This is a genomic window from Chlorogloeopsis fritschii PCC 6912, assembly GCF_000317285.1.
In the GTDB taxonomy this organism is placed as follows: Bacteria; Cyanobacteriota; Cyanobacteriia; order Cyanobacteriales; family Nostocaceae; genus Chlorogloeopsis; species Chlorogloeopsis fritschii.
Map to the genome: position 1 here is coordinate 1 of NZ_AJLN01000037.1, position 115,343 is coordinate 115,343.

Below are 115,343 nucleotides of genomic sequence, written 5' to 3' on the forward strand. Positions count from 1 at the left end.
TCCGCGTCTACAGACTTCTCTCCGCAACGCGCTGGCTCCTTTATGCCGGGAAACCCGTCCACCGGACTGGCTCACCATTTTTCATAACCGTAAGGTGGGCACTGTCCACAAGGTAAAAATCAAGGTTTGAGGGAAGTTAAGTAGTGCCCACCCTACAAAAATTACTGTCCACAATGTAAAAATCAAGGTTTGAGGAAAGTTAAGTAGTGTCCACCCTACAAAAATTGCTAAAGTCAATCTACGAAGTAAGGTGGGCACTGTCCACAATGTAAAAATCAAGGTTTGAGGGAAGTTAAGTAGTGCCCACCCTACAAAAATTACTGTCCACAATGTAAAAATCAAGGTTTGAGGAAAGTTAAGTAGTGTCCACCCTACAAAAATTGCTAAAGCTTGTGGTTTCAGAATGAAGAAGTTTTGGCTGTTATTTTTGCATAAACTTGATTAGACAGCAGGTATGGATATAAATCAAATCATTCGGACAATAAACACACTAATTATTAAATTTAAAGCCAAGCTAATTGGGGCGATCGCTCTGTGGTTTTTATGTCGCTGGTGGATTGATTTAGTTGTAAGCTTAAAAGAGGCGGTTTCAAACTTCAAACCGCAGTTGTATGCTGTCTGATGCAGCTAAAAGGCTTTGGCATTCTGGAAAAGAAAAAGCGTGCCGAGCATATCAGGGCATACCTGACAATTCAGAGCTTGCCCGGAAAGGGAATACAAGTGATGGTGTCGGTAGAGCGAAGTTGACTTCGTCATGAATCAGTCAAACCTCATTCGCATCCTGATTGCTGACGATTATCCTGTTGTACGGCGGGGATTGGAGGCAATTATTGAGTTTGAGCAGGATATGAGTATTGTCGGTCAGGCTCGTAATGGACGTGAATTGCTAGAAGCTTTCCGCCAACTCCAGCCTGATGTCACACTCATGGATTTGCGGATGCCAGAAATTGGAGGGGTTGAAGCAATTTGTGCCATTAAAGCAGAGTTTGAAAATGCGCGGATAATTGTGCTTACGTCTTACGACGGTGATGAAGACATCTATCGTGGATTACAAGCAGGTGCAAAAGGCTATCTACTCAAGGGTGCCGAACCAGATGAACTTTTGGAAGCAATTCGAGTCGTTCACAACGGTCAAAAGTATATCCCACCCGTAGTGGGAGCAAAACTACTAGAGCGCATGGGTACACCTGAATTGAGTCAACGAGAGCTGCAAGTCCTCCAGTTAATAGCAAATGGTAAGAGCAACCAGGAAATTGCTACTGCTTTGTCCATTGCTGAAGGCACAGTTAAATTTCACGTCAATAATATTTTGGGCAAGCTCGGAGTTAGCGATCGCACACAAGCAGTAATCGTGGCGCTGAAGCGGGGAATAGTCATTCTGTAGGAGAAGGCTTCTTTCCCCCACACCCTGAAATTTTTATAAAAATCAGCTTTTTCTTAATCATTTCGTAACTTTGAATACAGAATTTTTGGATATCTTTGTACTTGGACTTTGAAAGTCAGATAACAAGTAATCTTAAACAATAGGAAGAATTTAGTATGTCTACTCAAGATAAGGCTCGTGCCTTGATGCAGCGTCATTATCAACAAGTCAAGCATCGTCAACAGTCAATGCTTGGACGTACAGGGCAAGAACTTGGTATGCCTGTTGAAATAGCTAACTACTGGAACCCTATTCAAGGAAAGCTAAACCCTATGGCTAGAGTGCTTTACGATCGCAATCATGTAACCTTTAGCTAGGATACTTGCTGGGTTTAGAGATTCAATACTTGAAAGTCCCACCTAGAGAATTTCTAGGTGGGTATTTTGATGGAATTCAAATGACTTAAACTATTGTTAACCTAATATTTAATTTTATTTAATTACAAAACAATCTTATTAGAGAGATAGTAAAAAGGAATCATTATTTTATTTAAAAGTGCGGTTTCTAATCTGCCTAACAGTATATTTGCTGGCAATTTGTAGAGAAATTAGTTTAGAAAATTGCCCTATAAAAAAAAGATAAATAAGAAAATTATAAGTTTTTTAAGTACTGGTTGTTGTATTGTTAGTATGCTCGTAAAGAATGTATTGAGAACCTGATATTGCTATTTGGTAATGGTTTGATTAAAAGTTGAATTTATTTTGGTGTGTTTAACTACTGCTTAAATTATTATTTAATAGTAATGAATTAACAGATGATTATGACTAAAACCAAAGATATTAACAAAGTAATAAATCTCAGCGATTCTCAGTATTACTTGAACAGAGAACTGAGTTGGTTAGAATTTAATCGACGAGTATTGCACGAAGCATTAGATCGGCGTACACCATTACTTGAAAAACTAAAATTTAGTGCTATATTTAGTTCCAACCTAGATGAATTTTTCATGGTTAGGGTAGCACTGCTCAAAGAACAAGTCAACGCACAACTGAGCCAGCGCAGCCCAGATGGACGCACACCACAACAACAACTAGAAGCGATCGCTCAACAATTGCGTCCAATGGTGCAAGAACAGCATCGTCACTTTCAGCAAGTGCTGTGCCCGGAGTTAGCATCACATGGCATCCACATCCTCAATTACACAGATATCACTCTCGAAGAACGCAATTACCTCAAACAACAGTTTCAACAGAAAATATTTCCAGTTTTGACTCCCCTAGCAGTAGATCCCAGCCATCCTTTTCCGCTGATGGCAAATCTCAGTCTGAATTTAGCAGTACTAGTTCAAGCTCCAAACAGCACAGAAGAAAAATTTGCCAGAGTCAAAGTACCAAATATCCTGCCCCGATTTATTTCCCTACCCCAAAAATCACCCACAGACAACAACAAACCAAATCACTGGCGTGGCGTACCAATAGAACAGGCGATCGCTCATAACTTAGAAGCCTTATTTCCAGGGATGATCATCAAGGAGTATCACCTGTTTCGACTCACCCGTGACGCAGATTTAGAATTCGCAGAACAAGAAGCCGATGACTTACTCTTAGCAATTCAGCAGGAGTTGCGCAAACGCCACTTTGGCGGTTCAGTGGTACGCTTAGAAATTCAACCATCAATGCCTTCTTCAGTGCGACAGATGCTAATGGCAGAAATGGAACTAAGTGATTTCGATGTATATGAAATTGAAGGACTTTTGAATTTAAAAGATTTAATGTCATTTATGGCACTGCCATTGCCTGAGTTGAAAGATCCACCCTTTTCAGCAGTAATTCCGCCCCGTCTGCGTCATTTCCATCAACCAAGCAAAATTGCCAACCCAGATGACGAAGAAAAAAGTATTTTCTCAGTCATTGAGCAAAAAGATTTGCTGGTGCATCATCCCTACGAATCCTTTAGCGCTTCTGTAGAAGAATTTATTGCCCAAGCAGCCCGCGATCCTGATGTACTGGCAATCAAAATGACGCTTTATCGTACCTCTGGAGATTCTGAAATTGTTCATTCTCTGATTGCCGCAGCCGAAAGCGGTAAACAAGTAGCTGTGCTTGTAGAGTTAAAAGCCCGTTTTGATGAAGAAAATAATATCACTTGGGCACAAAAGCTAGAAAAATCTGGTATTCATGTTGTTTATGGTTTAGTAGGACTGAAGACTCACACTAAAACTGCGCTGGTGGTGCGCAAGCAAGGAGAGAATATTCGTCGCTACGTCCACATTGGCACGGGAAACTACAATTCTAAAACCGCAAAGTTATACACCGACTTAGGGCTGTTGAGTTGTCGAGAAGAGCTAGGTGCAGATTTAACCGATTTATTCAATTATTTGACTGGCTATTCTTGTCAAAGTTCTTACCGCAAGCTGCTAGTTTCTCCTGTCAATATGCGCGATCGCATGATTGCTCTGATCAAAAGAGAAATCGAACATTGTAAAAACGGTAATAAGGCTCATATCATCGCCAAGATGAATTCTTTGGTTGATCCTCAAATTATTGCTACTCTTTATGAGGCATCCTCTGCCGGGGTAGAAATTGATTTGATTGTTCGAGGTATTTGCTGTTTGCGTCCTCAAGTTCCACAAGTTAGTGAGAATATTCGAGTCATTAGTATTGTTGGTCGTTTTTTAGAACACTCGCGTATCTTTCACTTCCACAATAATGGCAAAAATGAAGTGTTTATCGGTAGTGCTGATTGGATGCCCCGTAATCTTGATCGAAGAGTTGAAGCAGTTACTCCTGTTGAAGAGCCTGAGCTTGTCCAAAACTTACAAAATATATTGCAGATCTTGCTTCAAGACAACCGCCAGGCTTGGGAGCTTCAATCTGATGGTTCCTATATCCAACGCCATCCAGACAAGAATGAGACTGAACGCAGTGCCCAGGCTTTACTGATGCAAATGACACACCAATCATAAAGGGGAAAGGTGACAGGGGGCAGGAACACGGGGACAAGGAGTTGAGGAGGTGAGGAAGTAATAAAAGTAAATTCTTCCCCATCTTTCCTATCTCCCTCATCTCTTCCTCTTCCACTCTTCCTCTTCCACTCTTGCGCTTGTCCTCTTCCCTAGCCTCAGTGCCTCTACTTTCAATACAGACAAAAGAACTAAATGGAGCGGGAAAGATGCTCTTATATTTTTCTTATAAATATCTTATTTTTTAATTTTAAATTTACTGAAAAGCCAAACTTAGTATGCATCCGCCTAATGCCCATTTAGTAGAGTGGGCTTTTTCTTTCATAGTCACAAACTTTGGGTATCTTAATGTACGCTCATGAATTGACCAAAGATTTCGGTATAGATAACATTGGGCAAACTAGGTGTATTCTGATCATCGAAGATGAAGAAATTATCCAGGAAGTGCTAGCTGTAGCATTGCAAGAGCAAGGCTATAAAGTGATAACTATTGGTGATGGGCAGTCTGCTGTAGAATATCTAGAAAGTTTTGAACACAACCCAGAAGAATTTTGCTGTGACTTGATTATTCTCGATTTGATGCTGCCAGGTATTAATGGATTAGATATTTGTCGTTTACTACGTTATCGGGGAAATCTGGTACCAATTTTAATACTTAGTGCTAAGAGTAGCGAAGCCGATCGCATTTTAGGGTTAGACTTTGGAGCAGATGACTATCTGGGCAAACCCTTTAGTACACGTGAATTAGTGGCTCGTTGTCGAGCGTTACTTCGCCGCCAACGTTTAATTACTTCATCACAAACAAAAGTATTCAAATACAAAGATGTCATCTTGAATACTCAAGAGCGCTGTGTGCTAGTTCGCGATCAACAAGTAAATCTTTCCCCCAAAGAGTACCGTCTGCTAGAGTTATTCATGAGTTCTGCCCAGCGAGTATGGTCGCGCGAGCAATTACTAGATATGATTTGGGGGGCAGATTATGTTGGGGATAGTAAAACTGTAGATGTGCACATTCGTTGGTTACGTGAAAAATTGGAGCTTGATCCCAGTAATCCCGAATATCTTGTGACTGTACGAGGTTTTGGCTATCGGTTTGGATAAAGCCACCTGCTAAATTTGAGTTTGTTAAGAATGCGATCGCGTTTAAAAGTAAATATTATGGTGATCGCCAAGGTAAGATTATCGCATCATATTATACTAGAATTTTACGCAATTTCGCTACAAAGCATTATCTAAAACTAGTATAAAAAAGGTATTTTAACCCACCTCAGAAAAAATCACTGCATCTATGCAGGTTGTCATTATTGCAACGATTATTCAGTACTTGCCCAGGCGATCGCTTAAATTGCAATTTTAGCTAAAGATGGAAATTGCAGTAAGCTGAGGAGGAAAGGTGGTTACTATTGGTAGGTACTGTTGGATTCTTTGTTATCCTTGCAAGGTCATAATGTTTTCAAAGTGTCGCTGTTTGACCAAAAAAACCTTATTTTGGAGAAAACTTTATGAAAGAATTATCACCAGACAAATCATTCACACCGATATATCTACAGGTTGTTAGTAATACGCCTGGTCGAGTTAGGTTAAGATTCTACCAGCAAAATCAACAAGCAATTGGACAAATCGCTAAATCTATTGCAATCTTGTTTCCTCAAGTTGATAAAGTTAAAACCAATTCTCAAGCAGGTACTATCACAATCTACTACTCTGGTAAAGTTGTCAATTTTGAAGATGTCCAGAATAAATTGCAAGCTTTAGGCATAGTTCTCACTGACACCCTCATCGAAAAACCGCATTTATCAGCAAAATTAACTTCAGTTCTGTCTAGCCTCAGTGAGCAAGTAAAACAAACAACAAAAGATACAGTGGATTTGCGTGTATTCGTACTCTATGCTGCCGTAGCGATCGCTCTGCGGCGAGTACTTCCCCAAACAGCACGCTGGAAGGCAACAGCATTGTATCTGTTACTTTGGTATGCCTTGGAGAGTTTGGTTAAACTGAGCGATAAAAAGGAATCTTCACCAAAAAATCAATAATCACTAACGCAAAAACCCTCTAAAATCCTCTTGACTCCGTGCTCTCTGTGTACTCTGCGGTTTATTATTCCATCACTCGTGCGTCAGTCATAAACTAATTTAAATCTTCTATATAACAAGGCTTTTAACTTAAGTCTGCAGAAGTCCCCATTCTCAGCAACGCGGAATGGTGATGGATGGCAGGGATATTGCAAGGTGTATTCTTTATCGATGCCCGCGCAATATTCAAATTTATAGTCATGGGTAAAGTTTTTTGGTAAATTGCAGGAGCGTACCAAGGAGTATCTCCCAAATATCTGCGCGTAAACTGATGAATATCCGTGCTGACGTAGTAGGTAATCCAATTGCTAATCCCAGCACCTACCGATATTGCCTAGAAGCGATCGCTATGGGTAGCACAAAACGCTGAAATGTAATCTCCTTGGCTCCAACCCATAATTCCAACTCTAGCGCGATCAATTCCTCGTCAACCTGGTAACGAGAACTAGAGCCTCTAGCTCCTCAACAATTAAGGGATTCAGCCTGATGCAGGAATGCAGAGAATTGTTAACCTTGCAAAATGACTATGACAAAGTAGTAGTGGGTGCTTTGATTAGAATTTGGTTCATGATAAGTGTTTTAGGTAAAAAGTTATGGAGGTTCAATGCAGCACCTCAGCGAGTTATTAAATCTTGAGGACTCAAAATTAGCTTGGGTACTGCGCTTAGGTTTATGCGGGCTGCGATCGCAATTACAGGAAGCGCTTAAACAAACTACAATAGATCCAGGCAGCACTATTTGTCAGCAAGTGTTGCAAGAGTTGGATGAAATTTTGCAATCAAAAATAGGAGAAGTAGAGGAAGCGGGGGAAGAAGAGGACAAGGGGAATATTTTTGATAGATTCTCTGCATCTTCAGAGCCTCAAAAGCCTTCATGGGAGGATGTGTTTGAGCCAGTTTCACCTGAAGTGAGTGGCGAACTCAAGCTAAAAGACATAGGTGAAGCTTTGCTTGCCGATAAGGAATTGTCACCCTATATCGGTGAGTACCAATTTCACAGCAGCAATGATGCTGATTTGTGGAACGAAATGCAATGCTTGCTGCTACGAGTTCCGGAAAAGATTGCTCACTTCAGGCGAGAACGGATCTTAGCAGAAGCAACTCAATTAGGCGCTTGCGAAGATAAGATTTCTTTGCGACAGTTAGCTTTTTATCGTAATGAATATATCTACTGTGGTTTGAAAGGCAATATTAGAGCTAATGGATTGTGTTTATCAGATAAAATTAACTTCGATCCACGATTGCAGCTCCAAACACGAGGCACAGAGTTAGATATCCTAGCGGGAATTGTTACTATATGTCTCAAATTTATCGAGATGGATACGAGTTTACACCATGCTCTTAAAAGCGTGGATCGTTTTGGTGTGAGGTCTTTAAATTTAGAGTCAGAAAAGCTCAAGTATGCTTCAGCACTCATAGACCGATTCCACCGCGTCCTTAGTACTGTCAATGCCGATCCAATTACAGCCTTGCGTGCCAAGCTTGATTTAGACGAAGCTATTCACTCTTTAGTATATCTGCCAACGTGCGATCGCTTTTCTTGGTGGGGCAAACTGCAACAAGAGGCACGGCGCACTTTGGATGGAGCAGTAGAAAAAGCGCGTGAAAGTGGCTGCCAAGTGCAGATCCGCCCGTTGTGGGGAATTTATGCCGATGTTTATACTTTCTCAAAAGACGATTTACAACTAGATATTGGCGGCGTACCGGGAGAAGTATCTGCCTGTCTGCGAGTTTACGCCAAAATCAACGATGAGATATTGCCAGGGCGTGTGCTTTTCCGTTCTTCTTGAGAAAAAATCTGTAATTCTTTCAGATTGCTAAAGGTAAATCCTCCAAGCTGCTGCTGACTTTGTGCCCATCTTCACACAGTAGTCTCATCACCTTGTCTTTGTACTGTTGAAATACAGGATGACGTTTGATTTGAGGATGAGATTCGCTTGGCAATTGAATTTGTAATTCTTGCTTCACCGTACCTGGTCGTGAGCTTAACACATATATGCGTTGAGATAGAAAAATTGCTTCCTCAACATCGTGAGTAATCATAAAAACTGTGGTGTTAGTGCTGCGCCAAATTTCCAGCAAAAATTGCTGCATTGCTTCTTTCGTCTGCACATCCAATGCGCCAAAAGGTTCATCCATGAGTAAAATTTTGGGTTGTGATGCTAAAGCACGAGCGATCGCCACCCGTTGCTTCATTCCACCCGAAAGTTCCTTTGGTAGCGCTTTCGCAAACCCCGACAAACCCACCACTTCTAGATAGTAAGCCGTCTGTTGTCGCCGCCTTTGTTTGGGTACACCTTGCAGCTTTAAACCAAATTCGACGTTTTCTGCTACACTCATCCAAGGATAAAGAGTGTAGCTTTGAAATACCATACCGCGATCTGGCCCCGGCCCTGTCACCTGCATTCCATCAACTAAAATTTCTCCCGCTGTTGGAGTATCCAATCCGGCAATTAACCGCAGTAAAGTTGATTTACCAGAACCACTGGCTCCTACCGCACAGACAAACTCCCCCTCTTCTATATGTAAGTTGATATTTTTCAGCGCAGTCAAGGAACCGCGTCTAGTATTAAATTGCTTGTGGAGTTGATTAACTTCTAAATGCATATCAAGTTCCTAAACAAAATTAATTACAAATTTTCTATGTTCTTGTTCCCTGTTCCCTTGCCTAATCCTTAGCCCATTTACAAGCAACACGCAGTAACAATCGAAACAAAAGGTCAATTGTTAAGCCAATTAAACCAATCACAATCAAGCCCGCAAAAATTTCATCGGTTTTAAGATATCTTTGAGCGACGCTAATTCTCCGCCCTAAACCTTCTGTCGCCGCCACTAATTCTGAAACAATCACTAAGTTCCAAGATGCTGCCATATTGACACGGCAGGCATCAATAATATTGGGCAGAATAAATGGAAAAATTACTTGCAGTAAAACTTGTTTTCTTTCCCCACCCAAAGTATAAGTAGTTTCTAGTAACTCCTTGGGAACAAATTTGACTGCATCCATTACCATTAAGGTATTAAAAAATAGCGTGCCGATAAAAATCAGCATAATTTTGGGAGTTTCCCCCAGTCCAAAATATAAAATTAGTAGGGGAATAAAAGCTGGGGCTGGCATATACCGAACAATACCAATAATCGGCTCTAATAATGCTCGAATGCTGGCAAATGTTCCCATTAAAGTTCCTAAAGGAATGGAAATAATTGCTGCTAGTAAAAACCCAGCTACAACACGAAACAAACTAAAGAAAATATCTTTTTGTAAATCTCCAGTTCCCAAAAGCCTTTGGAATGCATCCCAAACTTGAGTTGGAGTTGGCAGAAACAAAGGTGGAATTAACCCAGTATTAGAAATAATCCACCACAGAAGGATAGGAACAGCTATGGACAAAAACATTAAAGTCCAAGCCAATTTTCTGGGAATATCCTCAGCAATGCGCCAAAAGACAGTTTGTGATAACATTTTCTGAGGTTGCCTAGAGTTCATGACTTGCAAATCTTCAGCGTATTGGTTCATGATTTCTGTTTTGCAGCATAGGCTTTGACAAAGCGATCGTCAAAGATTTGATTGAGATTAGGCGCTTGTTTAATCAAACCAGTTTCAACCAGAAATTTGCTAATTTCTCCGGCAGCATAACTTAAGGATTTCATATCTTTACCAGGGCTAAAAGCTTGCAAATTTTCCTGTAAAGAAAAGATTTTAGTGCCTGCATCGTAATCCTTATATTCTGCAACCGAAACCCCAGCCCTTTTCGCCATAATTTCGTAAGCTTTTTCTGGATTTGCTTTCATAAAATCTAAAGTGGCAAACCAAGTATTCACTAAAGATTGCACATCTTGCGGACGTTCATTAATTAGTTGGCGAGTGACAACTAAATGGTCAGGAATTGCACCGGGAAAGTCTTTAGAACTAAATAATTCTTTACTGCCAGGACGTGATAAAGCTCTTGTAGTAAAAGGTGCAAAAACTCCAACTGCATCAACCTGCCCGGCAACAAAAGCCGCTGCTGCTGCACCTGTTTCTAATGGTTGAAATTGAATATCAGCTTGAGTTAAACCAGCTTTTTTTAAGCCAAGTAATAACAGAAAATGGTCAACAGTTCCTTCTTCGGCAGCAACTTTTTTCCCTTTTAAGTCAGCAATACTATTAATACCTTCTCGGACAATAATTTTGTCATTTCCAGTTGAATTATCGTTGACTAAAACGATAACTTGATCTGAACCTGCTGCAACTGAGCTAATCGTATCATTCAAAGTTTGAGTGTTCGCATTTAGTTGCCCTGCTCTGAGAGCATTAATGGAATCTAAATAGCCATCAAACCACTTCAAATCTACATTAACTTTGTTTGCTGCAAATAACTTTTGTTCTTGAGCTACTTGCCAGGGAAACCAACCAGGCCAAGCACTAAAACCTAGTTGAATTGCTGTAGAGTTGTTGGATGTGGAGGTTTGCGGAGATGGCGTACAACTGACAGCAATTATAAAACTGAGTAAAAAGACTGTGAATAGAGATAGTAAATTGCGAATTCTCATTTTACCTCACTACTAAATTGTGCATTGATGGAGGTATTAATTATGTTGTTTCAATCAGGTTTATATAGCAATCCCAAATCATTTATGAAACTCTTTCTTCCTTTTTTCTTCGTGTACTTTGTGTGCTTCGTGGTTGGTTAAAAACTATAGTTTTCATAGCTTAGTAACGCATTAAACTTTTAGCAGAATAACGAACCACAAAGGACACAAAGAGCACAAAGAAAGGAAAGAAAAGATTTGAAATACGAATTAGAAATGATGGGTAGATTACGTAAGTTATACTAACTTTTAGCTAGCAGGTGTAAAGCACAATCTTGCTGTTGTTGTGAAGTTTGCGATCGCACCCAATCAAACCAAGCTTCCAATCCCTCACTAGTTTTCGCAGAAACAGGAATAATCGTCACATCAGGATTCATTTGCCGAACATTTGCTTCAATCTGGCTAATATCAACATCTAAATAAGGAGCCAAATCGATTTTAGTAATTAAAAGACAATCCGCTTCTTGAAACATAATCGGATACTTGAGCGGTTTATCTTCACCTTCAGTCACACTCAATAAAGCAACTTTGGCGTGTTCTCCAACTTCAAATTCGGCTGGACAAACTAAATTACCAACATTTTCTACCAGCACTAAATCGAACTCGCTAGGATTATACTCATGTTCCAATCTATGAATTCCACCCGCTACCATTTTGGAATCCAAATGACAAGAGCGCCCTGTATTAATTGCAATCACAGGGACACCATATTTCCGCAGGCGTTCTGCGTCTAAATCGGTTGTCATATCCCCTTCAATCACAGCAATTTTTAACTCATCACTCAAAGTTGCTAGGGTACGCTCTAATAGTGCGGTTTTGCCAGCACCGGGACTACTCATGATATTGAAACAAATAATTCCCCATTCATCAAAATGCGATCGGTTGTGATCGGCTCCTTGTTGATTGGCATGAAGCAAGTTAATTCCTAATGCCGCGTCAAATGTTTGATGCATAATCGTACTCAATTTTGTCAATTTTCAATTCTCTACCTGAGCGAATATCTTCCATAGGAGAATGACAATCAGGACAGGCATATTGCAATCCGATTTGAGGTGAATATTCTTTTTGGCAACGATGACAAAAGGCAATTAGTGGGGTTTCTTGAATTACTAGTTTTACTCCTTCTAAAAAGGTGTTGCGCGTTTGGACTTCAAAAGCAAATTGCAAACTAGCAGGTTCAACACAAGTAAACTTGCCAACAATTAAATGAATATGGGAAATGTGAGGCTGTTTTGGTTGAGATTCCCACCAATCTTTTACTGTTAAAATTAGCGCTTTTGTCATGTCTGTTTCGTGCACAATTCACCTCCATTCTTCAACTAATTGCGGTTGGGCTTCTGGGTGAATATATGCAGGTTTTTCTTGACGCGGTAACTGTCCGGATACAACTAAATGTGCCATAGTATCACAAATCACTCGCGTCGCCATTAATGATGTCATATCGCTAATATCGTAGGGCGGCGACACTTCTACAACTTCCAGTCCGCACACAGGCGCATTTTGGACAATTTTACCCAATAAATACAGCGCTTCACGCGGTAATAACCCACCAGGTTCCGGCCAACCCGTGCCAGGAACGAAGCCAGCATCAATGCAGTCAATATCGAAACTGATGTAAACACAGTCTGTACCGTCTAATGCTCTTTCTAAAGCAAAATTGACGGCTGCATCTAGCCCCATTTCTGTGATATCTGTGACTGTTAAGATATTTGTGGCTCTTTCTCGACAAACTTTGACGCCTTGTCGCGGTACTTGCCAGCCACCAATTCCTAATTGCACTAGGTTTTTCGCCGGAGCATTTTTGATATTTGTGGCATGGAACCAGGGACAAGTATGCATTCTTTCATCCAAGTCTGTTTCCTGGGTATCAACGTGGCGATCGAAGTGAATAATTCCTACTTTTTTATCGCCTAAATGACGACAAACTCCCCGAACTGTGGGAAAACCAATTGAGTGATCGCCTCCCAAAATGATGGGGAATGCACCGGAACTAAAAATGTGGGCAATGCCTTTGGAAATCTGATCGAAGGATTTTTCATTATTGGCGGGAATAGTGAAAATATCACCGACATCACACAGAGTAATCTGCTCGCGCAAATCCACGCCCAATTCAAAGTTATAAGGAGTATATAATGCCGAAATGCGGCGAATGCCTTGAGGGCCAAAACGAGTCCCTGGTCGATAAGTTGTGCCAGAATCGTGGGGTACGCCGACAATTGCAACGTCGTATTCACCAACTTTGCGCACATCTTCTAAATAAGGTGCTTTTAAAAAAGTATTAATCCCGGCAAAGTGGGGAAGTTCACCGCGAGAAAAAGTAGGAATCGAGCGATCGCGTATACTTTCTGCTGCTTCTAATCCAAATTCTAATCCTTTAGACACTTCCTGCTGCCAACCCGTGAGCGGCAAATTTGCTTCTTTTTCCAATGCCCGACTTGCTTGTGAAGGTGGGCGGAAATGAGAATTGGAGTTATTAGAAGATTGCTCAGTCATATTCGGGAAAAGAATTTTCAAAATTTGCAAGGCAAAAACTATAGCCCGGGCAAGTCATAACAGTCTGAGATTCTGCTATGTACCTCCCGGGCTTTTTTCCCGCCGTGTAGCCAGTTTTTATGAAACTGGGTGCCTCTCTTGGACCAGTCGTTTAACTTTGAGAGTGTTAAACCGGAACCCTAGAAGCTATTTGTATTTACCCGATAGCTAAATAGTTTTTGTGTGATTATTTTTATAATCAGTTTTTATTGATATCAAAAAGTCTTTCACGAAAAAGTATCAATACTTACAAAATTCCTGAAAATGCTTTGTAGAAAAGGATAACGTAGTTGTAATTTTAGATAACGATTTGTTAAGTTAAGGGGTGGTTAATTAATACAGCAATCCCAAATCATTCATAAAAAATTTCTGTTTCCTGTTCCCTGTCCCCCTAATTGTATGCCAGACCACTGTTCATCCTCTAAATCTATGCCAGCGTTATAGAGATGATCTAATCTCCGAAAGGAGAAAAATGTGGTCAAGGTCAAGGTTTTAGTCAAGACGACAGACGGAGTTGATGTCAAGGTCAAAGTTGTAATCAAAGATGTTGTTAGGGTTAAGGTTCGCGTTCTCGTCAACAAAGAAGTTGGTGTCAAGGTTAAAGTTCAAGTCCGCAATCTGCAAGAGTCCAATATCCTAACGAGTGAGGAGAAAATCGGCGATCGCCTAAGAAATAACTAAACCAGGGCAGCATTCCTACTACTCCTTTTCCACCCAAAGATTACCATTTAGCCCCCGCGGTGCGTTACGGCTAGTTCTTTTCTCTTAAACTCTCAAATCCTTCCATAGCCGTAACACAACGGCAATAAAACGAGAACTCAGAGCAGCGGCTACTTACCCTACCCTGCGGGAAGGGCTTTGCCCAACGGTGTACAGAAGCCACTACTCTACGAGAAGCCGCCCACTCTCCGAGAAGCCAGGCTACGCCTGTCTACCGGGCGTCTACGTGTCTACCGCCGTTCTGAAGTTTGGTGGGCGGAAAATCTGACCGTTTTTTACCTCCCCTACTTATACTTAACCCAAGATTCTTAAGATTACTTTTTTAAGAAAAAGCGTTAATTATAAATCTTTAAAAATAAACTAAATATAATTAATTTTCCTGGTTATTGAAACCAGGACTAAGAAAATATTGACTTCATGCTTCATTTTTACAGTCTTTGCAGAAGACTTAATCCATGAGTATCAGTTCCACAGGAATTGTAAAGACCGTGTTTAGCAGCTAGCTGTTGCACTTGTTGTGATTCTAAAGCACTCGGTCTCCAAGGGTTAGGGTTATTGTAGGCGTAAAAAGTTTCCACACCATTAATACCAATTTCGGCAGCAGCAGGAATCAAGTCCAAATGCGATCGCCTGTAACGTGCTGGGTGAGCAAGTACAGCCAATCCACCAGCTTTATGAATAGCAGCAACCACATTTGCTGCTTGATATTCTTCACCTGTCACAATTCTTCTTTGAATATATGGTTTCATGTTGGGGTGTTCGAGGTTGAAGGCATAACCTAAAATATGAACTTCCACACCCAAAAGATTGGCATTAATTTCTACACCAGTCCAAAGCTGAGGAACTGTAGCGTCTGGGTTGTGATGCTGCCAATCTTTCAGCCAATTTTGTGCTGCTTGGTATCCACCTACAGTGTGGTGATCGGTAATAGCAAGCCCTTTCAAACCGATAGCGATCGCTTGTTCCATCAACGTATGTGGCTGCAATTTTCCATCAGAGTAGATGGTGTGCATATGAAAGTTAAAATGCCTTGGACAACTTTGGGCATTGATGTTTTGAAATACCTCTGCCAAGGATTCTTTAGTCGCAGAATAAGTCGGAGCAAAATTGACAGCCATAACCCCCTCATTTTTAAATTTGGTGATAGTTAACACTCCAACACGACAAACACATAGCTTGGTCAGTTCCAGCACTTTAATGTAGTGTTAGCAAGCTTTTTTTAAGCTTAGTTAGCTAAAGTTTTCAATATGTTAAGACTACGTTAGCAAATTCAAACGCTCGTAGTCATGAGTATTTCCGATTAGCGATATCAATAAAAGTCAGAAGTATTGCCAATAAAGGCATTTATTCTTTAAAAAGAACCCAGAACAAAAAATGCAGAATGCAATTAGTGGGAGATTTAAGGCGTTGCGTTAGCTAGCAGTTTCCTGTAAGGGTGGCAGTGCGTCCTGGGGGAGAACCCCGTTGTAGCAACTGCCGTTTAGAATTCTAGTCTGCGGGACTTAAGTGACTAAATTCATTCATTGTTCTAGAAATAATCTCTAGTAGCTGTTGCTGAGATGAATGCACAAAGAAGTGATCGCCAGGAAGCATATGAACAGAGAAAGAATTGCACGTTTGCTCTTGCCATGCTAAAAGTTGATCGTAGCTAACTTCTTGGTCTTGTAAACCACCACAGACAGTAATAGGACAATTTAGCGGTGGTTGCTCTGCATAAACATAAGTTTCTAGAACTGCAAAATCTGCTCGCAGAATGGGTAAAAAAAGTTGCATCAGTTCGCTATTTTCTAGAACTGATGTGGGAGTACCGTTAAAACGACGTAGTTCTTCCAAAAACTCCTGTTCTGGTAAATTGTGAATAGGTGGCTCTGAATTGGGAACTTGAGGAGCGCAGCGACCAGAGATGAAGAGGTAATTTGGGCTAATACCGTATTGTTTGCGAAGTAGACGGGTAAGCTCAAAACTCACCAGTCCGCCCATACTGTGACCAAAAAAGGCGAATGGTTTGTCTAAATATGGTTGAATAGCAGATGCGATCGCTCTGACAAGAGGTTCTAGCCGGGTGAATGGAGGTGACTTCATTTGAGTTCCTCGCCCAGGAATTTCTACGGGGCAAAGCTCAATTGTCGCTGGTAAATAGTCTCGCCATTGGCGAAAAATTAGAGAACTGCCACCTGCATAGGGAAAACAGAATAGCCGTACTGATGCTTGAGGATTAGGTTTAGGGCAGGTAATCAAAGAGTTCAAAAATTGTGTATTTGTCATTAATTTCAAAGGCGACAAATAATTTTATCTGATCATAATAATAGCGCCAACCTTACTACAGGCAGGCGCTATTCTTTTAATTTAATTCAGGGATAAAAATAGTGAAAGTAATTCCCTGAAGTTTACTATAATAAATTAACCACAATTGGGCTTTTTATACAGTGCTGCGACGAGTTAAAGCGTTCCAGATGAAAATGGCGATAATCGCACCAAGAATTGCTAACAAAATACCGGGAATACTCAAAGTAGGAGCGGCCAAAGTTAAGGTTCCTGTACTGAAGAATACGCCTAAAGTACCGCCAATAAACGCACCAATGATACCTAATAAAATTGTTCCCAAAATACCGCCACCTTGATGACCGGGATAGATAGCTTTGGCAATAGCACCAGCGATTAGACCTAAAACAATCCAAGCAAGTATGTTCATTTCTCTTTATTTATTCAACGTTTTTTACTAACAGTTACAGATTAACAATTCAATCCTTGTCATCCAATCTGTCATTAGAACTAATTGTGGATAACCTCAAGGAAGACATGAAGGAAGATGTGAAGTAACAGCATTTCTTTTGACGTATATCCTAGTTTAGGTGGCTTTAAAATTAAGAAAAAGCTCCTAGTAGGTCTAAACTAGGAGCTAGATTATTGCTTGGTAAAAGCAGTATATGCATTTCTAATTACCTCTTTCTTCCACTTGGAGAATTAAGCTGTCAATCTTTGTAGAGCAAAGTCACATCAATGGCTGCAATATCGATAATATTAGCTGGCAGGACATTTCAGGTATAAGCTGATGCGAAAGCAAATATTTTCACTTCTAACATTGGTTGTACCAATTACGCTGACACTCATCGGTTGCAGTACCCCAACTACTGATGAGTATGAAGCCACAGCACTCACTAGTTATACTTGGCAAGTAAAATATGCCTACAACTTAACTAACGAAAAATCACCACGCGTTGAAACCTTCGCTACTACATCCTTGCTCAATCGCAATGGTTTAAAGCCTTCTGGTACAGCTATTGGCCCTGATGATAAAGGTTTATGGTGGCCTACTCTACCACCACGACCTTCTGTTGATGAAGTGGAGCAACGGCAAAAACCCCAAGAAGAGGCGAGCAAGCCCGAATTATTGAAAGCTGTGGAGTACAAAATAACTTATAGAGTTGGCGATCAAAAGAGGACACTACCCACTAACTACCAAGTCTATCGGCAAGTAGTGAAGGCGTATCCGTCACGCACCCCTTTGCAGCTGACTTTAGGAATAGGCGATAATTCTGTCGAGAAAGCTGAACCTGTTCGCAATTAAGTAAAGATAAGAGGTTACTCAGAGGCGATCGCTTTTAATAATACATTTGCACTAATACTGTAATACTATTTATACAATCTATCTAAAATTTGATACAGTTGTCAGATAATACATAGACGGTAGATTTTTAATTAATTTAACCACCATAAATTTTTACTAGATGTCAAGCTATGATTGCTCAACACTACGATTTAATTCACGTTGAAAACAACCTGCTTAGACAAATCAAAATTAAAGAAAATCAGTTAAAAATTGCCCAAGAATCTAATATGCCCTATGTCGCAGAAGCATTACAGAGGCAATTGCTAGAGTTACGGTGTCAATCCTCAGAGCCGCAAGACTTTGAATTTAAAGCATTGATGAGTTTGTTAGACGATTAAATTTGTTGTTGATTTCATAACATAATTAACCCAAATCGTACACCTACACTCACAGCCTGGGTGCGCGTTGAGACACCAAGCTTATGAAAAATGGAAGAGATGTGAAACTTCACAGTATGCTCTGAGATCTGCAATCGTTTGGCGATCGCTTTATTTGCCAATCCAGAAGCCAGCATTTCTAAAACTTCGATTTCCCGCGGTGTCAAAGCTTGGATGGAATTGCCTAAACTTGTGTCACGAATACTATCTTTTACAGACAATAAGGACTCAAGTACATCAGGGTGCAGAACTATCAAACCCAAAGCCACTGACTCCACAGCCGCAATAATCTCTGACTCGCTACTGGTTTGGGGCAATATACCTCGAACACCAAAACGCAGCGCCTCTGTCAAGTGAAGGCTGTCGAGTTCATCAGTAATTAGTAGCCAAGCACAAGAGTAAGTTTCCTCTTGGTTGGGAAGCAATTTTTCCCAATCCCATTTCTGTGCATAGCTACTCAAATCTAGCAGCACCACATCAGGTTGTAATTGTCTAATTTCTCTTGTTAGTACATTATTTAAGTCAGCTGTGCTGCCTACCACCATGATTTTGGAATCAGTTGTCAGCACTGCTGACAACCCTGCTCGCACCAAAGGTGATGCAGCAACTACCAGTACCCGAATCATCTTTGCTCCACAGGATTTTTAGTATCAGGCTGTGGACGACTTTCACCACGTAGAAAATGCTCGACAGTTGAACTGGGAATTGCCACACCCAAGCCATTCACAATCATGGTATTAATTCCCACCACATGACCGAGACAGTTGGCAAGAGGCCCACCAGAATTGCCAGGAAACAAGCTAATATCCGCCATCAGCAACCGTTCTTTGTTGGCACAGACAATCCCGGTAGTGACTGCACCTTTGTCAGCAAAGGGATTTCCCACGGCTACAACCAATTCCCCTACGCGCAATTTATCTGTATTCCCAATAGTTGCAGTGGGTAGATTGGTGGCAGCAATTGTGAGAGCAGCTAGATCTAACTCTGGGTCAATTTTGCTACGTACAGCCATAAATACTCGTCCATCTGCAAGTTCAACAGTTGCACGTCTACTAAAAGCAACATGGGCGTTTGTGATGATCAGGCTACCTGGAAAAAGCGGGGAAGACGGCCAAATCACACCGGAACCACCAGAAAAATAACTACTACGAACTTTCACAGTAATATCACGTAGTTTGTTTCCTAAATTTGCCAGTTCAACAGCAATGTTAGTCAATGTTGTGGTATTCATATGTGTCTTGAATGTTTAGTGGTCAATTGGCAATTAAGTAGCTCTTTTTGAAGTGCGTACACTAAAGGCAGGGAACAGGACTATTAAACTCATCTGTCTCCTATCCCCCTAGTCCCTAGCCCTAGCCCCTAGCCCTCTACTTACTCTGTTGCTCGTTCGCCCACAACGATCGCTAATTCTGTCAACACGCCCCCCCTGACAAGTTGCACCTTCACAGTTTTGCCAATGCGATCGCTATTATTTAGCAGTGCCAGTACATCAGCCGTATCGGTTACAGGATTACCATCAAACGCTACCAATACATCTCCGATTATGACACCAGCTTTGTCAGCAGGGCTATTTGGCTCTACATTAACCACAATTACCCCAGTTGCAGCAGGTAAATTGAGTCCAATTTGCAAATTTTTTGGTAATTGTACTGGCTGCATTCCTACACCCAAGTAACCCCGTGCAATTCTTCCAGCCGAAAGCAACTGTTGTAGTACCCGATTTACTGTAGCTGCGGGAATTGTTAAAGCCGTACCGCGTCGCCCCGCCGTGTTCATGCCCATTACAGAACCAGCTGCATCTACAAGTGGCCCGCCTGCAAAACCGGGGTAAAGGGTGATATCTGGGCGGATAAACTGGTCGATATTACCACCACTCATACTTCGCCAAGCACCGCTAACTGCACTGACACTACCCATGGCAGCCCTGATGTCTCCGTCGCTGTTTCTTGCCAACCCCAGTACTAGATGTCCAACTTTGAGGGTTTTAGCATCACCGATTTGTGCCACTGGGATATTTGCATTTTCTAGTTTAAATACGGCAATATCCGTACTGGGATCATGCCCCAGGAGTGTGACTGGCAGCTTGCGATCGCCTGCTAAGGTAACGGTGATTTCGTCATAGCGTTGCAGTGACTCGTCTGAGGTGACAATAATACCATTACGCCAGTGGATACCGCTAGAGGAAATTCGTGTACCAGTATTAATCGCTACTACCGTGTTTTCCACTTGCTCTACGATGGCAGCGATACTGTTAGATAAATCTAGTAATGAAGACATAAATTTTTCCACAATTTTTTCTAGCTGCTCAGATCTTGCCGTTTTATCTTTAAAAATGGCATCGGAAAATTGGGCAGAAGTTTACCTAGAAAAATGGGTAGGGATAAAATAGCATTTTATGCCAACGGTAGCGAAAATCGAAACGTACTTCCTTTATCTAGCTCACTTTCTACTTGAATCTCGCCTCCCTGCAACTCAACTAAACGATGGGAGATAGCTAGACCAATCCCAGTACCACCGGGACTGCGGGCACGCGATCGCTCTGATCGCCAAAATCGGTCAAAGACAAAGGGTAAATCCTTCGCTTTAATACCATGACCTGTATCAATAACTGCAATCCATAACTTGGCAGATTCACTCCAAACCTTTACTGTAATAGATCCTTTGACAGTGTAACGCAACGCATTGCCAAGTAGGTTGACCATAATCTGTTCAACTCGCTCAGGATCGGCAGATACTAAGGGCAGATTGGGCAGACACTCCAAACGCAATACAGGGCCATCTTCTAGTAATTGATCTGAGAATCGTTGTATCAAAGATTGTAGGAGTGGATATAGATCGAGAGGTTGAATATTGATGGGTAGATATCCTGCCTCTGCCTTAGATAGTTCTTGAACATCGTGAACCAAGCGACGTAATCGTGTTGTCTCTGCGGCTAATCTCTGAAAGATTTCTGGCGAAGATTCGATTGTACCATCTGCTAAACCCTCAAGATAACCCTCCAAAATAGTCAATGGTGTACGTAGTTCATGGGTTAAATCTCCCACAAGTTCTCGACGACGCTGTTCTACGTCTTCAAGGTTGGATGCCATACGGTTAAAGCTGATGGCAAGGCGGTTCAACTCTAAAATTTCACTCTCAGGCACACGCGCTTTTAAGTTCCCCTGAGCAAATTGCTGAGTAATTTTCTCCATCTGAATTAAGGGTTGTACGACGCGCCTGGCAACAACATAACTCAAACCACCTGACACCGTGACACCCATTAGTAGGGATAACCAAGCTCCCCGGCTCCAAGCTGACTCAAACTTCCAAATCAGATCGTGGCGAATTTCACTCAGGTCAAATCCTCGTCCTTCCAAACGCTTTAAGTGCAACTCAAACAGTTGAGGCGAGAATAATCTGCCCACAATGAGGAGAGTAATTAACCCAACTAGCATGACAATAATGTGGGAAAACAGTAATCGCGATCGCAGGCTGAGTTTACTCACAATTCGTCCTAAATAACTGGATCTTCAAACTTATAACCCACTCCAATTACAGTTTTAACAAAGGTTGGATTAGCTGAGTCTGGTTCTATTTTTTTTCTTAGGCGTGCAATGTGGGTATCAACAACCCGCTCATCGCCATAAAAGTTACTGCCCCAAAGCTTGTCAATTAGTTGAGTCCGGTTCCAAACCCGACCGGGGTAGCTCATAAATGTTGCTAGCAGTTCAAACTCCAAGGTTGTTAGATCCAAAGGAATAGATTGATTGTTACTCAGAATTCGCCTCGCAGAGCGTTGTTCGAGATTAATGACAAAGTGTTGAGTTTGATAAATCTGACTTTGCTTCCCATGACGTAGTGTCCGTCGTAGGAGCGCTCGCACACGAGCGACTAATTCTTTTGGGCTGAAGGGTTTGATCACGTAGTCATCTGCTCCAGTAGACAAACCGATGACGCGATCGATTTCCTCACCTTTTGCTGTCAACATTAGAATGTAAGGATCTTTAGAGCTTGGTTGCTGTCGAATGCGGGCACAAACTTCCAATCCGTCTAAACACGGAATCATTAGATCCAGAATAATCAAGTCAGGTGTTTGCTCTTGAAACATCTGAATAGCAGTTGTTCCATCTCGACAATGGCGACAAGAAAAGCCTTCTCTTTCCAAGTACAGTTGAATTAACTGAGCAATCTCCAGCTCATCCTCAACAATCAAAATCTCCATTAGCCTAATGAAAGTTTTTCTGTCGACGATCATACAGTAAAGCACAGATGCTTTGAAGATTTAGCAAAGAGCACAGGTAGATTTACAAAAAAATTACAACAGCTAAATTGCGGGACAACAAAAAATTATTTAATAGTCAGTACTATTATGGATTTTATGAGGCTATATCAACACTAACACAGTTTGTAATCAACACTAAAAATTTGTAAATTTGTCACATATTCGTCACAGTATTTTCACATTTTTGTAAAAACATAAGTGTAAATTCACAGATAATAAAATAACTGAAAATTCCTGCTGTTAGGCTGAGTTAACGTGAATTGTTTAGTCTTCATAAATCTTGGAAATTAAGACGGTACTTCATTACAAAATTATTTATTAAATATGGATAAATTAATCACAATTACTATCCCAACATATAACCGTGCTCATTTACTTGATAAACAACTGGCATGGTTAGCTAAAGCAATCAATGGTTTTGAGTCTGAATGTGAAATCATCATTTCTGATAACTGTTCAACAGATAATACACAAGAAATAATTCAAAAATGGCAGCCAGTTTTCAGTAATACTAAATTTAAAGCCCATAAAAATAGCGTCAATATAGGCTTAATGGGTAACATAGCTCTTTGTTTGCAATCTGCTACGAGTAAATATGTTTGGACAGTTGGCGATGACGATCCAATTCAAGAAACAACCCTAGCTTATGTGGTAACAAAATTGAAAGAAAATCCAAGCATAACATTAATGTTTTTGAACTGCTTGGGTCGCAATAAAAAAACAGATAAAATTGTGGTAAATCGTTGGTTTAATAGCGATAGCGATGAGCCGAAACCAAATGGGAAAGATGAATTTCAACGTCATCTAACAGAAAGCTTTGGTGGTGTTCTGTTTATGACAGCGACAATATATAAAACAGAACTAGTGCAATGTGCTTTAAAAAAGTGGCCAACTTCCTATACTAATTTTGTAGCTCAAGCATATTGGGCTGGATTTTGTGCTGCTCATGGCAGCATACTTGTAACTAGAGACACTTATTTAGAGTGTACTATGTATGCTAGTTCTTGGGAGGGCGATCCAAAAATAACAGTCATGATGCAATACATTTATATACCTGAACTTTATGATAAATTAATCGAAATTGGATATCCTCAAAGATTTTGCCGACAGATGATTGTGCAAAATCTGAGAAGAAAAAGTCATTGGAAAATATTATTAGGCGCTTTAATAAAATGGCCAGTTTTAGTAATTAATATAATTATTCCGTACCTCACTCTGGTCAGCATATCTATTTGGAAACTAATTTTCTTGCCCAAACAAAGCAAATCAAAATTTGAAAATTGAACACTTGTAAATGCTCGTATAGCTACCCATACGAGAAATTCTAAACCCAATAATTTTCCTCCTCTGTTTTTGTTACAAAAGCCACAAATTACTTTTGAACCTATGCATCCGTTTGCTAGGACTCAAGGCGATCGCATAAAAATCAAAAGTGAAATGGAAAAAGATAGCATCTTTAGTTTTTGATTAAAGAAGTTGACGTCATGTGGAATTAATAGCGTCAAAGGATGCTAATTTGTGATTTTTCTGGTATGGCTGGGAAATGAGGAAATGCATTAGCACGCTTGAAACAAAAATTTATCACTATGATTGGATTTATGTTTGCTTTTTTCCTCGCTGCGTTTTTGATCAGCTTACTAACTTTATCTGGTTGGGCTACAATCGCCTACTTATTTCCTACCAAGCATTCTCAAGATTAAATTAATTTTTACCTTGACTTACAAGCCTAAGTATACTACACAGTTTTTGTTTTCTCAGTATTTGTTTTTCTCACTCATCTAAAGTAGAAAAATCGTATTTGAGTAACATTTGTAACAAACATATATATTAATTTTATATTAATTGATTAATTTGATTTTTTAAATTTTATACTTAGACCATAACATGGGAGAATCTTGTTAAGATTCTTCCAGCATCATAATTGACATTCTGATTCCCATAAATCTTAATTAAGTGAAAGTACTGTTGTAGCGTCCTTACTAATCCTATTAGTATTTATCTCAAAGAGGTTCAGCTTTAGACAGAGAGTAACATATATGACGTTTATATGTACATTTTCAACCATAATTTGTGTTTGGGCTGGAACACAGAGAGCTTTGTACACTTGGGATAAAGAATGACTAAAATATGTTGTTGCTCGGCTGCCATGAAGCACACAACTATAGTACTAGCAACTATTGAAGCTTAAAATCAGGTAACATACATAAGTTCTTTTACTGAAGACCAAAAACTTGAGGAGTGCCTATGAACAAGATACAATTGGCTTTAGTTGTTAGTTATTTAGTCACAACTGGTTACTTTTTTCTCACTTACTTAAGATTTTCTCTGCGCCATCCCGCTTCTTGTCCAGCAGAAAATTTTCTATCTTTCGTGATGTTTGTAGTGACAACTACTTTATGGCCTTTACTGATTCCCATATCTTTAGTACAAACATTTAAACTTAAGGAATTTAAATTCAGTACAGTGGTTCCTGTGCTTGTTGCCATATCTGCGTTTAGTTTTGTATTTCACATGGCATAGCTGGATTTACTAGTAGTTCGATACACATACATTAATTTATTGTTGCCCAAGTTAATTAAAATAAGCTTTGCTTGGCATTCAAGCCTCTCTCAGCATTTTAGAATGCTAAATGATACCAATTACAAAAGAGGTAAGTAATGGGATCTGCTGACATACAGGGAGCATTATGGGGAGCAGCAGCTCAAGATTAGGCTAATTATCAAGAAGCTACCTCTATTCCACTTTGGCAAGATGTTTTGTATGCTATTCGTGCTGGAGAAGGCATAAAAATTCTCGATGCTGGATGCGGATCTGGTGGTGCGTGCATTGAAGCAGCCAAGCTTGGATGTGAGTTAACAGGTGTTGATGCTAGCGCATCGCTTTTGGCGATCGCGCGCCAAAGATTACCCCAGGCACGCTTTGAATAGGCGGATTTAGAGTCACTCCCCTTCGGTGACGAGGAATTTGACGGTGCGATCGCAGTCAACTCAGTTATGTATGCTAGCGATATGGAGCAAGCAATTAAAGAATTGGCAAGAGTAACTCGCTTGCATGGAAGAGTGGCGATCGCTTCTTGGGGTAAACCAGAAGACTGCGAAATGAGAGATGTCTTTAGTGCTGTAATCAGTATTTTACCTTCTAAACCGTCGGGTGGCGGCCCTTTTGCACTCTCTGCACCCAGAGTATTGGCAGCACTGATTGAAGGTTCAGGATTGCGTTTTGTAGAACAGGGTGAAACTCGTTGTGATTTTGGTTACCCTAACATAGATATATGCTGGCGTGCTTTGTCTTCGGCAGGTTCTTTGCAAGCAGCGATGAATGCGGTTGGAGAAACTGCCGTACGGGAGAAAGTCGAAGATACAGCAAAGAAATACCAGATGCTTCTGGCGCAATTACTTTTCGTAACACCTTTATTTGGGTAGTGGGGGAGCGTGTCTGATGGTTATTTTGGCTGAGGTGTAGCTGTAGCAATCATCATTCCCCATACAATGCCAAATCTGACTTTACTCGCACGACGAATTTCAAATCCTGCCGCCGCAAGCAAATTATGGAATTCAGCTTGAGAGTAGCACTGCTTGTAGGCAGGATCGAAAATTTTGAGTAATATATCGCAAACCTGACACAAAAAATAATCTCTGCACCAATCCAAGATTACCACGCAACCATCAGGTTTGAGAACTCGTTTCATTTCTGTCAGCGCTGCATCGGGGGCATCAAAGTAGTGAAAGGCACTGGCAGAGACAATTACATCAAAACTATCATCTGCAAAAGGCAGTTGTAAGACAGAAGCAGTTTGAAAAGAGACGTTAGTATACTCATGACACTTGTTTTGAGCTATTGCTAACATTTTCTGGGAAATATCCACCCCAACCATATGTTGAGTTGGATTTTCAGCTAGTACAATCTTTTCAAACTCCCCAGTTCCACAGCCAACATCTAACACAGTTGCTGATGGTGGTATCTGTGCCCAATTTTTGAGGAACAATAGCGTATTTAAAATATACCCACTCCAACGGCGATCGTAGACGCTCGCCATCTGGTTATATTGCTGGCTAACTTTAGTTTCCATCATGATCAGTTTTTCGCTTCATGTAACAACATCTGTGCAAACCGATGAGATGGATGATTAGCAGATAAACCACTGCGCCAAATGATAAACAGTTCTTTGCATAAAGGCTTGCCATCCACATGAATCGGAATTGCTTGTAGTATACCTGCTTGAACTTCTTGAGTAACTGATTTTGACAGCACTATTGAAACTCCCAAAGGATAATGATGATATGGTGGCACTATTAATACTAGTTCTTCACTTTGCCAAAGTTGAACTGTAAAGCCAGGGCGATGATTCCACCATTCCATCAGCGCTAAAGATACCTTTGATAAACCCCAGGCTAGCTCTTGCCCCTCAGGTAAAGCAACAGGATCGCAGTAGAGCAGTTGCATTTCAAATCCTGACAGGCTTTGGGCAAGTGCTTTTCCCAATACACCCATGCCCACAATTCCCTGTGTGCGATTTGCCAATCTCATACTGTATAACTGAGGTTGCCAACCAACAAAGCGATTTGTGCGAATCAGGCGATCGCCTTCTAGCATCCGACGTGCTAATCCAATTATTAACCCAACTGTGAGTTCAGCCGTAGGGGCAGTGAGCAGGGAAGGTACGATCGTTCTCAAAACTTTAAGTTTAATTAAAAGTATAAAAAAGTATATTTAAGCTCAGTATATTAGCGTAAAAAAAGAGCTTATACGCTTAATACATAGTGGAGTGGTTGATAGATGAATATATCTTTTGTTCTAGATGTTGCGATCGCCTTAATTTTCATCTATCTAATCTTGAGCTTATTAGCTTCTGAAATTCAAGAGTTGTTAGCTACTGTGTTACAATGGCGGGCGGCTCATCTGAAGAAGTCGATTGAAATTATGTTGACTGGTGGCGAAGGAACAAAAAACGCTCACCAAGTTAAGGAAATTGTTCAAGAGCTTTACGATAACCCTTTAATCAAAAATATCAGTCAAGAATCTAAAGAGGGTGTTGAGGCATGGTTGCGTCACTTAATTCGATCTATTGTCATCTTTGGTAGAAAAAGCCACCAAATTACTCTTAAGGGCAATGAGCCTTCGTATATGCCCTCCGAAACCTTTGCAACTACCTTGCTAGAGAGACTTAATCTTCCCCAATTAGCTCAGAATATGACAGCTCTCAACCTCCAGAAAATGATTAAAGAGGAAATCATTCTCAAAATAGAGAGCTATATCAATGATGGAAATCTGCAAATCACTGAGGAAACTCGCTACACCTTAAAAAACGAGGCTGAGAGTTTGAAGCAGAGAATTAATAACATTCGTGCGGATTTTTGTAGCTCAAAAGCAACTTTACTGACCAGTGTAAACCGAATCAGGGATGAACTCGATTCATTTATTGCCACATCTCAACTGCTGGCACCAAGCTCTGTTCAAAATTACGCCACTTATGAGCAAACAGGCGATCCTGAAGTTCCCATTTTTATTACCCAAATCAAATCCCTCAAAAATGCTATTTTCTATCAAGGTAATCCTAGTTACCACAACGATCATTACAACAATACGGATGAGTTGATCCGGCGGTTGCAGCCCAGTCTTGCCCAAATTCTAGAACTTTTGGTAGGTGAAGTTAAAGATAAAAAGAGCAAAGTGGATCGGATGAGCGAGGCTTACAAATCCTTCAAAGAGGAATTTTGCAACCTCGACAACAACGATGAAATTTATAAAGCATACCAGGCAATCGAACAAGAAATTATCAAAATTCGCGATCGCCTACCTGATTCTGTACGAGAGAGCTTTGCGGCTTTGGCAAGACGTGCTCAAGTTAATCTCAAACGTGCTCAAGCTCAGGAACAAGCCATAGCAGAAGAAATTCATCAATTCCAAACCGAAATTCAAGTTTGGTTTGATCGTTCGATGGAGCGAGCATCGGGTGTTTACAAACGCAATGCCAAAGGAGTTGCTTTTGCGATCGGCTTTTTGCTTGCCATTATTCTGAACGTAGACACCTTTCATATTGTGAATCGCCTGAGGACAGACTCTGCTCTGCGCGATATGCTGGTCAGAAACGGAGAATTAACTACTCAAGCCTGCCTTGGCTCATCAACTAATTCAGGTACACTAGAATGTTTCCGACAGGAAGTAAACCAGACAATCCCATTACCAATCGGGCGAGATGAAACTAACCTCAGGCAGCAAGCTCAAGAAAGCAAGAATTGGTTGTTCCCACCGATGAGAAGCTTTTTGGGTTGGGTTGTTAGTGGATTGGCGATCGCCATGGGTGCGCCTTTTTGGTTTGAACTACTCGGCAAGATCATCAATGTTCGCAACTCCGGAAAACCTCCTGCAAAAATCAGCGTTCATCAAAGCCCACAATTACCCACCCTCCGCTAGAAGCTATTGCTGCTCTTGAATGTGTTGATTTGGATTTTTTGCTATACTCCTATTACAGGATTTATTTTCGGTTGAGAAATTGGTTTTAACACTTAAAAGCGTCTCTCCGAATCTAACTCTACATTTTGCTGATTGCGGAGATGACTATGTCGATTTATATCGGTAACTTATCCTATGAGGTTACAGAAGAAGACCTTAGGGGGGTTTTTGGCGAGTACGGAAAAGTTAAGAGCGTTCAAGTACCAATGGATAGGGTAACTGGACGTCTACGTGGTTTCGCTTTTGTAGAAATGGATACAGAGTCACAAGAAACAGCGGCGATTGAAGCACTGGATGGCGCGGAATGGATGGGACGCAATATGAAGGTTAATAAAGCCAGACCACGCCAGGATAGAAATCAAAGAAGTTATTCAGATGGTAACTTTGGTAATAATAACCGCAATAATCGTCGCTATTAAAATTTTTGATAAAAAAATTCACATCTAGAGTCTCCAGCAGCTCACAATAAATCACTTGAGTCTGCTGGAATTTTTTATATACATCAACTTTTCAGTATTCACCCACATCAGGAGTAATAAGTGATGACGCAAGTAGTGTTGGGAGAAAACGAAGGAATTGAGTCAGCGTTGCGAAGATTTAAGCGCCAAGTTTCTCAAGCAGGTATCTTCCAAGATTTGAGAAAAAATCGTCATTTTGAAACTCCATTGCAAAAAGAAAAACGTAAAGCTGTTGCTAGACGCAAGCAACGTTCGAGAAACGGTTCTCGCTACAGATAAACATACATAAAGCTCATCTACTGTTTGTCTTGGCTTCAATCGGTGCTTTACTACTCATCGATTCGGTAGTAACAAGATTTTCTTTACGGAATCTCAGCAATACAGGATGTATGAAGGAGTGTGCTCGCAAACTTTTGCTGATACTGTTAATTACTAGGCTCTTGCTGTGCTATTGACGAGAAAATGCTACGACTTTATCATGTTTTACTCGGTGGTGCTTTACTATTGTTACTACCGTTGGGAATAAAGGTTGTTAGTCCGCGCCTATCTAAAACAAATGGTATGCCACAACAGCCTCAGACTTCTTCTCTCACACCAAAATCAAATCAGGGTAATATTTGGAAGAATATTTTGGATCAAACGACTTCTCCTACAGGTTGGCAGGTTGCTGCTTGTGATGGCAATGCACCTTTAATGTGTGTATCTGCCAACGGAAGGCGTTTGGGTACGGTGGAGATGAGAGTTTATCCGCTAGACAAACAACAGAATTTTCAAAATCAACTGCGTAAAGCTGGAATTGAACCTGATAAGAATGTGGATTATCAAAATCCTCAGTACCAAATTCAGGTATCAACAGCATTGAATGCTTGGGTTAATGACTATTACACATTTTTAGCAAAAGAACGTCAAGGTAGTTACGGTAATCGCATTGGTTTTTCAACCCATCCCCCGCAAAAAGTTCAGGTTGGTAAGCTTCAAGGATTGAGTTATGGTTTTACTGGATTGAAGGTACAAGGTGGAGTACAAGAACACCATCTCGGTTATGTTGCCTTTGATGGTAAGAATCTTTATGTGATTAAAACTGCTTTTAATCCAAGCTTAAAAACAGGCAAGTTCGATAAACTGGAAAATTTGGCGATTTTTGAACCTTATCTGCACGCGATCGCTGCAAATTTGCGATTGCCGTAGTCAGGTATGGTAACCTGACTTCTGAAATGCAATTGTCATAATTTCGTTTAGTTGCATTCGCGAATTATTCAGTTTTTCTCCTGCAATTGCTGGCAGTTATACTTGCTGCCAGCAACACTGGTGTTTATAGTAAAAGTTATCTATATTACAAAATATGTGATTTATCTCCTATCGAGACCGAGATATTTTATGGTCTTGATAGCGAGTAAATAGTACATTGAATTCTCAAGTCTTTTTTACGTTAAAATTGCACCCTTGAAAACCTGAGGGCTATAAGCATTTGCAGTAAGGTGTTTCATTCTGAAATATTTTTAAAGATTTATTCAAATTGAAGAACTGCTACTAATATTAAATTTTGGTATAAAAATGTTTTCTGATGTTACATATAAAAAGCCTAGTTTAGATCATCTGTTGTTTGCAGATGAAATTCCTGTCATTAAATCTATCTATGTAATTAGATTAAGACTAACTAGATTTGTAGGTGCAGATTTACCATCCCCAATTCTTCCTTGGGTGTTTGATAAACTAAATTTGGGAATGGGTAATGAAAATACAATAGCGAAAAATTTTATAGGAAAAATTCGTTATCAACTTCTTTTATTTGTTGCTAAAAAAACTTCTCATCTACCAGAAACAAAGTTAAAATCTCTAATTAGAAAGATTTGGCAACAGCTTAACTATTGTTTATGGCAACTAGAAGAATTTATAGATGGAAGTTGGCTATTTATCAAAAGACTAATTACAGGCATAATATTTATTGGTTTTTCTGAGGGTATTATATTATCAGAATTGGATGAAATTGGATTAAGAATTTTGAAAAGTCTTGACATGGAAGACTACGAGACAAGAATGAACAGTTTGTTCAATGGGATAAAAAATAAAAACTGTTTTTATGAATTGTTGTACATTTTAACTTTTATATATACCATATTGTGTTTATTAGTCTTCATAAACCAGTTAACTCCATATATTAATCAAATATATACTTTAGTAATTAGTATACTTTACAAGCTCATCCCTACATCCTATATTCCGAATATTTTGATATATTTTTTGTTTTTAATTTTATTTGTATTTCTATTGATATTTTTAATTAATGTCTTAACAGTGATTCCCATAAGAATTCTTTCGAGAATAAGAGACGTAGAATATTGTGAATCTACTGCCTTGGTAGAGATACTAAGAATTTTATTTGAATTAGCTAGAGATAATGCATTAACTGAACCGATTGCAAGGGAGTCAATGATTTATAGGACAGAGCGTTTAGCTTATTTGACAAGACTAATACCTTTTAAATACCCTTATAAAAACTATAGCATCTCGCAGCATTTTATCAATATTTCTGAATTGATTAGAGAAAAGGGAAAACTGTTATTTATTCCTACGGAAAGTACTTTGCCAAATTTGCGAAATGACTTTTACAAACTTGCTGGTATATTTATTACAGGATACTATGGAAATTTTAATATTTTGTTTCCTGAGTTTCAGATAGTTTCTGTAGAACCAACACCACTCAAGACAAAAAAAGGAGGGAAGTTAATATACCTAATACAAGGCATCGGTTTTATGATACCTCTAATAGTTTTAGTATGTCTTATGGTGTTACCAAATCTAGAAAATTTTCTACATATTAAACCTAATTATGAATTACTATTTTTACTTTCCATCTCTTGGTTACTTCTTGGAATTGATAGTTATCTAAAATTAGGTGTTACCAAAAGCTTTATAGATTTTGTCAAAGGCTTGAAAGAATTAGCTTAGAAACAACTCAAAACTAACTTCATTCGAGATTCATCCGCTTAGGAACTGGTTAAGCTAACTTCTGATTTTTAGCTGATTGTTCTCTCAATAAATACAGAGAACAGGAAAGGGGATATGAGGGAAGAAGGTATTTCTTTCATTTGTTACTAGTGGCACTCGCTGCTAGTTGGAGGCTCACATCAAAAAAGATAATTAGTAATATTTTCTACTACTAATTATCTATACTAATTTATCAGACTAAATTTCAGCTACAGCCCGTTCAATTAATCGACGTGCTAGAGTTTGCGTGCCTGTATGTTCATAATAATTTGTTGCCACATCTAAGAATGCAGCTAGGTAATCTAATTTGTCATCGCTAACTTCGACAAAGTTTTGCAAATGGTGAACTACCTTTTGAGGCGTTAAATCACGCGAAGCAACTAAACCGCTCATCCAACCTTTAACTGAGTCAAAGCTTTCGCCGATAAAATTCAATTTACCAGCAGGATTATTTCCTGGAATTGCATCTTGAATGCTCTTAAAAGTTGAGTTTTGCTCTAACTCTTGTGGGCTTGTCTGGCTGATCAAAGATAGACCTTTACTGATAAAGTCAGGGCCAAGGGGTATCAAACCATCGACACAAACCAGCGCTACCATGCGGATTAATGACTCGCCGCTATACTCACCCAAAGAAGCAACAAAGTCTCCGATGCTATCTCCGGGAATGCCGTTAATATGACAAAATGCTACTAACTCCGCTACTAATTTCAAGCATAAATCAATAGTTTGAGCTTTGTCTGGTTTGGGAGTAACAGCATTGAGAAAGCCTAACAAAGGAACTTTTTCTCCTACCTTGTTAGCTAAAGCCGCCGCACCAAGAGCTTTATCTGTACTATCAACAGTTTGATACAGCCACATTGCCCGTTGATATCCTTGAGAGTGATCGTTGTAGAGATATATTGCCCGCTCGCCGATCGCCTGAATTAGACTATCGTCGGTTTCGCCAGTCACGGTTTTAATAGTGTTGACAAAACCAACTACGTTTTGCCACTCGCCAGGAGCGACAAAATCTAGAGAGTTAAGCATTGAAACAGTTAAGCTACTGGTTGGCAACTCATCAACCAACTCAAATATTGGTTTACTCACAAAAATCTCCTTATTTATATTTAGTCATTTGTCATTGGTCATTGGTCATGTGTTCTTCGCTAATGACAAATAACAGATGACTGAGGACAATCTTTTATTTCAGTCGTGCTAGCCCGTTGAGATTAAATTTTTGGAGCCAAGCTTCGCGATCGCTGGCTGTAAATGATGGTGAGCGGGAAAGCACTTTTACTTGGTAGCGATTGTTTACCAGTACTGCTGTTTGTGTATTGCCAATTTCCCGCGCTGGATAACCTGCAATTTTTTTAGTGCTGTTTGCATAGCTAGCTGCTGTTGTTGGTGTGCTTGTGGTATCAGAAATAGCCAGCATAGCCATATCTTTGCCGTCTTTTTTCAACTTGGCTTCAGCAAAACCCTTTTTCTCTTGAGTGAATACACGTTCATAACCATTTCCCGCCGGTGGGAAAAATTTATTAAATTCGCCACCCTGAGTAGCATTTTTAGCAACGGCTTGACCTGCTTTTTGTCGGCTGCTTTCCTGCTGCACTTGATCAAAGCGTCCGGGTTCTTTGGGAGTGCAAGCTGTTGTCAGTAATAATAATGACAATAAAACAACTGCAAAAATCCTACGAACACGAAGAAAATTCATGCTTGGCTCCTGTTAATGCTGAACTGAGATAAAGAGTGAAGTCAGCTATACTGAAATTAATCAGTAAAAATTATTTCACACTTTTTTTTAATCCTTCAGATTCTCTTCAAGGCAATTATCAGCGTTTTGATCGGTCAATATCAGAAAATTCACTTTTTAATAACACTTCTAGAGTGTTGTAATGTTAAGCTGCTAAACCGTTATGTTTAGTGACTGCGATAAGCGATCGCCGCATAGAATGGATCTCCACCACCACCAAACCATTGAAAAAAATTAGCAAGCTGACTTGTACGAATAATCACTTCTGGGGTAGTAAATCCAGGATGTAACTGAAAATAGCTTTTGACTAATTCAACTCTAGTTGCTTCTGAACCATCGCGCCACGCTTGAATCGCCTTTTGAAAAAACATTCGGTTAGAGAAGCTAATTATTGCCACACCACCCGGTTTCAGAACGCGGTGGATCTCGGAAAAGACTGCCTCAGGATATTGTAAGTATTGCACAGAGACACAGTTGAGAACGGCATCAAAATCTTGATCTTGGAGTGGTAATTTAGGATTTGCGTTGAGGTCTTGTACGAAATAATGATTTAAGCGAGGATTGCGTGCTAGTTCTTCAGCATTGAGTCCGTGTCCTTCAACATGGGCAAACTCCATTTCTTCTGGCAAATGAGATACCCAACTACTCATGATATCAAGAATACGAGTGTTGGGTTGCAGACGCTGGCGATATAAATCCGTTAGCTGTTGAATAAACCCTTCATCCACATGAGTGACAAAGCGTGGAAAAGAATAAAACAGTTTGTCGTCGCTTGTGTCTAACTTATTACGTTGATCTGGTTTTAGCAGCATAAAAAATCGATTTCAAGAGAATTTTTGCCTATAATTTGTTGAATTAACAGGTATTGTGTCGTGAGAAAAATTTATAACTCACCATACATATATTAGAAAAAGTCTGAAAAAATAGGGACTGGGGACAAAGAAGAGGACAAGGGGAACAGTAAACAACTGTACAGATGCGATGTTCCTCACGTCTGTACCTAATAACCACTGTACGGGCGGGTTTAAAAGAGAAATTGTCGGTTTTCACCCATAGATCATCAATCAAACCCGCACGGCAGTCGCTACAACGGAGCGGAGCCTCCGCAACGCGCTGCCTCCCCTACCAACCACTAACCAATTCCCTTTTAGTGTATGTAATTAATAATGCCTATATTTAATTAAATGTTATTAAAATTACTTTCTCCTTCAATTTGGCAGCGCTTACTCGTCTGGGCGGGTTTCCCTTACATTAGTCTGCTAATTTGGCTACTGCCATTATTACTATTGAGTTCTGGACATAGTAGCTTGATGGCGCATGATGAAGGATTATATGCTTGGCGATCGCGCCGAATGTTTGAGTCTGGTGACTGGATCAATCCTTGGTCAGAACCCCATCATAAAACCCCTGGCCCCTATTGGTTAATAGCCACTTCTTACAATTTGTTTGGTATTAGTGAAACTAGCGTGCGCCTGCCAAGTATGGTTTTTGGTGTTCTGAGCGTGCTAATTCTATACGAAGTTGGGAAAATTCTACTTGGTAAAAAAGTTGGCTGGCTCGCTGCTGCAATTTTGAGCGTAGAATTTCTTTGGTTGCAATACTGTCGTTTAGGCACACCAGATGTGCCGATGATTTTTTTAGTCCTTTTAGCAATTTGGTCTTTACTAAAAGCGGAATTACATTCAAAATATGGCAATTTTTATCGCTTCATTGCGGGCGCTTGTTTTGGTTTGGGCTTTTTAGTTAGAAGCTTTATGGTTTTTTTGCCGGCGATCGCTTTATTCCCTTACCTAATTGGGGAATATCGTCATCACCGCCATCTGACAAACCCCATGTTGTATTTAGGGTTTATAGTTGGTTTAATTCCCACTTTTGTTTGGCTGTGGTTGAGTTTTTTACGCTTTGGCAATGATAGTGGTGCAGAATTACTCAACTTTGTATTTAGACTCGGTTCTAACGATCGCCGAGATCACGGAATTTTCTTCTATGTATGGAATGTTTCGATTAAAGCGTTTCCTTGGTTTTTTTTCAGTCTTTTAGGCTTATTTTTAGCTTATCGTCGTCCCCTACCCCGCTACAATTCCATACTAATTGGCTTTCCTCTAGTTTTATTTGTTGAACTTAGTCTTTTTTCTACTCGTCTATCTCATTACAGTCTTTTGCTTTATCCGTTCATTGCCTTGCTTGCAGCCGTAGGGTTAGATTGGCTGGGTTGGGTGTATGATACAAAATTCAAATCATTTGAAATGAAAGACGCGGAGAATTTATCAGCAACTTTCTCCGTGTCCTCCTATCCTCGTGTTCTCAGCTATATTTTTGGTGTATTAGCTGTTTTATTATTATTAGCGGGTGCGATCGCTTTGACTTTAGGTAGTGGCGAGATCCGCAAGTATGCAATCCTTGCTTTGGCTTTAGGTGGTGGTTGGTTGATTTTGCCTGTTGTGTGGATTTGTCGTTACCGCTTTGGCAAGCAGTCTTTCACTTCTAGTTATTGGCTTGCTGGTTGGTTGATTCCGGCATGGCTGACTTTGGCTGTGGCTGGTAGTTACGGCTTTTTGAGTGATTACAATCCCGATGTCAGAACTTTTTTGGCACAACCTGCGATCGCTCAAGTTTTACAACATTATCCCATCCACTTTGTTCAAGTTGGAGGCAAAACTGGAGTATTGCTCAATTTCTACACTCCCTACATCGGAAAACGAGTAGACAAAATTTCTGAGCTGCCAACTTCTAGCTATGCTTGGATCTCTGCCAAACAAGCGTCTGAGTCAACCACACCTCATCAGGTGCTTGGAAAGATACAACAATACCAATTGGTTCAAGTGCTGCCGTAGGACAGTAAATAGGATGAGGTTGAATTTGCTTAACTCTGTTCTATGTAACTTAATGTGACAATTTTATCACTTGTATCTACAAAATTGAACGTCAATTTTATTACTAAGCGTTAAAAAACATATTATTAGAGTTAAGGTATCATAAATAACAATGATAATTGTAGAGAAAAGCATGAAAGCAATGAAAATAAATTTTTGTAACTTGTTTTTAAACAAAAAGTTAAATATTTATACTGAATCTTGAGTATAAATAATAATCATTTTTATTTTTTTGCTTTCCCATAATCCTTTTTATCTTTTTTCTCATCTTGCAGATTGTTTTTATCATTTGGGCATTTTTTCAAGTAGCGATCGCCTGGTTTTGACTGACGCTAATAATACTTATGATTATAGTTATATAAATAGCTTGATTTTACATAAGTAATCATTATTTTTAGTGTATTATTTTTTCAGTTATATTCATTGATTTAATGATTTTTTCGGAGAAGCACAAGACATAATATAAGCTTGACTAACTGGATACAAACTTGATATATAGTTAATATCCAATTTAGTTGAACATGAGAGCTTTTGCCTTTGTTTAACGACGCCTAAATCTTGAATTTTTAGGTCAGTCAAATACTTGTATTGAATCTGTAGCCTTACTTTTGGAATAAGCCACAGAATAATAAAGATCTCGATAGATCTTTTTTAAAGAAAAATTCAGAAGTTCAGAATACAATCAAATGGGGATGCAGACCCCCACTTATACCATTTACCGTTCATCACGATACATAGAAATCATGTACGCGTGTCATGTCACGTCTGTACAAAAAGATATGTTTCACCTTTAGAGGAAATTGGTATTAATTGTAGACTCTTAAATCTTGTGATTTGAGAGAGAACTTAAACTTGCTTATTCATCATCTCTACAGATACTCTCTCCTGAAGCCCTACCCTTCGGATTTTTCCCGGTTGTGTCTAGAAATCCCCTTCTTCGCTCTTCGAGAGAGGGGATGAATGGACGGCTTACTGAAGAGTGGACAACTAGGGGTTGGGAAAAGGTTGTTACGCATAGGTGTGGGAGTACGATCCTCCTGCAATATTTACCGCTGTCAAGAAGTGTATCCACTACCCAGTCCCTTTGAATATGCAGCACTGGTTTTCAGACTTGTAGATGCTTAACTTGGAGCTAGTGGCACAGAATTTCCAAGCAGAATTCTGGCTTCTTATTCGTGAATTCTTTCTAATTCCAGATCAAGAAATCTTTATTAAAGACATATATGCAAATGGAAACGAACTTAACATCAACTGCTTCTGGGAGCGACACCACAATTATTGACTCTGCGTTAACGATGGCGCAGTTTGCAGGTTTCGCACTAGGGCCTGAAGGATTAATTGTCGCTGGTGGAGCAGCCATACTGCAAACGATTTTCCATAGTTTGCTCTCATCCGAACAAAAGACAATACCAATTGCCGAACAATTAGACAAGGTACTCACCAGTGAACTAACTGCAGAAAAGATTCGCGAATCTCTGGCTAGCTTCAAACAAACCTATGCCTGGTTCAGAGAATATTATGAAAATGCTTGGAATGAAGACTTGGATGATAGCGCCGAGCTTAAAGATTTTGAAGCGAATTTAAACCTAGCGTTGGGGCCAAACTCAAATTTTCTTTTCTTTATTACGCTTCTTGAAGACCCAGAGTATGATGTGGTTGGATTTACAGCATTTTTGCTTGGGGCTTCGTTACACATTGTTTTGTTGAAAGTTGACCTGATCATCAAGAGTAGTTCTCGTCAGGTAAAAAACACACCAGCTCTACAAGTTTTAATCGATACTTTGGGAGAATATGTTGACCAAGCAAACAACACTAATACCAAGATCCAGGGAGAAATCTCAAAACGAATCGGACAAGTTACTGACGTGCAACAAAATAACGGCAGTTATTCTTTTACAGACAAAGGCAAGGGCCCTAACGGAACTGTATACAACTATAACGACGAAGAGTCTGCCAAAATAGGTCGCGAGGCGGCTTTAGAGCTTTTGCAGGCTCAGTTGAATTTGAAATATTATCACGGACGCCCTGATAAGGCTCAGGCAACTATCAACGAATGGAAGAGTACCAAAACTCAATACGAAGGTTACAAAGATGGCTCGAATAACTAACTGATTAACTTAGGAAGAAAACTATGGAACCACCAAAAGAACCGCCAAAAGATATAAACGAAGAATTTGAGGATAAGTCTGAGGAGCAGTACGATCAAGAAAACGAGGATATCGGTAGAGAAGTGATCGATAAACTCTATAGCGATATTAAAACGCAGATTGAGACTTACAACAAACGACTTGTAGAGTTAAATAAATTACTCGATATTACCATTGAAACTCGTCTGGCACTTGATAACTTCGAGACGAAGTATAGGAACCCTGAAGGTGAACGCATCAACGGAAGTGACGAGAGGCTGAGTAAATCTGAAAAGAATGCGCGTGAGCAAAAAGACAAAATCGGAGATGAAAAAAGAGCAAATCGAGAAAAATCGAGAAAAAGAATTGTAATAGCAGTATTAGGCTTATTGGTTGCAGGTGGAGTCATTGCATTCTTGATTCAGTATATACAAAATAAGGAGCCAAAGCCGACTGACCAATTCACTCAACAGGATGTGGATGATGCTAAAGCGATTATCGAGAAGTGGAAGAGCTTATCCGACGACCAGCTTTGGGAGAATATTGCCAGTTATGCAGATGGCTATAATCCTTCCTTGCAAACGCAGATGTTGATGATGGGGTATATCAAGAACTGGGCGAACACTCCTGATTTTACTTGGGATGCAACTGATAAGGCTGATTTAATCGATAAACTTAAAGATGCCTATGAAATAGAGAATAAATCCTCTGCTATCTACCATACCATTGAAAAAACGACCTACAAGAACACTAAATTGCCGCGTAGCATTGCTGCCGATCTTTGCGAGCTAGCTTTAGCAGATTTACTTGCCCAGAGCCAAGAAGACAGCGATGACAATAGCAATTAGAGATTACATCACAAGCTGAATCTTAAAAAAGTTAGAGACTCATTCAGTAATTAGACACTTCGCTAAAAACGCAAGTCGTTCGGAAGTAAGAAGGTTTTTGGCTTCTTCATATCCCTATTGTTCACCTGCAAAGAATGAATACAAACCATATGAATAAGCTATCTCTATTTCTGATTTAGGAGGGTAAAAAATGCCCACAGAATTCGGATATTTCATGGTATTCCTTTCAACAACAGAAGGAACCAGCTTTAGCTCTTATATGCAACGCTATTATCGTGGGGAAGCTGTTAGTCAAACGGGTGTGAAATCCCTCGTTAAAGAACCGATATCATTCCCAGAAGTGCCGCCCTCAGACGCTGACATCCCTCCACTTTTTAACGAAAAGGCAGATAGATCCCACCTTCCACCCAATGTTCAAGCGTATCTTGAAAGCCGCGAGCCGATCGCCTTAAGAGCCTTTAGGCAGAGGTTTCCGATTTTACCAGATGAGAAAATCGTCGCAGATTCAATCACAGCCCTGAGCAAAGATTGGCGTGATTATGAAGAAGGAACACTAGTTTACAAACGCACCACCAACCTCGGTAGTATTGCTTTTGGCTTACCAGGTATGAGAATTGACTTGCAAAACGGAACCACTTCTTATGCTACATTGCCAACCCATGACACACCTGTGTTAGTAGAAAATCTGGCTTTAGGCGTAGACGATGCAACAGCAACAGTTATCGATGCTGCATTGACTATGGCGCAGTTTGCTGGTTTTGCCTTAGGGCCTGCTGGTCTCATTCTTTCTGGTGGTGCTGCTGTCCTACAGCTTATTTTCGGGAGATTGATGTCTAAGCAACAGGTAGATCTGCCCAAAGAAATTCAAAAGGCAGTCTCTGACGTAATTACCAAAGCCAATCTCGAAAACATTGATGCAACGATAGCCACTGATTTTGACTGGCTGAATAGTTACTACAGAGGGGCATGGGCTGATAATCCACCTACACCAACTGACGAGGAATACAGATATTTCAAGGATGCTCTGAATTCCAAGTTAAGCTCCGATACAGGCATCGTACAACAAGTTAATCTCTTGATGGAGGATGATTATAAATTTACTGGCTTTCCATTGTTTTTACTTGGTGCAGGTCTAGTTCTTGTATTGCATAAGATTCAACTCATCATCGCTAGCAGCGACAAAAAAGTGGTAGATACGACAGCTTTTAGCGGATTAATGAATGCGCTTGATAAGTATATCGATTATGGTAATGGGACAATCGCAGATATAGATCAAAAGATTTCGCAGCGATTGGGTCAGGTATCGGCTGTCTATCAAGATCAAAACTGTATAAACATGGGTATGTACGGGTCTCACTGTATCAAGGAATGGGACTACAAAGACAGTGGTACGGGTGCGCTTTACCGATTTCCAAATACTTCTCCTGGTTGTGGAGCAGCCGAGACAGTCGAACACAAAGACCAAGCTGATAGTTCACATTCTACATATGTGGCAAATCTGACAGCACAATTGCTCAAACAGTATTACAACAGCGAACCCCAAAAAGCAAAAGATACGGTTAAACAATGGGAAAGTATGCGTAATGAATACAAACAATACGCTCAATAAAAGATAATAGCGATTCGCCTAATTGAAGAAAAATGAACCAAAGCTTGATGAATAACTCCGAAGTTGCTCATCTTAACAGCAGAATGCAAAATGTGGTTTTGGTAGAACCATCTACTAAGTTTGCCAAACCATTTTTGGATATGGTGAATGAGTTTGAGCAATTCGGTGAAGACCAATATCGCACAGTTCGTTATATGGTCGAGTACAATTTCTCGGCTTATCTAGCACGTTTGATCCGTCAGTCACAAGACTCCGAGCAACGACAACAAACTGTTCCTATCAGCACGTATTGGTTAGTCAAAGACGATTCCCTATTGATTGGGGCAAGCAAGATCCATCATCGACTCACATCGAGGCTCAGACAGTACTACGGACACATTAGTTATCACATTCGACCCACTGCACGTCAAAAAGGATATGGAACTCATCTCCTCTTCTTGACGCTTGAAAAGGCAAAGCTGCTGGAGCTAGGAGAAGTTCTGCTCACCTGTAATGCAGAAAATATAGCTTCTTCACGTATTATCCAAAAAAATGGAGGTGTTTTTCAAAATGAAAGTGTAATGCCCACATCGGGCACAACAATCAAGCGATACCGAATCGCATTGTAGAGAGTGCAAGTAAATGCGCAAAAAACAAACAACATTAATAACAAAAAGGAGCTTTACCATGGCTGAAACAAAGATTGATCCAACATTGGAAGATGAATATGAAGACAAAACAGAGGAAGATGTTAGCGAAGAAAGTGAAGAAATAGCCAAAAACTCCCAGAAATCCTTAAGTAACACTGGAAAGCAGGCCGCCCAGGAACTCAGCATTATTAAAGGTAGCGATCTCAAACTTTCACAGGAGATCGATGCAAGACAACAGAAGGATGAATTAGAGCTTAGTGAGATCAATACTGGTGGGCAGGAGTTCGATCAGGACGATCCCACCTTTAAAAAGGGGAAAGAAGCCCTTGAAAAGGCTAGTGACTCCATGTCAAAGAAGCGGACGTTACGAAATTATGTTGCCAAACACTGGATTGCTCTTACTTTTGGCGTTGTCGGTGTCTTAATCTCAGCAACGGGTGTCACCATTGGGCTAGTTAGTTTTCTCCAAGCAGGCAAATCAGGTAGCGATCAAAACTTGCAAGATTTTGGCTTCACCCCTGAACAAATAGCCCGTATCAAAGAGCTGGTGAAGGAATGGCAGAATAAGCCTGAAGATGAATTTTGGGATATGATGGCAACTTATGTTGATACGTGGGTGCCCTCTGTAGAATCTCAGATCTTGTTCATGCGGTTTACAAAGGAAATGTATGGCGATAAGCCATGGACTTGGGATGCTGGGCAACCAGGCAATGAAGCCAATAATCTTGTATCGGTGTTTGAGAACACAAAGAAGTATTCTTCTATCTATCAAACGGCCAAGGCATACAGAGCTAGCGATCCAAAAAATCCGAGGCCACCTCGGAATGCGACTGCTACGATGTGCGAACTTGCACTTGGCATAATTCGAGAGAATCTTCTTCTTCAAAGTGGACACGAGCTTTCCTGAAAATAGGGCAAGGGTAAAGGATTAAATGCGATCGCGACTTGGCTTCAATTCCAGAAGTAGGCGATCGCTTTTTATATTTTGTTGAGCTTGGCAATCTCTCCTTTGATTTTTTACTTTTAAAGTCATCTTTGATACCAAAAACTTCGCTGTTTAAATACAAGCGGGAACTAAAACTTGTCCGGTGTTACCTGTATGGTTATATTGTTCAAGCACCTTTTTAGCAATATTTCTCCCCTCACCTGCTGCAACTAAAGCCACACAAGCTCCACCAAAACCTGCACCTGTTAACTTTGCACCAAAAACTCCTGGAGTTTTCTGCAACATTTCTACTAAAGTATCCAGTGCAGGTACAGACACTTCGTAATCATCCCGCAAACTGGCGTGGGAAGCATTCATTAATTTGCCAAAGTGTTCAGATGATACACCGTGCAACACTTCCAACACCCGATGGTTTTCTGTGACTACATGATGGGCACGGCGCTGTAATGGTTCTGGCAAAGCTTTTACCGCACTAGTCTCGGTAATATCTCGCAATGCCTTTACTTTTAATAATCGCGCTGCCTCCTGGCACTCAGTTCTTCTGTAGTTATACCCACTACTTGCTAGCGTGCGAGGCACACCACTATCTATCACCACAATCTCTGAGCCAGCAGGCAAAGGTAGCATACGGCGTTCCAAAGTACGGGTATCTAAAAACAGAATATGTTCAGTGTCACCAAGGCTCGCAGCCATCTGATCCATGATGCCGCATTGCACACCAGCGTAATGAATTTCTGCTTGCTGTGCAAATTGAGCAATTTCGACATCATCGATCGCAAGATTGAGGAGTTGGCGTAATGCTCGCAGGGTTGCAACTTCCAAAGCCGCACTGCTAGACAAACCCGAACCAATCGGAATAGATGATTTAACGTACAAATTTAGCGATGGTATTGTATGCCCTTCTTGTTGTAAAACTTGAATACAGCCAAAAATATAACTTGTAAATCCCGATGGCGTATGCTTAATTTCTAGAATATCTACTCGCTCATCTAAATTTTCCGAGTAGAAATGGTGCTGTCCATCAGCACTAAAACCTAGCTGTACCGTGGTTCTTTGCGGAATTGCTGTTGGCAGAACAAAGCCATCATTGTAATCTGTATGTTCGCCTAATAGGTTTACTCTTCCGGGGGCACTAGCTTCAACTTCTGGTGCTTTGGCAAATAGCTGTTGGAAATTCATAACCACTTTGTGATAGTAAAATCAGCAAATGTTGAACCTCCGTCAATAAATTTAATTTAGGAGATATACAATTGCATATTTTATTAATTTGTACTTTAAACTCTTAGAGTTAATTTCTAAAGTCTAGCTTAGATTTTTTGGGTGCTTTACATAATAACGCTACGTAAAATTTCACAGCATTACAGCACCTACGGTACATCGAGAGCAAGACCAATTTCTAAAATTAATCTTAAATTTTAAGATATTTAACGTAATGTAACGCACCCAAAATTACCTTTGGGTGGATGTAAGATAAAATTTATTCTTAATAGGAATTTAATTCAGTTGTTTGCAATTATTCTATAAAAGTAATTGCTTTTCAAGGCGAGGAATAAAGCGATCGCTCAAAAATTTTCTTCTACCATCGCAATAGCATCAAGAACAAGATTTAAGGTTTTCGGCGGTCATTTTTGCCATTTTCTCCAGTTTCTTCCACAATTTCGGATGGCACTAAACCTGCACGACGAGTGTCAGACGGTAGCTCGTGAGGTTCCATTACACCCTTGGGTAAGTAAACCAATTCTGGCAACGGAGTCACCATTGGATCTAAATTTACTTTATAAGGGAGCCTTCCCATCGCTACACTATCGTGGTTCAATTCATGGCGATCGTAGGTGCTAAGTTCGTATTCTTCTGTCATTGACAGACAATTAGTAGGGCAATATTCGACGCAGTTACCACAGAAAATACAAACACCAAAGTCAATACTGTAATGCTTGAGTGTTTTCTTTTTAGCTGCTTTGTCAAATTCCCAATCTACTACTGGCAGGTTAATAGGGCAGACGCGAACGCAAACTTCGCATGAAATACACTTATCAAATTCAAAGTGAATTCGACCTCGAAATCGTTCAGAGGGAATCAGTTTTTCGTAAGGATACTGCACCGTAATTGGACGACGTTGCATATGGTCGAAAGTAACTGACAGCCCTTGCCCAATATATCTAGCTGCTTGAAAACTTTCTCTAGTGTAGTCGGCAACTTGCTTCAGGAAGTTCAACATTAAGTCCTCCTTTTTAAAAGCCGTTAATGAGCAAGGTAATAGTTGTGATTAACAGCTTCCTCTATCGAATGAAAGACCTAAAGTTAAGTTTATTTGTAATTAGGATAACAAAATATTGTTACAGTTTTTTAGCTAATTCAAAATTATACCATTTCACGTTAATTGCGATACACATAAATTTTGTAAACACACAATCTTGACTAATTATCAAAAAGCGCTCCACTCAAATCAGCCCCTTTTAAGTCTGCTTGGGAAAGATTAGTACCTCTCAAGTCTGCTTCACTTAAATTGGCATTGTTCAAGCAAGCATAACTTAAATTTGCTCCTTTCAAATCTGCCCGTGATAGGTTTGCTGAGAGCAAATTAGCTCTAACCAATCGTGACTGACTCAAGTTAGTATCGCTTAAATTTGCATCTTGAATATCTGCTGCTGTAAAGTCTGCTTTAGTAAGATTAGTTCCACTCAAATTAGCAAAATTAAGTTTAGCTCTACTTAAATCTACTTCACTCAAAAAAAGCGAACAGAGCTTGGCACATCTTAGATTAGCATTAGTAAAATTTCTTTCTCCGATCGCATAACGACGCAGAAGTTCCTCAGTTGTCAATCTATTTAAAACAGCAACCCAAGCACCTTGATAACACCATCCAGTATCCATCAGAGTTGCAGCAGTATTAAGAGCTACCTCATCACATTTAGACATGACCACACCATTACAGCCATCCCACTCTCCTTTGAGCATAAAGGCAATTTCATTAGCGGCGGCAATTGAATCAAACAGCAAAACAGATTTTTGAGGTCTTTTTAACCAGCTATTTAAAGTAGTTAATATGATGTTTTTCATTTTTGAATTAACTTTATGTAAAAAACAATCGGAGCTAGAGACACTCCAACTCCGCGCTATTTATTTTGTATGCGAATAATCCATCAATACTCTGCTTTTAGCCTTTATACCCAAAGATTTCCAGTTTTTACGCGCCGCTGATTAGTTTAAGGAGACAGCATTAACATCAATCACAGCAGGTGTTTGAGTAGGATTGGCTGTGGCAGAATTGCCTTTTTGACGATTTTTGAGTTTTTCTGCAACAATTTGGGAAACTTCTGCAATGACTAAGCTAGCAATTAAACCATCATCAAGCCATCCCAAAATAGGTACAACATCGGGTGAAATGTCCAATGGGCTGACTAAATACACTAAGCCAGCAATAATTGCAAACCAGCGATATTTAGAATTACGGAAAATTTTACGAATTTTGTCTACTAATAGTTGAGTAAAAAATCTCTTGCCCATTGAATATGCCCTCTAACTAACAACATTATCTTGACAAATTTATACGTAAAAGTCTGGTGTAGATAACCCTTGGTTTTGTAGTGAAATTTCACCGCCCAATCTATGTGTGGTTAACCGTATGTTATCGGTACAAGCTAATACCAGTCTGGCTTTACACCTGTTTACGTTATGGTTGGGAACAGGAAAAGAGGACGTGGGGGCAAGAGAGCACCAGGAGCAGAGGGCAGGGGGTAGGGAGGCAGAGGAGAACTACTAACCACTCCACTGTACGCGGGGAACCCGCGCAACGCGCTGCCTCCCCTACTAACTACTGTACGGGCGGGTTTAAAAGATAAATTATCCGTTTGAGCAGCAAGATTATCAACAAAACCCGCCCCTACTAACCAATGACCAATGTCTATAAAACTTTATATAAAGAATTACTCCTTTCTCACAACTTCCTCACATTTTTTTCTTAGCCTGGTACTAGAAGCCAATCAAAAATTAAATCAAAAAATCATTTCCTCTATTTCGGATGGAGATAAGCATAATCTTCTGTTGCATTGCGATATTGGAATACATCGTTGCAATGGTACTAATGTTATGTCGCCATCAAACAAGGAAGGTACAGAAGCAAGATTATGAGCTAAAAGCTATCTTTGGCTTAGTACAGCATTGAATAACGAAAAATCGGACAATGACAGAAAATCTATTTGTACAGACCTGGCTTGACGGCGTGCCGTTAATCAATGGCAGTTCAGTGGAGTCGCCAATGCCTGGGAACGTGATGCACAACAACTATGCTCTAGAAGAGCAAGGTATCCTCAACCCTGGTAATGTCTACTGGAATCTTTCGACTCCAGCCCTTTATGAAGAAGCTATTCGACGCCAAGAGGGGGTTATGGCGGCTGAGGGGCCATTAGTTGTGCGTACTGGTCAGCATACAGGGCGATCGCCAAATGACAAATTCATTGTCCGCGAATCCAGCAGCGCTAACGAGGTTTGGTGGGGGAAGGTGAATTATCCCATCAGCGAGCATCGTTTTGAGGCTCTACACGCAAGAATGCTGGCATATATGCAAGGACGAGATGTGTTTGTTCAAGACTATTATGCTGGTGCCGATCCCACCTATCAGCTTTCGATTCGCTTCATTACCGAGACGGCATGGCATAGTATCTTTGTTCGCAACCTATTTATTGAACCATCGCGGCAGGAACTCGCTAGTTTTGTACCTGATTTTACTGTAATCGCTCTGCCCAACTTTCATGCCAAACCAGAAATTGATGGTACCCACTCAGATGTCTTTATTGTCTTAAATTTCGCCCGCAAATTAATTTTGATTGGTGGCACCAGTTATGCTGGTGAGATTAAAAAATCCATATTTACAACCCTTAATTATCTGCTACCTCACCATCGCGTCTTGCCGATGCATTGTGCTGCTAATGTTGGGCACAGCGGAGATGTGGCTTTGTTTTTTGGATTGTCTGGTACAGGTAAAACGACTCTTTCCGCCGATTCCAAACGCACACTGATTGGTGATGATGAACATGGTTGGAGCGATCGCGGGATTTTCAATTTTGAGGGTGGCTGTTATGCCAAGTTAATTCGACTGTCTAAAGAAGCGGAACCGGAAATTTATCAGACAACGCAGCGCTTTGGCAGCATTCTAGAAAATGTTGTGATTAACCCTCTCACCAGACATTTAGATTTAAATGATGCCAGTATCACTGAAAATACTCGTGGGGCTTACTCAATTGAGTATATAAGCAATGCCAGTTCAACTGGAATGACTGGCCATCCGCAAAATATTATTTTCCTGACTGCTGACGCTCTGGGAGTATTGCCACCAATCGCCCGGTTGACTAACGAACAGGCGATGTATCATTTTTTAAGTGGCTATACAGCAAAGGTAGCCGGGACAGAAAAAGGATTGGGACACGAGCCTCAGGCAGTCTTTAGTGCTTGCTTCGGCGCACCTTTTATGGCTTTGCACCCCAGTGTTTATGCGGCTTTATTAGGGCAAAAAATTGAACATCACAAAGTAAAAGTGTGGCTGGTAAATACAGGTTGGACAGGGGGAACTTATGGTGTAGGAGAACGCATCCCGATCAAGCAGACTCGTGCTATGTTAACAGCAGCCCTGAGTGGCGCACTGGACGAAATACCCACAAAGATTAATCCGGTATTTGGTTTTCATGTCCCCGTTCACTGTCCTGGAGTGTCTGACGAGTTACTAACTCCTCGCTTGACTTGGAGCGATCCTGATGCCTACGATATCCAAGCTCATAAGCTTGCAGAAATGTTTGTGGAAAATTTTAAGCAGTTTGCAGATGGAGTTGCTCCTCAAGTGCTATTGGGCGGGCCTATGGTAGGCAAAGAAAATTAATTTCTCAATAAAAAAGCCAGTAGAAGAAACACTACTGACTAACAGTAAAGCCAATTAGAAGTTATAGAGGAATCATGGTCTAGAAATAAGAATTCCAGAGACTGAATACTTGTGTAAAGTTATATGCAATTTTTATGCAACATCTGGTGATTTGTCTTTCAACAATGCGATCGCCTTACATTTTGATATCTCAAGCCGGAGTATAAATGAATTGAAAATACTTGGAATTTGGAGCGTTAAACAGAACTTACAAAAATCGTCGCCGGAGTTTTAGCTGCAAGAAAAAAGCTAGTGGGACACACACCACTAGCAAAAAGCAAGCCAAAATGTAAAGTCAATCTCATGAACTAAAGTTGATGATTCCAAAAAACAATCGCCTCGTAAAGTTATATGCAACTTTCATGCAACGCCATAGGGATATTTAGTGGAATATATATGCATTTTTGGTAATTTTAGGGTGTGTTGCAGCTATTTTTCGTTCTCTTAAACTCTCATATCTTTACATAGCCGCAACGAAGTGTACTTGCTTTTTGCCATCCCTGCTAATTTCCACAAATTGCCCGATCGGATATGCCATTGCAGTGTATGCTGGCAAGGAGGCTATTCAAAAATCTATCTTATGAAATTACTACACCGTTCTGACTTGTATGGATGGTCGAGTTTTGATGAAGAACGCAATGTAGATTTCAATAGCGTTGCTTGGATTCGTCCCCAGGGAAACATCCTTATAGATCCATTAGGTTTATCAAGCTACGACTGGAAACATCTTAATGACTTAGGTGGTGCAAGTTGGATCGTTATTACTAACTCCGATCATGTACGTGCTGCCAAGCAAATCGCTAATTCTTTTAGTGCTAAAATGGCAGGCCCGATCGCTGAAAAAGACTATTTTCCGATTAAGTGCGATCGCTGGCTTGCTGATGGTGATGAGTTAGTATCGGGATTACAGGTACTCGAATTACATGGCTCAAAAACTCCAGGCGAGTTAGCATTGCTTTTAGAAAAAACAACCCTAATTACTGGTGACTTGGTACGAGCACATAAAGCGGGCAGTTTAATGATTTTACCCGATGCCAAACTTTCTAATCGAGCAGAAGCTGTTGCTTCAGTTCAGAGATTAGCAAAGATAAAGGAAATAGAGGCTGTACTAGTGGGTGATGGCTGGTCGGTATTCCGAAATGGGAGCCTGATCTTACAAGAACTTGCCGTTAACCTAAGCAAATCTTGAGGAACTAGCACAAGAACGCAGTCCCAATGAACTCACTAAATATGAAAAAGGACATTGGGCATTGCTACAAAAATTTCTTCCCTACACCCTTTTTCAAGCTAAACTGTCATATTAAGTTCGTCGAATTCGTTATTATAAACACTCTATAAACACTCTTAAAAACTCTCTGCGCCTGGTGCGTCTTTGCGTGAGCTTTAATCATAACTGCTTTGTCGGACATGATATCATGCAATAAATCACACAAATAGCCAATAAGAATCTCTTTTCCCTAGCCCCTAGTCCCTAGCCCCTAGCCCCTAACCCCTCTTTTCTACCACAATTAACAGATGATTTGAGACTGAGGGCAAATCCTGCTGTTAACAGCGTCAGAACCCCAGTTACCCAAAAAGGAGCGCTATAGCTAATACTGACGAGTAAACCTGCTACAGCAGGGCCGATCGCATTCGAGATACTTAGGTAAGATGCATTAATTCCTTGAACTTCACCTTGTTCGCGATCGCTGCTATTAAGAGATAAGATAGCGCCGATCAGTGGGATTGGAAATGAATTAGTGATGCCTAAAAGACACGCTAAAATAACGAACGCAGGCAACACTGGAAAGACAGGAATTAGTAGAAAAACTGCGGCTCGTCCAGCAATTGCCACAGCTAGAATATTGGCAAGATTAAACCGCTTTGTCAGCGCTTCGACAGCAAAAATTTGTGTAAGCACACCGACTACACCAATGAGTGTAAATACGATCGCCAAAGTTTGGGCATCTTGATTGAGAATATTGAGGAAGAAGGGTTGAAAGGCAAAGGTAAAAATTGTAAACGTAAAGCCGCTAAAAAACGTTAGCACAAATGCTTTACCAAGCTTTGGATGTAAAGCAGACTGAAAGATTTTGCTAAAACCAAACATTTGCCAACTCAGTTGCAGTTTCTGTCGTTGTGGTAAAGTTTCTGGCAGTAGCAACCAAGTTAGAACAACAGCTAAAAAGGCAATAATCGCTCCTGCAAAAAAGCTCATCCCCAATGAGGAAACTCCTGGCAAAGTTGGTAAAAGTTGAGCAAAGTAACTAATAGCAGGGCCTGTAACAAATCCTAAGCGAAAAGCAGCATCAAGCAATCCAAATGCTTTAGCGCGATCGCTTGGTGCAGTTGTGTCAGTAATAATAGCTCTAGCAATGGAAGTGTTTCCTCCTGTCAAACCATCGAAAATGCGAGCAGCAAAAAGTAACCAGGCAACAGGTGCAAAGCTGGCAAGCAAATTTGCAGCGACAGTTCCGATAAGGCTAATGACAAGAAGCGGCTTGCGTCCCATTAAGTCAGAAAAGCGCCCCAAAATAGGAGTAGCGATGAATTGAGCGATCGCATAACCTGTAGTAAGTAAGCTGGCTTGAAAATCGCTAAGTCCAAATTGTTTGGCGTAGGGATAAAGAATTGGAATAATAATTGTGAAACTGACTGAGTTAATAAACGCAATCAGAGCGATAATCCAAAATTTCAGAGGTAGGTCGAACTTCGCTTTTAGGGCTTTCAACGGACGCATCATTAAAAGGGAACAGACATAAAAGTTTGAACACTCATATCCCCGACTTCCTCAAGAAATCGGGGATCTAGGCAAAAAACTAGCTTTTCACTATGCCATATTGGCAACGGCTTCTACAAAACTTTGAGAAACAAAAGGCAGGATATCACGATTTCTAGCATTCGCTTTGCCTTCGGTGAATACTACCAAGAGGTAGGGACGGCAATCTGGTATTTCAATATACGCTACATCATGGCGAACTTGACTAGTCCAACCCGCCTTTGACCAAATTTGTGCTGTTTGGGGAAGCCCACCGCCCAGAAAACCGGTAACTTGATCTTCTTCAACATCCTTGGGCAATTCGTCAGGATTAAGACTGCGTTTGAGTAAAGCCATCATCGATTGCGATCGCCCACCAGACACCGCTACTCCCCCGACAATACTATGTAATAGTCTAGCAGTAGCATTTGTTGTCAGCATATTGCGATTTTCTAGTAGCTGACCATAGAATACGCGTTCGCGTCCGTATGGCCCATCACACCAGGTTTTTTGGCAAGCGTTAATCGTTTCCATCTCTGCCCACCCCAAAGACTGATAATAGCGATTCACAAGATTGCGTTGTAGTTTCCATGTCTCAAAAGGCCCTGGTGGTAACTCCGGCCCTGATGTTGTGCCAGTTAGCACATCTATCACTAAGCTGGTAGCATCATTGCTAGAATCCACAATCATATCGCGCATGGCTCTTTCTAACTCTGTGGAGGTTTGCAGCATCCCTGACTCCAGCCATTCTTGTATCGCCACCAAGTAAAACAATTTCACCACACTGGCTGGGTAAATTCGCTCAACACCTCTATAAGTGAAACCACGGATGGGATGATTCCAAAAGGCATCTGGAGTGAGAGCGCCACCAGTATTTACTAGTACAGGTGGATCGTAGACAATCCAAGTTAGGGCAATTTGGTTACGGGCTAAGGTCGGAAATTTTGCCCAAGTAGCCTCTAAAATGCCATTGCCTAACTGTTCGAGTTGTTCGTCTTTATTGAAGAAAGCCATTGTTATTCTTGTAGGATGTCCCTTAATCTCAAATCCAAAATCCAAAATCTCATCTTAGGTGAGTACGAGTGTCTCGCTAACATAAACATATACGATTCTCCCGAATGTACACGCCTAGCAACACAAGCCGCATCCGGACGACATTTACGGGTGACATCAAGTGATAGGGATGCACAGACGGGCAATGAAACATCTGTACAGGTATGTTTGTGTGAGGATGATTATCCAGGGTGGTTATCGCTTGCAGATTTAAATTTATTACAGACTGCTACTGTACTTTATCAGGCTAAATCTTTTTCAGAATCTGAAGTTAGAAAAATGCTACCAGAGGTAATAGCTTTTACCTACAAAGCGATGGAACAGCCTAATTATTACCTTTGGGGTGGTACAGTCGGGCCAAATTATGACTGTTCCGGTTTGATGCAAGCAGCTTTTTGTTCGGTAGGTATTTGGTTACCCAGAGACGCCTATCAGCAGGAAGCTTTTACCCACCCAATCGCAATTTCAGAATTAGAAATAGGCGATCTCATATTCTTCGGGACTCCCCAAAAAGCCACTCATGTGGGACTCTATTTAGGAGATGGTCGTTACATCCATAGTTCTGGGAAAGATAAAGGACGTAACGGTATAGGGATTGACATTCTCTCGGAACAAGGTGATGAGGTTAGTCAGTCATACTACCAGCAGCTACGTGGTGCTGGCAGAGTGGTGAAGAGTTACGAACCGCATAGTCACAAAGGACACGAATAGGTATGAGGAGTGAATTAATTTCTAACGGGATGGCTGGACAATATGAAACAAAGTCCTTATCCATCCCTGATGTCTCTGTGGTGGTGCCTGTGCGTGATGAAGTAGAAAGTTTGCCTCATTTGTTGGAGGCGATCGCTTCTACTTTAAAAAGTAGTCAGTTAAGTTACGAAATTATCTGTGTGGATGATGGTTCCACGGATGGTTCAGATCGGTTTCTCAAGGAACAAGCGCAAATTCGTCATGATTTAAAAGCCGTGATTTTGCGTCGTAATTACGGTCAAACTGCGGCAATGGCGGCTGGTTTTTATTACGCCCACGGCAAAGCAGTTGTAACTTTAGATGCCGATTTGCAAAACGATCCTGCGGATATACCCATGCTGTTGGCAAAGTTAGAGGAAGGCTACGATTTGGTGAGCGGTTGGCGGCAAGCACGCCAAGATGCTGCGGTAACGCGCTTACTTCCTTCTAAAATTGCCAACTGGCTGATTCGGCGCGTCACCAGCGTACATATTCATGACTATGGTTGTTCGCTCAAAGCCTATCGTGCTGAACTGGTAGCTGATATGAACCTCTACGGAGAACTGCACCGCTTCTTGCCAGCGTTGGCGTATATTGAAGGCGCGAGAATTACAGAAATACCCGTGCGCCATCATGCCCGCCGATTTGGGCGCAGTAAGTACGGTTTGTCACGGACGTTCCGAGTCTTGATGGATTTGTTAACCATCGCTTTTATGAAAAAGTTTCTCACCCGCCCGATGCACGTTTTTGGGCTGTGGGGCTTAATTTCCATGATTTGGGGAGGAGCGATCGGCATTTACTTGACTTGGGTAAAATTTGCTTTGCATCAAGATATTGGCGATCGCCCTTTGTTGATTTTGGCAGTACTGCTTTTGGTAACTGGGGTACAGTTATTTTGCTTTGGTTTGCTGGCTGAGTTATTAATGCGTACCTACCATGAATCTCAAGGAAGACCAATTTATCGCGTGCGTGAGGTAGTAACAAAAAAAGAAATGGCAACTGACAGCTAAATTTAACTACTTATTCAGGCAAGGGTCAATTCTGACCCAGCCATGATCTCCGAAAATTTTTCTGGAAAATGTTTTAGCTAAAAAATGGTGGAGTCGATGGCGCTATTCACCGCGCTGCTGGTTCTGAACTCGTTAATGAGTGCCGACGACTGGGTGGCTGTAAAACTGGGCAAGCCAAAATTACTTATGGCTATAACCTGCCAGCAAAATACATCATACATACTGTCGGCCCAGTCTGGAAGGGCGGTACTCAAGGCGAAGCTGAATTGCTCACATCTTGCTATGTTAATAGCTTAAAACTAGCTGTTGAGAGAGATATTAAAGCGATCGCGTTCCCAGCAATTAGCTGTGGCATTTATGGTTACCCAGTGGAACAAGCCTCAAAAATTGCTATTTTGGAGACAATTAATTTTCTTCACGAGCACGATTCAATTACAAAAGTTATTTTCGCTTGTTTTGGCGATGAAGTTTACAACGCCTATTTACAAGCCTTTGCTAGCTTGAATAATGCAGTTTAAGTAAGTTTGCGAGAAAAATTCAATATATATCAATGTTGGATTATAGGTAAAAATTTCATATAATCCTCGCTTACGGTATTCTACGGCATAGCTCTGTATAATAACCACATAGGGACGTAAAAAAGAAATTTTCCGTATATCCCAGGCAGTAAGCCGTTGTAATGCTTGATATATTCGGATTGAGAAAAAGTTTATTAAGTAATTCAAGAAACTTTTTATAGCTACATAGTAAACCAGAAAGCTAAATGTCTCCTGAAGAATTGAAGCAACTCGTCAAGCAGCACGGAAAGGCAGCAAAAGAATTTGAGAAAGAGGCTATTCAGATTGGTGATGCTTACTTTATCCAGAATTTCAAGTTTTCACCGATGATGGAGCAATCCTTGGATGCGCTTCTAGCTCCTAGAAAGAATCTTGATTATGGCATTCCTGATATTCGAGTCTTTGCAAAGCCCAAAGGATATTATCTATTCAGTTCTGATGAAGAAGATACAGAGATTGAAATTACTGATTTGCTAGCTTTTCTGCGTGCGATTTATCCAGATTACTATGTTTACTCCACAATGCCGGACTGGTGGACTGAAGAAGATATGCTAAATGAGGCTGAAGTTATGCAGCCAATGGATTTCGCTATCTGGATGTTAGATCATTTTCGACCTGAAGATTCTGAAGAAGAAGCGTTACTGAATACATGGCTAGGCTCCTTAAAATCAGAGTTGGGGGAAGAGATTATTGCCTACAAGTTTGATGATGATGACGATTCTAATTGCGCGTTTGCTCCATACATCTTTGAAGGGGAGCGTTGTATAATTCTGATCGTCAGGTATTGGAGCCAGCTTTGAACCATTCCATGCTCCCGGATGTCTAACAAACCCAATGCACACCAACCGTATAATTTTGCTTGGTTGGGTACGAGAGGTTGCCTGCGGTGGGTGAACGGGGTCGTTAGCTGGCTCTATCCTGTTTGTGGGACATCCTCAAAGCTTACCTGTTAGTCCCCAAAATCAGGGTGTGTCGATTTCGTTGACAAGCTGTAAAATGCTGTTGCGTAGAGGTTCTGCGACCCAAAATCCAGCCTCATCGATCAACGCATTCAGCAAAGGCTTTACTTCTGCAATCAAGCCTTGACTTTTTGCTTCGATCAAGATCCCCAAAATTCCTGTAGCTACTAGCCGACCTCGGCTTTGATCTCGACTGCCAGGACGATCGCTTCTGCTTCTCCGATATCAAGTTCATTGCTCAGGGCTTCGACAAGTGTGCGATCGCTAACAGCACGAGTTTGAATCCAGTCAAAGGTTTGTACTTCAGTCGCACCTGCAACAGGAAAATTGGGGTCAGTGAGTTCTTGATAAACGGCTTCGGGAATAAGAACCGTTCCGTATAGTTGATGAAGGAGATGGAGATGATTTATTGCAGCAAGGTTGTTGATGGGTGATGTGTCACTGACAATAATCACAATCTGCCCATCTCCCGCAGGTTTTGAATGTCCCGTTCCAAATCTTCCACCCCGTAATGTACTGGGATGTGACGGCTAGCAAGTAGATGCTGAAATGCTACGCGGTGCATTCCTGCAAATCGGCTGGCTTGGGCAAGGGTAAGCTTTTCTCGCTGAAAGAGCATGACAGCGATTTCTTGACGCATTTCAGCCTCAGTCATGCGAGTTGCGGTTAAAATTTCGTCAGGGACAACAACACTCATGGCTAAATTCCTCGCTACCCTTACTATTTTACGCTTGTGAGCCAGCAGATGTCTGTGTTCTGTCGAGCCAGCTAACACTGCGTTGCCGCCGCTGCACATGACCGTTATGCGGCTAGTTGATCGGTGAAGGCGCAAGCAAAAGCTTACTGATGAGAGTTCGGCACCAAGCCAGATGGAGATGGCTTGTTACTTGAACAATAGAGTTATTTGATATATATCTGTGCAACCATTTCTGTACGCGACGAAACTCCTAGCTTACGGAACATTCGCTTCAGAGCCTGCTTGACAGAATTTTCGGTAATCCAAAGTTCATTCCCGATTTCTGCATTGGTTCGCCCCAAAGCAACCAAATTGGCAATTTGTAACTCACGCGGCGTTAATCTGTTGATAGTAAACGATTGATGTTGAGGTTCCAAAGCTGCGCTTTGTGCGAATCGGAGGCTTGCAGTCCAAGCGGATAGGTGCAAACAAATGGCGCTCAGATCGGCTAAATCTTGAGTATCAAAGGCAGGCATTGATTTTTCACGGGTACATCCCACTGAACCTACTACTTGAGCGCGATTAACGATCGGCCCTGCCATCACATGCCAGTGATCCGGACGAGGACAGATTAATTTCCAAGCCTTGGGTGTTGTCACCAGTCCTTCATGCACAGGTGTATGGCGTTCTGCAATGTAACGTGCTATGGGATTATGTTCAAGGGATAGGGCGATGTTAAGAACTTTTTGCAGCGTTTGTTCTGCCGGAAGTCGATCGAAGAAAAATATCCCCGATCGCTTGGCAACAAAATACTCACCAATCTTTGGCGCAAGGTGCGATCGTAAGTCTTCTTCATCCTTTGCTTGATAAATTTCTTCAAATAGAAGCTTCAAAGAGATTGTCATGACGGTGAAAAGAGTACTCGATCGAGGACTAGGCGCGGTGGGTTGTCATTTTTAGTATAGAGATCAATTCATTACAAACCGGATCAGGAGATTTGATTCATGCGTCACTCACAACAGTATGTCGTTGGGTTGGTCTTTTACCCTGGCATGACGGCACTCGATATCATTGGGCCGCAAACCGTATTTAGTGCTCTGCCAGGTATCCAAATCCACCGTATCTGGAAAACGCTAGATCCAATTCAAACTGATGATGGGATGAGAATTATCCCAGATACGACCTTTGATAATTGTCCGCCTCTAGACATCATTTGTATTGGCGGTGGTTTAGCCCAAAGTGCAGTCGTAGACGATCCAGAAATACTGGCATTTTTGCGGCAACAGGGTAGTATGGCAAAATTTGTTACCTCGGTTTGTGGTGGTTCTGAGTTTCTGGCAAGAGCAGGATTGCTTCAAGGATATCGTTCTGCAACTCACTGGATGTTTCGCGAACAACTGGCAGCAGCAGGAGTTCAAGTCAGTACCGAGCGAGTGGTAATCGATCGCGATCGCATGAGTGGTGGTGGTGTTACCGCAGGGATTGATTTTGGTCTAGAGCTCGCCAAAGTACTTTATGGTGAGGAAACTGCCAAGATGATTCAGCTATTAATAGAATACGATCCCGCTCCGCCCTTTGATGTCGGTTCTCCCGAAAAAGCAGGTGCAGATCTAGTTAATAAAGCAATGTTATACGCTGCTGAAGCATTGAATTTAAAAGTCAAGTAGGTAGTTTGAAATGACCGCAAATCCAGAAATAAATCGCGATATTGCTGCTAAAAGCTGGGTCAAAATTGGTTTTTACGCGACTTCAATCCTCTTTAACGTCTGCTTAATTGCTCAAGTATTAACGGTTGGTGTTGCATACTTCACCGATCCTACCTGGTGGAATGTTCATGTGTGGCTCGTGCGAGGGTATAGTGGACTGTTGCTAATATTGCTAGCAGGGTTGTTGATCGCTCCATTCTCGAACTCAATCCGATCGCTTACCGTCAGTCTACCCGTACTGCTTGCTCTCCAATTTTGCAGCATTCGTCTTCAGACTCCTCTTCATTTAGAGGTGCTTCATCCTCTGACTGGATTCACGTTATTCTATGTTTCTTCAAGCCTTGTACATCGTGTATCGCGTGAGTTGTTTAACAAGCCAGACGCTGTAACTGAATCTTAAGAGGAACTTGTAACAATTATTTATAAGTTTTACTAGCAGTAAAAAGTGAAGCATCAAACGTTAATGTTGAACTTTTTGTGGAGCTTTAAAAGTTGAAAACTCGCAAATAGAATTAAACGGACAAAACTTACAGTGATAACCAGGATTAGGCGGGAAAATTTGACTAAATTTATGATTTTGTTGTTGATATTTTTGTAAATCTTCCTGATGCTTTTGGGCAATACTAGCTAACTCAAATTCAACAAAATCCAATTCCCCTCTCGTCACACTGATTAAATCTGATTTTTTGCAAAATTCCAAATTATAAAAAGAAGCAACAGCTTTTTGCCGAGGATAAAGATAACGAGCAGCGACCAAATAAACTAATGCTTGGCGACGGTCAAATGTAGATTTACCTGTTTTGAAATCTAAAATATGTAAAGCACCTGTGGACTCAATAAAAACACAGTCCATCGTCGCATACAAGCGGAAGGAATAATGCTTTTGTTCAACCCAAATTGGTTTGGGAAAACCTTCATCACCACGAGTCAGGAGAATCACCCGCTTTCCTGAAAGTAACGGCTCATCGTGATATTTTGTTAAAATTTGTAACACGCGCTGCTGAACTTCTTCGCAAGAGTGAGCAAGTTTGAGTAACTCTGCTACTTTTTGCACGCCATCTGATTGATTTAACAGATGTCTATTGTGATGAAATTCATAAATACCTTTCTGCGCTAATAAACCGATACGCTGAGGCGCAGTGACTTTTGCTAACAGTGCTTGAACTTGTGGTTCGTGCTGGCGTGCTTTGATAAATCCCCGTCTCATTTGGCAATGCAAATGTTGCTGCCCTGCTGCTGGGGCAACTAATGACCAAAGATGATAACTGGCGAAAGGTCGCTCAGAAATTGACATTGCTTAATAACGGTGAGAAGACAAAGGGGATAAATTAGGATACACCCATTTTGCTGAAAGCTTCATGTAGTATTTAAATAATGGATGAAAAAAGTGGCAAAAATGAACGCCAGTAGCAACTCCAGCAAAATAAAATTTGGTACTGATGGATGGCGAGGAATCATAGCCGATGACTTTACTTTCTCTAATGTACGGAAAGTAACGCGAGCGATCGCAAGTTATATTGAAACAGCCTATACTAAAAATCGACCAGTTCTTGTTGCCTACGATACTCGCTTTTTAGCTGAACAGTTTGCCCTTACAGCAGCTAAAGTCTTAGCAGACTTGGGTTGGACGGTTAAAATTACCGAGCGGGATTGCCCGACGCCAGTAATTGCTTACAATGCCCGTTACTTAAATTCTGCTGGGGCGTTAATGTTTACCGCCAGCCATAACCCAGCACCATACTGTGGGATTAAATATATCCCCGATTATGCCGGGCCTGCCACTCCAGAAATCACTGATACTATTGTGGCAAATATTGAAGGTGCATCGGATGTTCCACCCCCCAATCCCCCAGTTAGCTATATTTCTACCTTCGATCCTAAGCCAGACTATATGCGATTTCTCTACACTTTGCTGGATGTGCAGAAAATTCGTAATGCCAGATTGAAGGTAAAGTATGATGCCCTTCATTCTACTTCTCGCGGTTATCTTGATGAAGTTTTGCAACATTGCGGCTGCGATTTTGAAACTTTTCATGCTTGGCGCGATGTTTTATTCGGTGGAGGAATGCCAGAACCTAAGCAAGAACAACTTAATCAGCTTGTAGAAGCAGTACGCTGCGACAAAGCCGATTTAGGTTTGGCTACCGATGGAGATAGTGATCGCTTCGGTATTGTTGATGAACAAGGGAATTTTCTCACCCCCAATACTGTACTGTTAATTCTAATACGTCACTTAATCAAAAATAAAAATAAAACAGGTGCAATTGTCCGTACAGTTGCTACTACTCACTTACTGGATAACTTAGCAGCTAAGTATGAATTGCAATTATTTGAAACACCAGTAGGTTTTAAATATATCGGCGCAAAAATGCGTGAAACTAATGTGTTGATTGGTGGAGAAGAATCTGGTGGCTTAAGTATTATCGGACATATTCCTGAGAAGGATGGCATTTTAGCTAATATGTTAGTGGCAGAAGCGATCGCTTACGAAGGTAAGCCATTGAGTGCCCTTGTCCAAGAAGCAATTGCCGAAGCTGATGGCCCTATATACAACAAGCGTCTTGATTTACACCTAACTGAAGCCCATAAAACTGCTACCATAAATTTTTATACTAAATATACCCCTGCAGAAGTTGCAGGAATTAAAGTTAAACAAGTGGGGAAAAAAGACGGCGTTAAACTTTATTTAGAAGAAGGTAGCTGGGTGCTTTTGCGCCCTTCCGGAACAGAACCTTTAATGCGCGTCTACATGGAAACTAAATTTCCCGAAAAGTTAACCCCAATCGCCCAAGCGATGGAGTCTGTGATTAATCAACTCCAAGCTGTAACTGTGTAGAGTAATTAGGGGCTAGGGGCTAGGGACTAGGGACTAGTAAGAGGAGGGGGGGGAGGGGGAGAGTGGGAGACAAGGGGAGAATCTTTCTCCGTGTCCCCGTGTCCTCTTCCCAATCCCCAATTCCCACTCCCCTGTCCCCTGTAACCTATCCCCTGTCCCCTTCTTCATATGAAATCCTTTGCAACTCTTGTCACAACGATAGTTATAGCTGTCTGGGTGGTGGCTATTGCCATCCTTTCAGTACAAAATGCCACCCCAGTATCTTTGAGATTTATCACTTTTCAATCAATTCAGCTTCCTGTGGGCTTATTACTAGCTTTTTGTGCTGGAGTAGGCATGATTGGTATGGCGTTAATACAACCTCTGTGGGGTATAGCAGATTCTGGGGAAAGAGGTTCTACCAGAGAAAATGATACCGAATTTTTTGTAGATGAAGATTTTTAATTCTAAAGACATATATCTGAAGATAGAACTATTGTTTTTATATCTCTAGCCAATCACTGAATTGACTATTGATAAAATTCTCTATTAATACTTGCTTGCCGATCGCGACTATTCCTAGTAGAGTTATATGTAATTGAAAATAAATTTCAACAAATTCCAAATTACATTAATGCAATTTTCCTCCTCTGACCGAGCCTAGCCTAAAAATTAAATCTAGTGGAGGGCGTCCTGACGCTCTACTTACAACCGCTGTATATCCAGTCGAGTACAGCGGTTTTACTTTATCTTGCTCATGCCAGATTGAGTAATTTATGGATGATGTGAATTAGAATCCTGTGTTAAAAATGAAAAAAATTATCATTAATTGCTAATATTCCCAAGGAGTTTTCAGATGAAGTTGACTGTCAAGCCAGAAAATATCTTGGAGGCGATCGCACTAAACAGCCGTAAGGAACTGCAACCTTTTCTGTTGGGTATGCTCGGTATGGGAGTTAGCCAAGTTTTGGTAACTGCCATACGCATGAACGTATTTGACGCTCTGCAAGAGCATCCCAAAACGGCTGCTGAGTTGGCAACACAGATGGATTGCGATCCTCACGGAATGCAAGTTTTATTAGAAAGCTTGGATGGTTTTGGTTTTCTCAAGCGACAAGGGCAGCACTATCAACTTACGCAAGATTCTGCTCGTTACTTGACAAAATCGGGTGGGTTAATTTATGACTTTTTGCGGTTGGGTGGTGATATTAATCAGCAATTGGTGTTGTTGGAAAAAGATATTCGCACTGGCGAAGTTCCCAATTTTCACTTCAATCCTCAATCCGCCACCTGTTTTGCAAACTACTACACTATGCTCAAAAGTAGTGGACAGCAAAGCGCCCCAAATATTCTCAAATGGGCAAAGCTCAATCCGCCCCCCAAGCGCTTGTTAGATGTGGCAGGCGGCCCTGCAGAATACAGCATAGCATTTTGTCAGAAGTATCCCGACTTGAAAGCCGATATTCTGGATTTACCCAATGCGATCCAAGCAGGATTACCCCAAATTGAACAGGCAGGATTAGGCGATCGCATCCAATACATTGAAGGTAATTTACTGGAAACTAATTGGGGCAACAATTACGATGTTGTGTTTCTCTCCAACATCCTCCACTGTCTAACAGCCGAGCAGTGCGAAATTACACTCAAAAAAGCATTCCAAGCACTGCGAGCGGGCGGAACTGTATTGATCAACGACTTGTTTCATCCTGGCGAGCAGGGAAAACTCTCCTCACCAATTAGCTTGTTCTCCCTCATCTATTACGTTACCTGTGGTGGACGCATTTGGCCACAACCTACGATTTTGGATTGGCTAACGAAGGCAGGATTTGATCGGATTTACACAGGCAGGAATCGACTGGCTTTGTTTGTATCAGCACAGAAACCTTAACCCAGCAGCAATTGCTGAACCACTGTGATAACTTCAAGCTACTAGGTTAGGAATCAACGCCAAACCAATGTTTTGCTGATTACTACTTTGGTTTGGCGATCGCATCAGCAATAATCTCTATTAAAAAAATATGTATAAGAGGAAGATTTTTAGTTTGGCGATCGCTACTGGCGAGATTTACAGACTTTTACCATTCACAAACTTTCAATCACTCCAGTAGGTTTTTCTAGATAAAAATATCAACAACGTAAAACACTCATATCAGCATACGCTGTTGATATTGTAAACAAGCCATAGCTTATATATTGATGTATTCCCCGCAAGATGAATAAAATGCAGTAGCGATATCAAGAATCTCTGACTGTATATCGCTAAGTAAACTGCAAAATCCAGAAAATTTTGAGTAAAGCTAGGCTAGAGGCTTGCATTACTCAACATAACCATTACTTGCCGAGAATATAGGAAACAACTCAATGATTGTGTAGTGAGGAGCGCTGCTAAAAACCAGTTTTAAACTGATTTGAGGCTGCTATTAGGGACTCTTGGTAGGAGTGGCAGCAGGGGTAGTAGCAGGTGCCTTAGTAGCAGCGTCAGTTGGTTCACCAGGAGCTGGAGTGGTAGTAGTGGTACCCTCTTGAGCATTTTCACAAGCTCCAAGTGCTGAAGCTAAACCTAGCAATAAAGCAAAACCAAGAACTTTTATTTTCATAACTCCTCTTTCACCAAACTTTGGCACAATTTTGAGCTTCGTTGACTACGATACCTCATTTGTTGCTTTTTTTTAATTATTTTATATCAAAAGATTTAAAGGTTAATTTGGATTGTTGAGTGCAGATTCAGTATAGTATCGCAAACAACTTGATTTTAAGAGAGCACAGGTAACTATGACGACTAAAACCGCTAATACTACCAAAAATATTACTTTTAGGCAAACTATTGCTCTTGCTGTTCAGCATTGCCATACTTTAGATGCGATGCCTAAATGCTAAAGTATCCGTTTAAGGTTCAAAATTGCCTCAAATAATACCCAGGGATGCAAACATTATTGTAGCTATCTAGACTGCCAAAAGGGAGTAGGGTGTGATTTGTAGCTAAATTGCACAAAAAGCAATTGCCAGTTGAACCAAATCCAGACAATCAATTATTCAATTACACTGCAAATTTTTAACTAAAAATAAAGTTTATGGCTGTTGCTCGTAAATTAGATGTTTCTACAAAGCGCAGTTGGTTCCGGCGAGGAGGTTCTCTGTCTGGGGGAAGCACCACCAGAGAACAGCGACTCAAATCACTCAGAACTGCGACAGCAAAAGCTCTGCCTACAAAATCTTCTCAAAGGCAAAGACGTTCATTGCAGAATAAATCGGCTCCTGCTACCCAGTTCAAAGATAGTGCAGGTGCAGTTACAACTACCGCTGTTTCCGATTTAAGCAAGCAAGGAACAGCACCTTTATGGTTGCTACGCTTGTATACTTTATATCGTCACTCTTCAGTGATGACATTTTTGCTGGTAGCAGCCATGCTCGTAGTCTATGGTTGGACAGTTTATTCCCAACAAATTTGGAGTCAGACATACCGGAAACTACAAACTTTACAGCGTGAAGAGCGACAGTTGACAACAAATAACGAAGTACTTAAAAATCAAATGGCACAGGAAGCACAAACATCAGCAGCTGGATTGGTAACGCCATCTCCAACTGGGACAGTTTTCTTGCGCCCAGCGCCTGAGAGTTCTAATTCTGAAGTGCCCAATGCAACTTTCAATGCCGAACCGCAACAGCAAAAACTCACACCAGTAGGATATTAAGCGTTGCTGAATCGCGCTATGAATCCGGATGCCCAGACGCGATATATCGCATCTGGGCAAGGGTTTTGGGATTATGCAAAATTATTTCACGCCATTAAATCAGCAACGCCGGATATTAAAGTCATTAGGTTTAAATAAATTGCTAATGGCACAGGATAATCCTTATGCAGAAGTCACCAAGTAGAAAAAACAGGCAAAGACAGCGTCCTAAAGCTAGACAAAAATTTTTTTCGTCATTTTTCTCTAAGTTTATAGCACAAACATCAAATGTTAACTCTCGGCTGTTTATCGTTTGGGCTGTACTAGTTACTGCTGCTTTTGGTTTAGCTGTTAATTTGTACAATTTGCAAATTATACGTGGGCCGAAGCTTACGCAGAGGGCACGAAACCAACAAATGGTAAATTTGCGACTTTTTGTGCCTCGTCGCCCGGTGGTTGATCGAAATCGGGATATGTTGGCGATGGATCGACCTGTATATACAATGTATGTTCATCCCAAGCTATTTGACAAATCTAATCAAGAAATTGCCAAGCTACTTGCTCCGATTATGGGGAAGGATGCTACGGAGTTAGAAACAAAATTTGAAAGCAAAAAAAGTGGTATTTTACTTTCCTCTGCCCTGCCCGAAGAAGTTGCCGATCGCATTTATTCGTTACGTTTGAATGGTATAGAGTTAACTCAAAAATACTCCCGATTTTATCCGCGACAAGATTTGGTAGCAGAAGTAGTAGGCTATGTTAATGTTGACCGTCGCGGTCAGGCAGGTGTGGAATATAGTCAAGAGAAGTTACTGGAACGTTCTTTGAAAACAGTGCGCCTCAGTCGTGCAGGGAATGGGGCGCTGATGTCAGATCATGCTCCAGAGGGTTTTCTGCATTCCGACGATCTGCAACTACAACTAACTATTGACAGTCGCTTGCAACGAGCAGCTCGCAATGCATTACAAGAACAGATGGATAAGTACCGTGCCCAACGGGGAGCAGTGATTGTAATGGATGCGTGGGATGGTTCTTTGCTGTCATTGGTTTCTTTGCCTACCTATAATCCCAACCAATACTCTAAAGCCAATGTTTCGCTGTTCAAAAACTGGACTGTAGCCGATCTCTACGAACCTGGTTCGACTTTTAAACCTTTGAATGTGGCGATCGCTCTAGAAGCAGGAGCGATTAAATCTGAGGATACATTTAATGATCCTGGTTCCATTAAAGTAGCCGATCGCACCATCAGAAATGCCCAAAATAAAAGCTACGGGCAAATCAATATTGCCCAGATTTTGCAACATTCCAGCAATATTGGGATGGTGCAAATGATCCAACGCTTGCAGACTCCTGTTTACTATAGTTGGCTAGAAAAGTTGGGGTTAGGGCAAAGCCTCAATACAGATTTACCGTTTGTTGTCGCCAGTCAACTTAAAAGTCTAGAAAAATTTTCTGCCTCGCCCGTAGAAGCTGCAACGACTTCCTTTGGTCAAGGTTTCTCTTTGACACCTTTGCAATTAGTACAATTACATGGAGCCTTAGCTAACGGTGGTAAACTCGTTACACCTCATGTAGTCAAAGGTTTGATAGATAGTAAGGGGCAAATACATTACACACCTTCTTATCCAACACCACGCCAACTTTTCTCACCTGTCACCAGCCAAAAAGTTGTAGAAATGATGGAAACCGTTGTTGCCAACGGTACTGGTAGAGCTTCACAAATTCCGGGATATCGCATAGGAGGCAAAACTGGCACCGCCCAAAAAGCTGGTAGCTCTGGTGGCTATATTAGTGGTGCAAAAATTACTAGTTTCGTAGCTATCTTGCCTGTAGAAACACCCCGCTATGTAGTACTGGCATTGGTGGATGAGCCGAAAGGCGCAAATGCCTATGGTGGTACTGTCGCTGCACCAATTGTCAAAGCAGTGATGGAAGCATTAATTACTATTGAAAAAATTCCGCCCAGTCAATCAATACAGTAGTCATTTGTCATTTGTTAGTAGGGGAGGCAGCGCGTTGCGGAGCCAGTGCGGTGAAGCAGCCCCCGTCTTGGTGAGTCCACTTGCCGTCTTGGCGGTTCCCGTCACGATGGCAAAGTGGCGAACCCGAAGGGCGGTTTCCGGCGTAGACGCGGAGCGGTGAGCCAGTCCGGTGGACGGGTTCCCCGGCATAAAGGAACTGGCGAACCCGGAGGGCTTCCCGTAAGGGTAGGGGGACTGCTGTACGCCGGAGGCGTTCCCGCAGGGTACCCGGAGGGTGGACGGGTTTCCCGGCATAAAGGAGCCAGTGCGTTGCGGAGCCAGTGCGTTGGGCGGCTCTGCCGACTTGTAGCACCTGGCGTCGGGTTTCCCGCGTTGTAGCACCTGGCGTCACCTGGCGTCGGGTTAAGCGCGTTGTAGCGACTGCCGTGCGGGTTTTGTTGATTAACTTTCGGTTCAAACCGACAATTTATCTTTTAAACCCGCCCATACAGTGGTTAGTAGTTCTCCTTGTCCCCTGTCCCCTGTTCCCTGTCACCTATCCCCCTCTGCTCAGATAGTACATTTTTATTGATTCTCCCCTGCTCCCTTGGGTAGAATCTTTCACCGCAGAGCTTAATTGTTCTTTACAACCCAGGGGAGAGGTACAGAAAACTACTAAATGGAAATCTAGGTATATAAGGTGGAAGTTATCGACACCGATCGCAAAGAACCGAAGATTCCATGCAGAGCAACTTAGTTAAATCACCTCCTGCTTCTGGTACGGAGGAAACTTTACCTATAGGGGTAACAGAAACTACTACTATTTATGACCGTGGAGAGCGACAGTTTGTAGAACTGCTTGCCACAGATAATTTAGATCAAAAACTGGATAGAGAACCCTTACTTGCCAGTGAATTTGAGAGCGCACTTTCTCTGGGAATTCGTGCTGCTTATCACAATGGTTCTGGTGATGATGTGGCTCATCTTTTTCTCCAGCGTATACTGTATCGGATTAATCGCTTAAACCTTTTTTGGTATGACGATTTGCGACACTATACCAACGAGCGATCGCTCTATCTATACAAGGTACGCAATCGAATTGAGGCGGCTTGGCAGGAATGGGAACTAGCAAAAATCGATGTGGCAGCTTTGCAGCAGTTAGATGTCAAGCAAGCGCTGATTGAGCGTACCGCATACGATTTAGATCCACCTTTATCATCAGGAAGCCGCTACATCCGCGAGCAAATGACAGAAATTGGCTATCGTCACTTATTAGCGATCGGCTCGTTTGATGGGTTAGTTGAGGGCAGTCGTCTTTCCCGGATTCTTGGTGGTGCTGCTAATCAAGTGCAGTGTACCCTCGTCAAGGTACTACTGGAAGAGTACGGTAACGGTCGCTTCTCTCGCAAGCATTCTACATTTTTTGCTCAAATGCTAGCTGAGTTTGACATGAACACCGAACCAGAAGGATACTTCGATTTAGTACCTTGGGAAGTTTTAGCTTGCGCCAATCATAACTTTTTGCTGACCGAGTGCAAGCGTCATTTTCTGCGTTATAGCGGTGGTTTAACCTATTTTGAGGTGGCAGGGCCTTCTGCTTACAGAAATTATCTTACAGCTGCTCAACGGCTGGGATTATCAGATGCAGCGATGGGTTATTGGGAACTGCACATTCGAGAAGATGAACGCCACGGGCGCTGGATGTTGGATGATGTGGCTTTGCCTTTAGCAGAATTGTACCCCAATGATGCGTGGGAGCTAGTTCTGGGCTACGACCAAGAAAAGTTAATGGGCGATCGCGCTGCCGAAGCAGTTGTGCAAGCAATACGCCAAGTAGAACAAAGCACTTCACTCGCCTGAGAAAAACAACTTCACTAATTCCAGCTTTCTAATTTATCTAATTTATCTTTATTCCTTTAGTCAAAATTTTCTACTAAAGGAGTAATTTTTGCTTGTGGATAAGACATATGCCCTACCAAAATCTGACTCATTGTAATTACTCACATACACATATGAAAGACGTATTTTTTTGCCCGGAAGAATCTAATTTTTACTCTAATTGTTTGGAAAATTTGGCATTGAGAAACTGTCAGAAATCTGAATGTATTGTTGAATTTGGTTCAGGAGATGGTACTCCGGTTATTAATTCGCTACTTAGAAACAGATTTGATGGCATTATACATGGATTTGAATTAAATACTTCTGCTTGGAAGGTCGCTAATTCAACCATTGATGAATATAATCTAAGTCAAAAATACGTCGTTCATAATTCATGTCTATTTGAATCTTCTAGATTAAAAGCTGACTATCTTGTAGCCAATCCACCCTATCTACCTGCACCAGATAAAGATATTTATATGCCACTTTTATTTGGAGGTATAGATGGAGCTACAGTTACCAATAACCTTTTATCTCTAGGTTACGAAAAGGTTTTACTTTTAATCTCTAGCTTTTCTCATCCACAAAGCACAATCAATCATGCAAGAGCCAACAGGTATAATGTTAGTAATTTCATAGTCTTACCTTTGAAATTTGGCTACTATAGCTCTGAGCCAAAAGTCAAAAAACACATAGAAGAATTACGCAAAAACAACATGGCGTTTTATTCTGGAGATTATTACTACCTAGCTGGTGTTTTATTTACAAAGTCTCAGGAAGAACTACCCACTATTGATTTATCGAAAGAGTTAATGCAATTACTCACAAGTCTGTAAATTTAGCTCTTCAGTTTGTGAGAATAATTCTGACAAGATTTGCAACTATAATTTTTGGGTTCAAAGTCACGACAGTCTATTGCTTCTTCTGTACAAGCATTGATAGGATGTACTGTACATTTTAGGCGGTAGTCATTTGTAAAATACTCACAACCAGAACAGGGAATTTGATGTAATCTCTTCAGATGACCCATTCCTTTTTTAAAGGATAGGACAATCGTCCAAAAGCTAAGAATTGAAATTCCCCAAGCACAGGTTGTAAAAAAGATTTTACTTAGCATAATTTGTCCTCAATTAGGTCTGAAAAAATAGCCTGCAGCTAGCTGCTAGAAACCGCAGGCAGAAAACAAGACCTTTTTAGGTCAAGTTCATATTTAGGGGAAAGAAAACTCAGCTTAAGCTTAACGAGAACGCCAAAAATGCCATGAGAAACCAGTAAGTGCTAATATACCCAAGCAAAACTGGATAAATGCAGACCACAGACGGCGATCGCCGTAAAACTCCTTGGGAAAAACAGTAGTGTTATGCTCTACAAAAATGGCAGAAATAAAAGCCATAAAAGCTAAACCAAGCAAACTATAAGCAAGAATATCCTCGCCATTTTCAATTGGTAAAATCCGCCTTACCCATCCAAAAGGTTGTACAAGAATGTGCCACACACCACCTAAAATTAGTATTAACCCAATCCAGATGTGACCACCGATAACATCTTCTAGATTGTCAACACTTGCCATTCCCAAGAAATTCCAATGATTATCTTTAATTCCAACTAAATAACCAAAGATTGTCAGTGGATTAAGAGTCGGGTTAATAATTAAACGGACGTCTCCCAAATGCGTGTCATAAATTCCACCAAAAATCATTGCCTTTAGCACTAATAAAAATGCACCAAAACCCAGAACAATTAGGTGATTTCCCAAAATGAAACCTAACTTTTTTGGATCGTTCCATTCATAGTGAAATAGAGCAACCAATGCTCCACCATTGTGTAAAATTGCTGGAGCGCGAAAGACATGAAAAAGTCCACCTGCACCTAACACAGCAGATGCGACTAAATGCAAAACGCCAATTACAAAATAAGGATAAGTATCGACTACTTCACCCCCAGCACCTACACCCCATCCCAAAGTTGCTAAATGGGGTAATACAGTAAAATTCTGCTCATACATTGGCACATTGGGAACAAAGCGCGTTACCTCTGAGATGGTAGTTGCTCCTGCCCAAAACATCATCAAACCTGCATGAGCAATGTGAGCACCTAATAGTTGACCGGATAATTCTATTAAACGAGCATTACCAATTAACCAAGGCAAACTTGTGCCTGCTGCGAAGGTTTTGTCAGTAGAAATTGCCACAATGGAATTCCTTTTTCAACATGGGATTTTGAACTTTAAATTATGAAAAGGTACTGAGTAACTTTCCATCTCCCTAATTCCCAGTACCTAATCCTCAGTCCCCTTTAAAATTTACGAGCTAGTCTCAATTGCATCTAATGCTCTTTCCACTCGTTTGAAGTCAAAACCTATTGCTCGTAGAGCGTGCCAGAGATGTCCTTGTAGGAAAAAGAAAGCAAGGAAGAAATGGGTGTTTGCTAACCATGCCCTTGCAGTGTGATTCCCATAGGGTAACTCGACGGTGTCAGCAAAATAGGGGCAAACTCCAAACTTGAGTTCCAAAGGAGCGCCATAAAATTCCACAGGATAAGCTAAAGTGTTAACTGCACAAAAGTAAGCTGCAACAAACCCTGCTAAGGCGATACCACCTAAAGAGTAGGAAAGAATAGCTTCACCAGAAAAAATCAGGAGTTTTTTCGCCCAAGCAAAAGGCTCTGTCAGAATATGCCATACACCACCACCAATCAGGAGCAAACCTACATAAATATGACCACCGACTAAATCTTCTAGGTTGTCAACAGTCGCAAAGTGAGTCTGATAGCCAAAGATGACGAATGGGTTGAGGGTGGGGTTGGTAACAACACGGACATCATGAATTGTGGCATCGTACAGTCCACCCCAGTACATCGCTTTTGCCACTAATAACAAAGCAGCAGCTCCTAAAAAAATCAGGTGGTGTCCTAAGATAAAGCTGAGTTTCTTTGGATCTTCCCATTCAAAATGAAATTTACGCGCTCGTCCAGTTGCATCTTTTAAGTTGCGAGGCCCTTTGAAAGTGTGGAACAATGCACCTGCACCCAGAACAGCTGACGAAATTAGATGTAACGCTCCAATGACGAAATAAGGATAATTATCAACTATTTGCCCACCTGCCCCCACACCAAAACCCAAGGTAGCTAAGTGCGGCAACAAAATTAGCCCTTGCTCACCCATTGGTATGTTGGGGTTGTATCGAGAAATTTCAAACCAAGTAAAAGCTCCTGCCCACAAAGTCGTCAGAGCTGCTTGTGCCACATGAGCACCAATAAATAAACCAGAAAGATTTGCAAAACGGGCGTTACCAGCCCACCAGTCATATTTGACGTTGGAATTACCGTAGGTTTGCATTGGTTAGCTGTTTACTCCTTATTGATATTTTTAATCAAGAAAATACCTGCTTGTAAAAGAAAGCCATTTACAAGCAAGCTCGGCTTGGATATTGCAAGGAAAAATACTTTGAGAGGAAAAACCGCTCTATGGCTTCTTAGATTTAAAAAGCCATAAATTATTCACAAACAGATGTTTGTAAATGGAGTACACCCTGATTTATTGAAATCAAGAACCAATAGCTTGGACTACAGAAATAAGTTTATTGAGAATCTATTCTAATAAACAAGCGTATTTACAAAACTTAATATTTACTAGGTGGATGGGGAGTGGTAGGTTTTCTTGAACTGAACTAACTGAAAACTCGGCAATATCGTAACTCTGTTAAAGTCGCATCTCCACGTACATCTAGCTTAGATGCACCATCTGGATAAAATCTCAAGGCTGCATAAAAACTACGCGCTCTAGTATTGCTATCAAGTACCCAAAGAGTAATTTCATGAAATCCCTGAGCGAGGATATCTTGTATAGCTTGCTCTAATAGCACCTTGCCTAGCTTGCGCCTCCAGTAAGATTCCAGTAGATAGATTGCGTTTATTTCGGCGGTTTGATGAACATCTTTATCAGAGTCGCGAGTTGCACCAAAATTCACGAAGCCAAAGATACTCTTGTCTGCAATTACCAGTGTTTTTGTCTTGCCTTGAGCTAATATCTTTGCCCAAATAGTATTTCTGCGCTCTACGGTATAACTTTCTATTACTGATGCTGGAATTAAGCCATGATATGTTGATTTCCAAGACGCAACATGAACCTGAGCGATCGCAGCAATATCTATTTCCTCAGCTTCTCTAATAGTCCAAGATTTTTCCATTCCTTCAAAACCTTCTCACACTTATTGGCAATGCTCAGTAATTTTTTACTACTGCGATTCTCGTTAGTTCCTTGCCTTCATAGCAGCCAGATTTACAATCATCTACTTTAAAGTTCCAAGCTCGTAAGATATCATCTACCCAAGGCTGTGACTGAGTGTCTTTACGAGAGCGATATTCAGCTACTAAAAGCTTGCCATTGGGCTGAACAAACAACTCTAGCAAGCGCCTGACAAAGCCTTCTCTCAAATCTTTGGGAACGTACAATAACTCAGTTCGGACAAAATCAAATTTGAGCGGTGGAACAAATGTCCAAGCATTACCAATAAAAATATTACTGGCGAACTTTGGCAATCTTTGCTTTGCTAAATCAGCGAGTTTTGTTGAGATCTCCAAGCCGTAAGGCTGAATTTCAATACCTCTAGCAGCCGTCCATTTTAATAAGCACTCTAGCAAGTAACCATTAGCACAGCCAATATCCAAGAAATTTCCGGGTTGAGCTACGCAATCAGCAATTGGCTTTCTACAAGCAATCCAGCGTTCGTAAGGGCCAGAAAACCCTGATTGTTTCCAGGGTTCAGTTTCTGCTGTGTAAGAATTTTCTAACAATGTTTTATTAGCTACAAACCACGCAGATAATTCTTCTTGATTCATTTAGATAATAGTTCTCTTATACTTCGTGATGATATCCCATAGTGCTAGGTGCAATTTATGAGTAATCTCCAATTAGAAGCATGGGAAGAAAAAGTACTCAAAACTTACCTTGATGGTGTAAACCTTACCAAAATTCCTGCTTCTCGCAAAAAACGCTTGGTCGTACTTAGATGGTTAATAAGAAAATTTGAACAAGAAGTGACTTATACGGAACGCCAAGTCAACCAAATTATTGCCCGTCATCACTCTGATTACGCAACTTTACGACGCGAATTAATTGGTTATCAAATGATGGAGCGAGAAAATGGTTTTTACTGGCGATTACCAGCATCTGTTTGGAAATCAGAGACGGAAATTATGAAATAAACTAATCAGAGTACTTTATCTTTACTCTAGCGCCAGTGGTGCGTTACGGCTAACTCCTACTCTCTCAGAAGCTCAAATCCTTACATAACATAGCAGTTATTCTTGTGATGGCGAGCGTAACTTTTGATTTAGCATCATCCAGCCAACCAAAATCATTAGCACCCCACTAGCTAAAAACCCCAAATCCCAGGCTAACTGGTGCGGCCCTGGCTTAACATGATGAATACCAAGAATTTGATGAGCAATCAGTCCTTCCACCAAGTTAAATAAACCAGCGCCGATGAGTAAAGATCCAACAAAGGTGTAAGATGACCAAGGAACGTCATTTCGCCCCCCTGCCCGCCACAGCAACACTACTCCAACTACAGTCAACAACCAATCGAAAGCGTCAAATAAGCCATCCCAAACCATATTTAAATCAATATTAGATTCATTTGTTAATGGTCGAACGCTGCTTAACATATGATGCCACTGCAAAATTTGATGTAGCAGAATGCCATCTACGAATCCTCCTAAACCCAAACCTAAAAAAATCCCGGCAGCAATTAGCGGAGCGCGGCGATCGCTTGTCTGGTTATTCGCCTCCATAATCAACCTCCTATGAAATACAAGGCAGCTATGCTGTAGACGCCTGTAAAGGCGGCTTCCTGCAAGGTGGGCAGGAAGCAAAGGGAAACAGACAAAAGTGTTTCTTTGATATTTTGCTTACACTCAAGGGTACTGGGGATTGGGATTAAGATTTCTTTATTCCTAGTCCCCTGTCCCTTGTCACCTGTCCCTTGTTACCTGTCCCCTGTCCCCTATCCCCTAGTTATCCCTTCTGCCTTCTACTTAAAATCGCATTACCTTAATCTTTCTAGCCTCTGCCCTCTGCCTGATTTTTCAACTCAAGTTAGATGTCTGGCTGTAAGCATCTACAGGCATGATAGAAGTTGAACTATAAAAGAGCACTTTAAAATGACTATTTACTTTTACAAAGCTTACGAGCCTTATGGCTGTTTTTCTAATTTTTCTCCTCACGGCATTACAATCGAGGGTACTTACTGGACAACGGTAGAACATTATTATCAAGCTCAAAAATTTGTAGGCACCCCAGACGCGGTAATTATACCCGTAATCCATGCCGTCGAGACACCCGAACAAGCTGCTGCATTGGGACGTTGTCACACTCGCCAAGTACGTTCAGATTGGAATGAGGTGAAGACGAAAGTAATGCAACAAGCTGTGCTCAAAAAGTTTCTTACCCATGCAGACATTAGAGAAATTCTTTTAGCTACAGGCGATCGCTTGCTTGTAGAAAACTCCCCAACAGATTATTTTTGGGGATGCGGTGCAGATCAAAGCGGGCAAAATCAGCTTGGTAAAATCCTGATGAGCGTTCGCGAAGAAATTCGCAAATTACCTTTACTATCAGTAGCTTACGATTAGTTATTGCCAGAATTTTTGCACTAATTTCAAAAAACCTTTGTGAAAGGGGAATGCTATTATTCCCCAAGACAATATGATTTAAAAACTAGTTAAAATTACTGAGGTAATATACAAAAATTAGTAATATATATTCAATATAAATTATAAGTGTAATTAACTAAATTCTCTATGAAGCTGCTATTTAATTCATTAAATCTCAGGATTTAGTGTATAAAATTGAATACATCAACTTGTTAACTTTTTCTTAACTTATTAAGCCTAGTGGTTTGTCTCATTAGTTCTGAGGAGTTGACTGAGATCTTGCACCACCCTTAATAACCGTAGGGTGGGCATTGCCTGTAACGTCAAAATAAGGTTTTGAGTCAAATCTAAGCAATGCCCACCTTACAAAAATCGCAATCAAACAACTGGTGCAAGATGTGAATTAAGGTGTTCAGATCCCCAATTTATTAAAAAAGTTAGGGATCTGTTAGCCAACATAATTAATGTGATAGTTCGCTAGCGAGTGTATTTAAATATTCTTGCTTGGAATTCTTGTCAAGCACTAATAAAAAATCTTGATAATCTTGTCTGGATAATAAAAGAAATGACATATATTCAGAGCGGCTTACAGCAAACATTTGAGCACAAAGATTTTCTACACCGGATTACAAATCGAATTAAGCGATCGCTCGAACTACAGGAGATATTGGCAGCTACTGTTACAGAATTGCGTGAAATTTTGAGTACAGACAGGGTGAAAGTGTATCGATTTGATATGGATGGCAACGGTGAAGTCATTGCTGAATCGATATATAATCAGCGCCTACCGTCATTGTTAGGGCTGCATTTCCCAGCAAATGATATTCCAGAAGAGTCAAGACAGATGTATTTGTTAGCACGGCAACGCACTATCGTAGATGTATCAAGTGGACGAATTGGGTTGTCGCGCCTGCAATGCCCGGAAACTGGCAAACCTCTAAATGAAATTGACAATTTCCAGTATCGACGAGTAGATCCTTGCCATCTTGAATATTTAAAAGCAATGGGCGTGCAGTCTTCGCTGATAGTACCCATTGTAGATTGCGACCAGCAAGAGGAATCACCAAAACCACGACTGTGGGGATTATTGGTATCGCACCACAGTAAACCGCGAACATTCTTAAAGCGGGAAATTCGGATGGTGCAGCAAGTTGCAGATCAATTATCGCTGGCGATCGCTGTCAATAATTTACTTGCTCAAAACCGTGCTGAACAAAAACGAGGGGCAATTATCAACCGAATAAGCATATTACTAAATACAGTGCCTGAAATTCAATTATCAGCGGCATTGAAAGAAACGATTACTGCGTTGGGTGGAGTTGGTGGTAGACTTCACATTCAGCCAACGTCACAATTGTATACTTGGGGCGACCAGCCCATACTACCAGGTGAATCAGAAAATAATCTTTTAGAAAAACATTCCGCTTGGCAAAACTGGATTACGCAGTGCAAACACGGTAATGTTTTAGCAATTCAAGACCTTTACAAACAACCCCAATTTGAAGCTATAGCTCCTTTTTTCCAATCTACTAGGATTCGGGGGATTTTGGTAATTCCCCTACATTACCGTCAAAAGTGTATTGGTTCTTTGAGTATTTTTCGTCATGAATTCGATACCGAAATTTTATGGGCAGGATGCGGTGAGGAAAATCAGCGACAACGGTTACCTCAATTTTCTTTTGCAGCGTGGCGAGAGCAAAAAAAAGAGCAAGCACTTGAATGGAAACCAGAAGAAACCTCCTTAGCTGAAGGTTTGTATCATCATTTTTCTATAGCAATTCAGCAGCAGCTAATATACCAAAAAGTGAAAAAAATGCGCTTGCAGGTACAAAGGCTAAATTTGAATTTGAAACGTAAGGTGCAACAACAAACTGCTCAGTTGCAAAAGTCATTGCAGTATTCGGTATTGCTTAAGCAAATTACAGACCAAATTCACAGCACATTAGACTTGAAGTCAACCCTGCAAACAATTGTACGGGAAATACGAAAACTGTTGAATACAGACCGGGTGCTAATTTATCAATTTTTGGAAAATACCGAGGGAGAGGTAATTTTTGAAGAAGTCAATGGCAATTGGAAATCTGTTTTGGGAATGAAAGCTCCTTCGGAATGCTTTCCTGATGAATATACCCATCTTTACTTTCGAGGTAGGGTTAGGGCAATTAACAATACCTTGGCCACTTCTTTAAGTCCTTGTCATCAAGAGTTTTTGCACAATCTTCAAGTACAAGCCTGCTTAATTGTTCCCATCAAAATGGGCGCGCAACTATGGGGATTACTAATTGCTCACAATTGCCATGCCCCCAGGAATTGGCATGATGATGAAATCGACTTGCTGCAACAATTAGCAGATCAGGCAGCGATCGCCATTCAACAAGCACAACTCTACGAGCAAAGCCTTGCTACCGAAGCAGAGGCAACGGCTAAAGCTGCACAATTAGAGCAAGCTCTGTGCCAACTGCAACAAACACAAACACAACTAATTCAAACTGAAAAAATGTCCAGCTTGGGACAGTTGGTGGCAGGCATAGCTCACGAAATTAATAATCCTGTTAACTTCATCTACGGCAACCTTAGTCACGTCATTAACTACACCCAGGAACTGCTAGCACTTTTGCAACTCTATCAAATACATAATCCTCAGCCCAACGAAGAAGTTGAGGCTAAAGCAGATGCCATCGATTTAGAGTTTGTTGTTGATGATTTACCCAAAATTTTGTCATCAATGCAGGCAGGAGCTGAACGCATTCAGGCGATCGTGTTGTCTTTACGCAACTTTTCGCGCTTGGATCAGGCTGAAATCAAACCTGTTGATTTACATGAAGGCATTGATAACACATTGTTGATTCTCCAACATCGCCTCAAGCCAACTGCCAAGTTTCCTGGTATTAAAGTGATTAAAGATTATGGGAATTTGCCATTGGTGGAATGCTATGCCGGAGAAATCAACCAGGTATTTATGAATATTATTGCCAATGCTATTGATGTCCTGATAGATATCAGAAATAGTAATACTTCTTATATACGGATTTCTACTGAAGTTTCAACAGATAAATCTCGTGCCGTAGTTTGCATTGCCGACAACGGACAGGGAATGAGCGAAGAGGTAAAAAAGCGAATATTTGACCCGTTTTTTACTACTAAACCAGTAGGCAAGGGTATGGGACTAGGGCTTGCCATTAGTTATCAGACTGTTGTCAACAAGCACGGTGGAAAAATTGAGTGTGTATCAGAAATAGAAAAAGGTACGGAATTTCGACTGGAAATTCCTCTCAAGCAAACAGTTCAAAGTATTAGCGAGTATTAAATCAGTAAACTGTGAGCAGTTTTCCTCGTTTTCATCCTCCGGTCAAAAGCCAGGAGGCTGTCTACGTTTTTCTTGGTAGTATTTTTGGTGGAAGCCTGTCTTTATAATATTCTTTCATCCAATGAAACAGCTCCTCAACCAAGTATTCAACTGGAAAAAACGCATTCACTGGCTATTTTTGCCATTGATGAGCGTTATTTTAGCCTCTTCGCTATTTATGGCACCCGCTTTAGCCACAGGTGTGTATCAAATTCCTGCTCTCACACCTGATACCTGGGTTGTCGATGAAGCTGATGTCATCAGCCGTGTCAATGAAGGTAAACTTAGCAGCGCCTTTGAGGAATTGGCCAAGCAAACCGGAAATGAGGTCAGAATTGTTACTGTCCGCCGACTTGACTATGGTGAAACCCCAGAGAGCTTTACCAAAGCACTATTTGAAAAATGGTTTCCCACCAAAGAAGCACAAGCCAATCAAACCTTACTAATGATTAATACCGTAACCAACGGTACTGCGATTATTACTGGCGAACGAGTAAAGTCTGCAATGTCAGATGAGATTGCTCAAAGTGTAGCTAATGAAACTGTCGCGGTTCCTTTGCGAGACGGTGACAAATACAATCAAGCATTTTTAGATGCAAGCGATCGCCTAGTAGCTGTACTATCCGGACAACCCGATCCTGGTGCTCCCCAAGTTGTTGACACCGTGCAGGTAGAAAGCACCTTCAAAAAAGGAGAAAAAACAGACACAAGTAATGCTACCGCCTGGGTAGTTGGACTTTTAATTGCCGCCACCATTATCCCGATGGCGACTTACTACATTTACCAAATTAACCAACCATCTTCTAATGGTTAATAGTTAATCGCTAATGGCTAATAGTAAAAAACTATTAACTATTAGCAGTTAGCTATTAGCAATCAGCTGTTTAATCTTGGACATACTCTTGCCCTGTCAGTAAGGCTACCTCAGCACGGACAAATTCCCGCCCTAAATAAGCCGCATGATCTAGCTGAGTTACCGGACAGGGTTTTGTTTGTTCAAAAATATGGACACACAGTTCTTTTGCCGTTCTGCCAGTAAATAGGGTTGTGTGAGTTCTTTCCACCTTTCCTCGTGCGGGAATCACCTTCCCAGTTTCTGGATCGACAGCTAAACCACGCTCATCAATTACATTCGTGAAATGTTTGGCACAAATTAATCCCGACTCCCGATCCAGATAAATAATAAAATATCCACCTGGATCTAGTTCTAAATGGCGCAGAGAAAGTTTTTCATCTATTGCTGCTAAATCTTCTAATTTCAAACCCATAATTACTGTAAAAACAAACGTTGCTCAAGAATTTTTCATCCCTTCTCAAGTGTAATTCCTATCTTCCTCTGCGCTTTACATCTCATCCTATTTTTGATTAAATGGCAATTCCGAATTAATTGCCTCCATTTCTTGCTGTTCCAATTCATTCACCTCGCGAATGTAAGGATGCAAAATTTGTTGCAAACGCTGATTGTAAAAGCGGTGCAAACTGTAATTAGGCATAGCAGGAAACCCGCGACGTTTTTTGTGCCGCCCACCAGCACCGGGATCAAAAATCTGAATGCCGTTAGCGATCGCCCACTCTATTGGAGCATAATAACAAGCATTAAAATGCAAACAATCTATTTCTTGAAAACTACCCCAATAGCGCCCATACATATGATCGCCTTTAAATAAACAAAAAGACATCCCCATCGGCTGGCGATGTTCTTGTTCGCTATAAGCAGCAAACAGTAACACACGATGGCAATAATGGGTGTGTAATTGCTCAAAAAAGCGCTTTGTTAAGTATTTGCTACCCCACCAGCCAAATTTATCGCACGTATCAGCATAAAACTCGTACATTAATGCCAACAGTGATTTAGAAATTTCATCTCCAGTTAAGGGTTGTAATCGTAAACCAGCTTTTTCTACAGCCTTGCGTTCGCGCTTAATGTTACGGCGCTGATTGGCATTAAAAACTGCTAAATAATCATCAAAAGTGTTAAAGCCAAGATTTTGCCAAATGTAACTGTGGTGCAGCCAAGTAGTGAAACCTTGGCGTTCTAAAATTGGGCGCCATTGGGGATCGACAAAGAGGAAATGACAGCCACTTAAGCGGTGCTTTGAGCAAAAAGCATCAATTTCATGCACCATCATTGCCACAATTTCATCTTCATCTTCACCTGGAGCAATCAAAAATCGATAGCCTTCAACAGGAGTAAACGGCGTCATCCCTAGCATTTTTGGGTAGTAATGCACGCCGATGCGCTGTGCCAATTCAGCCCACTGGTGATCGAATACAAATTCACCCTGACTGTGTCCTTTGAGATATAGGGGAGCAGCAGCGATGAGCGTTCTATCTCGCCAGAGAGTCAAATGATTTGGTAACCAACCTGTTCTAGCTGTAGCGCTACCAGAGGTTTCTAAATTGTTCAGCCACTGCCATTCTAAAAATGGGGTTTGCAGTGGTAGTGCTAAAGCATCCCAAGCGTCTTGAGGCACTTCAGCAATTTTGTTAATCCAAGCAACTGAATAGCGAGGCTTTAGTTGTTCCACCATTGTGGATTTCCGAAAGAAATTAGGAATAGCTTTACTTAAAGTAATCTAATCTGCTGCTAATTGCAGCTTATCCTGGGGATTGGGAACTGGGTACTGGGGAAAAGGGGATTGGGTAATTCAATTTTGGATTTTGGAGCAAAGCGATTTTGGATTGGAACTTAATCTAAAATCCAAAATCTAAAATCTCTAGTCCCTAGTCCCTAGTCCCTAGCCCCTAGTCTCCAGTCCCTAGCATAATCCTGTAATTCTGGAAAGAACTCTAGAAAGTCATTTTGCAAGCTATTGTAGTGGGTTGTGAGTTCTTTCATCGCGTACTGCAAGTCGAAAGACTTATTAAACCGACTTAATAGTCTATTGGAGATTCTCTCTAAAGTTTTTTCCACACCAATCAAGCTGCGATAACCTGCCAACCAATCTTCGGCTGCCATACAAGCAATTAGTTTCCTAACTCCTGTGGGTATATCTCCTTGGTAAGCTTGAAACGATTCGTATATATGGCCTGTAAACTCCTCTAAAGGAACATTAGAATAAACAGACCAGTTTTTTGCTAGAAAGTGATCGTAAAAAATATCAATTAGTATGCCAGCAAATCGTCTATATTCTGAGCTAATTAGCTGTTTACTGCGGTGAACGATAACATGAGAATCTGTAAATACATCAATTGCTTGATGACATTTTATACCACGCTGTAGATAACAATTTAAATTCTGACGAGCCGATCCCTTCACCAAGTCGGCAAGTAGATTACCCAACCGAATTTCATCATTGCATTCAGACAAGAACAAGTGAGCGAGCCAATTCATAGGTAATTCATCGCCTAATGCGATAATTGAGAAAAACTTCCTGCTCAAAGGTGCGAACTTCCATTAGTTGTAATTGAGGAGCTACTTGCGATAAAAATCCTCTGCCTTCCACTGGTGTAGGCGCACTAGCACCACCTAAAATTAAAGGACAGACAGTTAGCCACAATTCATCGATTAATTCTAATTCCAGCATTGAGGCGATTAATTCACCTCCTCCTAATACCGCTAATTTTGCTATATCCAGAGTTAATAGATGTTGTAGAGCAACTGCAATGTCGATTTTTTCAGTTGCTGTTTCCAATCCCAAAATCCGCTCGAATTCGGGGCGATTTTGCCAAAACAGTGCTCCTGTTTTTGTAGTTATTAACCAACGGCTGACAGGCTGTTGAAAAAAGCGAAGTTCCGGATTGAGATGAGCAGTATGTGTAATTACTATGTGGATTGGCTGCGAGGGTTTACCCGCTTGTATTCTTTGTTGCAGAAGCTGTGGATTTGATACGGTTAATGTAGTACCATAAGCGCGGAGAGTATTAGCACCAAATAAAACGGCATCAGAAGCAGCTATCTGTTTTTCCAGATGTGCTTTATCGGTTTTTGACCCGAATCGAGCAGGCGATCGCCTAAAATCTGCTATTTTGCCATCTGCACTCATGGCTAAAACTACTGTAGTATGAGGTCTATGCTGCACCCTTGCTCTCTTTGTTTGTAGACTGTACGTCTTTTTACTATTAAGCTATTTTATGTTTAAAAATTACTCTTAGTAATTTTGATTGCTTAACTTAGATTAGCTAGTCTAATCGCATCTCGTTGCTGTTGTGGATTGCGCCAAGTGAGAGTGCCGATGGCTATGCACCGTCAATCATCCTTTCGCCGAATTTTAGTATCTAAAATTTTGCTGCTGTCTGTTCCAGTTTTACTGATTGGGGAGATAGTGGCTTACCAAAAGGCACGCTATGGTTTGTTGGAAACTGCCCGTCAAAACTTAACAGAGAGCGCCATCCTCAAGGGGGAAAAGATTGTTGATGCGATCGCAGCCTTAAAGGTTAATTTGCTCAGTATTAGTCAAACACAGGTAATCCAGTCAGGAACGCCTGCACAAATGCAAAAATTTCTGACTCAGTTAGCGCGACAAAATTCTCGGCAAATTGAGTGCATACAACTAACAAATCCGCAAAGCAATGAGGTTATAGCTACGACTTGTGGCGATGAAGCAATCAGTGAAGGGAAATCTTCTTTATTTACTGATGGATTTGCCGTAGAGCCTATATTGCCAAAAACTCCAGGTATACCGACAAGAACAGATGGGCAAAATAAACTGAAATTATTATTATCAGCACCTGTCTACGATAATGATGGCCAATGGCGTTACACCCTAATTTTTAAATCAGTATTATTTAACGAGCAAATTCACAATCAACCTGGTTTATTGACAGGTTCGACGGTAGTTATTGATGAAGATGGCAGAATATTAGCGCATCCAAATGCAAATCATATTGGGACAAGTATTACACAACATCTGGATGATGCGCGACTAAAAGATATAGTCAAAAATGCGATCGCAGGTAAACAAAATTTTTTACATTTGTTTTTTAAAAAAGACGGGAAAGAATTACTTGCTGGCTATACCGCTATAGATAGCCCAGTCCTCAAAGGAGGGCAGCAAAAATGGGTAATTTTGGCTATGGCTAGCCTCAATGATGCTTTGTATGGGCTAGGACAAATCAAATTTATTCTTTTCACGTTGACAATTGGCTTATTTAGTGCAAGCTTATTGGCATCGTTATATTTAGCCCGTTGCCTGGCGCTTCCTGTTGAAGAACTACGAGACTATGCTTTAAATCTTCACTGTCACCACACTGTCGCGCCAGTACCAGGCAACTTCAAAATTAGAGAGTTTAATCAACTCGGACAAGCACTAGAACAAATGGTAGAACGGCTCAAAGCTTGGGCAGAAGAAGTCGAAATATCTTGGCAAGAAGCTAAAACCGCTAACAAAAGTAAAAGCCAATTTTTAGCAACAACTTCTCATGAGTTGAGAAATCCATTAAATATTATTATTAACTGTATTCGCCTAGTCCGTGATGATATGTGTGATAGCCGTGAAGAGGAAATGGAGTTTCTCAAGCGTGCTGATGAAACAGCAATTCACCTGCTAGGGATAATTAACGATCTACTCGATATTTCTAAGATAGAAGCAGGTAAACTTTCAGTTAGCCTAGAACCAATAGACCTCCAACAAATACTAAAAGAGGTCATTAATCTACAATCAGTAAATATTCAACAAAAGGGCTTGCAGTTAAATATCCCTCAGCAGATGAGCGAACCTATTTTGGTGAATGCCGATCCAGCCAAGCTCAAGCAAGTATTGATTAATATTATCGGCAATGCCACTAAGTTTACTGAAGATGGAAGCATCACGATTACAACAGAAATTCAACAAATTGATAGCAAATGTCAAGTGATTGTCGCCGTCAAAGATACAGGTATAGGCATAGATCCTCCCCAACAACAAAAACTGTTTCGCCCCTTTGTGATGGTTGATGACGTTACGACACGCAGGTTTGGTGGTACTGGATTAGGATTAGCAATTTCGCGAAACTTAATAGAACTGATGGGAGGTAGCATTACTCTTGAAAGTGCAGGTCTTAATCAAGGCACTGTGGTAAAAATTATCTTACCTTTGATAGATGTATCATTGTCAATTTTGTCTCCTGAGAAAGAGCAATTAGGAAAGGTGGAAACTCCTGTGGAGTTAGATACTGTCGAGAATAATAAACATTTACCCAAACACGAGAATAAGAAAGAGGAAACATTTGATTCTTTTACTCAGAACTCGTTAATAAATAATGATTTTTGTCCAGAAAAACAGGTTTGCCATCCTGGTTGAGAGATTCTGTTAAAGCAGCGAGAATTTGCACGAGTTCTGTAGCTACCCATCCAGATGATACTGCACAAGGAGTTTGGTTGCAGATGCAGTTAATAAAGCGATCGCAAACTCGTTTTAAAGGTTCGCTTGTTTCTGTGTGCAGCACTTGTTGGTTTTGATTTGTAGGAATAAATTGGTTTTTCCACACCTCAAACTCACCATGCAGCAAAGTTAAAGGTGAGGCAGTTGCCATCTCATCAAAAACCAAACTACCACGACTACCCACTACTGCTAAACGTCTCTGTTTATCAGGATTGAGCCAGCATAGGTGGATAGAGGCTTGAAATCCATTTGAGTAAGTTAGGGTTGCCCAGATTAAGTCAGAAAGAGGGGGAGACACCTCGGAAGACGCGGAGAAATTATCAAAACTATTCCCCGTGTCCTCTTGTTGCAGCCACATCCTACCCGTTGCCTGCACCCTTACAGGCGGTTGTCCTAGCCAAGAGTTGAAAATGGCAATATCGTGAATGGCTAAATCCCAAAGTGCATCGACATCTTGACGAACAGGCCCCAAATGAGTGCGGCAGGCGTAGCCGTAGCGCAAATCACCCAATTCTCCTCCGTGAACTACAGCTTGCCCTCGTTCAACTGCTGGATGAAATAAGTAAGTATGATCGACCATGAGTTGACGTTGCTGTTTTTCTGCTAATTGACAGAGTTGCCAGCATTCTCCGGGATCGAGAGTTAAAGGCTTTTCGGCTAAAACGTGGTATCCCCAATTTAAGGCATCAATAATTAGAGAATAATGGGTACTGGCAGGAGTAGCAATTACTACTGCCTCTAAACCTGTTACTTGCTTTATTGTGTGCCATTCTGTTGTCAGTAGTACAGTATCATCCAACTTATACTGACTTTTTACTGCTGCCAAACGCTCTGGGTTCGGATCTACTACTGCCGCTACTTTGACTTGTGGATGTTCTAAAAAATTTCGCAGCAAATGTACGCCCCATCGTCCAATACCGACGACGGCGATTTTAATTTTATTAATCATTTGTTATTAGTTATTGGTCATCAGTCATTTGTTAATGGCTAATGAATAAGTTCTCATAACTGAATTATCAGCTTATTTATTACCTTTAGAGTTCAGTGTTTCTCCTGAGTATCAATAGTTGAGAACGCAACTTTTGCTGCTGCTTGTTCGGCAGCCTTGATAGAGCGTCCCTTGCCTTCGCCAAGCTTTTGTCCGTGCAACCACACTTGAGCAATGAAACGGTCTTGATTTGTTTGTGGTTGACTGATTTCTACAACCCGATATTCAGGTAAAACTTTAAAATTGGCTTGAGTCCATTCTTGCAAAGCAGCTTTGTAATTAAGTCTGGCTGGATCGAGGCGAATTTCTGCTGCTAATTCCTTAAAGTGAGAATCTAACCAAGGACGGATCAAATCCAAATTGTTAGTACTGAGGTAAAGCGCTCCCAGAACTGCTTCAAAGGCATCTGCTAGCCGCGATTGTTGCCCTACCTTATCAGCAGTAGCACTACCAGCGACAAGTAAGTATAATTCCAATCCATAGGAGCGAGCCAGTTGGGCAAGAATGCGATCGCTCACCAATACTGAACGAATTGCCGCATAATCTCCAACCGGGCAATCAGGGTAATTCTCCCATAACACAATTGCCGCCACCAAGCGCACCACTGCATCTCCAACAAACTCAAGATGTTCGTAATTTGCTGAGTCGGAGACAGTGGGATGAGTCAGCGCCAAGTCTAATAGTTGCCATTTAATCGGTGCTTGTGCTGAGAAACCAAATTTTTTGACTAAATTTTCGAGTTGTCTTTGACGGCGGGGATAAGCTAGGGTCATCGGTCATTAGTCATTAGTCATTAGCCAACCGTCAACAGTCAAAATTTGAACTCTGATTTTTGACTCTTAACTTTGGACTAATAAGGAGAGGATTTAAACAGCAGACAGTCTACTTTAGAAAACCTTATTTTGATAGGGTTTTCAAGCTTTATACTTTACGATCATACAAACTATGTACAAAAATGCCTGATTTTAGCTCAAAATTTATAATACAAGCAATATTTGTAGTACAAAAAATGTACAAAGCTTATTTCTAATCTTACTTAACCTCAACTTTATCCTGATAAAGATGATAGGAAAAGTTGTCAGTTAATCACCTAGTTCCATTATTTTAGGAGAGAGTTGGACATAAGCCGGGTTCTGTTCTCTTTATTCAAGAGGGCGGTAATCTATCTGGGACGCTTGTTACCAAACGCCTCTAGCGGCTCTGTTTGTACGGAACTGGTAAAAAGACCAACCGTAGTTCCTATAGACCTTGCTCCCAACCGGGGTTTACCGAGCCAGCGCCTCTCGACGCTGCTGGTGCGCTCTTACCGCACCTTTGCACCCTTACCTTTTTCAGTTATCAGGTATCAGTTATCAGTTATCAGGTATTTCCTGTTCACTGTTTACTGATAACTGTTCACTGATTTTGGCGGTATCTTTCTGTGGCACTATCCTCGCGATCGCTCGCACTGGGCGTTACCCAGCAAGTTTGGTCTTTCGGGAGCCCGGACTTTCCTCAAACCAGCCATAATTGGACTGATCTGTAACCGCCTGCGCCAACTCTCTCCTAGTATCTAGTGTAGTCTTGGATGGTACTGCAAACTCAAGTAGAAATTACCGTCTTTTGTTCCAAGGTAGGGCATACCACCAAGGTAGTTTTTTGATAGTGAAGGGACAGTTAACAATGCACATGGGAGGTTTGTCTTCACCTGGAGCTATGCCTACGCGCAGTTCAGATATCCTGAGTACTAGTTGTAATGAAAATTCCAAAGCTTTTTTCCCGTCCATAAATTGTTTGAACAAAATCTTTTGGGCTTTGACGGGACTTTTTCCCAGGGCGCTGACATTAATCAAAGGGGTGTTGACTTTGTAGGTTCCTGTGGCTGGATCGCGTTGGAAGACATCTTCTGCTGCCACTGCCACCGAAAGTGTTTTTGCTGGGGCAATCAGGCTAGGACTTTGGGGAACAGCTAAATCGCGAGTTAAGTCTGGCGATTTACGAATGACTCGTCGTGATTGCTTACTATAATCAACTACTAATGAGCAATTGTCCCAGTCAACGTATACGGCTAAATCTTTTGATTTATTCTCAATGCTTACAGACAATTCCTTCAACTCATCCATATCATATGAAGGACTGAGTTTAAAAGAAATCCCAATATCGTCTTGGAGATTTTTTTCTTTTAGTTGTTCATCGACGGCTGCTTTATTAAAGGCATATTTGATTTTATCGTCGATAGAATCAATCATCCTATTAAAAGTGTAAGTGACGCCAATAATATACAGCGTCAAAAAAATCAAATTACTACCATCCTCTCTAGCCATCATCTATATAAGCTCCCTGTAATTATTATGTATAATTTTCTAATCATCAAGACTTGAAGTGTTTCCCAACCAGCCTCTTCGCCAGAAAAAGAAGAGTAAACCGCCAGCAATTACTGCCATTAGTGCTAAACACATTGGATAACCCCAATACCAATTCAACTCTGGCATATTGTATGGTGATTTTTCGGTATTAAAGTTCATTCCATAAATACCAGCAATAAAAGTCAAAGGAATAAAAATAGATGAAATCACTGTTAGTAATTTCATAATTTCATTCATTCTGTTACTTACTGCCGACAGATATACATCCATCAAACCAGATGCAAGTTCTCGATAGGTTTCGACCATATCCATGACTTGTACTGCATGGTCGTAACAATCACGCAAATATATTCGCACCTCATCACTAATTAATTCATTACCGTCTTGAATCAAAGAATGAATTGCATTTCGTTGAGGCCAAATAGCGCGACGTAATTGCAGTAATTCGCGCCGAACTTGATATATTTTTAGGAGAGTTCTATGAGTGGGCCGAACTATTACTTCTTCCTCTAAATCTTCGATATGTTCTCCATAATCTTCCAGAACTGGAAAATAACCATCAATAATTGCATCTAAGAGAGTGTAGGCTAAATAATCAGCTCCTTGTTTGCGGATTATACCCTTATTTTTAAAAATGCGCGCTCGCACTGGTTCAAAACAATCTCGTTCTGGCTCTTCTTGAACTGTCAGCAAATAATGTTTTCCCAACACTAAACTTACTTGCTCACTATAAAAGCCATTGCTTTTTGCCTTTGGCAATACCATCCGCGCAATAATGACTAATTGATCTTCATAATCCTCTACTTTGGGGCGTTCTGGTACATTGACTATGTCTTCTAACACCAAAGGATGTAAATCAAAAACTGTTCTTAGTCTCTGCAAAATATCTTCACTACCCAACCCGGATACATCTACCCAAGATACTGATTCTGTATCTAAATAAACAGCACACTCTTCTGGGGTTGCTAATTGCTTGTGGATGGCATTGGTTTGATCGTAATCAATCAACTTAATTACCGACGGTGATGCATCTGCATCAATGATAATGGTTCCTGGTAGAGTACCAGGTTCATGATAGAAGTCTTCCGTATCTGAATCTTGTTTAGTGACTTTAGAAGAAAAGCGGCGAATTTTTTTGAACATACATTTTTTAGGGGACAGGGGACAGGGGATAGGGAACAGGAAGACAATGGTGTAATTAATTCTGTCTGGGTACTTACCTAAGTTTGTAAGCGAGGGATGTCAACTAAGTTCGATATTCACAAATAACTCTGTTCTACCGTAAATAGCGAAATATTATAAAAAAACAGTTTGTCTTAAAATCAGACAAACTGCTGTAGGCAATATATTTTTATACAAAAGTTAGGGCTACATCATACCCATGCCGCCCATGCCGCCCATACCACCCATACCGCCCATACCGCCCATGTCAGGAGCGCCACCTGCGGGTTTCTTCTCAGGCTTTTCAGCGACGATCGCTTCTGTGGTTAGCACCATAGCCGCAATGGAAGCAGCATTTTGTAAGGCTGAACGCACGACTTTAGCAGGATCGATAATACCCGCAGCAATTAAGTCTTGGAATTCTCCAGTTGCAGCGTTGTAACCGACGTTAAAGTCTGTGGTACGCACTTTCTCAACGATCACAGAACCTTCAGCACCAGCATTATCTGCGATTTGGCGCAACGGAGCATCTAGCGATCGCTTAATAATCTCAGCGCCAATTTGCTCTTCGTCGTTGAGGCTATTTTTAATTTCGTCGATTTTTGTAGACAGGTGAATTAACATCGTCCCGCCACCAGGCACGATTCCTTCTTCTACAGCGGCTTTAGTGGCATTAAGAGCATCCTCAATCCGCAATTTGCGGTCTTTAAGTTCGGTTTCTGTGGCTGCACCCACTTTAATTACGGCTACACCACCAGCTAGCTTGGCAATCCGTTCTTGCAGTTTTTCTTTATCGTATTCCGAATCGGTTTCTTGTAGTTGCTTGCGAATTTGGCCAATGCGCTTTTGCACATCTTGTGTCTGTGCAGATTCAGAGACGATGACGGTGTTTTCTTTATCAATAGAAATTTTCCGGGCAGTTCCCAGCATCTCCAAAGAAACTGTATCCAAGCTTAAGCCAATTTCTTCAGAAATCAGCTGTCCGCCGGTGAGAATAGCAATGTCTTCTAACATCGCTTTGCGGCGTTCGCCAAAACCAGGTGCTTTGATAGCGGCGACTGTCAACACACCCCGCGCTTTATTAACCACCAAAGTTGCTAAAGCTTCACCTTCTACATCTTCAGCGATAATTAGCAGAGCTTGACCCAAACGGGCTACTTTTTCCAATACAGGCACTAAGTCCTGAATGCTGCTGATTTTCTTATCAGTAATTAAAATGCGGGCGTTTTCAAATTCTACTGTCATCCGCTCGTTGTCGGTGATGAAGTAGGGCGAAATGTAACCCCGATCAATTTGCATCCCCTCAACCACTTCCAATTCGGTTGTCAGAGACTTAGATTCTTCTACGGTAATTACACCGTCTTTGGTGACTTTTTCCATTGCTTCGGCAATCATAGCCCCGATTTCTTCATCGTTGCCAGCAGAAACCGTCGCCACTTGAGCGATCGCGCTACCTTCAACTGGCTTGGCTACAGTTGCAATTTCCTGTACTAGCCTTTCAACGGTTTTTTCAATTCCGTGCCGTGTCGCGACTGGATTTGCTCCAGCAGCTACGTTTTTCAAACCTTCCCGAATCATCGCCTGTGCTAGCACTGTCGCCGTGGTTGTACCATCGCCAGCTACTTCTTTGGTTTTGGAAGCAACTTCTTGGACAAGTTTGGCACCAGTGTTTTCTAGGGGATCTTCTAGATCAATTTCTTTGGCAACGGTGATACCATCATTAACAATCTGAGGTGTACCAAATTTTTTCTCTAAAAGGACGTTACGACCTTTTGGCCCTAAGGTAATTTTCACTGCATCAGCAAGGGCGTTAATACCTCTTTCTAAAGCCCGCCGCGAATCTTCGTCAAATGCAATAATTTTTGCCATATCTATCAACTTGCGAACTCTTCCATTAGACAATTTAGCACTCACAGACAAAGAGTGCTAATCAGGCATAATGTTTCAGTTCCCAGATGGTGAGAACAAAATGGTTAGTATACACTTGATGCTGATGTTGGATACAGTCAGTAATGATGGAAGCGGCAAATGAACATATACAGCTTCCTTAAGGCTCTTGGTATTGCCGATCCTAGCGGTTCCGGCTGGTTGGCAGTGGTATTTACATTTTTATTAGCCTGGGTTGTAACGTGGCGTTTAATTCCGGCAGTACGTAAATTTGCCTTGCGTGTTGGTTGGGCTGATCAACCAAATGCACGACGACTAAACCGAGAACCTTTGCCAAATGCAGGTGGTTTGGCTATTTATGCCGGAGTAATAGCAGCATTGGTGCTAGCTAGCCTCTTAAGACCCATTGAACTCCAAAATGTATTGGCTCAGGTGCTCACAATCCTCTTAGGCGGTTCGATATTAGTACTTGTAGGCTTTATCGACGATCAGTTCGGCTTACCTGCCACTGTCCGCCTGTTGGTGCAAACTCTCACAGCACTGCTATTGGTTGCTAATGGCATCAGCATTCAAGTTACTTTTGGCACTCCCATAGATTCTATACTCTCGATCTTGCTGACAGTGCTTTGGGTAGTGGGAATTACTAATGCCATTAACTTAATGGATGGTATGGATGGGTTGGCAGGAGGAGTTAGCTTTATTACTGCCATGAGTTTATTAGCGGTGTCAGCACAATATCCCAATTGGGCTGCGGCGACGTTAGTTTTAGCAGCTTTAGGAGGAGCGGCGCTGGGTTTTTTGCGACATAACTTTCACCCATCCCGGATCATTATGGGTGATGCTGGAGCATACTTTTTCGGCTATGTCCTAGCAGCAACCACTATTATTGGTAATTTGCAAGTAACTACAGTTTTCTCTTTAGTACCTCCAGTTTTGTTTCTACTTTTGCCAGTACTGGACACTACACAAGTGTTTGTCAGACGACTTTTGGCAGGGAAAAATCCTATGAGTACCCCTGGCAAAGATCACCTACACCACCGCTTGCTAGCTTGGGGTTTGTCTCAACGTCACGCCGCGCTCACCCTTTGGTCAATTACTTTGGTGTGCAACTGGTTGGCAATGAGAATCCGAGGTATGAGTTTACCAGTGATGCTTGCCACCACCGTAAGCATCATCATTCTTTTGGGCTTTACTGTTTGGCAAAAGGTACGAGCAACTGAAAATGACACGAGGACAAAGTGACACGGGGAATCAAGAGGACGCAAGGACACGGAGAATCTTGAATCACGTTCTTGCCCCTTGTCTCCCCACGCCAGTCGCCCCAAGTCGGGGAGCCAGCGCCGTGGGCGGGTTCCTCTCCCCCTCTCCTTGTCCTCTTCCTAGCCCCTAACCCCCACTCCCCACTTTGGTATTTATGCCATAACCATTCCGCCATCCACGTTAAAGACTTGTCCCGTGATGTAGGCTGCGGCGGGATCGGCGGCAAGGAAGCGTACCATACCAGCCACTTCTTCTGGTTGACCGTAGCGAGCAAGGGGAATGTATTTAAGAATATCTTCAGCATTGAGGTTACTGGTCATATCGGTGGCGATAAAACCGGGAGCAACGGCGTTAACAGTAACGCTTCGAGAAGCTAATTCTTTGGCTACAGTTTTAGTAAAGCCAATCACACCTGCTTTGGCAGCGCTGTAGTTGGCTTGTCCGGGGTTGCCCATTTGTCCGGCGACGGAACTGATATTGATAATTCGCCCCGATCGCTGCTTGAGCATAATTTTACTGACAGCACGAGTGCATAAGAAAACACCAGTAAGGTTGAGATCGATGACCGCCTGCCAGTCTTCTGGTTTCATCCTCAAAAGTAAAGTGTCGCGAGTAATACCTGCATTGTTGACTAAAATATCAACGCGATTAAGCTTTTCCATCACACCATTCACCAAAGCATCTACTTGGTCGGCTTTGGAGACATCTGCTTGCAAGGCGATCGCGCTACCACCATCCTGAGTTATTTGTGATACTAATTCTTCTGCTGCTTGACTAGAACTGGCATAGTTGACAACCACATTAGCTCCATAGTTAGCCAATTCTTGTGCGATCGCTCGCCCAATTCCTCTCGAAGCTCCTGTAACAATCGCCACTTTACCTTTTAAAGTTTGTAAATTTTCTGGCAAAATTCCCATAAAACGACTTCTTAGCCTTATAAATCACAGCGCTAATCATCATAAAACCTTGCGGGATACGTGGAAAACCAGTTTTGAGCGAATTCTATTCCCAAGATTGGTATTGATTTAGACTTTACAAACAACCTTTTTAACAAAACTTCCAAAAGAAATATTAATAAACATTAAATTCTGTGGAGCAAAGAACTCAGAATCCAGAAAATTATGGCTCTTGTCTCGTGAGTTCTATGTTCTTTATTAATAAAGAATTATGAATTATGAGACTCAGTTAATAACTGTATTCAATCGATTTTGCTTTTCCAGATACTGGATTTTAGGGAAAACCCTTAACAACAGTGAAAACAAAATGATTTTAAATATATGATCTTCTAGCAAGAACTATCATTAAAATCAAACTATAGCAAAATAGTGTGTGTTACATGTCTACTAAAAAGCAATTCAACAGCTTCGAGGAGATGCTGTCTGGTTCTGATGTACCCGTATTGGTAGATTTTTACGCTGAATGGTGCGGCCCTTGTCGGATGATGGCCACAATCTTAGAGCAAGTCAATGCTCAACTCCAAGGGCGGATAAGGGTTGTAAAGATAGACACCGAGAAATATCCTCAGTTAGCTAACGATTATCAAGTTTACGCTCTACCAACTTTAGTACTTTTCAAGCAGGGGAAACCAGTGGAACGAATTGAGGGGGTGTTGCAATCCTCAGATTTAATGCAACGTCTAGAATCTTTGATTTAACTAAAGGATTTAATTACAGCAGAATACCCTGCGGCAGCCGCTGTTGCGTCTACAGGAGCCAGAAGTTAGTAGCCAGAAGTAAAATAGGCATGATAATGACTTTGAGGCTCAAGTTTTGTATTTCAACAACTTGAAATTCGCTGTATTTTTAATATTAGGAAACGGGGTACAGGAAAATTGAACTTATCTGTACCCTGTTTCTATATTTTTATTTATTTCCTTTGTATTTATAAAATTAATTCACAGCTTGTACCAATTGCTTTGTTGCAATTGTTGTAACAATTGTTGTAGGGTGGGCACCACCTAATTTTCCTCAAACCCTTATTGTTAGGTAGAAAGCAGTGCCCACCTCATGTCTGCCATTCATAAAATTAAGCTGCTACGCAACATCAGGAGGTATCGATTCGTCATCAGATCCAAAAGCAAGTTTGCTTAATTTCCGGATCTGGTTAGATCGGAATTGGTGTTAACTTTTAGTGTCGTAGTTTTTGAGATACACAGTAGCAGCAATTAAGCGGTTATGATGATGCGTCGATTTTTAAGTGTTTTGTCCTTAGTAGCATTATTACAATACTTTCCAGCAAAAGCTGATGCCCAAGTACAAACAGATTCTAAACAAGTATCAGAGCGTCAAATTCAACAGCTAATTGCTGTCAACTGGATGACTAATTACTCAGACAACAATTTTCATCCAGAAAAAATTCTCAACCGAGCAGAATTAGCCTCAACGATGGTGAAAGTGTTTCGACTGGATAAACGCCAAGTAGCCAGCAAAGAGAATATTGTAGTTACAGATGTACCTTCCTCACACCCGGCTTTTAATGATATTCAGCTAGTCTTAAAAACGGACATTATGAAAGGCTATCGGGGAAATTTATTTTTTCCCAATCAAAGGGTGACAAGGGCAGAAGCTTTAGCAATTTTTGCTCAAGCTTACGGAGTATTTCAATTTTCTGATGAAACTGTTCAGGAAATACTTACCCCATTTCCCGATGCCTCATCTATTCCGACTTGGGCAAGAAAAGCGATCGCTACAGTCGTGGCTGAAGGATTTGTCAACACAGATGCCCAAGGCAATATTGCTCCTTTAAAACCGATGACACGCGGTGATATGGCTTATATCTTAAGTCAGTATTTAAACAGACAACAGCCACAATCCGAAACACCAGAAGCACCTCCTGCACCTAATAGCCTTTTAGAAAAGTAGTGGTTAGCGAACCAATACGGTTCAGTTAAAGATTTGGAGTGAGATTTGGTGAAGTGTACAGACGCGACGGCAGTCGCTACAACGGGGGAAACCCTCCGAAGTTCTGAACGGCGGCTTCCGTCGCACCCTTACGGAAAGCCGCCTCCGGCGTCTACAGACTTCTCTCCGCAACGCGCTGCCTCAAATTTCGCGTCTCTACATTGCTGTGTAAAAATCTCTTCCCTATCCCCTATCCCCTGTCCCCTATCACCTATCTTCAAAAATAGGGGTGGTTTAACGTAATGAAATAATAACGATAATTTATGGTCACCTACTTCAAAATTGTTTTTCATCCAAAGGAGCATGGGAAAATCAGAATATAAGATCTAGAGAGGAAAACGCTATAGTATGCATTTGAGCGAAATCACCCATCCCAATCAGTTGCATGGATTATCTATCCGGCAGCTACAACAGATTGCCCGTCAGATTCGGGATAAGCACCTACAAACAGTAGCAGCCACCGGAGGGCATTTGGGGCCGGGATTGGGTGTTGTAGAGTTAACTTTAGGGCTTTATCAAACACTGGATTTAGACCGCGATAAGGTAATTTGGGATGTAGGACATCAGGCATATCCCCACAAACTAATTACAGGACGTTACAGCAGTTTCCATACACTGCGGCAAAAAGACGGTATTGCTGGTTACCTCAAGCGTTGCGAAAATAAATTTGACCATTTCGGCGCAGGGCACGCTTCAACCAGTATTTCTGCTGCCTTGGGCATGGCTTTAGCGCGAGATCAAAAAGAAGAAAAATTTAAAGTTGTAGCCATTATCGGCGATGGAGCGCTGACTGGTGGTATGGCATTAGAAGCTATCAATCATGCCGGACATTTGCCCAAAACTAATTTGTTGGTTGTCCTCAACGATAATGAGATGTCCATATCTCCAAATGTTGGTGCCATTCCCCGCTACTTAAACAAAATGCGTTTGAGTGGCCCAGTGCAGTTTCTTAAGGATAACTTTGAGGAACAATTTAAACAAATTCCTTTTGTGGGTGAGTCTTTGTCTCCCGAACTAGGACGTATCAAAGAAGGAATGAAGCGTTTAGCTGTTCCGAAAGTGGGGGCAGTTTTTGAAGAACTAGGCTTTACTTATATGGGGCCTGTAGATGGACACAGTTTAGAAGAATTAATAGCCACGTTCCAACAAGCACACCAAATTCAAGGCCCAGTTTTAGTACACGTGGCAACAGTGAAGGGAAAAGGTTACGAAATTGCCGAAAAAGATCAAGTAGGCTACCATGCCCAATCTCCCTTTAACCTAACCACAGGGAAAGCTATCCCCTCTAACAAACCCAAACCCCCTGCCTACTCGAAAGTTTTTGCTCATACTTTAGTCAAACTTGCCGAACAAAACCCAAAAATCATCGGGATTACGGCAGCAATGGCAACGGGAACAGGCTTAGATAAACTGCAAGCCAAGCTGCCCAATCAATATATCGATGTGGGTATTGCCGAACAACACGCTGTGACTCTCGCTGCCGGGTTGTCAACAGAAGGTATGCGTCCCGTCGTTGCTATTTACTCCACCTTTTTGCAACGTGCCTACGACCAAATTATTCACGATGTTTGCATCCAAAACTTGCCTGTGTTTTTCTGCATGGATCGGGCGGGTATTGTTGGTGCAGATGGCCCCACCCACCAGGGTATGTATGATATCGCCTATTTACGGTGCATTCCCAATATGGTGCTGATGGCACCCAAAGACGAAGCCGAACTACAGCGCATGATAGTTACAGGCATTGATTATACCAAAGGGCCGATCGCCATGCGCTTTCCCCGTGGTAATGGCTACGGCGTTCCCTTAATGGAAGAAGGCTGGGAACCCCTAGAAATTGGCAAAGGAGAAATTCTCCGTCACGGTGATGACGTGTTAATGGTCAGCTATGGCACAATGGTAAATCCAGCCCTGCAAGCGGCAGAAGTTCTCAGCGAACATGGTATTCAAGCTACTGTGATTAATGCCCGTTTTGCCAAACCTCTGGATACTGAATTAATTTTCCCATTGGCTAGGAAAATCGGTCGCGTTGTCACCCTAGAAGAAGGCTGTGTCATGGGTGGTTTTGGTTCCGCAGTGGCAGAAGCGCTGTTAGATGCGGATATTATGGTTCCAATTAAGCGGATCGGCGTACCAGATATTCTTGTGGAACACGCAGAACCTAATGAATCTAAAGCAGAATTAGGTTTAACTAGTCCGCAAATAGCTCAAAGAGTATTAGAAGCTTTCTTTCAACAACAGTTATCTGCTGTAAGTTAGAACTCAGAACTCAGTTACGCCAGTAAAGTGCGTTATGGACATTAGTCCTAACGCACCAAAAATCTAGGATGGTGTGGAGACAAAACGCCAGAACTAGTAGAATTGCTAACGTTACTATCTAAAAAATTTAATTAAATTTCCTTCCATGAACTCTTCCACAAACCAAGTTTATCCGGTTATTTGGCATAATAACGCTGTTTCGCTCATTGACCAAACCCGCATACCTAACGAATATACATTTGTAGAAATTAGCCGCAGCGAAGATATGGCAGTGGCAATCAAAACTATGATTGTCCGAGGTGCGCCAGCTATTGGTGTTGCAGCTGCTTATGGAATTTATCTTGGGGCAACGGAAATTCACACAGACAACCGCGATGAGTTTTTGAACCACTTGGAGAACGTAGCCGAGATGCTACGTTCTACCCGCCCTACAGCAGTAAATTTATTTTGGGCAATTTCGCGGATGATGAAGATTGCCTATGAAACACTGGGCACTGTGGATGAAATCAAACAAGTCCTTTTTCAAACTGCCCAAATTATTAATGCCGAAGATTTGCAAACTTGTCAGGCGATCGGTGATAACGGCTTAAAAGTTTTACCTTCCAATCCAGAAAAGTTAACGCTGCTTACTCACTGTAATGCCGGGGCACTAGCAACTGCTGGTTATGGTACTGCTTTAGGTGTGGTGCGTTCCGCTTGGCGAGAAGGACGGTTGGCAAGGTTATTTGCTGACGAAACCCGTCCCAGACTACAAGGCGCAAAACTCACTGCTTGGGAATGTGTACAAGAAGGCATTCCTGTTACGGTAATCACTGACAACATGGCTGCCCACTGTATGAAGCGGGGTTTGATTCATGCAGTAGTAGTTGGTGCTGATAGAATTGCTGCTAACGGAGATACGGCTAACAAAATTGGAACGTATAGTTTAGCACTAGTATCGAAGGCACATAATATTCCTTTCTTTGTGGCTGCACCCCTTTCTACGATTGATTTTTCTCTATCTGATGGCGATCAAATTCCAATTGAGGAACGCGATCCCGCAGAAATTTACCAAGTTGGCGACACTATCCTGACACCATCCGGGGCAGAATTTTACAATCCAGCTTTTGATGTTACTCCGGCAGAATTTATTACAGGAATCATTACGGAGAAAGGCACATTTGCTCCTGGTGAATTAAGACGCTTGCAGGAAAAGCAAGTGGTTTAAGTAGAAAGCAAAGGGCAGTAGACACGTTCGCTTCATATGTACGTTAACTAGCAGTTATCTTCTGGGTAGCTGCTAGAAGCGCTGCCCCATCATCATCGTTATTAGGTTCAACCTGGTAACGAAAACAGAGCTTCTGGCTCTCTCAATCCTGCGACGTAGATGCGGAACTGTTACTTACAGAAGTTGCTACGCGCTTACCGTATGGTACCCGTTCGTTGTTTAGCGTAGCCCTTCCGCCAGGTTATAGATGTTCCCGCAGTTAGGGTGCAGGATTATCAGTTTACGAACAAGAACATATAGCAGGAAATAGGGAACAGCCTTGAAAGCGGCTTAACTGATATCTTGCACCTTTCTCAATAACCGTAGGGTGGGCATTGCTTAGATTTGGCTCAAAACCTTATTTTTACGATATGGGCAATGCCCACCTTACAATGTCCTTATTTGATGATTAGGCATTGTCCTAATCTATCCGGCAACTGCTATGTATGCAAATAATCACGAATTCTTAACTCTATTAATCTAATATTTGCTGTATTTATAAAAGCCTAATTTAAGTAATAATACCCCTAAGAGTTTCTCGTTGTATGAAAGTAGCATTTCAATTTACAAAACAGTAATTCCAAATAATTATTTACTTACAGAATAACTTTATCTCGGAGTCAAAATCATGTTAAACAACAAGCAAAAACTACGTCGTCAAACAACACAACAGATTGTTCAGAACTTCCAGTCTTTTGAGCAATTAACAGAGAGTGAAGCAGAAAAAGTTATCGGTGGTTTAGTGACTGAAGCTGAAGCTGTCTTTACTCAATTCAAAAGACAGCTCATTTTAGGAGATTTTGGGTTTGAAATTTCAGCAACAGCCCTCGAATTTATTGAATAAAAATTTTTAGCTTCTTACTTTGTTTCTCACCAGTGGAATTTCTTCCACTGTTTTTTATTGCGTTATTTTTGTCAGTTGTCTATCTCAATTAATATTGGTGCGATCGCTAGTAAATTTAATAGATGCTGTCAACAAATTCTCATAGAGTACATCAACTGCAAATCAGGCTATCATTATCCAATCAAGTCTAGTATTTGCTGTATTTATAAAAGCCTTTTTAAGTAATAATACCCCTAAGAGTTTCTCGTTGTATGAAAGTAGCATTTCAATTTACAAAACAGTAATTTCAAATAATTATTTACTTAGAGAATAGCTTTACCTCAGAGGCAAAATCATGTTAAACAACAAGCAAAAAGTACGCCGTCAAACAACACAACAGATTGCTCATAAATTCCACTATTTTGAGCAATTAACAGAGAGTGAAGCAGAAAAAGTTGTCGGTGGTTTAGTGACTGAAGCTGAAGCTATCTTTACTCAATTCAAGAGACAGCTCATCTTAGGAAACTTTGAGTTTGAAATTTCAGCAACAGCTCTCGAATTTATTGAATAAAAATTTTAGCTTCTTGCTTTCTTGCTCACCAGTGGAAGAAATTCCACTGTTTTTTTATTTGTTCACATCTGTCTTGAAAGGCAGAAGGGAAAGATTCACTTTCATTTCTTTGTTGTGAACTCTGCTCATGAATGTCTTGCACCAGTTTTTTGATTGCGATTTTTGTAAGGAGGAGCAACGCTTTCGGAGGAAACCTCGCTCCGGTTACCCTACGGGAACGCCTCCGGCGAACGCAGTCGCACGCCAGGTGACGCCAGTCGCTACAACGGGGGAGAACCCCCCTTACGGGAAGAAACCGGAGGCGTCTTGTGACTTCTCTCCACCCTACGGTTAAAGGAGCAAGATATCAGTTTGCGTTATTTTTGTCAGTTGACTATCTCAATTAATATTGGTGCGATCGCTAGTAAATTTAATAGATGCTGTCAACAAATTCTCCTAGAGTACATCAACTGCAAATCAGGCTATCATTATCCAATCAAGTCTAGTATTTGCTGTATTTATAAAAGCCTTTTTAAGTAATATTACTTCTAATAGTTTGTTGTTGTATGAAAGTAGCATTTCAATTTACAAAACAGTAATTTCAAATAATTATTTACTTAGAGAATAGCTTTACCTCAGAGGCAAAATCATGTTAAACAACAAGCAAAAAGTACGCCGTCAAACAACACAACAGATTGCTCAGAACTTCCAGTCTTTTGAGCAATTAACAGAGAGTGAAGCAGAAAAAGTTATCGGTGGTTTAGTGACTGAAGCTGAAGCTGTCTTTACTCAATTCAAAAGACAGCTCATCTTAGGAGACTTTGGGTTGGAAATTGCAGCAACAGCTCTCGATTTTATTGAATAAAAACTTTCAGATTCTTGCTTTATTTCTCATCAGTGGAGTTTCTTCCACTGTTTTTTATTTGTGTTGTTTTTGTCAGTTGTCTATCTCAATTAATGTTGGTGCGATCGCTAGTAAATTTAATAGGCACTAGAAAAATTTTTCGTAGAGTACATCAACCATTATCCACCAGATTTATTAGCTATCTGAGTATAAACACAAAAAAGCCAGTATAAATAATCTAACTGGCAAAAGTACATTTCAAGAGTAAAATGAATCAACAAGAGGAAAAATGTGCAGATTTTAATTCAAGGATTACAACCAAATTCCTTAATTATGGATCGAGTGAATACTTCATATTAATTCTAATTGTTGTATCCTTTTTTAAGGAAAAACTAGCATCTTGAAACTTTGGTACCCCCTTTAGCATTGATACAGTTGGATTTTTAGAAATACCAAAACCTTCTTGGGGCATACCTAAAAAGTCTCTGTTTAATTTGTAGTCTCCATTTTGATCGTCTACTACAGCGACAGCATAAGTTCCTGGCTTTAACCCGCTGAACTCCTTTTTTACAGAACTTCCTTGAATTTTAACGCAACCACTTTTTACTTCACTAGTATCACTTAAAGGAAATCCTCGTTCATCACCATGTATTCTCAGACAAATCTGCCCTTTTTGGTTACGGATTCCATCGACTACAACAGTTAATTTTATGGTAGGTTTAGAATTAGCCGTTGCCAGGTTAAAAACGGCTAGATTAGAAAGCAAAAAAAGACTAAAGAGAACTGTTTTTTTGAACATAACTATGAATTTACATTAGATATTTGCTGGTTTTTAAGAATTCAGTTCAGTTTTAATATCTGTGTTTCGCAGCCATTCCCGTGTGCGTCGCATTCCCTCTTCTAAGTCAATTTTTGGTTCATAATTTAAAATTCTTTGTGCTTTAGCAATAGAATATGCATAGGGACGTGAGAGAAAATCTACAGTTTCTGGTACAAGGTCTGGTTTTTTCCGAAAAAGTTTTTGTCCCTGTTCGCGCACTCTAATAAATAATTTGGCTTCCTCTTTTGGTAAAGACAAAGGCACAGGTAAATCTGCTATTTTAGCTAGTCGTGTAAAATACTCTTTCCAAGAAGTATTTTGTCCATCAGTAATGTTAAATATTTCTCCATATGCTTCTTTTTCGATGGCAAGAAATATGGCATCAATCAGGTTGTCAATATATACATGGTTGCTAACTCCCTGTCCATCGTTAACCAATGCAAATAATTTTTGATGCATCATATGTAGTGGTCGTACTATCCAAGGAATGCTTCTTGGCCCGTAAACATCTCCTGGTCTAATGATGATGATCTCAAAATCCGGTGGGGCATGGAGTTGTAAGAGTGCTTCTTCAGCTTCTATTTTTGTTTGGCATAGAGGATTATTCTCACCACGTAGCGGCCCGTTTTCTGTGACGCGATCGGGATAATTGAAACCGTAAACCATAGCACTGGAAATATGAGTGAAGATTTTGACACCAGCACTCTTGGCAGCTTTAGCCATGGTAACAGTTCCACCAACATTGACCTCACGAAAATGCTTAAGTGAGCCACTTTCTTGGCTAATGCCAGCTGTATGCAAAACAATGTCTACTCCCTGACAAGCTTTAGAGGCGATCGCAGGATCGGTAACGCTACCAACAATAATTTCCGCACCCAATTTTTGAGCTTTTTTGGCTTTTTCGGCAGAACGTGCCAGCCCGCAAACTTTCATTCCTCGTGCTATGGCTAGCTCGGCAGTTCGCAAACCGATAAATCCACTAATTCCTGAAATGAGAAGTGTTTGTTCAGATAAGTTCATAAAGCTTACTCTCTTTAGAAGTATTTATATAGAAATTCCACACTCTATAAAGATGCAATTATTTGATTAGCCAATTGCCAAAATTTAACTGTTGGTTGTTGCTAGCATCGACAATACAGGTAAGGACATTATCTGCAAGAATTTCTGCATTTTTCTGACTGATTGCAGGCTCAGAAAACATAAAATTTAAAAACATTTTTGACTCATAAGTTAGAACAGCAACACGCCATCCTTTAAATGCGGCAATAGAAGTAACAAAACTGATTTCTTCTAGCTCAAACAAACCATAATTTGAAGGGATATTGACTACACCTATATTGGTGACACCCACTGTTGAAACTGTCTGATGAGGGAAAGCAAGAAGAAACTCAATCAAAATCTTAGTTATCAGCGGTAAACAAAAGATGCGATCGCCTGCTATTGTTGCTTCCATTTGTTGTCTGCGATCGCGAGCCAAATCCCAAAAAGATGTATTGATTCTCAGAGTATGACATGAAATATCACCAGAAACTAACACACTCAAATGTTCATTACTAATTTCTGGTTGAAGATGATTGCGTATATTGATTGTTGACCAACAACTGACACCTAAATTTGCTTTTTTCCCACCAGTGATTTTTCTAGCTGCTGCAAACAACATCGCTGCACATAAAGCAGCATATACCGTTGTCTGATTCTGTCTACAAGCATTTACTAACTGTTTGGTTTGCTCTACGCTCAGGGTTCTGTGAACCAAACCAGTACGGCTTGCTTCAATAGGTACGACTTGTTCAAACTTTAAATTTTTTGGTCGATACCAAATCTTCTTTAATAATTGCCTGCATACGGTTAAAAATATATTCACCGCACCTCTCCATCCCTGCATCGAAGCTGGAAGAAGATTTCCGATAGGTGGCAGTGCAGGTAAAGTGGCAACTTCTATTTGTTCAAAAGATGCAATTTTTTCACAATATCTCAAAAGTTCAGAATGCAGTTGAATGCATGATAAACCATCTGCGATCGCATGATGAATTGTTGTAATTAAATAATTAATATTGCTTTGGTTTTTAACCTGAACCAGTACAACTCGCATTAAACTTGTGTGACTCTCAATTTTTTGATTGAGTTCTTCTAATGCAACTTCTTGCCACTGTTGAGGCTCGTACTTTTCCACAACACGTAAAGGAATATTGATGACTCCAGTTTCAAAGTGCAAACTACTTAACTTACCGACAATTCGACAGTTTAAACGAGGGTGATGTGACTGTAGCACCTCAAGAGCTTGTCTGAGAATTTCTTCGCTAAAAATTCCGTTAATTCGACAAATCGTGACGATATTGTATGTAGTAGCACGGCGATTCAAAATCTCCATTACTTGCTCGAAAGGAGAAAGTTTCCTGTCGTAGAGCATAAGCACATTTGTATTGAAAAAATAGGGGCTAGGAAGACTGGATTTGGTATCTACTAAATATTTTTACAGATTGCGTTGAGACGCTCGATGAGCAGTTTTCAAAGCACTTCTAGACAATGAAGCTGGTTGATGCTGAGGAATGGCAATCATTTGATCGGCAAAGATAAATTTTTGGTTTTTGCTAGCTTCAATAATACAAGCAAGAACATTATCTGCAAGGATTTCTGCGATTTCTTGACTAATTGCAGGCTCAGAAAACATGAAATTTAAAAACATTTTTGACTCATAAGTCAAAACAGCAACACACAAACCTCTAAATGCTGCATTACCAGTAACAAAACTGATTTCTTCTAGTTTAAATAAATCATAATCTGAAGAAATATTTACTCTACCTATATTAGTGACACCTATTGTTGAAAATACTTGATAAGGGAAAACAAGAAGAAACTGGATCAAAAACTTAGTTATCAGCGGTAAACAAAAGACGCGATCGCCTGCTATTGTTGCTTCCATTTGTTGTCTGCGCTCGCGAGCCAAATTCCAAAAAGATGTATTGATTCTCAGAGTATGATATGAAATATCACCAGACACTAACAAACTCAAATGTTCATTACTAATTTCTGGTTGAAGACGATTGCGTATATTGATAGGTGACCAACAACTGACACCTAAATTTGCTTTTTTACCACTAGTGATTTTTCTAGCTGTTGCAAATAACATCGCTGCGCATAAAGCAGAATGCACCGTTGTCTGATTCTGCCTACAAGCATTTACTAACTGTTTGGTTTGCTCTACGCTCAGGGTTCTGTGAACTAAACCAGTACGACGTAATTCTACAGGTAAGAATTTTTCAAACTTCAATGTTTTTGGTCGATACCAAACATCTTTGAACAAAAGTCTTGATATTGCTAAAAATATATTCACCGCGCCTTTCCATCCCTGCATCGAAGCTGGCATAAGCTTTTCGATTGGTGGCAGTGCAGGTAAAGTGGCAACTTCTATTGGTTCAAAAGACGTAATTTTTTCACAATATCTCAAAAGTTCAGAATGCAGTTGAATGCATGATAAACCATCTGCGATCGCATGATGAATTGTTGTAATTAAATAATTAATATTGCTTTGGTTTTTAATCTGAACTAGTACAACTCGCATTAAACTTTTGTGACTCTCAATTTTTTGATTGAGTTCTTCTAATGCAACTTCTTGCCACTGTTGAGGCTCGTACTTTTCCACAACACGTAAAGGAATATTGATGACTCCAGTTTCAAAGCGCAAACTACTTAACTTACCGACAATTCGACAGTTCAAACGAGGGTGACGTGACTGTAGCACCTCAAGAGCTTGTCTGAGGATTTCTTCACTAAAAATTCCGTTAATTCGACAAATTGTGACGATATTGTATGTAGTAGCACGGCGATTTAAAATCTCCATTGCTTGCTCGAAAGGAGAAAGTTTTCTGTTGTAAGGCATAAATAACTGGGTATTATTGGTATCCAAAAAAATTTTTACTGATGGTGTCTAGAGACTGGAGGAGCAACACTCAATGCTTTAGAAGCAGATGAGGATAGATGATAGTGAGCGGCACTCATTTGATCGGCAAAAGTGAAGTTTGTGTTGTTACAAGCCTTAACAATACAGGCGAGGACATTATCGGCAAGAATTTCCGCGATTTCTTGACTGATTGCAGGCTCAGAAAACATGAAATTCAAAAACATTTTTGACTCAAAAGTCAAAACAGCAACACACAAACCTCCAAATGCTGCCCATGCAGGAACAAAGCTAATTTCTTCTAGTTCAAATAAGCCATAATCTGAAGCAATGTTGACTCTACCGATATTAGTGACACCCACTGTGCCAAACATTTGACGAGGGCAAGCAAGAAGAAAATCGGTAAACAGCTTAATTAACAACGCTGAACAGAAGACGCGATCGCTTGCTATTGTTGCTTTCATTTGTTGTCTGCTGTTGCGAGCTAGATCCCAAAAAGATGTATTTGTTTTGAGGGTATGACACGAGATGTCACCAGAAACCAACACACCCAGGTGGCGATCGCTAATCTCTGGTTTGAAACGATTACGCAGGTTAATATTTGACCAACAGCTGACGCCTAAATTTGCTTTCTTGCCACCAGTGATTTTTCTGGCTGCCGCAAACAACATCGCCGCGCATAAAGCAGAATGCACCGTTGTCTGATTCTGTCTGCAAACACTTACCAACTTTTCGGTTTGCTCTATGTTCAGGGTTCTATGAACCATGCCAGAATAGCGCGATTCAATCGGTACAAATTTTTCAAACTTTAAAGTTTTTGGTCGATACCAAATCTTCTTTAATAATTGCCTGCATACGGTTAAAAATATATTCACTGCACCTCTCCATCCCTGCATCGAAGCTGGCATAAGCTTTTCTATTGATGGCAGTGCAGGTAAAGTGGCAACTTCTATTGGTTCACAAGACGTAATTTTTTGACAATATCTCAAAAGTTCAGAATGCAGTTGAATGCATGATAAGCCGTCTGCGATCGCATGATGAATTGTTGTAATTAAATAATTGAGATTTTTCTCAGTTTTGATTTGAACAAGTGCAACTCGCATTAGGCTTTTGTCGCTCTCAATTTTTTGATTGAGTTCTTCTAATGCAACTTCTTGCCACTGTTGAGGAGCGTACTTTTCCACAACACGTAAAGGAATATTGATGACTCCAGTTTCAAAGCGCAAACTACTTAACTTACCGACAATTCGACAGTTCAGACGAGGGTGACGTGACTGTAGCACTTCAAGAGCTTGTCTGAGGATTTCTTCACTAAAAATTCCCTGAATTCGACAAGTTGTAACTATGTTGTACGCGCTAGCACGACGATTAACTACTTCTATAACTTGCTCTAAAGGAGAAAGTTTTCTGTCATATAACATAATAAAGATGTTTTGTATGTCATGGTTTGTATCCAATCGTAGGGGAGCCAGTCGCTTGCGGGGGTTCTCCCCGTTGTGCGAACTGGCGTTGGGCATTGCCCGTCAAAGTTAATGTGGTAAGTATTTGAGATATAGGTGAACAATGCCCACCTGACACAAAACTGCAAATTTAGCGATCGCCAAATTTTGCTTTTAGAGAAGCAAAATGTTTACCACCAAGTTCAATTTGTCCTTCTGCGCACCCAGCCTTTAATCTTTCTACTAGATATTCCAAATCACGAGCGATGAAATTTGTACCATGATCTGGTTCGATTAAACTTACTAGGGCTGTATTTTCTACTTGCTGATTCGTTAAGCTAGAAATACCCAAAAAATTGAATACTCCTGATTCATAAGTTCCACAAGGAACTGATGGATTTGTTACGCCAACATAATATTCATTTGGTTTAAACCATTCTAATGCTGGGTAACCATGAAAATGAACAATTGGGGCACCATTTTTAATAAGTTCTGGTGCATATAAAGCAGCAGACAAACTAATAGCAAGCATTACGTAGATGTCATAGGAAGGTTTGATATCTGCTAGCTCTGGATTAATATTTTGTGGTAATTGAAGAATTAAATTTTCTTTCAAACCAATACGAATAACATCACTTTCCAGCTTTAAATCTGTTTTGTTCGAGCCGGAGCGAGAGCTAACAAGCCAGATATCTGGTATTTGCTTAAATAGATATTCTCCATTGACCTTGGTTTTGATATAAAACCGACCTTTTTCATTTTGACGGAGTTCATCGTGATTAAATCCCGTCACAGGTAATAGACTTTGCCACTCATTTTCAGTTATTTCTGGCTCACCAATATATTGTGGAGGTTCAGCATAAGCAACAAAACCATAAGATACACCTGTCCTGCCATTAACTATGACATTCACTATATCTCTATGAGATTTTCTTTTGATAACTTCATAAAGCTTAAAGCCTGGAGGAAATAGACCTGTTGGTGCCAATTCATTACCTAATTTCACTAATTTTGTAGCATAGCTAGATTCATGAGGATCATACTGTCCTAGCTCAAATCGACTTAGTAAAAGAGGATATATTGGTACAAAAATTTTAGGAATTAGTGAGTTAGCAACAAAGTGTTCTATCTCATTTCTAGGAAAAACAGAATCTGAAAGATTCATATTTAAAATAGAAATTTTTTCTTCAGACACTCCAATCACCATTTCTGAGAATGTTCTGATTAAAGTGTTTAAACCAATTTTTATTTTTTGTTGATAAGGAAGTAAAGGATTGACAAATTCCTGATCTATTTGTGTAAGGGTGATTACCTGAGTATTAGTAGGGTCTTCAATGTATTTAGCTGTGTGGTCTTCAGCCCAACTACTCAATTTAGCTATTCTAGAAACAGAAATTTCTCGGTTCTTCAAAAGTAAATGCGAATAAATTTGATATAAATTTTCTGCTACACATATACCCAACTTTCTTAACAAAAACGGAGTATTCTCAACATCAATAACTGCATCAACTTCTGATTTTACATTCTTGGTTTTGAAGCTTTTTTTCCAGTTTGTTTTGGGAATCTTAAACAAATAGCTAAACTCTGTTGTTGCTTCTTCCCAAGGTAAAACTTTTACTCCATAATCCCTAAATTTAGTTGCTAATTCTTCTCTAAATTTAATAATTTCTGTGCGATTGTAGCCTTTAGGTAAAGGTCTAAATGTAACTGTTAGCTTTTGAGCCATCACTTTAGGATCAACAACTGGTGGCTGATATTCCACATTTGATTGTTTTACAAATCCCCCAATTAAACGACCAATAGTTTGCAGGCTTAGTCCGATGTTCAAAGGAATGGAAGCTGCTTTAGCTGCAACATCTTGTTCGCGTAAAAACGCCAAAATTTCTGCTTTATAAGTAGTTAGTTCTGCCTGTATTTCTGGTGTAATTACCCCCTTAGGAGAACGAAGATTAAGTTTGTTATTATCCACCCACAATTGAACACCTTTTTGAGTAAGATTTTCCAAAAGTTCAGATGCATTCATAGTTTCATTATCTCTGGTTTAAGAATAGGAACTAATAACCTCGTAACCTCGTGACCAGGTTGAACCTGATCACGATAACTAGAGCAATCTGGCTCTTTCAATCAAATAGTGCAAGATATCAGGTGATCAAAATATTTTGTAGCTTCTTCAAAACTCAAAAGTCTCTGAGTTTGAATCTGCAAAATCTTCTGCTAAACGCTGGCTCAATGCTTCAATTGTGGGGTAATGCCACAACAGAATCAAAGACAACTTACATCCAAGTAATTTCTCTGCTCTACTGGCAAGAACCATACCCTGCGCTGAATCCAAGCCATAACTGTCTAAAGGTTCTCGAATATCTATTTCATCAGCTGCAACTCCTAGCATCTCAGAAATATTAGAAACTAGCCAGGCTTGTATTTCTTCTGCAGTATATGACTGTTTTGAAGTTGAATTAACAATAGATTGGCTCATTTGAAAACCTCTAAAGTAAAAGAGTTGACCTACCAAGCTAATGAACAAAACTGATTTGAACAAATTTTCTACCTGGGGAACTAGCTGTTTAGCTGGTTTATAAATTTTTGAGTCTTTGACAAGTCTGCTTATGAAGCCTGTTGTTTTTCATGTTTTGCCTAAAGGCAGTAATAAACACACCAATTAAACGGCTGTTAGGTGCATATAAGCGTATGAAAATCTAGCACTTTCGGGAATCAAGCAAAATATTCTATCACCTGGTTCAAGTTTTCCTGATGACATTAATTCCTCTAACATAATAAAAATGGAGGCAGAGCCTGTATTACCCTTGTAGGTTAGGTTAGTAAACCATTTATCAAACGGAATCTCAAATCCAATTCCCACTAATTCATCATGGAGTGGCAACTTAAAGTGTTCTGATGAATAATGAGGTAAATACCAAGTGATATGATCTGGTTTTAAATGATATTTGTCTCGAACTTGTGCAAAGCCTTTTTGAATTCCATAGGAAACTACATTTTCTCCTAGCAGTTTTGCATCTTGTTTTAAGGCAATATAATTTTCTTTCCAAACTTCATCTGGATTTTCAACATCCCGCAAGCCTTGTAAAGAACCATCAGATCTCTTCACGGCTCCTGCATACATACAAGTCTCTAGTTCATTGGCAAAAGAGACGATATCAACCCAATCTACTCTAAGTGAAATACCATTTTGACGAGGTGTATCCGTTATCAGCACTGCTGCGGCAGCATCGGAAAGCATCCACCTCAAAAAATCCTTCTCAAAAGCTATAATTGGTTTTGCTTCCAAATCCTGAATTTTAGCTTCTATTTCGGGCTGAAAGAACTTCGCTCTGAATTGATTTGATACAAGTTCTGAACCTGTAGTTACAGCATTTTTGGTTAATCCGGAATACACGCTCATGTATCCATATTTAAATGCAGTCATTCCTGAGCAGCAGACTCCACTTGTGGATACAACCTCACAAGGAGGACACTTAATTTCTCCATGCACCATGAGAGCATGATTAGGAACAATTTGATCCGGAGAAGATGTTCCACAAACTAAACATTCTATTTCCTCTAATGGAAAATTAGAGTTTTTGGAAAGAGTACGTACTGCCTCAGCAGTTAATTGTGCATTAGTATGAGTTTGCTTACCTGTTTGCGGAGCTATTGCATAATATCGAGATTTTATACCGTTATTTTTTAGGATTCTATTTTTACATCGAGAAGGTTTGCCATTAATTAACCCCAAAACATTTTCCATTTCCTCATTATTGACTGGTTCATTAGGTAGAAAAACTCCTAGACCTGTAATGTATGCTGAAGCCATAATTTTCTCCTAACAATTTAGCAAAACATCAAGTTAGTAAACGTGCTCACTTTAAAGGATGAGTTATTGTTGACTTCTCGCCCACACCAGATGGAGCTTTTAAAAGCTCAACATAAGACGCTATTTTTTTATGAATCAGCGGAGCAAAGAGCAATTGAACGGCAGTAGAAACGATAAGAACAATGGGAATAGCAAATACAAGCTGAACCGCAAAGATGCAAATTATCGGTATTCTGCTCCAGCTTCCCTGTTTACCGAAAAAACGAGCTATCTTGGCCCAAGGACGGTATACCACCCACCCAATTACTTCCGGAATCACATAGCGTTGATTAACTTCAACAGCGCCAAGTCCTTTAAGCATCGGCTGAGGAGAAGAATTACTTAACGCCGCGAGATTATTTGCTAACCGCTTACCAAATCTTGACAGTGCACTAATATCTTCATCTCTAACTCCTGCAGCAGGTAAGAATCCCAAAAATCTATTTTTTTTCCCTGTCAACAGTAACCGCGGAGTGGTAACAAAGGTAGCCAAAGGTGATCCTTGGTGAGTTAAAACCACATTGTCAATATGAATTCCTCCGACCTCAGCAATCATTTTCTTGATAGTTTCTGAGGCAGAGTGCCACATATTTCGACACACCACTAAAGTGATGACTTTCGTACCTTTAAGGACTTTTGCATACTTGGATTTGAAAAAGCCCTGAATTGGTAAAGATGGTGCTAAAAACCAAACTTGATAGCCTATGATAACTAGGTCAAATTTTTCATCTCCACTAAATTTTGGTGGATAAATTTCCGGAGGCTCCTGGTTTACACATTCTGGAAAAACATCAAAAAACTTATACAAGCTCCAAGGAGAAGGATAATCAACTTTTGGTTTAATACACTCCCAGTTAAGCTCAACTTCTGGTGTGTTGAGATATCTGGTAAAAGATTCAGCGGCGCGAGTCACATCCCCTGACTGTGAGTAATAAACTACCAGTACACGTTTCATAACTGCAGGTGGGAAAGTGGTTAGGAAAAGGTATTATATGGATGTCAGTAAAATGCGTCAGCTTTATTACGGTTGATATTGAATGTAGTCGGCTGGCATTTGTAATCCTTGAATTTTTAAACTTTGTACTCGGTATAAAAATGCCGCTCCTCTCATAATGTGGTTAGCAACATCAACCACTTTTCGATTATTTGGTTCTGCTAAATAAGAGCCTCTTACCCAATCATTAAAGCTACCCATTGCCGGGCCACACCAAATTTGATAATCAGTTTCCCGTCCTTTTTCCCCAGAGTTAGACCAGCGCGATGACAATCCGAGATACCAGCGGAAAATTAGAGCCATCTTCAGTTTAGGATGATTGGCAGCTTTAGCTAATTTATCTGGGTTTCTTTGAGATAAATAGGCAGCGGTATCCTCCCAAATTGCTTCCAGACTCTTTCTAAAAATTTGTTTTTCTAATTTCTCCCTTTCTGCTAGCGGAATGTCTTCAATAGAGTCATAAGTTTTGTATAAATCAGACAGTTTTTGCGCTCGCAGAGGGAAGAAAGTTCCTCTTTTTAGAACTTGAAGTTTTACACCCATTTCAAACATATCTGCTGCTGGAGCCATCATCACGTCTGCCATATCGGCTTGAGCCAATAGTTGTTTTGTATGCTCAGAAGTTCCGGCTTCAATACAAGACTGGTTAATAGAGCCAGTGACAACATAGGCAGCGCCCATCATAAAGGCAGCTAATGCTGATTGAGGAGTTGCAATTCCTCCTGCTACTCCAACTCGCACAGGTTTTTCATAAGCATATTGTCTTTGAATTTCATCTCTCAGTTCCAAGATGGAAGGAAAGAGGCAAACTAGAGGACGATTATCTGTATGACCACCAGAGTCTGCTTCGACGGTAATATCATCCGCCATTGGAACTTGTTCAGCTAGTTTTGCTTGTAACTCACTGATTAAACCTTGTGCAACTAACTGCTTAATAATTTTTGTAGGAGCAGGCTGAAGAAATTTAGTTGCAACTTCTCTTCTAGAAATTTTAGCAATGACCTTATTTTTGATTTCGATTTTATGAGCTGGATTTAAACTCAAACCAGCGCATCGGTAGTAGACTATGTTGTCAGTTAAATCTAGGAAAGCAGAAGCTTCTACTGTTCTAACACCATATTTGAGATACAAATCAACAACACCGCGTTCAATAGCAGGTTCACTAGGGTTGTGGAGTAAATTAAAAATGTAAGGCCCTTCTGGTAAGGCTTGTTGAATGCGGTTAATAGCTGCTTCTATACGAGAAATAGATAAGCCTCCAGCACCAAACGAACTCAGTATTTTCTCTTTGCCAAGAGCAATGACTAGTTCTTCAGAAGCAATTCCTTGAGCCATCGCGCCAGTGGCATAGGCATATTTCACATTATGAAAATCTAAGAAAGTTGGATCGCCTAACTGTTGAATCGCCAAGGGTGGAACAGTAATAAGCATTTCCACTTTTCCCGTTTGTCCATGATTGGAATTGGATAAGTAACCTTCGTTAGTTACACCGATTTCATCTTCAAACCTAATAATGTAACAAGGTTTATTTAAATTCAGTAGTTTAGTTTTTATGCCTTCTTTGTCAAAAGCAACAGAATCTAAAGAACCCTGCCAGACTTGATTGTGATTAGAAAAAACATCTGAAAATTTTAGCTCGTTTGAATTCTGACGCAATATAGTGTCTACAAGTTTCACGTTGTTATCCCCCTAATTTCTAAGAATAGGAAGTGAAAGATTTTGCTTTCGTCTTGCACTCCTCACAAAAGTCTGGAGGCGGCAACCCACCAACCTAGTGAGGAGAACTAGAGTAAGAGTGTTATCTCAATCGCATAGTGGATATTTTCAGGAAATCGCGATTATTATTTTTCATTCCCTGAATTGGAGGATCTTTTTTCAAAAATATGCTGTAAACAATTTAATTGAAGCTGAATGATTGCACTGATTTGATACAGCGATTCTTGCCTAGCTTGCAAAAAATCATGATGAGTTCTAGTAGCGTGGGAGCTATTTTCACTCAGCTTTTGATATAGAGCATCACGTAAGTTTAGCATTTGAGTTTCATGAATCAAGTTATCATTTTTTGAACTATGATTAGGAAGGATTTGAAACTCTCCATTTTGCGTAGTCAATTCGTAATTTTGTGGTTTTCCTACAGATTCAAACTTTTTTACAGCACTTTGAAGAAAAGAAGAGTTAGTGTATTCAAATCCCTTCAAATCAACTAATGTATCTGGTTGTTTATTAGTACTATTAATCAGAGAATCAGAAGTTGTAGATGGGAAAATTTCCTGGTCTTCTTCATGTAAGAGTGTGAAGTTAAATTTGCTTTCACACAAAGTTATAGTTTTAACTCTTGACTCATCTTTTCTGGAAATGTCTTGAACTTGAGAATACAGTGATGACAAATCCATGTTTACGCGATGACTGACGAGCTTTGCCAACGCTCGAATAATAGAAATATATTCGTCTATCCCTCTTTTATTGAGAGAAATTGCGATGTGTTCTTTTTGCTTGAGGGTTCCGCTAATCCATCTCGAACAGTTACCACCAGCACCTACTTCGATAAATATTTTGGCACCATCTTCCCAGACGCGGTTAATTAACCGAGGAAAATCAAGCTGTTGAACAAGAACTTTGGCAATACTGTGACCGATAGAATTACTGTCGAGGGTAATGGGTTTGTATTCTGCTGCGGAATAAAAAACAGTATTTGGTACGTTTTGGACAGGTAAGGTATTTATTTTAACGAGTTCATCGTACTCAGAACGTATTGCCTCGCAATGAATGACATGATTGAAAGGAGCACGAAAAGCATCGCAATTTAGAGTTTCAATTACTCTCTGACAGGCTTGGATATCGCCAGCGATCGCCACTTCTTGTGGAGTATTAATGAGAATCAAGTAAACGTGGTTTTCATGTTTGAGAGCCTCTTGAACAAGGGATACCGGACACATGAGAATGTAGGTACTCCAAAACTCCGAGCTTTCTCCATCCTGGATTTGGGG

At 40.8% G+C, this 115,343-nt stretch carries 109 protein-coding genes, 1 other RNA gene, 1 pseudogene and 1 riboswitch (1 of these 112 running past the window's edge); of the genes and pseudogenes, 53 read left to right on the forward strand and 58 right to left on the reverse strand.

The genetic code is table 11. From position 1 onward, the window contains the following. Positions 1–454 precede the first annotated feature (454 nt). From UYC_RS38740 to UYC_RS0102295, 7 genes are all read left to right on the forward strand, one after another. The gene (locus UYC_RS38740) at positions 455–622 is read left to right on the forward strand and encodes a hypothetical protein (RefSeq protein ID WP_016873013.1); all 168 of its coding nucleotides are present in this window, start codon (positions 455–457) and stop codon (positions 620–622) included. A gap of 132 nt (positions 623–754) precedes the next feature. Continuing rightward, positions 755–1,384: a response regulator gene (locus UYC_RS0102270; RefSeq protein ID WP_016873015.1), complete on the forward strand. Its 630-nt coding sequence runs from the start codon at positions 755–757 to the stop codon at positions 1,382–1,384. A gap of 155 nt (positions 1,385–1,539) precedes the next feature. Next, positions 1,540–1,740, forward strand: a complete 201-nt coding sequence (gifA, locus tag UYC_RS0102275) for a glutamine synthetase inactivation factor IF7A (protein WP_016873016.1) — start codon at positions 1,540–1,542, stop codon at positions 1,738–1,740. A gap of 443 nt (positions 1,741–2,183) precedes the next feature. Next, positions 2,184–4,328 (forward strand): polyphosphate kinase 1, encoded by a 2,145-nt coding sequence (gene ppk1, locus UYC_RS0102280; protein ID WP_016873017.1) that lies wholly within the window; start codon positions 2,184–2,186, stop codon positions 4,326–4,328. 345 nt (positions 4,329–4,673) lie between these two features. After that, positions 4,674–5,426, forward strand: coding sequence for a response regulator transcription factor (locus UYC_RS0102285; protein WP_016873018.1), 753 nt, complete (start codon positions 4,674–4,676; stop codon positions 5,424–5,426). Positions 5,427–5,827: 401 nt separating this feature from the next. Continuing rightward, positions 5,828–6,358 (forward strand): HMA2 domain-containing protein, encoded by a 531-nt coding sequence (locus UYC_RS0102290; protein ID WP_016873019.1) that lies wholly within the window; start codon positions 5,828–5,830, stop codon positions 6,356–6,358. Between the two features lie 643 nt (positions 6,359–7,001). Next, a complete protein-coding gene (locus UYC_RS0102295) occupies positions 7,002–8,186 on the forward strand; it encodes a hypothetical protein (RefSeq protein ID WP_016873020.1) in 1,185 nt (394 codons plus the stop codon). A gap of 19 nt (positions 8,187–8,205) precedes the next feature. Here the strand turns inward: UYC_RS0102295 and UYC_RS0102300 are convergent, their stop codons facing one another. From UYC_RS0102300 to UYC_RS0102325, 6 genes are all read right to left on the reverse strand, one after another. After that, positions 8,206–9,003, reverse strand: a complete 798-nt coding sequence (locus UYC_RS0102300) for an ABC transporter ATP-binding protein (protein ID WP_016873021.1) — start codon at positions 9,001–9,003, stop codon at positions 8,206–8,208. Between the two features lie 61 nt (positions 9,004–9,064). After that, the gene (locus UYC_RS0102305) at positions 9,065–9,913 is read right to left on the reverse strand and encodes an ABC transporter permease (RefSeq protein WP_016873022.1); all 849 of its coding nucleotides are present in this window, start codon (positions 9,911–9,913) and stop codon (positions 9,065–9,067) included. Then, positions 9,910–10,929 carry an ABC transporter substrate-binding protein gene (locus UYC_RS0102310; RefSeq protein ID WP_016873023.1) on the reverse strand — a complete coding sequence of 340 codons (1,020 nt, stop codon included), beginning with the start codon at positions 10,927–10,929 and terminating at the stop codon, positions 9,910–9,912. The genes UYC_RS0102305 and UYC_RS0102310 overlap by 4 nt, the downstream gene beginning before the upstream one ends. A 281-nt stretch (positions 10,930–11,210) precedes the next feature. After that, positions 11,211–11,921, reverse strand: coding sequence for a hydrogenase nickel incorporation protein HypB (hypB, locus tag UYC_RS35245; protein ID WP_016873024.1), 711 nt, complete (start codon positions 11,919–11,921; stop codon positions 11,211–11,213). After that, positions 11,905–12,267: a hydrogenase maturation nickel metallochaperone HypA gene (gene hypA / locus UYC_RS0102320; RefSeq protein ID WP_268743978.1), complete on the reverse strand. Its 363-nt coding sequence runs from the start codon at positions 12,265–12,267 to the stop codon at positions 11,905–11,907. Before hypA ends, hypB begins: the two co-directional genes overlap by 17 nt. A 3-nt stretch (positions 12,268–12,270) precedes the next feature. Further along, a complete protein-coding gene (locus UYC_RS0102325; protein ID WP_016873026.1) occupies positions 12,271–13,461 on the reverse strand; it encodes an agmatinase family protein in 1,191 nt (396 codons plus the stop codon). Positions 13,462–13,542: 81 nt separating this feature from the next. Next, positions 13,543–13,655, reverse strand: a riboswitch (guanidine-I (ykkC/yxkD leader). A 319-nt stretch (positions 13,656–13,974) separates the two neighbouring features. Between UYC_RS0102325 and UYC_RS0102330 the strand changes: the two genes are divergently transcribed. After that, positions 13,975–14,181 (forward strand): hypothetical protein, encoded by a 207-nt coding sequence (locus UYC_RS0102330; RefSeq protein ID WP_016873027.1) that lies wholly within the window; start codon positions 13,975–13,977, stop codon positions 14,179–14,181. A gap of 467 nt (positions 14,182–14,648) precedes the next feature. Here UYC_RS0102330 and UYC_RS0102335 read toward each other — a convergent pair whose 3' ends face one another. From UYC_RS0102335 to UYC_RS0102345, 3 genes are all read right to left on the reverse strand, one after another. After that, a complete protein-coding gene (locus tag UYC_RS0102335; protein WP_016873028.1) occupies positions 14,649–15,338 on the reverse strand; it encodes a PHP domain-containing protein in 690 nt (229 codons plus the stop codon). 370 nt (positions 15,339–15,708) lie between these two features. After that, positions 15,709–16,485, reverse strand: coding sequence for a thioesterase II family protein (locus tag UYC_RS0102340; protein WP_016873029.1), 777 nt, complete (start codon positions 16,483–16,485; stop codon positions 15,709–15,711). 154 nt (positions 16,486–16,639) lie between these two features. Continuing rightward, positions 16,640–16,912, reverse strand: coding sequence for a GlsB/YeaQ/YmgE family stress response membrane protein (locus UYC_RS0102345; RefSeq protein WP_016873030.1), 273 nt, complete (start codon positions 16,910–16,912; stop codon positions 16,640–16,642). 360 nt (positions 16,913–17,272) lie between these two features. On the opposite strand from UYC_RS0102345, the gene UYC_RS0102350 reads away from it, so the two are divergent. Both UYC_RS0102350 and UYC_RS0102355 read left to right on the forward strand, forming a co-directional pair. After that, positions 17,273–17,788 (forward strand): hypothetical protein, encoded by a 516-nt coding sequence (locus UYC_RS0102350; RefSeq protein ID WP_016873031.1) that lies wholly within the window; start codon positions 17,273–17,275, stop codon positions 17,786–17,788. A gap of 170 nt (positions 17,789–17,958) precedes the next feature. Then, a complete protein-coding gene (locus tag UYC_RS0102355; protein ID WP_016873032.1) occupies positions 17,959–18,168 on the forward strand; it encodes a hypothetical protein in 210 nt (69 codons plus the stop codon). Positions 18,169–18,182: 14 nt separating this feature from the next. Here UYC_RS0102355 and UYC_RS0102360 read toward each other — a convergent pair whose 3' ends face one another. The 5 genes from UYC_RS0102360 to UYC_RS0102380 form a co-directional block, all read right to left on the reverse strand. Further along, a complete protein-coding gene (locus tag UYC_RS0102360) occupies positions 18,183–18,833 on the reverse strand; it encodes a response regulator transcription factor (protein WP_016873033.1) in 651 nt (216 codons plus the stop codon). Beyond that, positions 18,830–19,438, reverse strand: a complete 609-nt coding sequence (locus tag UYC_RS0102365) for a S1C family serine protease (protein ID WP_016873034.1) — start codon at positions 19,436–19,438, stop codon at positions 18,830–18,832. The genes UYC_RS0102360 and UYC_RS0102365 overlap by 4 nt, the downstream gene beginning before the upstream one ends. 140 nt (positions 19,439–19,578) lie before the next feature. Beyond that, a complete protein-coding gene (locus UYC_RS0102370) occupies positions 19,579–20,484 on the reverse strand; it encodes a S1C family serine protease (RefSeq protein WP_016873035.1) in 906 nt (301 codons plus the stop codon). 116 nt (positions 20,485–20,600) lie between these two features. Continuing rightward, entirely contained in the window at positions 20,601–21,641 is a 1,041-nt protein-coding gene (locus UYC_RS0102375; RefSeq protein WP_016873036.1) for a sensor histidine kinase, read from the reverse strand. 59 nt (positions 21,642–21,700) lie between these two features. Beyond that, the gene (locus UYC_RS0102380; protein ID WP_016873037.1) at positions 21,701–22,408 is read right to left on the reverse strand and encodes a response regulator; all 708 of its coding nucleotides are present in this window, start codon (positions 22,406–22,408) and stop codon (positions 21,701–21,703) included. Between the two features lie 384 nt (positions 22,409–22,792). Here UYC_RS0102380 and UYC_RS0102385 point away from each other — a divergent pair, with 384 nt between their 5' ends. The 3 genes and pseudogenes from UYC_RS0102385 (at position 22,793) to UYC_RS0102405 (ending at position 25,890) form a co-directional block, all read left to right on the forward strand. Continuing rightward, positions 22,793–23,752 carry a glycosyltransferase family 2 protein gene (locus UYC_RS0102385; protein ID WP_016873038.1) on the forward strand — a complete coding sequence of 320 codons (960 nt, stop codon included), beginning with the start codon at positions 22,793–22,795 and terminating at the stop codon, positions 23,750–23,752. 960 nt (positions 23,753–24,712) lie between these two features. Beyond that, entirely contained in the window at positions 24,713–24,988 is a 276-nt protein-coding gene (locus UYC_RS0102395; RefSeq protein WP_016873040.1) for a hypothetical protein, read from the forward strand. A gap of 236 nt (positions 24,989–25,224) precedes the next feature. Further along, positions 25,225–25,890 (forward strand): annotated as a pseudogene (locus UYC_RS0102405) (class I SAM-dependent methyltransferase). Between the two features lie 20 nt (positions 25,891–25,910). Here the strand turns inward: UYC_RS0102405 and UYC_RS0102410 are convergent. Together UYC_RS0102410 and UYC_RS0102415 are read right to left on the reverse strand one after the other, a co-directional pair. Continuing rightward, positions 25,911–26,540, reverse strand: coding sequence for a class I SAM-dependent methyltransferase (locus UYC_RS0102410; RefSeq protein ID WP_026087331.1), 630 nt, complete (start codon positions 26,538–26,540; stop codon positions 25,911–25,913). 2 nt (positions 26,541–26,542) lie between these two features. Then, a complete protein-coding gene (locus tag UYC_RS0102415; protein WP_235082867.1) occupies positions 26,543–27,142 on the reverse strand; it encodes an NAD(P)-dependent oxidoreductase in 600 nt (199 codons plus the stop codon). A 102-nt stretch (positions 27,143–27,244) separates the two neighbouring features. Between UYC_RS0102415 and UYC_RS0102420 the strand changes: the two genes are divergently transcribed. From UYC_RS0102420 to UYC_RS0102440, 5 genes are all read left to right on the forward strand, one after another. Further along, the gene (locus UYC_RS0102420; RefSeq protein ID WP_016873045.1) at positions 27,245–28,882 is read left to right on the forward strand and encodes a hypothetical protein; all 1,638 of its coding nucleotides are present in this window, start codon (positions 27,245–27,247) and stop codon (positions 28,880–28,882) included. Between the two features lie 146 nt (positions 28,883–29,028). After that, positions 29,029–29,340 carry an RNA recognition motif domain-containing protein gene (locus tag UYC_RS0102425; protein ID WP_016873046.1) on the forward strand — a complete coding sequence of 104 codons (312 nt, stop codon included), beginning with the start codon at positions 29,029–29,031 and terminating at the stop codon, positions 29,338–29,340. 123 nt (positions 29,341–29,463) lie between these two features. Next, a complete protein-coding gene (gene rpsU / locus UYC_RS0102430; RefSeq protein WP_016873047.1) occupies positions 29,464–29,658 on the forward strand; it encodes a 30S ribosomal protein S21 in 195 nt (64 codons plus the stop codon). A 183-nt stretch (positions 29,659–29,841) separates the two neighbouring features. Then, positions 29,842–30,567, forward strand: a complete 726-nt coding sequence (locus tag UYC_RS0102435; RefSeq protein WP_016873048.1) for a hypothetical protein — start codon at positions 29,842–29,844, stop codon at positions 30,565–30,567. A 366-nt stretch (positions 30,568–30,933) separates the two neighbouring features. Then, on the forward strand, positions 30,934–32,328 hold the full coding sequence (locus UYC_RS0102440; protein WP_016873049.1) for a hypothetical protein: 1,395 nt from the start codon (positions 30,934–30,936) through the stop codon (positions 32,326–32,328). A gap of 237 nt (positions 32,329–32,565) precedes the next feature. Here UYC_RS0102440 and UYC_RS0102445 read toward each other — a convergent pair whose 3' ends face one another. The 3 genes from UYC_RS0102445 to UYC_RS0102455 all read right to left on the reverse strand — a co-directional run bounded on the left by UYC_RS0102445 (position 32,566) and on the right by UYC_RS0102455 (position 34,911). Continuing rightward, positions 32,566–33,453 (reverse strand): hypothetical protein, encoded by an 888-nt coding sequence (locus tag UYC_RS0102445; RefSeq protein ID WP_016873050.1) that lies wholly within the window; start codon positions 33,451–33,453, stop codon positions 32,566–32,568. 94 nt (positions 33,454–33,547) lie between these two features. Then, on the reverse strand, positions 33,548–34,060 hold the full coding sequence (locus tag UYC_RS0102450; RefSeq protein WP_016873051.1) for a hypothetical protein: 513 nt from the start codon (positions 34,058–34,060) through the stop codon (positions 33,548–33,550). A gap of 206 nt (positions 34,061–34,266) precedes the next feature. Further along, positions 34,267–34,911: a class I SAM-dependent methyltransferase gene (locus UYC_RS0102455; protein WP_016873052.1), complete on the reverse strand. Its 645-nt coding sequence runs from the start codon at positions 34,909–34,911 to the stop codon at positions 34,267–34,269. A 372-nt stretch (positions 34,912–35,283) separates the two neighbouring features. Between UYC_RS0102455 and UYC_RS0102460 the strand changes: the two genes are divergently transcribed. The 6 genes from UYC_RS0102460 to UYC_RS0102490 all read left to right on the forward strand — a co-directional run bounded on the left by UYC_RS0102460 (position 35,284) and on the right by UYC_RS0102490 (position 43,091). After that, on the forward strand, positions 35,284–36,933 hold the full coding sequence (locus tag UYC_RS0102460) for an ArnT family glycosyltransferase (RefSeq protein WP_016873053.1): 1,650 nt from the start codon (positions 35,284–35,286) through the stop codon (positions 36,931–36,933). A 1,262-nt stretch (positions 36,934–38,195) separates the two neighbouring features. Further along, positions 38,196–39,080, forward strand: a complete 885-nt coding sequence (locus tag UYC_RS0102470) for a hypothetical protein (protein ID WP_235181600.1) — start codon at positions 38,196–38,198, stop codon at positions 39,078–39,080. 23 nt (positions 39,081–39,103) lie between these two features. Beyond that, on the forward strand, positions 39,104–39,946 hold the full coding sequence (locus UYC_RS0102475) for a hypothetical protein (RefSeq protein ID WP_016873056.1): 843 nt from the start codon (positions 39,104–39,106) through the stop codon (positions 39,944–39,946). A 190-nt stretch (positions 39,947–40,136) separates the two neighbouring features. Beyond that, positions 40,137–41,555: a hypothetical protein gene (locus UYC_RS0102480; RefSeq protein ID WP_016873057.1), complete on the forward strand. Its 1,419-nt coding sequence runs from the start codon at positions 40,137–40,139 to the stop codon at positions 41,553–41,555. 32 nt (positions 41,556–41,587) lie between these two features. Then, the gene (locus UYC_RS0102485; RefSeq protein WP_016873058.1) at positions 41,588–42,163 is read left to right on the forward strand and encodes a GNAT family N-acetyltransferase; all 576 of its coding nucleotides are present in this window, start codon (positions 41,588–41,590) and stop codon (positions 42,161–42,163) included. Between the two features lie 58 nt (positions 42,164–42,221). After that, complete coding sequence (locus UYC_RS0102490) at positions 42,222–43,091, forward strand: hypothetical protein (protein WP_016873059.1); 870 nt, start codon at positions 42,222–42,224, stop codon at positions 43,089–43,091. 150 nt (positions 43,092–43,241) lie between these two features. On the opposite strand, the gene galK is transcribed toward UYC_RS0102490, so the two are convergent. The 4 genes from galK to UYC_RS0102510 form a co-directional block, all read right to left on the reverse strand. Then, positions 43,242–44,309: a galactokinase gene (gene galK / locus UYC_RS0102495; protein ID WP_016873060.1), complete on the reverse strand. Its 1,068-nt coding sequence runs from the start codon at positions 44,307–44,309 to the stop codon at positions 43,242–43,244. A 427-nt stretch (positions 44,310–44,736) separates the two neighbouring features. Then, positions 44,737–45,345 carry an NAD(P)H-quinone oxidoreductase subunit I gene (ndhI, locus tag UYC_RS0102500; RefSeq protein WP_200862351.1) on the reverse strand — a complete coding sequence of 203 codons (609 nt, stop codon included), beginning with the start codon at positions 45,343–45,345 and terminating at the stop codon, positions 44,737–44,739. A gap of 203 nt (positions 45,346–45,548) precedes the next feature. Beyond that, entirely contained in the window at positions 45,549–46,190 is a 642-nt protein-coding gene (locus tag UYC_RS0102505; RefSeq protein ID WP_016873062.1) for a pentapeptide repeat-containing protein, read from the reverse strand. Positions 46,191–46,331: 141 nt separating this feature from the next. Next, positions 46,332–46,637 (reverse strand): YkvA family protein, encoded by a 306-nt coding sequence (locus UYC_RS0102510; protein ID WP_016873063.1) that lies wholly within the window; start codon positions 46,635–46,637, stop codon positions 46,332–46,334. 676 nt (positions 46,638–47,313) lie between these two features. On the opposite strand from UYC_RS0102510, the gene UYC_RS0102520 reads away from it, so the two are divergent. Further along, entirely contained in the window at positions 47,314–49,002 is a 1,689-nt protein-coding gene (locus tag UYC_RS0102520) for a phosphoenolpyruvate carboxykinase (RefSeq protein ID WP_016873065.1), read from the forward strand. A 619-nt stretch (positions 49,003–49,621) separates the two neighbouring features. Further along, positions 49,622–50,230 carry an MBL fold metallo-hydrolase gene (locus UYC_RS0102525; protein WP_016873066.1) on the forward strand — a complete coding sequence of 203 codons (609 nt, stop codon included), beginning with the start codon at positions 49,622–49,624 and terminating at the stop codon, positions 50,228–50,230. A gap of 282 nt (positions 50,231–50,512) precedes the next feature. Here the strand turns inward: UYC_RS0102525 and UYC_RS0102530 are convergent, their stop codons facing one another. Both UYC_RS0102530 and UYC_RS0102535 read right to left on the reverse strand, forming a co-directional pair. After that, positions 50,513–51,763, reverse strand: coding sequence for an MFS transporter (locus UYC_RS0102530; RefSeq protein ID WP_016873067.1), 1,251 nt, complete (start codon positions 51,761–51,763; stop codon positions 50,513–50,515). An 87-nt stretch (positions 51,764–51,850) separates the two neighbouring features. Next, the gene (locus tag UYC_RS0102535; RefSeq protein WP_016873068.1) at positions 51,851–52,792 is read right to left on the reverse strand and encodes a serine hydrolase; all 942 of its coding nucleotides are present in this window, start codon (positions 52,790–52,792) and stop codon (positions 51,851–51,853) included. Positions 52,793–52,807: 15 nt separating this feature from the next. Here UYC_RS0102535 and UYC_RS0102540 point away from each other — a divergent pair, with 15 nt between their 5' ends. The 4 genes from UYC_RS0102540 to UYC_RS0102560 all read left to right on the forward strand — a co-directional run bounded on the left by UYC_RS0102540 (position 52,808) and on the right by UYC_RS0102560 (position 55,927). Then, positions 52,808–53,542 carry a C40 family peptidase gene (locus tag UYC_RS0102540; protein ID WP_016873069.1) on the forward strand — a complete coding sequence of 245 codons (735 nt, stop codon included), beginning with the start codon at positions 52,808–52,810 and terminating at the stop codon, positions 53,540–53,542. Positions 53,543–53,544: 2 nt separating this feature from the next. Continuing rightward, the gene (locus UYC_RS0102545; protein WP_026087332.1) at positions 53,545–54,570 is read left to right on the forward strand and encodes a glycosyltransferase family 2 protein; all 1,026 of its coding nucleotides are present in this window, start codon (positions 53,545–53,547) and stop codon (positions 54,568–54,570) included. A 104-nt stretch (positions 54,571–54,674) separates the two neighbouring features. After that, positions 54,675–55,088 (forward strand): macro domain-containing protein, encoded by a 414-nt coding sequence (locus tag UYC_RS37095; RefSeq protein ID WP_081588131.1) that lies wholly within the window; start codon positions 54,675–54,677, stop codon positions 55,086–55,088. 245 nt (positions 55,089–55,333) lie between these two features. Continuing rightward, the gene (locus UYC_RS0102560; protein WP_016873073.1) at positions 55,334–55,927 is read left to right on the forward strand and encodes a hypothetical protein; all 594 of its coding nucleotides are present in this window, start codon (positions 55,334–55,336) and stop codon (positions 55,925–55,927) included. 162 nt (positions 55,928–56,089) lie between these two features. On the opposite strand, the gene UYC_RS40135 is transcribed toward UYC_RS0102560, so the two are convergent. The 4 genes from UYC_RS40135 to UYC_RS0102575 form a co-directional block, all read right to left on the reverse strand. Continuing rightward, on the reverse strand, positions 56,090–56,239 hold the full coding sequence (locus UYC_RS40135; RefSeq protein ID WP_321164232.1) for a DUF3368 domain-containing protein: 150 nt from the start codon (positions 56,237–56,239) through the stop codon (positions 56,090–56,092). Between the two features lie 14 nt (positions 56,240–56,253). Next, positions 56,254–56,541 (reverse strand): PIN domain-containing protein, encoded by a 288-nt coding sequence (locus UYC_RS40140; RefSeq protein WP_321164233.1) that lies wholly within the window; start codon positions 56,539–56,541, stop codon positions 56,254–56,256. Then, positions 56,538–56,783 carry a UPF0175 family protein gene (locus UYC_RS0102570; protein WP_016879227.1) on the reverse strand — a complete coding sequence of 82 codons (246 nt, stop codon included), beginning with the start codon at positions 56,781–56,783 and terminating at the stop codon, positions 56,538–56,540. Before UYC_RS0102570 ends, UYC_RS40140 begins: the two co-directional genes overlap by 4 nt. Positions 56,784–56,986: 203 nt before the next feature. Further along, positions 56,987–57,667: a LuxR C-terminal-related transcriptional regulator gene (locus UYC_RS0102575; protein WP_016873075.1), complete on the reverse strand. Its 681-nt coding sequence runs from the start codon at positions 57,665–57,667 to the stop codon at positions 56,987–56,989. Between the two features lie 99 nt (positions 57,668–57,766). Between UYC_RS0102575 and UYC_RS0102580 the strand changes: the two genes are divergently transcribed. After that, positions 57,767–58,429: a DJ-1/PfpI family protein gene (locus tag UYC_RS0102580; protein ID WP_016873076.1), complete on the forward strand. Its 663-nt coding sequence runs from the start codon at positions 57,767–57,769 to the stop codon at positions 58,427–58,429. 10 nt (positions 58,430–58,439) lie between these two features. After that, on the forward strand, positions 58,440–58,868 hold the full coding sequence (locus UYC_RS0102585; protein WP_016873077.1) for a DUF6220 domain-containing protein: 429 nt from the start codon (positions 58,440–58,442) through the stop codon (positions 58,866–58,868). Positions 58,869–58,928: 60 nt separating this feature from the next. On the opposite strand, the gene UYC_RS0102590 is transcribed toward UYC_RS0102585, so the two are convergent. Further along, positions 58,929–59,762, reverse strand: a complete 834-nt coding sequence (locus UYC_RS0102590; protein WP_016873078.1) for a PD-(D/E)XK nuclease family protein — start codon at positions 59,760–59,762, stop codon at positions 58,929–58,931. A gap of 102 nt (positions 59,763–59,864) precedes the next feature. Between UYC_RS0102590 and UYC_RS0102595 the strand changes: the two genes are divergently transcribed. The 3 genes from UYC_RS0102595 to UYC_RS0102605 all read left to right on the forward strand — a co-directional run bounded on the left by UYC_RS0102595 (position 59,865) and on the right by UYC_RS0102605 (position 63,171). After that, positions 59,865–61,304 (forward strand): phosphoglucomutase/phosphomannomutase family protein, encoded by a 1,440-nt coding sequence (locus UYC_RS0102595; RefSeq protein WP_026087333.1) that lies wholly within the window; start codon positions 59,865–59,867, stop codon positions 61,302–61,304. Positions 61,305–61,472: 168 nt separating this feature from the next. Continuing rightward, a complete protein-coding gene (locus tag UYC_RS0102600; RefSeq protein ID WP_016873080.1) occupies positions 61,473–61,748 on the forward strand; it encodes a LapA family protein in 276 nt (91 codons plus the stop codon). 391 nt (positions 61,749–62,139) lie between these two features. Further along, entirely contained in the window at positions 62,140–63,171 is a 1,032-nt protein-coding gene (locus tag UYC_RS0102605) for a methyltransferase (protein ID WP_016873081.1), read from the forward strand. A 532-nt stretch (positions 63,172–63,703) separates the two neighbouring features. Here the strand turns inward: UYC_RS0102605 and UYC_RS38745 are convergent. Then, entirely contained in the window at positions 63,704–63,880 is a 177-nt protein-coding gene (locus UYC_RS38745; protein ID WP_016873082.1) for a hypothetical protein, read from the reverse strand. A gap of 474 nt (positions 63,881–64,354) precedes the next feature. Between UYC_RS38745 and UYC_RS0102615 the strand changes: the two genes are divergently transcribed. From UYC_RS0102615 to UYC_RS0102630, 5 genes are all read left to right on the forward strand, one after another. Next, on the forward strand, positions 64,355–64,975 hold the full coding sequence (locus UYC_RS0102615) for a hypothetical protein (RefSeq protein ID WP_016873083.1): 621 nt from the start codon (positions 64,355–64,357) through the stop codon (positions 64,973–64,975). Between the two features lie 164 nt (positions 64,976–65,139). Continuing rightward, on the forward strand, positions 65,140–66,936 hold the full coding sequence (locus UYC_RS0102620; RefSeq protein ID WP_016873084.1) for a peptidoglycan D,D-transpeptidase FtsI family protein: 1,797 nt from the start codon (positions 65,140–65,142) through the stop codon (positions 66,934–66,936). 320 nt (positions 66,937–67,256) lie between these two features. Next, positions 67,257–67,493 (forward strand): hypothetical protein, encoded by a 237-nt coding sequence (locus UYC_RS38495; RefSeq protein WP_162138991.1) that lies wholly within the window; start codon positions 67,257–67,259, stop codon positions 67,491–67,493. A gap of 163 nt (positions 67,494–67,656) precedes the next feature. Beyond that, positions 67,657–68,775 carry an iron-containing redox enzyme family protein gene (locus UYC_RS0102625; RefSeq protein ID WP_016873085.1) on the forward strand — a complete coding sequence of 373 codons (1,119 nt, stop codon included), beginning with the start codon at positions 67,657–67,659 and terminating at the stop codon, positions 68,773–68,775. 152 nt (positions 68,776–68,927) lie between these two features. After that, positions 68,928–69,629, forward strand: a complete 702-nt coding sequence (locus UYC_RS0102630; protein WP_016873086.1) for a class I SAM-dependent methyltransferase — start codon at positions 68,928–68,930, stop codon at positions 69,627–69,629. Positions 69,630–70,030: 401 nt separating this feature from the next. On the opposite strand, the gene UYC_RS0102635 is transcribed toward UYC_RS0102630, so the two are convergent. The 4 genes from UYC_RS0102635 to UYC_RS0102650 form a co-directional block, all read right to left on the reverse strand. Then, positions 70,031–70,984, reverse strand: coding sequence for a chlorophyll a/b light-harvesting protein pcb (locus tag UYC_RS0102635; RefSeq protein ID WP_016873087.1), 954 nt, complete (start codon positions 70,982–70,984; stop codon positions 70,031–70,033). A 111-nt stretch (positions 70,985–71,095) separates the two neighbouring features. Further along, positions 71,096–72,130, reverse strand: a complete 1,035-nt coding sequence (locus UYC_RS0102640; protein ID WP_016873088.1) for a chlorophyll a/b binding light-harvesting protein — start codon at positions 72,128–72,130, stop codon at positions 71,096–71,098. Between the two features lie 331 nt (positions 72,131–72,461). Continuing rightward, positions 72,462–72,980, reverse strand: coding sequence for a GNAT family N-acetyltransferase (locus UYC_RS0102645; RefSeq protein ID WP_016873089.1), 519 nt, complete (start codon positions 72,978–72,980; stop codon positions 72,462–72,464). A gap of 34 nt (positions 72,981–73,014) precedes the next feature. After that, complete coding sequence (locus UYC_RS0102650; protein ID WP_016873090.1) at positions 73,015–73,632, reverse strand: class I SAM-dependent methyltransferase; 618 nt, start codon at positions 73,630–73,632, stop codon at positions 73,015–73,017. A gap of 57 nt (positions 73,633–73,689) precedes the next feature. Between UYC_RS0102650 and UYC_RS0102655 the strand changes: the two genes are divergently transcribed. Next, positions 73,690–73,998 (forward strand): DUF2087 domain-containing protein, encoded by a 309-nt coding sequence (locus UYC_RS0102655; RefSeq protein WP_016873091.1) that lies wholly within the window; start codon positions 73,690–73,692, stop codon positions 73,996–73,998. 96 nt (positions 73,999–74,094) lie between these two features. On the opposite strand, the gene UYC_RS0102660 is transcribed toward UYC_RS0102655, so the two are convergent. Beyond that, positions 74,095–74,586: a DUF2243 domain-containing protein gene (locus UYC_RS0102660; protein ID WP_016873092.1), complete on the reverse strand. Its 492-nt coding sequence runs from the start codon at positions 74,584–74,586 to the stop codon at positions 74,095–74,097. 369 nt (positions 74,587–74,955) lie between these two features. Here UYC_RS0102660 and UYC_RS0102665 point away from each other — a divergent pair, with 369 nt between their 5' ends. The 3 genes from UYC_RS0102665 to psb32 all read left to right on the forward strand — a co-directional run bounded on the left by UYC_RS0102665 (position 74,956) and on the right by psb32 (position 79,607). Continuing rightward, a complete protein-coding gene (locus UYC_RS0102665; protein ID WP_016873093.1) occupies positions 74,956–75,426 on the forward strand; it encodes an NADAR family protein in 471 nt (156 codons plus the stop codon). A gap of 586 nt (positions 75,427–76,012) precedes the next feature. Beyond that, on the forward strand, positions 76,013–78,754 hold the full coding sequence (locus UYC_RS0102670) for a GAF domain-containing protein (protein ID WP_016873094.1): 2,742 nt from the start codon (positions 76,013–76,015) through the stop codon (positions 78,752–78,754). A gap of 121 nt (positions 78,755–78,875) precedes the next feature. Beyond that, positions 78,876–79,607, forward strand: a complete 732-nt coding sequence (gene psb32, locus UYC_RS0102675) for a photosystem II repair protein Psb32 (protein ID WP_016873095.1) — start codon at positions 78,876–78,878, stop codon at positions 79,605–79,607. 70 nt (positions 79,608–79,677) lie between these two features. Here the strand turns inward: psb32 and UYC_RS0102680 are convergent, their stop codons facing one another. The 4 genes from UYC_RS0102680 to UYC_RS0102695 all read right to left on the reverse strand — a co-directional run bounded on the left by UYC_RS0102680 (position 79,678) and on the right by UYC_RS0102695 (position 82,815). Next, complete coding sequence (locus UYC_RS0102680; protein WP_016873096.1) at positions 79,678–80,061, reverse strand: DUF4346 domain-containing protein; 384 nt, start codon at positions 80,059–80,061, stop codon at positions 79,678–79,680. A gap of 87 nt (positions 80,062–80,148) precedes the next feature. Further along, positions 80,149–81,324 carry a GNAT family N-acetyltransferase gene (locus UYC_RS0102685; RefSeq protein ID WP_016873097.1) on the reverse strand — a complete coding sequence of 392 codons (1,176 nt, stop codon included), beginning with the start codon at positions 81,322–81,324 and terminating at the stop codon, positions 80,149–80,151. Positions 81,325–81,524: 200 nt separating this feature from the next. Next, the gene (locus tag UYC_RS0102690) at positions 81,525–82,127 is read right to left on the reverse strand and encodes an acyl carrier protein phosphodiesterase (RefSeq protein WP_016873098.1); all 603 of its coding nucleotides are present in this window, start codon (positions 82,125–82,127) and stop codon (positions 81,525–81,527) included. 7 nt (positions 82,128–82,134) lie between these two features. Continuing rightward, the gene (locus tag UYC_RS0102695) at positions 82,135–82,815 is read right to left on the reverse strand and encodes a RibD family protein (RefSeq protein ID WP_026087335.1); all 681 of its coding nucleotides are present in this window, start codon (positions 82,813–82,815) and stop codon (positions 82,135–82,137) included. Positions 82,816–82,968: 153 nt separating this feature from the next. Here UYC_RS0102695 and UYC_RS0102700 point away from each other — a divergent pair, with 153 nt between their 5' ends. Then, positions 82,969–85,014: a sensor histidine kinase gene (locus tag UYC_RS0102700; RefSeq protein WP_016873100.1), complete on the forward strand. Its 2,046-nt coding sequence runs from the start codon at positions 82,969–82,971 to the stop codon at positions 85,012–85,014. Here UYC_RS0102700 and UYC_RS0102705 read toward each other — a convergent pair. From UYC_RS0102705 to groL, 6 genes are all read right to left on the reverse strand, one after another. Beyond that, on the reverse strand, positions 84,950–86,044 hold the full coding sequence (locus tag UYC_RS0102705) for a Gfo/Idh/MocA family protein (protein ID WP_016873101.1): 1,095 nt from the start codon (positions 86,042–86,044) through the stop codon (positions 84,950–84,952). The two genes, UYC_RS0102700 and UYC_RS0102705, sit on opposite strands and share 65 nt — an antisense overlap. 92 nt (positions 86,045–86,136) lie before the next feature. Next, positions 86,137–86,856, reverse strand: coding sequence for a ribonuclease III (gene rnc, locus UYC_RS0102710; RefSeq protein WP_016873102.1), 720 nt, complete (start codon positions 86,854–86,856; stop codon positions 86,137–86,139). Positions 86,857–87,190: 334 nt separating this feature from the next. Beyond that, positions 87,191–87,625: RNase P RNA component class A (gene rnpB / locus UYC_RS36020), an RNA gene on the reverse strand. Between the two features lie 50 nt (positions 87,626–87,675). After that, entirely contained in the window at positions 87,676–88,389 is a 714-nt protein-coding gene (locus UYC_RS0102715; protein ID WP_016873103.1) for a hypothetical protein, read from the reverse strand. Between the two features lie 36 nt (positions 88,390–88,425). Beyond that, a complete protein-coding gene (corA, locus tag UYC_RS0102720; RefSeq protein WP_016873104.1) occupies positions 88,426–89,571 on the reverse strand; it encodes a magnesium/cobalt transporter CorA in 1,146 nt (381 codons plus the stop codon). Positions 89,572–89,796: 225 nt separating this feature from the next. Further along, a complete protein-coding gene (groL, locus tag UYC_RS0102725; RefSeq protein ID WP_016873105.1) occupies positions 89,797–91,458 on the reverse strand; it encodes a chaperonin GroEL in 1,662 nt (553 codons plus the stop codon). Between the two features lie 159 nt (positions 91,459–91,617). Here groL and UYC_RS0102735 point away from each other — a divergent pair, with 159 nt between their 5' ends. After that, the gene (locus tag UYC_RS0102735) at positions 91,618–92,718 is read left to right on the forward strand and encodes an MraY family glycosyltransferase (protein ID WP_016873107.1); all 1,101 of its coding nucleotides are present in this window, start codon (positions 91,618–91,620) and stop codon (positions 92,716–92,718) included. Positions 92,719–92,888: 170 nt separating this feature from the next. Here the strand turns inward: UYC_RS0102735 and fabG are convergent, their stop codons facing one another. Further along, entirely contained in the window at positions 92,889–93,653 is a 765-nt protein-coding gene (fabG, locus tag UYC_RS0102740; protein WP_016873108.1) for a 3-oxoacyl-[acyl-carrier-protein] reductase, read from the reverse strand. Between the two features lie 419 nt (positions 93,654–94,072). Between fabG and trxA the strand changes: the two genes are divergently transcribed. From trxA to UYC_RS0102780, 7 genes are all read left to right on the forward strand, one after another. Next, positions 94,073–94,390 (forward strand): thioredoxin, encoded by a 318-nt coding sequence (gene trxA, locus UYC_RS0102745; protein ID WP_016873109.1) that lies wholly within the window; start codon positions 94,073–94,075, stop codon positions 94,388–94,390. Positions 94,391–94,916: 526 nt separating this feature from the next. Next, entirely contained in the window at positions 94,917–95,597 is a 681-nt protein-coding gene (locus UYC_RS0102750) for an S-layer homology domain-containing protein (RefSeq protein WP_026087336.1), read from the forward strand. Positions 95,598–95,984: 387 nt separating this feature from the next. Continuing rightward, positions 95,985–97,892, forward strand: a complete 1,908-nt coding sequence (gene dxs / locus UYC_RS0102760) for a 1-deoxy-D-xylulose-5-phosphate synthase (protein WP_016873112.1) — start codon at positions 95,985–95,987, stop codon at positions 97,890–97,892. 145 nt (positions 97,893–98,037) lie between these two features. Further along, complete coding sequence (mtnA, locus tag UYC_RS0102765) at positions 98,038–99,099, forward strand: S-methyl-5-thioribose-1-phosphate isomerase (protein ID WP_016873113.1); 1,062 nt, start codon at positions 98,038–98,040, stop codon at positions 99,097–99,099. Positions 99,100–99,766: 667 nt separating this feature from the next. Continuing rightward, positions 99,767–99,982: a hypothetical protein gene (locus UYC_RS0102770; RefSeq protein WP_016873114.1), complete on the forward strand. Its 216-nt coding sequence runs from the start codon at positions 99,767–99,769 to the stop codon at positions 99,980–99,982. A 334-nt stretch (positions 99,983–100,316) separates the two neighbouring features. Next, positions 100,317–100,532, forward strand: coding sequence for a hypothetical protein (locus UYC_RS0102775; RefSeq protein WP_016873115.1), 216 nt, complete (start codon positions 100,317–100,319; stop codon positions 100,530–100,532). 628 nt (positions 100,533–101,160) lie between these two features. Further along, a complete protein-coding gene (locus UYC_RS0102780; protein ID WP_016873116.1) occupies positions 101,161–101,376 on the forward strand; it encodes a hypothetical protein in 216 nt (71 codons plus the stop codon). Positions 101,377–101,686: 310 nt separating this feature from the next. On the opposite strand, the gene UYC_RS0102785 is transcribed toward UYC_RS0102780, so the two are convergent. The 11 genes from UYC_RS0102785 to UYC_RS0102835 form a co-directional block, all read right to left on the reverse strand. After that, positions 101,687–102,154: a DUF2141 domain-containing protein gene (locus tag UYC_RS0102785; protein ID WP_016873117.1), complete on the reverse strand. Its 468-nt coding sequence runs from the start codon at positions 102,152–102,154 to the stop codon at positions 101,687–101,689. A gap of 33 nt (positions 102,155–102,187) precedes the next feature. Further along, positions 102,188–103,195, reverse strand: a complete 1,008-nt coding sequence (locus UYC_RS0102790) for an NAD-dependent epimerase/dehydratase family protein (RefSeq protein ID WP_016873118.1) — start codon at positions 103,193–103,195, stop codon at positions 102,188–102,190. A 58-nt stretch (positions 103,196–103,253) separates the two neighbouring features. Further along, a complete protein-coding gene (locus UYC_RS0102795) occupies positions 103,254–104,585 on the reverse strand; it encodes a phthiocerol/phthiodiolone dimycocerosyl transferase family protein (RefSeq protein ID WP_071588416.1) in 1,332 nt (443 codons plus the stop codon). A 63-nt stretch (positions 104,586–104,648) separates the two neighbouring features. Continuing rightward, positions 104,649–106,055: a phthiocerol/phthiodiolone dimycocerosyl transferase family protein gene (locus UYC_RS0102800; protein ID WP_016873120.1), complete on the reverse strand. Its 1,407-nt coding sequence runs from the start codon at positions 106,053–106,055 to the stop codon at positions 104,649–104,651. A gap of 35 nt (positions 106,056–106,090) precedes the next feature. After that, the gene (locus UYC_RS0102805; RefSeq protein WP_016879231.1) at positions 106,091–107,494 is read right to left on the reverse strand and encodes a phthiocerol/phthiodiolone dimycocerosyl transferase family protein; all 1,404 of its coding nucleotides are present in this window, start codon (positions 107,492–107,494) and stop codon (positions 106,091–106,093) included. Between the two features lie 169 nt (positions 107,495–107,663). Beyond that, complete coding sequence (locus UYC_RS0102810; RefSeq protein WP_016873122.1) at positions 107,664–109,535, reverse strand: TubC N-terminal docking domain-related protein; 1,872 nt, start codon at positions 109,533–109,535, stop codon at positions 107,664–107,666. Positions 109,536–109,682: 147 nt separating this feature from the next. Next, positions 109,683–109,988 carry a phosphopantetheine-binding protein gene (locus tag UYC_RS0102815; RefSeq protein WP_026087337.1) on the reverse strand — a complete coding sequence of 102 codons (306 nt, stop codon included), beginning with the start codon at positions 109,986–109,988 and terminating at the stop codon, positions 109,683–109,685. Positions 109,989–110,171: 183 nt separating this feature from the next. Beyond that, entirely contained in the window at positions 110,172–111,323 is a 1,152-nt protein-coding gene (locus tag UYC_RS0102820; RefSeq protein ID WP_016873124.1) for a beta-ketoacyl-ACP synthase III, read from the reverse strand. A 46-nt stretch (positions 111,324–111,369) separates the two neighbouring features. Further along, complete coding sequence (locus UYC_RS0102825) at positions 111,370–112,317, reverse strand: hypothetical protein (protein ID WP_016873125.1); 948 nt, start codon at positions 112,315–112,317, stop codon at positions 111,370–111,372. Between the two features lie 66 nt (positions 112,318–112,383). Further along, positions 112,384–114,033: a PfaD family polyunsaturated fatty acid/polyketide biosynthesis protein gene (locus tag UYC_RS0102830; protein WP_016873126.1), complete on the reverse strand. Its 1,650-nt coding sequence runs from the start codon at positions 114,031–114,033 to the stop codon at positions 112,384–112,386. A 164-nt stretch (positions 114,034–114,197) separates the two neighbouring features. Continuing rightward, a protein-coding gene (locus tag UYC_RS0102835) for a PfaB family protein (protein ID WP_016873127.1) crosses the window boundary here: on the reverse strand, positions 114,198–115,343 show its final stretch. It continues 2,058 nt past the right edge of the window; 1,146 of the gene's 3,204 nt are visible here — the last part of the coding sequence; its start codon lies off the right edge, out of view — the gene reads right to left on this strand; the stop codon is at positions 114,198–114,200.

Excerpts from the sequence above, each read along its gene's own strand:
- UYC_RS38740 (WP_016873013.1), top strand. The coding sequence starts at position 455 with ATGGATATAAATCAAATCATTCGGACAATAAACACACTAATTATTAAA.
- UYC_RS0102270 (WP_016873015.1), top strand. The coding sequence starts at position 755 with ATGAATCAGTCAAACCTCATTCGCATCCTGATTGCTGACGATTATCCT.
- gifA (WP_016873016.1), top strand. The coding sequence starts at position 1,540 with ATGTCTACTCAAGATAAGGCTCGTGCCTTGATGCAGCGTCATTATCAA.
- ppk1 (WP_016873017.1), top strand. The coding sequence starts at position 2,184 with ATGACTAAAACCAAAGATATTAACAAAGTAATAAATCTCAGCGATTCT.
- UYC_RS0102285 (WP_016873018.1), top strand. The coding sequence starts at position 4,674 with ATGTACGCTCATGAATTGACCAAAGATTTCGGTATAGATAACATTGGG.
- UYC_RS0102290 (WP_016873019.1), top strand. The coding sequence starts at position 5,828 with ATGAAAGAATTATCACCAGACAAATCATTCACACCGATATATCTACAG.
- UYC_RS0102295 (WP_016873020.1), top strand. The coding sequence starts at position 7,002 with ATGCAGCACCTCAGCGAGTTATTAAATCTTGAGGACTCAAAATTAGCT.
- UYC_RS0102300 (WP_016873021.1), bottom strand. The coding sequence starts at position 9,003 with ATGCATTTAGAAGTTAATCAACTCCACAAGCAATTTAATACTAGACGC.
- UYC_RS0102305 (WP_016873022.1), bottom strand. The coding sequence starts at position 9,913 with ATGAACCAATACGCTGAAGATTTGCAAGTCATGAACTCTAGGCAACCT.
- UYC_RS0102310 (WP_016873023.1), bottom strand. The coding sequence starts at position 10,929 with ATGAGAATTCGCAATTTACTATCTCTATTCACAGTCTTTTTACTCAGT.
- hypB (WP_016873024.1), bottom strand. The coding sequence starts at position 11,921 with ATGCATCAAACATTTGACGCGGCATTAGGAATTAACTTGCTTCATGCC.
- UYC_RS0102325 (WP_016873026.1), bottom strand. The coding sequence starts at position 13,461 with ATGACTGAGCAATCTTCTAATAACTCCAATTCTCATTTCCGCCCACCT.
- UYC_RS0102335 (WP_016873028.1), bottom strand. The coding sequence starts at position 15,338 with ATGGCTGTCAATTTTGCTCCGACTTATTCTGCGACTAAAGAATCCTTG.
- UYC_RS0102340 (WP_016873029.1), bottom strand. The coding sequence starts at position 16,485 with ATGACAAATACACAATTTTTGAACTCTTTGATTACCTGCCCTAAACCT.
- UYC_RS0102345 (WP_016873030.1), bottom strand. The coding sequence starts at position 16,912 with ATGAACATACTTGCTTGGATTGTTTTAGGTCTAATCGCTGGTGCTATT.
- UYC_RS0102350 (WP_016873031.1), top strand. The coding sequence starts at position 17,273 with ATGCGAAAGCAAATATTTTCACTTCTAACATTGGTTGTACCAATTACG.
- UYC_RS0102355 (WP_016873032.1), top strand. The coding sequence starts at position 17,959 with ATGATTGCTCAACACTACGATTTAATTCACGTTGAAAACAACCTGCTT.
- UYC_RS0102360 (WP_016873033.1), bottom strand. The coding sequence starts at position 18,833 with ATGATTCGGGTACTGGTAGTTGCTGCATCACCTTTGGTGCGAGCAGGG.
- UYC_RS0102365 (WP_016873034.1), bottom strand. The coding sequence starts at position 19,438 with ATGAATACCACAACATTGACTAACATTGCTGTTGAACTGGCAAATTTA.
- UYC_RS0102370 (WP_016873035.1), bottom strand. The coding sequence starts at position 20,484 with ATGTCTTCATTACTAGATTTATCTAACAGTATCGCTGCCATCGTAGAG.
- UYC_RS0102375 (WP_016873036.1), bottom strand. The coding sequence starts at position 21,641 with ATGCTAGTTGGGTTAATTACTCTCCTCATTGTGGGCAGATTATTCTCG.
- UYC_RS0102380 (WP_016873037.1), bottom strand. The coding sequence starts at position 22,408 with ATGGAGATTTTGATTGTTGAGGATGAGCTGGAGATTGCTCAGTTAATT.
- UYC_RS0102385 (WP_016873038.1), top strand. The coding sequence starts at position 22,793 with ATGGATAAATTAATCACAATTACTATCCCAACATATAACCGTGCTCAT.
- UYC_RS0102395 (WP_016873040.1), top strand. The coding sequence starts at position 24,713 with ATGAACAAGATACAATTGGCTTTAGTTGTTAGTTATTTAGTCACAACT.
- UYC_RS0102410 (WP_026087331.1), bottom strand. The coding sequence starts at position 26,540 with ATGATGGAAACTAAAGTTAGCCAGCAATATAACCAGATGGCGAGCGTC.
- UYC_RS0102420 (WP_016873045.1), top strand. The coding sequence starts at position 27,245 with ATGAATATATCTTTTGTTCTAGATGTTGCGATCGCCTTAATTTTCATC.
- UYC_RS0102425 (WP_016873046.1), top strand. The coding sequence starts at position 29,029 with ATGTCGATTTATATCGGTAACTTATCCTATGAGGTTACAGAAGAAGAC.
- rpsU (WP_016873047.1), top strand. The coding sequence starts at position 29,464 with ATGACGCAAGTAGTGTTGGGAGAAAACGAAGGAATTGAGTCAGCGTTG.
- UYC_RS0102435 (WP_016873048.1), top strand. The coding sequence starts at position 29,842 with ATGCTACGACTTTATCATGTTTTACTCGGTGGTGCTTTACTATTGTTA.
- UYC_RS0102440 (WP_016873049.1), top strand. The coding sequence starts at position 30,934 with ATGTTTTCTGATGTTACATATAAAAAGCCTAGTTTAGATCATCTGTTG.
- UYC_RS0102450 (WP_016873051.1), bottom strand. The coding sequence starts at position 34,060 with ATGAATTTTCTTCGTGTTCGTAGGATTTTTGCAGTTGTTTTATTGTCA.
- UYC_RS0102455 (WP_016873052.1), bottom strand. The coding sequence starts at position 34,911 with ATGCTGCTAAAACCAGATCAACGTAATAAGTTAGACACAAGCGACGAC.
- UYC_RS0102460 (WP_016873053.1), top strand. The coding sequence starts at position 35,284 with ATGTTATTAAAATTACTTTCTCCTTCAATTTGGCAGCGCTTACTCGTC.
- UYC_RS0102470 (WP_235181600.1), top strand. The coding sequence starts at position 38,196 with ATGCAAATGGAAACGAACTTAACATCAACTGCTTCTGGGAGCGACACC.
- UYC_RS0102475 (WP_016873056.1), top strand. The coding sequence starts at position 39,104 with ATGGAACCACCAAAAGAACCGCCAAAAGATATAAACGAAGAATTTGAG.
- UYC_RS0102480 (WP_016873057.1), top strand. The coding sequence starts at position 40,137 with ATGCCCACAGAATTCGGATATTTCATGGTATTCCTTTCAACAACAGAA.
- UYC_RS0102485 (WP_016873058.1), top strand. The coding sequence starts at position 41,588 with ATGAACCAAAGCTTGATGAATAACTCCGAAGTTGCTCATCTTAACAGC.
- UYC_RS0102490 (WP_016873059.1), top strand. The coding sequence starts at position 42,222 with ATGGCTGAAACAAAGATTGATCCAACATTGGAAGATGAATATGAAGAC.
- galK (WP_016873060.1), bottom strand. The coding sequence starts at position 44,309 with ATGAATTTCCAACAGCTATTTGCCAAAGCACCAGAAGTTGAAGCTAGT.
- UYC_RS0102505 (WP_016873062.1), bottom strand. The coding sequence starts at position 46,190 with ATGAAAAACATCATATTAACTACTTTAAATAGCTGGTTAAAAAGACCT.
- UYC_RS0102510 (WP_016873063.1), bottom strand. The coding sequence starts at position 46,637 with ATGGGCAAGAGATTTTTTACTCAACTATTAGTAGACAAAATTCGTAAA.
- UYC_RS0102520 (WP_016873065.1), top strand. The coding sequence starts at position 47,314 with ATGACAGAAAATCTATTTGTACAGACCTGGCTTGACGGCGTGCCGTTA.
- UYC_RS0102525 (WP_016873066.1), top strand. The coding sequence starts at position 49,622 with ATGAAATTACTACACCGTTCTGACTTGTATGGATGGTCGAGTTTTGAT.
- UYC_RS0102530 (WP_016873067.1), bottom strand. The coding sequence starts at position 51,763 with ATGATGCGTCCGTTGAAAGCCCTAAAAGCGAAGTTCGACCTACCTCTG.
- UYC_RS0102535 (WP_016873068.1), bottom strand. The coding sequence starts at position 52,792 with ATGGCTTTCTTCAATAAAGACGAACAACTCGAACAGTTAGGCAATGGC.
- UYC_RS0102540 (WP_016873069.1), top strand. The coding sequence starts at position 52,808 with ATGTCCCTTAATCTCAAATCCAAAATCCAAAATCTCATCTTAGGTGAG.
- UYC_RS0102545 (WP_026087332.1), top strand. The coding sequence starts at position 53,545 with ATGAGGAGTGAATTAATTTCTAACGGGATGGCTGGACAATATGAAACA.
- UYC_RS0102560 (WP_016873073.1), top strand. The coding sequence starts at position 55,334 with ATGTCTCCTGAAGAATTGAAGCAACTCGTCAAGCAGCACGGAAAGGCA.
- UYC_RS0102570 (WP_016879227.1), bottom strand. The coding sequence starts at position 56,783 with ATGAGTGTTGTTGTCCCTGACGAAATTTTAACCGCAACTCGCATGACT.
- UYC_RS0102575 (WP_016873075.1), bottom strand. The coding sequence starts at position 57,667 with ATGACAATCTCTTTGAAGCTTCTATTTGAAGAAATTTATCAAGCAAAG.
- UYC_RS0102580 (WP_016873076.1), top strand. The coding sequence starts at position 57,767 with ATGCGTCACTCACAACAGTATGTCGTTGGGTTGGTCTTTTACCCTGGC.
- UYC_RS0102585 (WP_016873077.1), top strand. The coding sequence starts at position 58,440 with ATGACCGCAAATCCAGAAATAAATCGCGATATTGCTGCTAAAAGCTGG.
- UYC_RS0102590 (WP_016873078.1), bottom strand. The coding sequence starts at position 59,762 with ATGTCAATTTCTGAGCGACCTTTCGCCAGTTATCATCTTTGGTCATTA.
- UYC_RS0102595 (WP_026087333.1), top strand. The coding sequence starts at position 59,865 with ATGAACGCCAGTAGCAACTCCAGCAAAATAAAATTTGGTACTGATGGA.
- UYC_RS0102600 (WP_016873080.1), top strand. The coding sequence starts at position 61,473 with ATGAAATCCTTTGCAACTCTTGTCACAACGATAGTTATAGCTGTCTGG.
- UYC_RS0102605 (WP_016873081.1), top strand. The coding sequence starts at position 62,140 with ATGAAGTTGACTGTCAAGCCAGAAAATATCTTGGAGGCGATCGCACTA.
- UYC_RS38745 (WP_016873082.1), bottom strand. The coding sequence starts at position 63,880 with ATGAAAATAAAAGTTCTTGGTTTTGCTTTATTGCTAGGTTTAGCTTCA.
- UYC_RS0102615 (WP_016873083.1), top strand. The coding sequence starts at position 64,355 with ATGGCTGTTGCTCGTAAATTAGATGTTTCTACAAAGCGCAGTTGGTTC.
- UYC_RS0102620 (WP_016873084.1), top strand. The coding sequence starts at position 65,140 with ATGCAGAAGTCACCAAGTAGAAAAAACAGGCAAAGACAGCGTCCTAAA.
- UYC_RS0102625 (WP_016873085.1), top strand. The coding sequence starts at position 67,657 with ATGCAGAGCAACTTAGTTAAATCACCTCCTGCTTCTGGTACGGAGGAA.
- UYC_RS0102630 (WP_016873086.1), top strand. The coding sequence starts at position 68,928 with ATGAAAGACGTATTTTTTTGCCCGGAAGAATCTAATTTTTACTCTAAT.
- UYC_RS0102640 (WP_016873088.1), bottom strand. The coding sequence starts at position 72,130 with ATGCAAACCTACGGTAATTCCAACGTCAAATATGACTGGTGGGCTGGT.
- UYC_RS0102645 (WP_016873089.1), bottom strand. The coding sequence starts at position 72,980 with ATGGAAAAATCTTGGACTATTAGAGAAGCTGAGGAAATAGATATTGCT.
- UYC_RS0102650 (WP_016873090.1), bottom strand. The coding sequence starts at position 73,632 with ATGAATCAAGAAGAATTATCTGCGTGGTTTGTAGCTAATAAAACATTG.
- UYC_RS0102655 (WP_016873091.1), top strand. The coding sequence starts at position 73,690 with ATGAGTAATCTCCAATTAGAAGCATGGGAAGAAAAAGTACTCAAAACT.
- UYC_RS0102660 (WP_016873092.1), bottom strand. The coding sequence starts at position 74,586 with ATGGAGGCGAATAACCAGACAAGCGATCGCCGCGCTCCGCTAATTGCT.
- UYC_RS0102665 (WP_016873093.1), top strand. The coding sequence starts at position 74,956 with ATGACTATTTACTTTTACAAAGCTTACGAGCCTTATGGCTGTTTTTCT.
- UYC_RS0102670 (WP_016873094.1), top strand. The coding sequence starts at position 76,013 with ATGACATATATTCAGAGCGGCTTACAGCAAACATTTGAGCACAAAGAT.
- psb32 (WP_016873095.1), top strand. The coding sequence starts at position 78,876 with ATGAAACAGCTCCTCAACCAAGTATTCAACTGGAAAAAACGCATTCAC.
- UYC_RS0102680 (WP_016873096.1), bottom strand. The coding sequence starts at position 80,061 with ATGGGTTTGAAATTAGAAGATTTAGCAGCAATAGATGAAAAACTTTCT.
- UYC_RS0102685 (WP_016873097.1), bottom strand. The coding sequence starts at position 81,324 with ATGGTGGAACAACTAAAGCCTCGCTATTCAGTTGCTTGGATTAACAAA.
- UYC_RS0102690 (WP_016873098.1), bottom strand. The coding sequence starts at position 82,127 with ATGAATTGGCTCGCTCACTTGTTCTTGTCTGAATGCAATGATGAAATT.
- UYC_RS0102700 (WP_016873100.1), top strand. The coding sequence starts at position 82,969 with ATGGCTATGCACCGTCAATCATCCTTTCGCCGAATTTTAGTATCTAAA.
- UYC_RS0102705 (WP_016873101.1), bottom strand. The coding sequence starts at position 86,044 with ATGATTAATAAAATTAAAATCGCCGTCGTCGGTATTGGACGATGGGGC.
- rnc (WP_016873102.1), bottom strand. The coding sequence starts at position 86,856 with ATGACCCTAGCTTATCCCCGCCGTCAAAGACAACTCGAAAATTTAGTC.
- UYC_RS0102715 (WP_016873103.1), bottom strand. The coding sequence starts at position 88,389 with ATGATGGCTAGAGAGGATGGTAGTAATTTGATTTTTTTGACGCTGTAT.
- corA (WP_016873104.1), bottom strand. The coding sequence starts at position 89,571 with ATGTTCAAAAAAATTCGCCGCTTTTCTTCTAAAGTCACTAAACAAGAT.
- groL (WP_016873105.1), bottom strand. The coding sequence starts at position 91,458 with ATGGCAAAAATTATTGCATTTGACGAAGATTCGCGGCGGGCTTTAGAA.
- UYC_RS0102735 (WP_016873107.1), top strand. The coding sequence starts at position 91,618 with ATGAACATATACAGCTTCCTTAAGGCTCTTGGTATTGCCGATCCTAGC.
- fabG (WP_016873108.1), bottom strand. The coding sequence starts at position 93,653 with ATGGGAATTTTGCCAGAAAATTTACAAACTTTAAAAGGTAAAGTGGCG.
- trxA (WP_016873109.1), top strand. The coding sequence starts at position 94,073 with ATGTCTACTAAAAAGCAATTCAACAGCTTCGAGGAGATGCTGTCTGGT.
- UYC_RS0102750 (WP_026087336.1), top strand. The coding sequence starts at position 94,917 with ATGCGTCGATTTTTAAGTGTTTTGTCCTTAGTAGCATTATTACAATAC.
- dxs (WP_016873112.1), top strand. The coding sequence starts at position 95,985 with ATGCATTTGAGCGAAATCACCCATCCCAATCAGTTGCATGGATTATCT.
- mtnA (WP_016873113.1), top strand. The coding sequence starts at position 98,038 with ATGAACTCTTCCACAAACCAAGTTTATCCGGTTATTTGGCATAATAAC.
- UYC_RS0102770 (WP_016873114.1), top strand. The coding sequence starts at position 99,767 with ATGTTAAACAACAAGCAAAAACTACGTCGTCAAACAACACAACAGATT.
- UYC_RS0102775 (WP_016873115.1), top strand. The coding sequence starts at position 100,317 with ATGTTAAACAACAAGCAAAAAGTACGCCGTCAAACAACACAACAGATT.
- UYC_RS0102780 (WP_016873116.1), top strand. The coding sequence starts at position 101,161 with ATGTTAAACAACAAGCAAAAAGTACGCCGTCAAACAACACAACAGATT.
- UYC_RS0102785 (WP_016873117.1), bottom strand. The coding sequence starts at position 102,154 with ATGTTCAAAAAAACAGTTCTCTTTAGTCTTTTTTTGCTTTCTAATCTA.
- UYC_RS0102790 (WP_016873118.1), bottom strand. The coding sequence starts at position 103,195 with ATGAACTTATCTGAACAAACACTTCTCATTTCAGGAATTAGTGGATTT.
- UYC_RS0102795 (WP_071588416.1), bottom strand. The coding sequence starts at position 104,585 with ATGCTCTACGACAGGAAACTTTCTCCTTTCGAGCAAGTAATGGAGATT.
- UYC_RS0102800 (WP_016873120.1), bottom strand. The coding sequence starts at position 106,055 with ATGCCTTACAACAGAAAACTTTCTCCTTTCGAGCAAGCAATGGAGATT.
- UYC_RS0102805 (WP_016879231.1), bottom strand. The coding sequence starts at position 107,494 with ATGTTATATGACAGAAAACTTTCTCCTTTAGAGCAAGTTATAGAAGTA.
- UYC_RS0102810 (WP_016873122.1), bottom strand. The coding sequence starts at position 109,535 with ATGAATGCATCTGAACTTTTGGAAAATCTTACTCAAAAAGGTGTTCAA.
- UYC_RS0102815 (WP_026087337.1), bottom strand. The coding sequence starts at position 109,988 with ATGAGCCAATCTATTGTTAATTCAACTTCAAAACAGTCATATACTGCA.
- UYC_RS0102820 (WP_016873124.1), bottom strand. The coding sequence starts at position 111,323 with ATGGCTTCAGCATACATTACAGGTCTAGGAGTTTTTCTACCTAATGAA.
- UYC_RS0102825 (WP_016873125.1), bottom strand. The coding sequence starts at position 112,317 with ATGAAACGTGTACTGGTAGTTTATTACTCACAGTCAGGGGATGTGACT.